This window comes from Sodalis praecaptivus, from assembly GCF_000517425.1.
Lineage (GTDB): Bacteria > Pseudomonadota > Gammaproteobacteria > Enterobacterales > Enterobacteriaceae > Sodalis_A > Sodalis_A praecaptivus.
The window spans coordinates 859,785-975,127 of sequence record NZ_CP006569.1; the positions used below are offsets into that span (position 1 = coordinate 859,785).

Consider the following 115,343-nt stretch of genomic DNA (forward strand, 5'->3'; position numbering starts at 1 on the left):
GCTGATGCTGGCGGGCATGCAGGGGTTTCGCGAGCTTTTCGCCGGCCAACAGCCGCTAAAAAAATGGGTCCGCGACGCCGGTTTGCGGCTGGCGGATACGCTACCCGGCGTTAAGCCCCGCTTCATCAAACAGGCGATGGGATTGAACGATTTACCTGCCTGGTTGGCAGCCGAGCCCTTCGACTGAATTATTCTAATTTTACCGAAGCTTTTGGATTATATTTTCTAATCCGATGCCTAAACCCCGCCGGGATTAAAAAAGCAGTGGCGGGGTTTTTTGTGATTAAACTTTCCTTTTACCCGTTGCGATGCCTGTTTCGTGCGCCGAAATCCGTTTTTAGGCAGCATAATATCGCGCCTGGCTTTCCTTACCTTTCACGTGGCTTTTCCTTCGGTTGATAATTTAAGTTATGGTTTCCACCGCCGTTCAATGGTAAGTTCTGCCTAAAGGTATCGTTTGCGTCAGCCCTCTTTACCCGCCCGGGCAGAGGCTTGGAGCGCTTCGGTAGTTATCTGTCTTCCCATTGAGTAAGAGAGAAAAGATGGCTCAGCAGACCCCGCTGTATGAAGAGCACCTCGCGTGCGGCGCCAAAATGGTGGATTTCCACGGCTGGATGATGCCGCTCCACTACGGTTCCCAACTGGATGAACATCATCAGGTGCGGCGCGATGCCGGCATGTTCGACGTGTCCCATATGACCATTGTCGACTTAGCGGGGCCGCGCACCCGTGATTTTCTGCGCCATCTGCTGGCCAATGATGTCGCCAAGCTGACGGTGCCCGGTAAAGCGCTTTACACCGGCATGCTCAACGCTTCCGGCGGGGTGATAGACGATCTTATCGTCTATTTCCTTTCCGAAACCGAGTTCCGCCTGGTGGTGAATTCCGCCACCCGTGACAAAGACGTTGAGTGGGTCACTCGTCACGCCGAACGCTACCAGGTGGCGGTAACCGTGCGCGACGATCTCGCCCTGATTGCGGTGCAGGGGCCGCAGGCGCAAAACAAAACGCAGACGCTGTTCACCCCGCAACAGCGTCAGGCGGTGGCCGGAATGAAACCGTTTTTCGGCGTGCAGGCCGGTGATTTGTTCATCGCTACCACCGGCTATACTGGCGAGGCGGGCTATGAGATTGCGTTACCCGCCACGCAGGCCGCGGATTTCTGGCGGCGGCTGCTGGCGGCCGGCGTGAAGCCCTGTGGACTGGGCGCGCGCGATACTTTGCGCCTGGAGGCGGGAATGAACCTTTACGGCCAGGAAATGGACGAAGGCATTTCTCCGCTTGCGGCCAATATGGGTTGGACCATTACCTGGCAGCCTGAGGACCGCGATTTCATCGGCCGCGAGGCGCTGGAGGCCCAGCGCGCCGCCGGCGACGGCGAGCAATTGGTCGGATTGGTGATGTCCGAAAAAGGCGTATTGCGCAATGGCCTGCCGGTCCATTTCACCGACGCCTCCGGCAACATGCAGCAAGGCATCATCACCAGCGGCTCGTTTTCGCCCACTTTGGGCGTCAGCATTGCGCTGGCGCGAGTGCCGGCCGGTATCGGCCAGCAGGCGATAGTGTTAATCCGTAACCGCGAAATGCCGGTTAAGGTCACCAAACCCGGTTTTGTGCGCGCCGGCAAAGCGGTTGCGCAATAACTAACTTTGTCATAGTGAGGATGGCGATGAGCAATGTGCCGACAGAATTAAAATATACCGCATCCCATGAGTGGGTGTTAAACGAAGGCGACGGCGTTTATTGTGTCGGGATTACCGAACATGCGCAGGAGCTGCTGGGCGATATGGTGTTCATGGATCTGCCGGAAGTGGGCGCCTCGTTCTCCGCCGGCGAAGATTGCGCCGTGGCGGAATCGGTAAAAGCTGCGTCGGATATCTATGCGCCCATCAGCGGCGAAATTGTGGCGGTGAACGACGATCTCGACGGATCGCCGGAGCTGGTCAACAGCGCGCCTTATACCGATGGCTGGCTGTTTAAGATCAAAGCCGCCGATGAAAGCGAAGTGAACGAATTGCTCGACGCCGCCGCTTATCAGGCCGCCATCGACGAAGAAGACGAATAACGCTGACGCCCCGGCCGCGACCGCCGGGGCGCCTTTTGCGATTACCCTTTTCCGGTCCCATGCCCGATGCAGGAATTGTTGTCCATGACCCAGACTCTCAGCCAGCTTGAACATCATGACGCCTTCATAGCCCGTCATATCGGCCCTTCCGCGCCGCAACAGGCAGCTATGCTTGCCGCCGTGGGCAGCGATTCCCTGGCGGGGCTTATTGCCCAAATCGTGCCGGCGGACATTCAGCTTGCCGCGGCGCCCGCCGTGGGCGAGCCGGCGACGGAAGCGCAGGCGCTGGCCGAGCTAAAGGCTATCGCCAGTCAGAACCAGCGCTACAAATCCTTTATCGGCATGGGCTATAGCGCGGTGGTAACGCCGCCCGTTATTCTGCGCAATATGCTGGAAAACCCGGGCTGGTACACCGCCTACACCCCCTATCAGCCCGAGGTATCCCAGGGCCGGCTTGAAGCGCTGCTCAATTTTCAACAGTTGACGCTGGATCTGACGGGTCTGGACATCGCTTCCGCCTCGCTGCTGGATGAAGCGACTGCGGCGGCCGAAGCCATGGCGCTTGCCAAGCGCGCCAGCAAGTTGAAACAGGCCAACCGCTTTTTCGTCGCCGACGATGTGCATCCGCAAACCCTGGATGTCGTGCGCACCCGCGCCGGCACCTTCGGCTTTGAGCTGGTGATCGATAAGGCAGAGGCGGCGCTGGAGCATCCCGATCTCTTCGGCGTGTTGTTACAGCAGGTGGGCACCACCGGCGAGCTGCATGACTACCGCGCGCTCATTGCCGAGCTCAACAGCCGCAAAATCATCAGCTGCGTGGCGGCGGATATGCTCTCACTGGTGCTGCTGGCCGCGCCCGGCGCGCAGGGGGCCGATGTGGTATTCGGTTCGTCGCAGCGTTTCGGCGTGCCGATGGGATACGGCGGCCCGCACGCGGCGTTTTTCGCCGCCCGCGATGAGATGAAGCGCGCCATGCCGGGGCGGATTATCGGTGTTTCCCGCGACGCCGCCGGCGATATCGCACTGCGCATGGCGATGCAGACGCGCGAGCAGCATATTCGCCGCGAGAAAGCGAACTCGAACATTTGTACTTCACAAGTATTGTTGGCCAATATCGCCGGCCTGTATGCGGTCTATCACGGTCCGCAGGGGCTGCAACGCATCGCGGGGCGTATTCACCGGCTGACAAAGATTCTGGCGCAGGGGCTGCGCGACGCCGGCCTGACGCTCAGGCACGATTGCTGGTTCGATACCCTGACCGTCGAGGTGGCCGATAAAGCGGGCGTGCTGGCGCGCGCCGATGCCGCCGGCATCAATTTGCGCAGCGACATCCACGGCGCGGTGGGCATCACCCTTGACGAAACAACCGTGCGTGAAGATGTGCAAACCCTCTGGCAGGTGTTGACGGGCGCCACGGGCACTCTGGCAATCGATGCGCTAGACGCCGGCTGCGGCGACGTGATCCCGCAGGAGCTGCTGCGCACTACGCCAATCCTGACCCACGAGGTGTTTAACCGCTACCATAGCGAAACGGAAATGATGCGCTATATGCACCGGCTGGAGCGCAAGGATCTGGCGCTGAACCAGGCGATGATCCCGCTCGGATCCTGCACGATGAAGCTTAACGCCGCCGCCGAAATGATCCCTATCACCTGGCCGGAATTCGCCGAGCTGCATCCGTTCTGCCCCCCGGAGCAGGCGGCGGGCTACCAGCAGATGATCGCCCAACTGTCGCGCTGGCTTATCCAACTGACCGGCTACGACGCCCTGTGCATGCAGCCGAACTCCGGCGCCCAGGGCGAATATGCCGGCCTGCTGGCGATTCGTCGTTATCATGAGAGCCGTAATCAAGGCGAGCGCCATATTTGTCTTATTCCGAGCTCGGCCCACGGTACCAACCCGGCGTCGGCGCAGATGGCCGGCATGTCGGTCACCGTGGTGGCCTGCGATAAGAATGGCAACATTGATTTGCACGATCTGCGCGCCAAGGCCGAGCAGGCAGGCGAGCAACTGTCTTGCATTATGGTGACCTATCCCTCGACCCACGGCGTCTATGAAGAAACCATCCGTGAAGTGTGCCAGATTGTCCATCAGTACGGCGGGCAGGTCTATCTGGACGGCGCCAACATGAATGCGCAGGTGGGGATCACGTCGCCGGGCTATATCGGCGCCGATGTATCGCATCTCAATTTACATAAAACCTTCTGCATTCCCCACGGCGGCGGCGGCCCGGGCATGGGCCCCATCGGTGTGAAGGCGCATCTGGCTCCGTTCGTCCCCGGTCATTCGGTGGTGGAACTGGACGGCGTTTTAACCCGCCAGGGTGCCGTCAGCGCCGCGCCGTTCGGCAGCGCATCGATCTTGCCCATCAGTTGGATGTATATCCGTATGATGGGCGCGGAAGGATTAAAACAGGCCAGCCAGGTGGCGATTCTGAACGCCAATTATATCGCCAGCCGGTTGCAGCAGGCTTATCCGGTGCTGTATACCGGACGCGACGGCCGCGTGGCCCACGAATGTATCCTGGATCTTCGACCGCTGAAAGAGGCCACCGGCATCAGCGAAATGGATATCGCCAAACGCCTGATCGACTATGGTTTCCACGCTCCTACCATGTCTTTCCCGGTGGCCGGTACGCTGATGGTCGAGCCCACCGAGTCGGAAAGCCAGCTGGAGCTCGATCGCTTCATTGAGGCGATGCTGGCCATCCGCGCCGAAATCCAGCAGGTGGCGGACGGCATCTGGCCGGCGGACGATAACCCGCTGGTGAACGCGCCCCATACCCAGCGTGAGCTGGCCGGCGAGTGGCGCCATCCGTACGATCGGCAGGTTGCGGCGTTCCCGGCCGGATATGGCGATAAATACTGGCCGGCGGTGAAGCGGTTGGACGATGTTTATGGCGACCGCAATCTGTTTTGCTCCTGCGTGCCCATCGGCGATTATGCCTAAGCGTCACGGCTAGGCGCCGACGGGCGCCGCGCGCAAACCTGCCGGCATAGTGCGATTAACGTTACGCCTGTGGCCGCACCGTTTAGGCCCGCCGTAAACACCGTCAAGCGGCGCTCTGGCGGTGCGCAAACCTGCCGGCATGCTGGGTCTAACGTTACGCCCGTGGCCGCACCGTCCAGGTCCGCCGGAAACACCGTCAAGCGGCGCCCTGCGGTCGGTATGCCGCCGATAAACAGTGTCCCGGCGAGGATGTCGTCGGTCGCTGCGTTATTTTAGCCAGCCTTGCTGCTGCGCCTGCTGCAGGTGCCGGCTGAGATGCGTCCACAGCGCCGGATAGACGTCGGCGATAAACGCGTTGCGCGTCAGCACCTGTTCGAGGGTAATGCCGTTCTCGACCCAGCTCTGCCCCTGGTTGTGCAGGTTCATCAGCACCGGCATGAGCCTATCGATCATCAGGGCGAAACGGGCGCTAGGGGTTTCGCCCGCCTCATACTCCAGCCACAATTCATGAAACTGGCGACGCTGCGGCGTCGGCAGCAGCCCGAACAGCCGCTGTGCCGCCTTTGCTTCCATCGCGTGAACCGCCTCGCGGCCCGCGAGATCGTAAACCAGCACGTCGCCGGCGTCGATTTCGACGATGTCGTGAACCAGCGCCATCTGCGTCACGCGAGTGATATCGACGCCGTCGTCGGCATAGGGGGCCAGGGCCATCACCGCGACCGCAAAGTGCCAACTGTGCTCCGCGGTGTTCTCCTGTCGTTGGGTACCAAGTACTTTGGTGCGGCGTTGTATGCTTTTAAGCTTATCAATTTCGATTAAGAAAGCGACGACTTCGGTCAGTTCGCCGAAAGCCAGCGCGGGTGGTGTTGCAGCCATCAGAATCCCCGGCATAATCCAATTGAGCGGCCTAGTGTAGGCCAAATCACCCGTGAATTCGACCGGAATAGCCGCGCCCTGGACGGCGCGCCTTTACAATTTCTCACGGTTTATTTCAGCGTACACATGTACACCGAATAGACTGTCGATTACCCTATACACTGCGCGCGCACGGACGAACGCATCATCAAGCGGAGGTAAGATAATTTATGAGAAACAAACCATTAGCCAAAAGCTACTCCTTGGCGGAAGAGATAGCCAATAGCGTCAGTCACGGCGTGGGGGTAATCTTTGGTATTGTCGGTCTGGTTCTCATGCTTAATCAGGCCGGCGAAGCCGGAGCCACCGCGCTCGCGGTGACCAGCTACAGCCTTTACGGCGGCAGTATGATCCTGCTGTATCTGGCTTCGACGCTTTACCACGCCATCCCCCATCCACCGGCAAAACGCTGGCTGAAGAAGGTCGACCACTGCGCGATTTACCTGTTGATCGCCGGCACCTATACGCCGTTTTTATTGATAGGCCTGGCCTCGCCGCTGGCCAAATGGCTGATGGTGGTCATCTGGGTGATGGCGGCGGTGGGCGTCCTGTTCAAACTGGTGTTTGCGCATCGCTTTCGCGCTATCTCCATCATCACGTATTTAACCATGGGCTGGTTATCGCTGGTGGTCATTTATCAGCTGGTGCAACGTTTACCCGCGGGTGGGGTGGCGTTACTGGCGGCGGGAGGCGTGGTTTACTCGCTGGGCGTGGTATTTTACGTCTGGGATCGGATACCGTTTAACCATGCGATATGGCATGGCTTTGTGTTGGGAGGAACCGTTTGTCACTTTCTGGCCATCTATTTGTTTGTTGCCTGACCCGCCGCGTTTTCCGGCCGGCAGCCCGTTGCCGGCCATATCTGTTCACCCGCCGCGCAGGTTACCGGAGCCGCTTTCCCCGGTCGGGCGCCTCAGCGGCGCGCGGCAGCTCACTCGCCGATAACGTACGGCAGCGGACGCACGGCCAACGCGCCAGCGGCGTCGTCGCGTACCCGTAGCTGGCTGTCAGGCGGCAGATCGTTATTCAGCACCGCCTGTATCCAGACGCTGCTATCTTCCAGCTGGCAGGCCGCCAGCACCGTACCGGTTCGCCGCCAATTGTCGCCCAGTTTGAGTTCCAAATCGTCGCCGGCGACGGGAAGATGGCCGGCTTTGCCCGCCAGCCAGTACAGGGCGCGCTTATTGGCGCCGCGATATTTGGCGCGCGCCACCATTTCCTGCCCGGCATAGCAGCCTTTATTAAAGCTAATGCCGTCCAACGCCTGGACGTTGGCCGCCTGCGGGATGAACTGCGCGCCGTTGGCGCTGTCGATAACCGGATAGCCTGCCTCGATATCCAGCGCCAGCCATTGCCGACTGTCGTTTAGCTGGGCCTGTCCCTCCAGCTTGTGTTGCAGCGCGTCGCGCACCGCCGGCGTGGTGATAAGCAGAAAGCGCGGCGCCGGCAAATTGAAAAAGAGCAGCGTTGTGTCCTGGTGATGCGCCACCGGATGCGCCGCATCGGGGATGCTAGCGAAAAGCCCGCCAAGCGCCGCCTGCGCTTGAAAACCCGCTACGCCGAGTAATACCGCCTCGTCATCGGCGGCAATGGTGGTTTTGGAAAAAACGGCATACTTTTTTAATTCCGCGAGCTGGCTATCGCGCACGCTGCGCCGTTCGATTAAGGCCATGCCCTCCTGGTGATGAAAGACGCACAGGTGGCTGAACATTTTGCCCTTGGCATCGCAATGGGCGGCAAAGCTGAAGCGATCGGCCTCCAACGAGGCCACATCGCAGGTCAGCTGGCCCTGTAAATATTTAACGCTGTCCGGCCCATTAAGGGTGATCAGCGCCCAATCCTCCAGTGAAATGAGCGTCAGCGGCAGATGGCTGGAGGGCGACGGCAAACGCGGAGGGAAAGGAACTTGAGATGACATGGAACGGTCCTATCAGTAGTCTGACAATAGCCTAATGGTAAAAGACCGCCTGGGGTTTGCAAGCGGATCTTGCCTTAGGTTTTTGGCGATACGTGCCCGGTGCGGAATAAAGCGCGCAGAACATGTCGAAATGTGTCGTTTTATCTCATGTGGCAGGACAAAACGGGGTAAACTAGCCGCAGTACGTAGGGTTTATGAGGGTAAAGTAAAACATGGATATCACCAATAAAGCGCGGATCCATTGGGCCTGCCGACGCGGCATGCGCGAGCTGGATATCGCCATTATGCCGTTCTTTGAACAGGATTTTGACGCTCTGGATGACCAGGACAAGCGGCGCTTTGTCCGGCTGCTGGAGTGTGACGATCCCGATCTGTTTAACTGGTTGATGAATCACGGCCAGCCTGACGATCGCGAATTGCAGCAAATTATCTCAATGATACAAACGCGAAACAAAGCCCGTGGCCCTTTGGCGATGTGATATTCGGGTCTCTTGGCGCACTCAGCTTTGCTCGCTGGCGTTTTACGGGATCCTGATAATGCTGATTCTGCTTTCTCCCTGGCCGGAGAATTACGGGCTGGTGTGGTTGACGTTAGTGCTGGTAGTGGTGTTTGAGTGCATCCGCAGCCAGCGCAATATCATGTCCTGCCGTGGCGAGCTGGTGCTGATGAGCGACAGCAGTATTCAATGGCATCGCGAGGAGTGGACCTTTACCCGCAAAGCCTGGATGCTCAAGGGCGGCGTATTGCTCAGCCTGCGTAAAGCCGGCGGCACGCGGCGCCGGCGTCTGTGGCTGGCGGCGGACAGCATGGACGGCCGGGAATTCCGCCACCTGCGCCAGCTGCTGGCGCGACAGACCGGGTTTTAGCGTGGAGGCGGGGGCGGCAAACCCTCCGCTGTCGCGGGGTTACAGCAGCGCCGCCATTTCTGTCAGGATCTGCTCACACCACTGTTGCAGCCGCTGTTCGCTCAAATCGTATTGATTCACTTCATCCAGCGCCAGGCCGACAAAATGGTTGCCGTCGGGGGTGACGGCTTTCTGGCTGGTGAACTCGTAGCCGTCGGTGGGCCAGTAGCCGATGAAGCTGGCGCCCAGCGGTTGCAGAACATCGTGAAGGTAGCCCAGCGCATCCAAAAACCATTCGCCGTAACCCAATTGATCCCCCATACCGTAGAGCGCGATAATTTTACCGCGCAGGTCGAGGGTTGAGAGCTGCGGCCAGACGGCCTCCCAGTCTTCCTGGATCTCGCCGAAGTCCCAGGTGGGGATGCCAAGAATCAAGACAGTATAGTCCGCCATGCGCTGCACCGGGACATCTTTTAGGTTATGCAGATCTACCAGCTCCGCTCCGAGAATATCGCGGATTTTCTCGGCGGCCATCTCGGTATAGCAGGTGCTGGAGCCATAAAATAAACCGACTTTCATCTCTCATGTTACTCTTGCAAACAACCTAATGGCGTCAAGTGTACCAGATTTGACGGTATGTCAGGCATAATGTCGTCTGCCGCCCCATACAGGAGTCAGATATGGAACAACCGGATGACGTCATTATTGAGCAGTTTCTTGATGCCCTATGGCTGGAACGCAATCTGGCGGAAAACACGCTGGCCTCCTATCGTCTCGACCTGCAGGCGCTGGCGGCCTGGCTACGGCGTCAGCAGCGCGACTGCCTAAGCGCGAGCGCGGTGGATTTGCAGGCCTTTCTTGCCGATCGCCTCGATCATGGCTATAAGGCCACCAGCTCCGCCAGGCTACTTAGCGCCACGCGCCGGTTTTTTCAGTATCTGTACCGGGAAAAGCTGCGCACCGACGATCCCAGCGCCGGTATTTCGGCGCCCAAATTGCCGCAGCGCTTGCCTAAGGATCTCAGCGAGGCGCAGGTCGGCGATTTACTGGCGGCGCCGACCATTGCCGATCCCGTCGAGCTCCGCGATAAGGCCATGCTGGAGGTGCTCTATGCCACCGGTTTGCGGGTGTCCGAGCTGGTGGGGTTGACTCTGTCGGACGTGAGTCTGCGACAGGGCGTGGTGCGGGTGATTGGTAAAGGGGATAAGGAGCGGCTGGTACCATTGGGGGAAGAGGCGGTATACTGGATTGAGTATTATCTGGAACATGGCCGTCCGGCGCTGACCCATGGTCAAAGTCTGGACATTTTGTTCCCCAGCAACCGCAGCCGCAAAATGACCCGCCAGACGTTCTGGCATCGCATCAAACATTATGCCATCCTGGCGGGCATTGACAGCGAGCGGCTCTCCCCCCATGTTTTGCGGCACGCCTTTGCGACCCATTTACTGAACCACGGGGCGGATTTGCGCGTGGTGCAGTTGCTGCTGGGACATAGCGATCTTTCGACGACGCAGATCTACACCCATGTCGCCACCGAGCGGCTGAAGATTATCCATCAGCAGCATCATCCCCGCGCCTGAGCGGTGGAATTGAAACGAATTTCAGGCGTATGAATGCGCCGGCCCCGACCCGGGTGTTTAGATAAGGATTAAACTGTGAACAAAAGCCTGGTACTGTTTTCTGTTATGGCGCTGGCCCTGGTGCCCCTGGCCCACGCTGACGATGCGGCCATTAAGCATTCGCTCTCGCGCCTCGGCATTCACAGCGCCGATATTCAGCCGTCGCCGGTTGCCGGACTGAAAACCGTATTGACCGAAAGCGGCGTGTTGTATGTTTCCGATGACGGTCGCCACGTCATCCAGGGTCCGCTGTATGACGTCGGTAGCGATCACCCCGTCAATGTCACAAATCAGCTCCTCGGCAAGCGATTGAATGCCCTGCAAAAAGAGATGATCATCTTCAAAGCGCCGCAGGAAAAACATGTGGTAACCGTGTTCACCGACATCACCTGCGGCTATTGCCACAAGCTGCACGAACAGATCAAAGACTATAATGCGCTGGGGATAACCATCCGCTATTTGGCGTTTCCGCGCCAGGGTCTGAATTCCCAGACGGAACGGGATATGGCGTCGGTATGGTGCAGCGCTAATCCCAAAGACGCCTTCACCCAGGCGATGAACGGCGGCAACGTTCAACCCGCCACCTGCGATATCGATATCAGTAAACATTATACGCTTGGCGTCCAGTACGGTATTCAGGGCACGCCGGCGCTGCTGCTCGATAACGGTACCCTGATCCCCGGTTATCAAAGTCCGAAAGAGCTGGCCGCCATCTTGGATCAGCAAGGAACTGGCCAGGCATCAGGCGGTTAATACGGCAGTGAACATGACAACGGAACTACGCCGGCGTCCGCTGGGCGATATCGCTTTGCTGGCGGAGGCGGATATCCCGCCGCTGCTGAAACGTTTGTACGTGCAACGCGGCGTTTGCGCGGTCGATGAGCTGGAACGGGGCGCGCGTGGGTTGCTGGCCTATCATTCACTGACCGGTGTCGAGCAGGCGGTGGATTTGCTGGTCGGCGCCCTGGCGGATCAGCGCAGATTAATGGTGGTCGGCGATTTCGACGCCGACGGCGCGACCAGTACCGCGCTTACCGTGCTGGCGCTGCGGCAAATGGGCGCGCAGACGATAGAATTTCTGGTGCCGAATCGCTTTGATGACGGCTACGGCCTCAGCCCCGAGGTGGTGGAGCAGGCGGCGGCGCGCGGCGCGCAGGTTATCGTGACGGTGGACAATGGCATCTCTTCCCATGCCGGCGTCACCCTGGCGCATGAGAAAGGCATCCCGGTGCTCATAACCGATCATCATCTCCCAGGTGATACCCTGCCGGCCGCCGATGCCATCGTTAATCCCAATTTACGCGGCTGCGCCTTCGCCTCGAAATCTCTGGCGGGCGTCGGCGTGGCGTTTTATCTGATGCTGGCGCTGCGCGCGCGCCTTAACGACAGCGGCTGGTTTACGCAGCAGGGCATTGCGGCCCCCAAACTGGCCGAGCTGCTGGATTTGGTCGCGCTAGGCACCGTGGCGGACGTAGTGCCGCTGGACGCCAATAATCGTATTCTGGTGCATCAGGGGTTAAGCCGCATCCGCGCCGGCCGCTGCCGTCCCGGCATCCGCGCGCTGGCGGAGGTGGCTAACCGCGACCTCGTTCGGCTGTGCGCCAGCGATCTGGGCTTTGCGCTGGGTCCGCGGCTGAACGCCGCCGGCCGGCTGGACGATATGTCGGTCGGGGTTGCGCTGCTGTTGACGGACGATCTGTCGCAGGCGCGCATGCTGGCGGCGGAGCTGGATGCTCTCAATCAAACCCGGCGTGAAATCGAACAGGGTATGGAAGCCGAAGCGTTGGCGCTGTGCCAGGCGATGGCGCGCGACGAGCAGCCGATGCCCTTTGGTCTGGCTATCTATCACGCGCAGTGGCATCAGGGGGTGGTGGGCATTCTGGCGTCGCGGATAAAAGAGCGTTTTCACCGGCCGGTTATCGCCTTTGCGCCCGCTGGGGATGGCGTATTGAAAGGCTCCGGGCGATCGGTGGCCGGCTTGCATATGCGCGATCTGCTCGAACGGCTGGACACATTACATCCCGGTTTAATGCTGAAATTTGGCGGCCATGCTATGGCGGCCGGTTTGACGCTGGAGCAGACGCAATTTGACCGATTCCGCCAGCGTTTCGCTGAACTGGTCGATGAGTGGCTCGATCCCGCGATGCTCGAAGGCGTGATTTGGTCGGACGGCGAGCTGGCCGGCCCGGAGCTGTCGCTGACCACCGCCGAGCTGCTGCGCGACGGCGGCCCCTGGGGACAGGCGTTTCCCGATCCGCTGTTTGACGGGCGGTTTCGCGTGCTAAATCAGCGGCTGGTGGGGGAGAAACATCTGAAGCTGCTGCTAGAACCGCTGGCCGGCGGCCCAATGCTGGATGGCATCGCGTTCAATATTGACCCGCGCCTGTGGCCGGACAATAGCGTGCATACCGTCGAATTGGCCTACAAGCTGGAGGTTAACGAGTTTCGCGGCAATCGCAGCCTACAGCTATTAATTCAGCATATTTGGCCGCTGTAATGGACCGCCGCCGTTGCCAATACGATGGCGACGGCTACTACCGCCCGGGGCGCTGATCCGTTACAATAGCGGGTTAACACGCATTCCTTCTCGTCAATGAGCACATTAATCCATGTTTGAAATAAATCCGGTAAAAAACCGTATTCAGGACCTGTCGGAAAGGACAGCCGTTCTGAGGGGGTATCTTTGACTACGATCTCAAGAAAGAACGCCTCGAAGAAGTAAACGCCGAGCTCGAACAGCCGGACGTCTGGAATGAGCCCGAACGCGCGCAGGCGTTGGGTAAAGAGCGCTCGTCGCTGGAGGCTATCGTTGAAACTATCGACAAGCTAACCCAGGGTGTGGAGGACGTCTCCGGCCTGTTGGAGCTGGCGGTGGAAGAGGACGACGAAGAGACCTTCCTCGAAACCCAAAGCGAACTGGATGGTCTGGAGGCCAAACTGGGCCAGCTGGAATTCCGTCGCATGTTTTCCGGCGAGTACGACAGCGCCGATTGCTATGTGGATATCCAGGCCGGTTCCGGCGGCACCGAAGCGCAGGATTGGGCCAGCATGTTGCTCAGAATGTATTTGCGCTGGGCGGAATCGCGCGGTTTCAAAACCGAAATTATCGAAGAGTCGGAAGGGGAAGTGGCCGGCATCAAATCGGTGACCGTCAAAGTCATCGGTGACTACGCCTATGGCTGGCTTCGTACCGAAACCGGCGTGCACCGCCTGGTGCGCAAGAGCCCGTTCGACTCCGGCGGCCGGCGGCACACCTCATTCAGCTCCGCTTTTGTTTATCCGGAAGTGGACGATGATATCGATATCGAGATTAACCCGGCGGATCTGCGGATCGATGTTTACCGCGCCTCCGGCGCCGGCGGCCAGCACGTTAACCGGACCGAATCCGCGGTGCGTATTACCCACTTGCCGACCAATATCGTCACCCAGTGCCAGAACGACCGCTCGCAGCATAAAAATAAAGATCAGGCGATGAAACAGCTGAAAGCCAAGCTGTATGAATTCGAGCTGCAGAAAAAGAACGCCGAAAAGCAGGCGCTGGAAGATACCAAGTCCGATATCGGCTGGGGCAGCCAGATTCGCTCCTATGTGCTGGACGATTCCCGCATTAAGGATCTGCGTACCGGCGTGGAAACCCGTAATACCCAGTCGGTGCTGGATGGCGATCTGGACAAATTTATCGAAGCCAGTCTTAAAGCAGGGCTATGAGGAACCCATATGTCTGAATCACACTCACAGGACGGTGCCCCTCAGGCGCTGGATCTCAATAACGAGCTGCGTTCGCGGCGGGAAAAGCTTAGCCAATTGCGCCAGCAGGGCATCGCTTTTCCCAACGATTTCCGCCGGGACGCGGTTTCCGACCAGCTGCACGCCCGCTATGGCGAGAAAAGTAACGAAGAGCTGGAAGCGTTAAATATCGAAGTCAGCATCGCCGGGCGCATGATGACCCGCCGCATCATGGGCAAAGCCTCCTTTGCCACCCTGCAGGACGTGGGGGGGAAAATCCAGCTGTACGTCGCCCGCGACGATCTCCCCGAAGGCCAGTACAACGAGCAGTTCAAAAAATGGGACCTCGGAGACATTCTCGGCGCGCGCGGCAAATTATTCAAAACCCGCACCGGCGAGCTGTCTATTCACTGTAGCGAAATTCGTCTGCTGACCAAGGCGATGCGCCCGCTGCCGGATAAGTTTCACGGTCTGGCCGATCAGGAAACCCGCTATCGCCAGCGTTATCTCGACTTGATCGCCAATGACGAATCGCGCCAAACCTTCAAGGTTCGTTCGCGCATCATGGCGGAAATTCGTCGATTTATGCTGGACCACGACTTTATGGAAGTGGAAACGCCGATGATGCAGACCATCCCCGGCGGCGCCGCGGCGCGTCCGTTTATTACCCACCATAATGCGCTGGATATCGACATGTATCTGCGCATCGCGCCCGAGCTTTATCTCAAGCGGCTGGTGGTGGGCGGTTTTGAGCGGGTATTTGAAATCAACCGCAACTTCCGCAACGAAGGACTGTCGCCGCGCCATAATCCAGAGTTTACCATGATGGAACTCTATATGGCCTACGCGGATTACCGCGACCTGATTGTGCTGGTGGAGGATTTGTTCCGCACCCTGACCCAGCGGGTATTGGGCAGCAGCGTGGTGCAATATGGCGACCAGACCTTTGATTTCGGCAAGCCGTTTACCCAGATGACCATGAAAGAGGCCATTTGCCATTATCGCCCGGAAACCCGGCCAGAAGCGCTGGACGATATGGCCTCCGCGACCGCCATTGCCGAGTCGTTGGGCATTAAGGTAGACAAAGGCTGGGGCCTGGGTCGGGTGCAGACCGAAATTTTTGAAGAGACGGCGGAAAGCCATCTGATCCAGCCGACGTTCATTACCGCCTACCCGGCGGAAGTTTCGCCGCTGGCGCGCCGCAATGATGAAAATCCGTTCTTCACCGATCGTTTTGAATTCTTTATCGGCGGGCGTGAAATTGGTAACGGCTTTTCGGAGCTTAACGATGCCGAAGATCAGGCCGCGCGCTTTGCCGAGCAGGTTCAGGCTAAAGACGCCGGCGATGATGAAGCCATGTTCTATGATGAAGACTATGTCACCGCCTTGGAACACGGCCTGCCGCCGACCGCGGGTCTGGGAATTGGTATCGATCGCCTGATGATGCTGCTGACCAACAGTCACACCATTCGCGATGTGATCCTGTTCCCGGCGCTGCGTCCGCAAAAATAGTCCCGGAAACGGCGGGCTAATATGCGCCCGCCGTCCTGGCGCGTCCGTTGCACCATTGCGGGCCATCACGCCGCATGATGGTGCTTGCGACGCGCCAGGGCCGATGGCTGCCGGTCAGGGCTTGCGATGGTGCGCGCTAACATGCTGTCGCTAACGCCCGTCCGCTGGCGTTCGCTTTAGCCGTCAACGCCACCCGCGGCAATGCCCCCGGTGCGAGGGGCGTCAGCGCCACCCGCGGCGATGCCCCTGGGTGCGAGGGTCGTCAGCGCCACTCGCGGCAATCCCCTTTGGCAGCTAGGGTCGTCAGCGCCACCCGCAGCGATGCCCCTGGGTGCGAGGGTCGCCAGCGCCACCCGCGGCAATGCCCCTGGGTGCGAGGGTCGTCAGTGCCGTCCGCGGCGATGTCCTTTGGCAGCTAGGGTGGTCAACGCCGCAGTGGGTGATACTCTTTACCGCGGCCGACGGCCGTTCAAGGGCGTTCTCACCGCGGTGATAACCACCAGAGCGGCAGGTCACGCGTCTGCGCCGCCGCCGGGCCCCCTCTTGTTTTTTCCCCCGTTTAACTTTACGTCCCCTTTGTCACGACGAACGCTGATGATCTTATGGCACGCACCATTATTGTGCTAATTATTATTGCTTTGCACTATTTTGGTTCATTCTGATGACGGTTTACCGTTACTCGCTGCGTGAGATCCCCTGAGCGCGCGCTTGCCGCAGCCGGTATGTTTGGCCTGCATCTTGCTAGTTGTTACAACAATTTCCCTTCATTTGTTTCAGAGGTCACCAGGTAATGAGTATGGACGCCAGCACCCCGGTATCTACCCCATCAACCGCACAGCCGGACAGCCGCACGCTGGAAGAAATCTGGTCGCTCATCGAAGCCAGCCGCGCGCAATTTTGCGCGCTAAGCGACAGCATCTGGGCCACACCCGAACTGAATTACGCCGAGGTGCAATCGTCGGCGCAGATCGCGGCAATGCTGGAACAGCAGGGGTTCCGTATCGAACGCGGTATTGCGGGTATCCCTACCGCCATGGTCGGGGAAGCCGGTGAGGGCGGCCCGGTCATTGCAATATTGGGTGAGTATGATGCGCTACCGGGGCTCAGCCAGCAGGCGGATGTGGCGGAACCCCGGCCGGTGACAGCGGGCGGCAACGGTCACGGCTGCGGCCATCATTTGCTGGGCAGTGCGGCGTTACAGGCCGCCAGCGCGGTCAAAGACTTTCTAGCCGCCCGGAATCTGCCGGGGCGGGTGCGATTCTACGGCTGTCCGGCGGAAGAGGGCGGCTCCGCCAAAGGATTTATGGTGCGCGCGGGGGTGTTCGATGATGTGGACATCGCCATCAGTTGGCACCCCAACGCCTTCAGCGGGGTAATAGAAGCGAATTCCCTGGCCTGTAATGAAATTAACTACCACTTCAGCGGTCGGGCCGCCCATGCCTCCGCCAGCCCGCACCTGGGCCGCAGCGCGCTGGATGCGGTCGAACTGATGAACGTCGGCGTCAATTATATGCGCGAGCATATGCCCAGCTCGGCGCGTATCCATTATGCGGTTACCGATACCGGCGGTCATTCGCCCAATGTCGTGCAGGCGCGGGCAACGGTACGCTATTTGATCCGCGCGCGCGAACTGCCGGCGTTGCAGCAATTGGTCAAGCGAGTCGACAACATTGCCGCCGGCGCGGCGCTGATGAGCGAAACCACCGTTACCAGCCAGGTGCTGAGCGGCGATGCGAATCTTATCGGCAATAGCCTGCTGGAAGAGCGCATGCAGGCGCACCTGGAATTGTTGGGACCGCCGCCTTTCTCTGAAGCGGAGCGCGATTATGCCGCGCGTTTCCAGCAGACCCTCAGTCAGGACGATCTGAAAAGCGCCTATGACCGCTATGGCCTGCCGGTGGATTATCACCGACCGCTGTGCGATTTCGTCTTGCCGCTGCGCCGTCCCTATAGCGACATGGTTGGCTCCACCGATGTGGGTAGCGTGAGCTGGGTGGTGCCGACCGTGCAGGTTTATGGCGCCACCTACGCCATCGGCACGCCGGGGCATTCTTGGCAATTGGTGGCGCAGGGCAAAGCCGCCGCGGCCCATAAAGGAATGATCCATGCCGCCAAGATTATGGCCAGCACCGCCGTCGATCTGCTACAGCACCCTGAATTAATTGCGCAGGCGAAAGCGGAACATCGCGCCAGGCTTAATGGCGTTGAGTTTATTAACCCGATCCCCGAGGGCGTGGCGCCGCCGTTCCCCGACAATGACTGATGGGCCTCACCCGCTGCGGGCTTAATGGACAATGACATGCAAACGATCAACTTTTGGCAATTGGTAAGCTTCGGCGAACACGGCTGGGGCGCCATGCTGCTGTCGGGCATGGCGGTGACCATTGCGCTTTCACTGTGCGGCTTCGTGCTCAGTGCGGTCATCGGCGCGCTGGTGGCCTGGGCCAAAATCGCCGGAAACGCGCCGCTGCGTATTGCGGGCGACATCTATACCACGGTACTGCGCGGTATTCCCGACCTGCTGGTGATTTATCTGTTTTACTTTGGCGGCAGCAGCCTGCTTAGCGCCCTCGGTGGGCTTTTCCACGCGGATGGTTTCATCGCCTTTCCCGGCTTTCTGGCCGGTATGCTGGCGGTCGGCATCACCGCCGGCGCCCAGCAAACCGAAGTTTTCCGCGGCGCCTACCGGGCCATCTCCCCCGGCGAACTGGAGGCGGCGGTGGCCTGCGGTATGGTGCGCGCGACCCGGCTGCGACGCATTATCGCGCCGCTTACGCTGCGCTTCGCGCTACCGGCCATGGGAAACGTTTGGCAACTGGTGTTAAAGGAATCGGCGCTTATCTCGGTGACCGGCGTCGCCGAACTGCTGACCCAGGCGCAAACCGGTTCCGGATCCACCGGCCGGCCGTTTGATTTTTACATCGCCGCCGCGCTGTTGTATCTGCTTATCTCCGCACTGTCCGGCTGGTCCCTGCGTAAGGCGGAACATCACTACTCACGGGGTGCGACACGCTGATGGATTTTGAATTTTTACGCGACACGCTGATGCAGCTCTTGCCCGGCGTCCCGTTGACGCTTGAACTGGCGATCGGCTCGGTGGCGCTGGGATTTTTCCTTGCCCTACTGTTGGCGCTGATGCGTCTGAGCGGCGTGTGGATCCTGGACACCATCGCCCGCCTTTACGTCTTCGCCTTTCGCGGCTCGCCGCTGCTGGTACAGATGTTTCTCATATATTATGGCCTGGGGCAGTTCCCCGCCGTGCGCGAAAGCGTGCTCTGGCCCATCCTGCGTGAGCCCTACTGGTGCGCGCTGCTCTCGCTAACCCTGTGCACCGCCGCTTACGCCAGCGAAATTATCCGCGGCGGCCTGCTGTCGGTGCCGGGGGGACACATTGAAGCCGCCTATGCCTGCGGTATGACCCGGCAAAAGGTGTTCCGCCGCATTATTTTGCCGGTGGCGATGCGCCAGGCGCTGCCCGCCTACGGTAACGAAATGATTTCCATGGTTAAATCCACCTCGTTGGCCTCAATCATTACCCTGATGGAGATAACCGGCATCGCCGCCGGCATCATCGCTGAAACCTACCGCGCGCTCGAAGTGTTTTTGGTGGCGGGGGCGCTGTATTTGGCGATTAATCTGGTGCTGACTCGTTTGCTGCAATGGTTGGAATACCGGCTGACGCCGCATTTACGACCGCAACAGAACCTCTCTTACGTAAAAAATACGCGGCATGCTTCCTGATGTCGGCAAGACATTATTTAACATCGCTCCGGCGATATTTCCGTTGGCATTTTTCACCAGAGGTAGACTTAGAATGAAATTATCCACGATGGTTTGCGCGCTGTGTATGACGGCGACGCTGTTGGGCAGCGTTAGCGCACAGGCCGCGGAAGGGAAAAAATGGACCACGGTGCGCATTGGCACCGAAGGGGCATTCCGACCGTTTAATTTTACCAAACCGGATGGCACGCTTGATGGTTTTGAAATTGATTTGTATAAGGTGCTCTGCAAATCGATGCAGGTGACATGTGAGATTGTCGTCCAGCCCTTTACTGGCATGATCCCGGCGCTGCAGGCCGGCAAATTCGACGCGATTATGTCCGGGATGTCGGCGACCGACAAGCGTCGGCAGGTGATTGATTTTTCGGTGCCCTACAGCAATTCGGGCCAGACCTTCGCCACCCTGAAAAACAGTCCGCTGGCCAAATTACCGGATACCGGCATGCGTTTTTCGCTGACCAAAGATGAAGCGGGGGCGATAAAGGAGCTGGATAAAATCAAACCCGCTTTGCAGGATAAGGTCATCGGTGTTCAGACCGCCTCGATTGCCGCCACTTTTCTGAATAAATATCTGCAGGGCGTGGTGAAGGTGCGGGAATATAAAACCACCGAAGAGCACGATCTGGACCTGGCCGCCGGCCGCGTAGATCTGGTTATCGCCTCCGTGACCTATTTAAATGGCGCGCGGGAAAAACCCGGCAACGCCAATATGGTCCTGGCAGGGCCGCAATTTATTGGCGGCCTGCTGGGCAGCGGTTCGGCTATCGGCCTGCGTAAATCCGATCCTGAACTGAAGAAAATGTTTGACGATGCCATCATGAAGGCCAAGCAGGATGGTACTCTGAAGACGCTAGGTCTGAAGTGGTTTGGCCAGGATATTACGCCGCAATAAACGCGCGGTAACGTGGGGCGCAAGCTGCTCTGATTGCTCAAAATAACGACGGTCAGGGGCGCGCCCCCTTGTCAGTGGGTGCCATAAGGTTATAATGCCTCGCGCCTATCGAAGCGGGTGTAGTTCAATGGTAGAACGGCAGCTTCCCAAGCTGCATACGAGGGTTCGATTCCCTTCACCCGCTCCAAACACACCTCTACAGTAGCGCATTCGCGAATTGGAAATAGAGCACTTGCGTGCGAAGCAAAAAAACCGTGCCGAAGTGGCGCGGGTTACATTGGCGTGGGTGGACTGGTATAACACTGGAACGACTGGGTTATCTCCCGCCGCCAGAAGTAGAACAGGCATATTACACTTCCATCGGGCTTAAGGATCTGGCAGCCTGAGCTCGCAGACTTAACACTTTCCCGCAGAATCGGAGCGGTTCAATAGTGTTGCCGGTAATGAAATCCTCAAAACATCTCTGCATATTTGTGTTGTGATGACATATCCATTTTTCTTCCGAAAAAATCTTATGATGAATCGTCGTCGGTTTATTACATTGTCTTCATCAGCCCTGATGGCAATGCGTACCGGGAACGCTTTGGCCCGTAAGCACTTTGTTGTCGGGGCATTTCCACCTGAGAATACGCCTTTCGGTCAAGGGACCGATATTGCATTATGGCATGGAAAACCACCCGGGGGCGGAGGTCCCGTTGGAAGTGAATTGCTTACCGTCAGAGGGAGCCTGAGCAATGTGGTAAATCCTTCTTTGCGGATATTTCAGCCCAAACGACCGGCAGGTAAGGCTGTATTGATAGCGGCGGGGGGCGGTTATAAACGCATTGAAATGGGAAAGGAAGCCTGGCTAGCCGCCCGTTGGCTGACTAGGATCGGTTACACGGCTTATGTACTGACCTATCGTTTGCCTGCAGAGAACTGGCATGATGGCAGTGTGGTCGCTCTGCAGGATGCCCAGCGCGCGTTACGTATCGTGCGCAGTCGCGAAAAACACGTCAGCGTTCTGGGTTTTTCAGCCGGCGGGCACCTGATGGGCATGGCGGTGACCCGTGCAAATTTCCGATCCTATCCAGAGCATGACGCACTGGACAGAACCCACGCTTATGCAGACCGTGCAGCACTGATCTATCCGGTGATTACTCTTGAGCGCCCCTACACCCACACCTCAACGCACAAAGTACTGGTTGGTCCACATGCGAGTGAGCAGGAAAATGCTAAATGGTCCGTACAGAATTTTGTCACTTCACGTACCCCCCCTATATTCTTGGTTCAGGCAGAAGATGATCCTGTATCTGATCCACATAATACGCAGATCATGGCGGCAGCCTGCAAACGTGAACACGTGCCCGTGGAGATGCACAAATACTCTTCTGGAGGCCATGGTTTTGGCCTAGGTAGACCTGGAACCCCTACGGTTGAGTGGCCCGCGCATTACCAGAGATGGCTTGGTGAAGTGTAAAAAGCACTGCGGCATAGCTCCATTTTCCTGAAATGAGGGGGGATCGACCTCCCGGCTGGCTTACAAAATCTGCCAGTTAAATGGTGGGCGTCAATAAGGTTTGTAGGTGACGCTGACGATAGACGCGGTGGACGGCGTTCTGATGGGATAGATCATGGTGGTTATTAGGCGCCACTCTGGACAAGTTGGATCGGGTAGATAATAACCCGCCTTCAGGAACGCGCAGGGGGAAGTCGATACGTCAAATGGAAAGGATAGTCAACGCAGGTAACGCGCCAGCCGTTGATACCGCTCAGCCTTCATCACTATCCGGCTTGCCAGGTCAGGCGACAAAAACCGTCAAAGAAGTGATTGCCCAGAGGGTCAATGCGGCAAATTTACTGAGCTTTCTATCCAGTGATAAGCGCATTGCACAGCGGCTGAATGAGTTGGGTTTGCGCCCGTCCAGCTATGTACACTTGACCACCAGCGGCGTCGATAACATTAAGCGTCGGCTTAAGATGCGATAAAGCCCGCGACAGGGACGAGGCGGGAGGGCGATGGAGATTCTTTTATAGTGAGGCGTGCATCTTAACTAAGTGGAGCGGCTGGATCGGTGTGCTGAATCGAGCATTGAGTGTATACTGTTTACTTCCCTTTTTGGTTTCTGTAGCAGCTGTCACATAAATGTGTTTAACCACCATAAGCGGGGAAGATCCTTTTTTACACAGTATTGAAGGTTGTTTGGAGGATGTGCGAAAAGAACTCATTATCTCCTGCGTCCGGGGGGCCTTTCTTAAGGGCGCACTTGCCTTTAGCTTGTACGGGGCGTGCAATAAGTAATGATGTTCTTATTTTGACTACAATGAGTATATCGCCGCGTTCAGCGCCTTATTGCTTGTCATTTCTGTTTTATTTGTAAATTCCATTTAATAAATAATAAAGCTGCTTGTTTACGACCTGCTTATTCGCCTTTTCATGCGCAGATCGTTCAGCAGGATAATCGCATTTTACCTACTTAGTAAAATACCTCACGCCATTTCTTCAACCCTAGACGCTAAAAGATCTCGAAACCACGCACTTTCCGCTCGATGGTGCCTGGCACAATATTTACTTGCTGCTTAAGTCGCTTTCTTCAGGTCGTTGATGTTTTGTATATAGTGTTATAAAGAGTAATGTGGTTATTAATAAATCTCACTTCAATTCAGTGAGGGATGTAGGTATGAAAATTAATATACAGCCAAGAGAAAGTATCGAGGACAGTGTTGTAAACGGAAGCGGCGTTTTGTCGGAGGTCATAACCAGCGATGAGCAACGCCTATTCAAGCTTGAAGAGCCCGATATCATCAGGGCTATTACTGCCCTGAATGGGAGGGAACCCAATGATGTGTTTGTCCGCAGTCCTACACCCTGGGGGGACCTGTACAGCAGCTATCGCTGGCGGCAGGTTCACAAAAACACGGAGATTTTCAGCGCCAAATTTCTACAATTTAGTTCAGCGCCAGAGATCGTTTCGGAAACCGAATTGGTCAATAACAGTAAGGTGGCGGGTGAATTCAACGTCAATTTATTAACCGAAGTTCTTAATACCGTTTCCTCCGGATGGAAGGTGGAGGATGGGATTTCCGTTGGGCAAAAAGTCACTTACGGCGTAGATTGGCTCAAAGGCGAAACCTCTTTTGAGTATACTCACGGCTGGGGGGTGAATGGTGAAGTGTCGGAGTCTGTCACCCTTACGACCGGCGCCGGGGTGACGGTCTTGCTGGCCCCCGGTCAGGCAGTCGTTGCGCAGATGATTGCAAGCCGGGGCCGGGCCAGAGTCGAAGTGGAATATCTTTCTCACCTCGATGGTCTCGTCGCAATGAACTATGAGCCTCCGTATAAGGAACATCATTTTTGGGGGCGAGATGTCGCGTCTATATTGAGACAAAATTCGACGCCTAACGCATGTCGTTCAACTGAAGTTATAGAAATTGCCATGTATTCCAAGGCGCGAGTAGAGTTACGGGATAAAGCAAACAAAGATTTACTGAAAACGGTTTGGCTGAATGAGGAGGCAAAACCTATCGGCAATAGCGTCGCCTCGGCAGAACTTTGCAGAGAGTAGACCATTGATTACGCAATATCTTCCCTGGGACAAGGTGAACATCAGCGAACCGCTTCATTCCCGGTGGGAGAATGAAAATAACCAAAATAACAATGCCCCGGTTTTATGCTGACGGGGCATTGTCTTTGCAATAACAGGGAACAGCCAAAGGGAAAGGCAGGATTATTCATCGCCAATTACCGCGTCATAAAGCCCCTGTAGCCGCAGACGTAAAAACAGCACCGCCTGATGCTTACGCGAAAGTAACGTTTCCACGGCGATGCCGGTTTCGTCGGCCAATGCTTTGAAGGAATACCCCTGTAGTTCGGTCTTTGCAAACGCTTCGCGCTGTTGGGGCGACATATCCGCCAGCGCCAGCTCCAACTCTGTCAAAATCAACTGACGTAAATAGTGATTTTCGGCGTCATCTTGTGAATCGAATAACACTTCCGCCAGCTCGTCACCCTCGGGCCAGTCGCTATCGAATTCGTCGGAGAATAACCGTTCGCGCTTTTTGCGCGACCGGTCGATAAGCTCATTGCGGGCGGCGCGAAACAGCCAGGCGGCGACCTGCTCGATCGGGTGCAGATAGCTATCGGCTTTGATTAATTGATAGGTTATTTCCTGATAAACATCTTCCGCATCGGCGATATTGCTGGTACGTCCGGCGATGAACGCCCGCAGCCGATGCTGGCAGCCGCGTAGCGCAGCCACCAGATCACGGCGCCGTTCCGCGGCCTTAGTCATTACGCCTGACTATTATCGTCGGTGTGAGGACGGGCGGCATTGTCATGATTATGGTCCTTGTGATGACAGCGTCCATGCCAAGGGCCATGACTATGGCGACGGCCCATGCCGCGTTGATGGATAAAAGCTTCGCGCTGCTCGGGGCTCATCATCATCCAGCGCTCGCGTAATTCTCGGCCATGGCGTCCAAACATGCCGCGGCCGCCGAAGCTGCCAAAGAGAATTTTACTGAGAATAAGGAGTCCCAGCGCCTGAAGAAAGCCGATGGTTTTTACGCCAAAGATGTCCGGCAACAGCGCATTCCACAATAGCATTACCAACGCGCTAACGGCGCAGATTGCTACCGCCGCCATCGCTATTCGCCATAATTTACGATCTCTCATAGTGTCTACTCCTTAGTGGTCAGTTAATGAGGTAGACGAATCGGGGGCAAAAATATTTGCCCCGGCGGGTTTTATTTTTGCTTTAACGATCGCACGCCGTCGGTTAACGATGGTATTGCACCGCAAGCGCCATCGCCGTTTTTCCTTCCTGATGCCATAAAAGAAGACGGCCCTAAACGGGATGCGGCGCCTGCAATCTGCTCTGCGCAAGCGCTTTAACCGAGCGCTACGGCGGGGATTACGCGGCGCCCAACAGGGCCTTAGCGTTACATCACTTAGAAGAAGGTTGTCATCTGTACGCCAAAACTTCACTCCCCGCCCGAGGCGAAATCATTTTGCCCCAATATGTCGTTCGGGCTGTCATTATCCAGCGCGTTATCCCAGTTCATCCAGGTGGCAAACAGATGCAATTTTGGACGGGTAAAGAACGGCGAAATATTGCTGGCGCGGAAGGTCGGCGCAAAGGTCAGTTTATAAAAATTGCCGTGTCCTTTTTGGTATTCCTGATAGCCGTTAGGATCGAGATCCCTGTATTGCCAGGACGCTGCATAAGCTAAGACAACATTATCGTTAATGTCCTGCATCAGTCGGGCATTGATCGTGAGCCAGCGGTAATCATCGCCCCCTATATCGGTCTGCGCTGTGCTGCGCCAGCAGCGAGGGCGCGAAATCCCAGTTGGGCGCCACGTTGACCATGCCATAACTGGCCAGGCGCCGCGTTTTGGCCTGAGAGAGTAATGCGGGATCGGCACCAATATTTTTCACCTCCGCCCCCAAACGTTGTCCCCAGGATTAAGGCGCTGAGGGTTTCGCCGGCGGCGAACATTTTTTTCATCTTGGCCAGCGTAGTGACTCTACCGGAAACGTTAACCCGACAAGGCGCTTGACTATTCGCTTTGAGAAGTCGCACATCGTCTACCGTGGCGGCGCAGCCGCCTTGGCCCCAGCCGCTGGATTGGTTTGACCCAGTCAATGCCGGTCTCTCAGGCGAATCGGGTGGCCTTGATTTCCTCTTTTCCTCCGTGATAAAACCGAATTCCAGCATGGCCTTAACCTTTATCATGATGACTGGGAGATCGATAAATTCATGCATTATTGCCAGGTCAGTAAATCCCAGTTATATCGTCTATTTCAAACTACGTTTAACCAAAGCCCGCTAAAATGGCAAAAAAATTATCGGCTTTCACAGGCACGCCGCCTTCGAGTGGAAACGGATAAATCCATCGCCCGCATCGCGGGGCAGGTGGGCTACAACGATCCGCTGCATTTTTCCCGGGACTTTCACCGTGCCGTCGGCGTTGCGCCGACGGTGTTTCGTCGCCGGGAGAAATTCCACAAAGAATAAGGGCGATAATCCATGGCAGGCGGTCATGGCCGTCACCGCCAGCGGGAAAGTTCACGCGCCCGGCGATTGCATTGTTCAGTGTCCATACCGGGTAAAACAGATTGATAATGAATTGAGGCGGAAAGCGATAAATTATGGCGGGATTAGATGTTCCTTTGGAAAAGGTGCGCCTGCGCCTAGAAGCGGTACGCACGCTGCTGACGCCCACCGAGCGCAAACTGGCGTCGTTCATTTTACAACATGCCGACGATGTTATTCATCAAACGATTTCTGAATTGGCGGCGGCGGCGCAGGTGAGTATCGCCACCGTCACGCGCCTGGCGCAAAACAGCGGTTATAGCGGTTATACCCAGCTACGGGTATTGCTGGCGAAGGATTTGACGCTACTGCCGGTGTCGAGTTTGGACAGCGAGTTGCAGGTCAGTGACGAGGTGAGCGCCATTCGCGACAAGCTGGTGTTGGCCACCTGCTACTCCCTGCAGGATACGCAAAAAATGATCGATGCGGAGAGGCTGCTGGCGGCGGCGAAGATGATTGCCGCGGCGGGGCGCATCGATATCTACGGTATCGGAGGGAGTGCCACCGTGGCGATTGATTTACGCCATAAGCTGCTCAAACTGGGACGGGCCGTGGCGACCTATGCGGATAATGACCTGATGATGATCTCCTCATCCTCGCTGAGAGCCTGCGACCTGGCGGTGGGCATCAGCCATACGGGGCGATCCGAACCGGTCGTGGCCGCCCTGGTGAATGCAGCCCAAACCGGTGCACAAACGCTTGCGCTAACGCATGACGCGCTCTCGCCGCTGGCAAAAGCGGCGACCTTAACGCTCAGCTATTCGGCGCGCACCACGGTTTTCTCCAGCGATTCGATGACCGGCAGGATGGCACAGTTGATGCTTGCCGATATTTTATACACCATTATCGGGTTTTCCCATTTTGAACAGTCCGCCTCGCGGGTACAGCACGTCGACAGCCAGGCGGTGAAGCGGCGGCTCAATAACTGAGCATTGCCGCTTATCGCCGCTGATGCAACATCGCCACGCATAGCTGATGCAACATCGCCACGCATAATAGAGCATGGCGCACGGCCGCTTAAGGCAGAAAAGGACCCGTGACGGCCTATTCCAACTCCTCCAGGCGCCGTTTTAACGTCTGAATAATCGCATTATCGTAATCGAGTTGCCGCCGTTTGGCCTGTTGATAGATTTCATGCGCCCGTAGATCGGGCTCAACCACGCGCGCTATCGGGGATGCGATGCTGCGGATATCAATGTATTTTTCTAACACCAGCAACGCCGCGCCTCTCAGTGAACCTTCTTCGATGGCGGATACCGATAACGGTTCTCCCAGGCAATCGGCCACGATCTGCGCCCAGATACGCGATTGCAAAAATCCTCCGCCGGTGGCGATCAATTGGCGCTGCCCCGGCCAGGCGCTGTCCAGCCGCTGTTTTAGGCTGGCAAAGCGTAACCCGACGCTCTCAAGCGTGGCGCGGTAAATCTCCGCGGGCCCGGTGGCCGCCGTGATGCCGAGGATCGCGGCGGTGCGCCCCTCCGACCATTCCGGGCTGCGGGCGCCCAGGAAATAGGGCAGCACCGTAAGCCCGTGTGCGGCGGGCGCCATGGCCGCCGCCTGTCTGTCGAGATCCTCGTCGGCCGCGGCGGTAAGAAAACGCCGCGCCCAGGCGGCGGCATTGCCGCCTTCCGACAAGGCCATGCCTCCCGCGAAGCGTTGACCATCTATTCGGTAGCACCAAAGACCGCCGTCGGACAGCATCATTTTTTCGCCCCGCCACACCCGACGCAGAGATCCGCTGGTGCCCAACATCAGCACCAGCGCTTGCGCATCGTGGGCGCCGGCGCCGATATTGGAACAGGCGCCGTCACCCCAAGCGGGATACCACGGAATAGCGGCAAACGCGGGCCAGCGCGCCGCCCAAGGCGAACGCAGCCCCTGACACGGGGCATCGCTAATGTCCGGCAGGCGTTCCACCTTGATATGCGCCAGCGACATCGCCAGCGGCGACCAGCAACGCCGGTTGCTATCCAGCAGCCCGGTGCCGGACGCCATGGATAACGAGGTGGACAGCGTTCCAAACAGGCGCAGAAAGAGCAGATCGGATAACGACAGCCAGTGACGGGTGCGGGCGAATGCCGCCTGTTGCTCGTTTGCCAGCCAGCGCAGACGCGCCGGCCAGAAACTGGAGTGAACGGGGCAGCCCGTTAGCGCGTGCAAATGCCGGGCGACGCCTGAGTATTTCAACGCCGCCGCTTCATGGGCCGCGCGGCTATCGGCCCAGGTAATGATGGGCAAGGTCGTTTCCTGCTGCGCGTCGATCCCCGTCAGACTATGCCAGAAGGTGCTAATGCCGACCGCTTTGACGCGGCGATGGGCCGCTAAACCCGCATGAACCTCATCCAGCGCGGAAAACAGGTAAGCGAAAATCCGCTCGGCGTCTAGCGTGGCTTCTCCATTCGGTGCGGTGTCCAGCGCATAGTGCCGCCGTACGCACTCTCCCAGCGGCTCCCCCTGTGCCGTGAACAGACCTACGCGTAGCGAGGACGAGCCGATATCGATGGCAAGGACGCAAAATGGCTCAGACATGGACATGCCCTATTTTTTCACCGGCGGTTTGAATGCCGCCAGCATTACCGCACCAATGATAAATGAGGCGCACAAAAACAGCAGACCCGCGCGGGATGTGCCGGTGAAATTAACCAGCATACCGACGATTAAAGGGCCAAAGAATCCGCCCAGGTTTCCCACGGAATTGATAGCGGCAAGCCCCACGGCGGCGGAGAGCCCGGTCAGGAATGAGGTTGGAATGGTCCACCACACGCCAATATAGCCGTAGGCGGCTACGGCAATCAGACAGAGCCACAGCATAGACAACCAGGTGTTAGTGGTGATAGCGAGTAAAAACATCCCTACCGCGCCAATTAACACCACGGTAATCACATGCCATTTTCGCTCCATGGTCTTATCTGAATGCCAGCCGTTAATAAGCATAGCCAACCCGCCGACCAGCGTGGGTATCACCACCAAAAAGCCAATGACGGTATTGGAAAAATGATTTTGAAACCCTTTGATAATGGTTGGCATCCAGAACGTAATGCCGTAAATCGCCATAACGATCCAGACATAGGTTATCGCCAAGTAAAGCACGTGGCGATTTGCCAATATTTTCCACCAACGCATTTCGGGCGCGGGTGAATGGCGGTTTTCGTCTTCCAGCGCTTCGCGCACCCAGCGTTTTTCGTCCTGACTCAGCCATTTTACATCCTGAGGTCCGTCGCGCAGCACGATAAGGGTCGCGAAGCCGAGGACGATCGCGGGAAAGCCTTCCAGCAGGATCATCCAGCGCCAGCCGGCCATACCCAGAGCGCTGACATTGTCCATAATCCAGCCGCTTAGCGGTGCGCCGAGACAGGTACAAAGAATTTGCGCCAGAAAAAAGGTCGCCATGGCCCCCGCACGGTGTTTGCGGGGAAACCAGTAGGTAAGATAAAATGCGATGCCGGGGAAGAATCCCGCTTCGGCGGCGCCGAGCAAAAAGCGCAATAGATAAATGTGGCTAACGTGGGTCACAAAGGCGGTGCCCACCGCTACGATGCCCCAGGTAACCAAAATACGCGCTATCCATTTGCGCGCGCCAAATTTATGCAAGGCAATATTGCTTGGGACCTCAAAAAGAAAATACCCAATAAAAAAGATACTGGCGAGCATGCCAAATTGAGCTGGATTAATACCCAGCTCTTTATTCATCTCCAACGCGGCATAGCTGATGTTGGTCCTGTCCAAATAGGCAATGGCGTATAAAAGCAACAAATAAGGGATCAGCCGCAGCCGCATTTTTTTAATTGCCGAGGTCTCGCTGTCGGGAATATCTGTTTGAGGTGTGTTTTTTATAATATCCTGGTTCATAACTTCCTCTGATATTTATATTGTGAAGCAATGAACCTGAGCGGAAGACGCTCAGGTGTGTAGGGTGCGATGGGTAGCGTTTAAGACTATTGCAGGTTAGCGTGCCGTTTATCCAATTCCGCGTCGCTTTGCGTGCGGAGGTGCTGGAGTTTCCAGGCGATAGCATCGCCGGTGATTAATAAAGATTGTTCAAATAAAGATCCCGCGTGCTGATCGGTGGCGACCTCCTTGCGCGCCGGCAGGGAGACATAGTGGTCCACCTGTAACGCCGGCGTCGGCGACGAACTGATAAGCGCCACCGCGGCCCCTGCCTGCCGGGCTGCCGCAATGTGGGAAAGGGTTACCGGCGTTTTGGCGGAGGAAGTGACGGCAATCAGCAAATCACCCGCCGCAATGGCCGGCGTATTGCTTTCGCCGGCAACATACACCGCAAGACCGATATGCATGAGACGGATGGCGATGGCTTTCACCATCAAACCCGAGCGGCCCTGGCCGCTTAAAAACACCCGCGGCGTGCGGTTGATGGCCTCGGCAAGCTGTGATAACTGCTCATCGTTAATCGCTTGCGCCATCTTGCTAAGCTCGCGGGCGACTTGTTGCAGGCGCTGCGTTAGTGAAACTGTGCTCATGGGTTATCCTCGCGGCGTTTCACCGCATGGCCGCCGATTGTCCCCCGCAGGGCGGCGATGCTTTTCAGGGTGGGAGAGTCGTCCTGCTGTGAGCGGAAACGCGCCTGAAGAGCCGCGCTGATGGCCGGCGTGGGCACGCGTAGGCGGATGGCTTCCTCCACCGTCCAGCGCCCCATGCCGGAATCCGCCGCGTAGCCCTTTACACCGGCCAGCGACACATCGGGCGCCAGGGCTTCAATCAGTTTTTCCAGTAAATGCGAACGTATGGAACAGCCGTTTTGCCAGGCGTTCAGCGTGGCCAGCAGGTCGACATCTATGTCAGACGCTAACAGTAACTCATATCCCTCGCCATAAGCCTGCATCAGCGCGTATTCGACGCCGTTATGCACCGCTTTGGCAAAATGTCCTGCGCCGCTGTCGCCCACGCGCGCCCACGCCCCTTTGGCCGCCAGTGCGTCAAACAGCGGGGCGAGCCATTCGACGATCGGGGTCGCTGCGCCGATAAGAAGCCCGCATCCTTCCCGTGCGCCTTGTGTTCCACCGCTAACGCCCGCGTCTACCAGCGTTATCCCTTTCTCCCGCAGCCTGGCCGAGCGACGAAGCGTATCGCGAAAATCCGAGTTACCGCCGTCAACGACGATATCACCGCTGGTAAGCAGCGTCGCTAATTCTGCAATAGCGTGTTCCGTTGCCTCACCCGGTGGCGTCATCAGCCAGAACGTCCGCGGCGCCGGCAGCATGGCCGCCGCCGCTCGACAATCCGCGGCGACATTGATGCCTTGCTGCGCCGCCGCGTCCCGTGCATAACTATTTTTGTCAACGGCGATCACTTCATGGCCAGCATTTTTAAGGCGTGTAGCCATGGCGGCGCCCATTTTTCCCAAGCCGATGAAACCTACTTTCATAATACATTCCTAGGTGAGGTTGATTCGTTTTTTTTAAAGTAAGACGTCACCCCAAGAAAAGTAAAGAAGTAAATAAATTACATCTCTCACCGCTTGCAGAAAATAATTATCAGGCGCCGTGGGTGGGCGAATTCTATTTTATTGCTGCGGCTTACGTCAGAAATATAGAGATTTTTTCCCGTTGATAAACCATGTGCTCGCCCTCATCGCGGGCGCCGTACCGATGAATAAAAAGGGACGGCCGTTGGCGGGTGAATTGGCATTATTTCATAAGTCAATTAAGCCGGGGGCCTAGGGTTCAATGGGTAAATAACAAAACTATTTATGCTGGGTGATTCTGGCGTGATCGGCGAGTGGTATTGGCTTGCCTACCGCGGTGGTCAGCGGCACGGTCAGGATAACGTCTACCCAAGCCTGCCGTCCCGTGAGGTGGCCCGGTCAGGCCCAATGCTAGGGGTAGGGGCTCTGAGTTAGGCCTCGTACGGCAGCATCGGGGCGTCGGGCGAATTAACGGTTGCCGATGTGATGGCGGACAGCGCTTGCGGCCGGTTTAAGGCCGGCGATGAGAGGAAAACGTGATCGCACGGTTGTGCCAAATTCATGACAACAGGCATCGGTTGCTTCAATAACCTCCGGCGCTCAAGATAAATCAAGCTAATTAAGTGGGATGACTATCACGATACGATTATTGGAACCTTGAACAGATAGGGTGCAGTAGGGATTTCTGGTCGAGCCCGCGAAGGTATTATCAATCTGCGAGTAGCGCGATCCGGTGCTGATAGAGAAAACCCTCAGTCAATTTCAGGACGTTAGCGAGCATAACGTGGGCAATCAAGCTTGCTCCGCGCACAAAATACGCCAAGTGAGAAGAAAACGGCGCAGTACCCTCACTGTGTTGCCAACCGTTTAATGCAATAGATTGATAGTACGCCGGTAATTATGACGTCTGCATTAAGCGAAGTCGACTATAACAGCTCATGAAGAGCGAACCTCATTATAAGGAGTCATGCCAATGTCTGAGCCGCTAACGGGCAGCGACCTTGCCTCCGCACTTGTAAAAGGCGCTATGCTGATAAGCGTATTTGGGCCACAGAACGGGCCCACCGTTATCGGTGCCTTCGCCGGCGCGGCGATTTTTGTGGCAATCAGCAGGGGATTTTGGTCTGTTGTGGCGATTATTTCTCGGCAGTCTGTCCTTTGCCGTAGGACTGGTCGCAGCCCCTTTCACCACCAGTTTGCTGGATTCATTTCTGCCGGCCGGTACAGCGATTGATTTACCAATAGGTGCACTTGTTGCTTCGGCTGCGGCGGTGCGTATTTTGATGGGGCTATGCAGTAAAGACGGTCTCTCACTATTTTCACGATTCCGTGGAGGGCGGCAGTAATGAGCCAGCAAGTGATGCTTCACGCGAATGCCTTTATTTGCGCGGCGGCCTGCCTGCGGCTGATGACCTATCGCCGGGGGGAGGCTGAATTTAACCGGTTTATGGCGTTTGTTGCCTGGCTGCTCACCGTCGCAATGGGGGCGGTGGTTATTCGCGTGGTGATGGGCGGCTATGTCTATATTGACTGGTCGGAATTGATGATTAACGCCGTACTTTGCAGCATGTTATACCGCGCACGGGGTAACGTTGGTCATCTTTTCAAAATAACCAAATAGGCATAAAACCTGTCGTCGGCGGTGATTAGGGGCGTGTTTGAATTACGGTATTGCCGACCAAGGCGAGTCACGGCTTTAGCTTCAAGGGATGAGTAAACTACGCGACGTGTTGTCTGTAGCAAAACAATATCGCGCCATGGGCAGGCCGTGTGCAAGCCGGCAACGTTGAGAAACTCAATATGATCAAACTTGCGTCAATAATTTTCAAAGTCGGCGGAGTGGTGCTGCTGGGGGCAACTGTCGGCGTATTTTCCCACTGGCGATATACCGCCGGCAAAGAAAGCGCCAATACCGTTTGGCAGAGCCGATGGGACAAGCGCAATATCGCCGATGTAGAGCTTATGGCGCGCTATCAGCGAGAAGCGCGTGAGGAAGAACAACGCCGAATCAAGGCCATTATTCAGGTTAATGAAGATGCCAACCTCCAACTTAATGCCGCGCGTGCTGATGCCGCTCGCGCTAAGTCTGTTATTATCAGCCTGCGGAACACGGTACGATACATGCAGCAAAAGCTCGCCGCAGATAACGCCGCCGGCGTTTCCGCCACTGTCGGAAAACGCCAGGCAGGAGGCGATTCCCACCTATTGCTGGCCGACATGTTCGCAGAATCTCTCAAAAGAAATCAGCAGCTGGCGGCCTACGCTGACCGGGCACGAATAAGAGGCCGTGCCTGCGAACGGGCTTATGATGCAATAACCCAATCAGCCGCTGGCGCAGTGAAAACTTCCTATAATATAGAGCGTTGATTACGGCTTGATGAATGGCCGCCAAACGGATGATTTATGTATTCCGCCACTTCAGCGGCGGTAGTAAGGGCTGTCGATATTACCACCCCAGGCAGCTCCGACGACTGAATCTGATGTGCTCCTCTCCTTTCTAACGGGTCATGCACCGACACGCCAGGCGGCTTAATAACCGCCATTCGCACCTGAACACGCTTCTATCAATCAAACATCTGCGATAACGATCGCACAATGTTCTGAATTTATCTCATTGTTTCTCAGGCAAAAGTGTTTTCAGGTTTATAACCTATGGGCTGCGTCAAGAAAAATGCTTAAATGGAGGCCGGAAAAAATTGAACGTCCATCCATTGTTGAAATATCTGTGCAGAATGGTATGGGCAAATAAAGTGCCAATATGATGCCGTTAAGTTACGCCATCATTTTTTTTTAGTGCCAATAGGCTTTGGCCAACGTTTTATGATTATTTTTTTCTAAAAATAAACAACCGCTAAGGATGGTTATGAATCTGACTGATAAAAACATGGCTCCGCAATGCGCTACATTGATTAATTGTAATAATTACCTTCGGATAAGCGATGTAGATAATAAAGAGCGCAAGGTTCTCGCTTCAAAAATCACTGAGGTAAACAATAAGCCGCTGCCTGCAAAACTAAACCTCACCATGAACGTGGCTTGTGGGGGACACAATAATGTGACAAGTTCGGATAAAGGCAGAGAAGTGCCTAATAAAGAAGTATATAATGTTGCAAATGTATCGAACTTTATAACAAATAAGAATAAGTATGATGCAATCAGCCAATCTGATGTTGAGATAACTGATAGCAAATCCGGGTCTGCGATTGTTTCGCCGGTAACCCCGTTGGCTACAACTCTTTTTTTAACGCGGAAATTCACTGTTTCTGAGGAAAATTTAGATATTACTAAATTGATACGCTTTATAAATGGATATGCTCAATCCGCAGGCGAAAAAAATTGGCGTCATAAATTGATTAAAAGAAAAGACAGATTAGAAAAAATAGAAGAGGATATTAAAGGATCTGAAATTCTAAAGAAATATATCATCATTGAGGGTGATACCATAAAGCCTATTCATCAGGACTGTAAAGCGTCAAGACGTGTTTTTTTCTTGATCTGTAATGAATTTCTAAAGAAGCATGCGGACGGACACACATTTGCAGGGGAATTAAATAATTTGGTCGATTTGAAATATGATTTTAAGGAATCCACAATGACCAATTATATTATTAGCGAGGATGAGGCGAAAAAGGCGGCTCAACTCTGTCGGGAATGGATTTCTGACCAATGTAATCAGGGTTATTTCACTCGGGAATTGAGGAAATTACTTAACGATAAAGCGATGAGAGGAGTATTGACAGAAATTTGTTCTGATGGTTTAGAAGTGCAGAGGAAAAAGCTTGTTAGCGTTTCCTCGCAAGATAAAAAACTCATTGACTACTCCGAAGCAGAAAATCAGATAAATGTTAGCTTGAACAATATGCTTGATCATGACCGTCTAGATAGAGCTAAGAAAGAATATGTCTATAACATGATGGACGCAATCAATGATAGCATGATTGATATTACTAAAGAAAGTACTCCAAAGAAAACGGGTGTCAAACAGAGAGATGCTCGATCAATTTGGCAAGGTTGTGACGAAAAGACAATAAATGACAAATTAACGACCATGTACGGCGAATTAAATAAAGAATTGGTGCTGTCCGTCCTGGGTTATGTATTTACGTCTGATGATGAGTTGATAAAAAATATTTGTAAACAATTGAATGCGACAGAGGTATATGATAAAAAGCCTTTGCAAGCTAAAACGGGGAAGGGCTTGCGAGAATACGCTAATGAGATTACCGGCTTTAGTAAGCTGGTTGATAAAGTCATTGTCAAAATTAATACAAGAAAGGACAAACTTATTGGATTTAATCACGAAGTGTCTCTCCAGACCGACATAATATCTAAAGAATTAGATGAAAAAATCAATACCTATACTTTAGAAAAAATTAATTTAGTTTTTAACGCGGCGGTAAATGCGCTTAAGACAAACCAAATAAAGCACAAAACGAGAGAAATACGAGGTGAGATTGATAAGAAAAATCAAGAAACGTTAGATGATTCGCAAAAAGGGAAAGAATTACTTACATTGATCAATGGCTACGCAAGTGAGTTGTTGCAGTTAAAGTCGTCAGCAAAGCATTTGCAGGGTATAGAAAAAAAGTACCCTCTGATTTCAGACGATCTGCAGCCACTCACTAAAACACTAATGTCAAAAGAAATAAACGATGAGGTGAGCGAGCTAATCGACAAAGCCTATCAATCTGTGCCAAAACCCAACTCCAAGTGGCATTATATGAAATTGTTTTATAGTAAAAATCGAAAAGAGCTGATGGTAAAAGTGGGCGCCTCACACGCGGTTGGCGCGGCTATGCAACTGATTGGTAAGCTCTTTAGTTCCACCCCGGTCAAATCTGTCGGTTACGTCGCTCATGGGGTAGGGGTGTTTCAAATGATAAAAAGTATTTACGATGCATGGTGTTTTGCCAGAAAAGAACGACATGATCTCAAAGAGATTCACAAGGAGTTTGCAAGCCTGAAGCAACAGTGGCAGAAAATTATATCATAATTGGAATATTGATTTTTGCGCTATTTAATAGAACGGTAGTTGGTGTGCCTTCTGGCTATAAGCACCGCTAGGCGTGCTTACTAAGATAACACCTTACTCCAACAGGTGTGGACAGGGGCGTTAGCGGTCGTCGTAAATAAAAGTTTTGCCCCGGAGCAAAAAAAATACATCGCTAGATGAAGGGCTTATTTCCTTCTTTGCAGGGATCGAACCAGTAGCTTTACAGGGATCGGGCCAGCAGCTGCCTACCCTCACGGATGAAATCAGCCGCTATAGCGTCACCGAGTTACGCCACCCGGTTACCATCGAGAAATCGATTAAAATTGCCCACGCCATGCAAAACGGGAGCCCGATAGCCCGCGCCGGTTGATATCGCCCCTCAGTGCATGCGTATAACAAGATCACAGGGCGGCGGCGGCGACATCAAGCGACGGGCGGTCGGTTAGCTCTTTCCACGGCGTCACGGGATACACTCTGCGGTAACGCCGGTGTCTGCAACGCAAACAGACGAAACGGAGTGCGGCACAAGGTGAGCAAACCCTGATAAAACTGCGACGGCGACAGTCGGACGTCAGGATAGGCGGTGAAGAATTTTTCCGCCAGCGTCTGGGGAAGGAGGCCGGGCTCGCTCCAGGCCAACAGCCGGCTAAGTTGGTGATGATTGAACACCGTCGATAACCCTTTGTCCGCTAGGCGTAACCGTTTCCTGGGCTCTTCGGTGATGCAATCCTCAGCCTGTCCGTAATGCACTACCGCCGGGCGCCGTTCACCGGCATCAAACCACAGATGGTCATGACGCAGCGTGACTTTCGGCCGAACGCTTCGCGGGCCGATGCCGCCGCCCTGGTTGATGTCATAGCGGATCGTACCAGAGAGGCTGCGCAGCCGATGCCGTCGATAGTACTCGGTGGCATTGTCGGCGTCCTTGCCCGGCTGGCAGCCGGATTTACAGGCGTAAAGCTCCAGCAGCGGCTCGCTCAGTAAGCTGCCAAGATGAGCGCGTGCGGCGCTGCCCAGGCGTTGGACCTGCTGACACAGTGTGGGATCATCCAGCAGGGTGCCGGGATCAAACCCGTCCGGCTGTTTCCAGCGCCATAAACGCAGGCCGGCGCGGTCGAGGGCCGCCAGTAGGCCCGGAACGTCATAATAATGCTCGCGAGGATTGCTGATAAAATCCGCCAGCTCGCGGGCAAACCCCGGACGCTGCCGGACATATTTCAGCACTCGCGCCAACTCGGGGGGCGCTTTGGCGCGCGTATTGAGCGCGCGCAGAAGCCTTAGCGCCAGCGCGAACCGGCCTTCGCTGTCCAGGGATTGCGCGGGATCCAAAATCGACAGTATCGCGCGCATTTTGATGGAGTAATGGCGGTTATAACGATCATACACCATCAGTTCCAGCAGTCCGTTCGCCGCCAGCGCGCGCTCCAGCACGCGTAAGCCTTCGTCGGGGCGGGGGAGATGATGCACTACTCCCACGCAACTGATGAAATCGAAGCATTGGCGGTATGGCGCCCGCAGTAAATCTTCCTGGCGGAAAGTGATGTTAGCTACAGCCAAACCGGCGGCCAGACGCTGTTGAAACGCCAGGCTGGCGGCGCTGATATCGCTTGCGACGATGTTGCAATCGCGAAACTGTAGGGCGATCATTACCGCCCAGCGGGTGCCGCAGCCTGGAACCCAAATCCGGCTGCCGGGCTTCAGCGCGGCACGGGGCCCCAACCCGAGATCGAGATTGAAACTTTCACGCAGATCACGCCGAGGATCCTCTTGCTCTATCTTATACACCGGCGGAAACGGGAATGTCTCATACTGCCCGGCGATCTGTTCGCAGCTCGCTTGCCCGCCGGAGAGCTGCGGTATACCGTGAGCCGGTTTTTTCATCGTCATTGCTGCTCCTTACTGGGTGAAGGAGGCGCTTGCGTCCGCCGCCAAAAGCGCCAATCGCCCGCGCCGTTATTGATATACCGGGCGGTCCGGGTGATCGGCGTCGAGGAAATGCGCCAGCAGCGGCGGGCAGTAACGCTCCAAATCCAGTGAATAGGGCTGGCGCGGCTCCTCAGGGTAAATTTCATGATAAATCTGCTTGCATAGCGCGCGCACGGCGGTGACTTTCTCGCGCCCATCGGCGTACTGGGCGGTGGCGCACTGAATGATACGGTCAATCAGCGGCGCGTATTCCCCTAGCGCCCGCGTCGGATCCGCCAGTTTATGCAAGATGCCCTGGGTATAGAGATCGGGAAACATATGGTTAAGCAGAGAGGTAACATAATCGGGACGCCGAAAACGCAGGCGCACCGCCATGCTATCCTCAATGTAGTCCGCATAATGCCAATACAGCGCCGGGACATATACCGCCTCCCCGGCCGCCAGTACCACTTCGTAACCGCCGGTAAAGCGCAAAAACTCTCGGCGTTCCTGGTCGGAGAAGTTTTGCAGTTTCCAACCGGACGTTTGGGTCAGGGGGAGCAATTTCTTGCCGGCGGCGTGGGGAAACAGGATGAAACGCTTGCGGCCGAATACCTGATACAGCAAGCCATGATGTCCCGCTTTATCAAAATGGATATTGGCCACGTTGCCCTGGTTGCCGACGAAACATTGCTGCACCAACGTGTTGCTTTCGCCGGGGCGCGGATAGCACAGCTCCGGGATAATGTAGCTCTCGCGGACCGGCTGCGGCGTGGCGAATTCAATACACATTTTCTTTTCGCCAGGCTGCTCGCGAATGTAACGGAAATAGTCGGCGAGGGTCATCGTCATCATGTCGTCCAGCGATGCGTCCTTATCTTTCAGCGTGCTTTTGCCCTGTGTGGAGGCTTCGTAGGTTTTGAGGTACTCATCCTGTACCGGTATTCTGACATCGCCCCAATGCGCGCTCACCTGTTGCGGCGTGTTGATGTTGCGTATGCGATTGCCGCGGAACAGATCCGTTATCACTACCGGGGTAACGCTGTGCATATACTGGTGTTCAAACTCGCGAGCATCGGGCAGGGGGATCCTGCGCAGTGTCGATGGCTGGTTTTCCATTTGTTTCTCCTTAACTCGTCAAGATGCCATTAACGAAAGCGGGGGCGGCGTGCATCGGACCAATCCAAATACTCCGCAAGCGGTGAGGGAATATAACGCTCAAGATCCCAGGCCAGGCGGTCGCAGCCCGGCCCGCCGTCGCGATCTTGCAACAACCGGGCGATGCGCCGACGGATATAGCGGGTTTTTTGCCTTCCGTCGCGAAAAGGCCGCCGCGTTAGCCGGGCCAGCTCGGTGAGGATGTCCTGCTCCGTCTCCGGCGCCAGCGTGGTCGACAGCAACAGCACGCCCAGCGCCTGACAATCGCTGTCCGGGAATGCGCAATTAAGCAATGCGGTAATGCTATCTTTACGGCGAAAACGCAGATTCAACGCCCAGCAATCGTCGAGGTAATCGGCGAAGTGCCAGGCGAAAGGCGGGAAGTAGATCGCCTCCCCCGGCTGAAGGATGACCTCCTCGCCGCCGGTCCAGGTCAAAAAAGCCTGGCGGTCGCGTTCGGTGAAGTTTTGCAACGCCCAGCCGCTGAATTGAGTGAAGGGCAGCAATTTCTCGCGGGCGGTGTGAGGGAACACAATAAAACGCTTGCGGCCAAAGATGGCGTATAGAAAGGCGTGCAGGCCATCTTTATCAAAATGGATGGCGGAAAAACTCCCTTTCACGCCAATGAAGTTCTGATTCAGGACCGCCGTGCTCTCGCCTTGTCGCGGGCGGCACACCTCGGGCACGGTAAAAGCGCGCTGCAGCTGATGGCAAGTAGCGAATGCCACCCTGAGCATATGGCGATTATGCGGCGATTCGATCAGGGTGAAATAATCCTTTAAAGAAACCGTTTTATCTCGCCAGGCAGGCAAGTCAGGGGTCTCGCCGGTTTTGTAATGCAGCGGCAGACGGCTGGCGAGATGCTCGCGGATATCGTTTATCCGGATTGCGTCATCATAAACGTCTTGGAGCGGCAGGGAGATAGCGCCAAAGGCATTGATAGCGTCAGCCTTGCTGCGTACGGCGCCCAGCGGCTGACCGTTGAAGAGGTCGGTGATGACAACCGGCCGCTGCCGGCACATATACTGCTGATAAAAACGTTCCGCGGTGGGAAGGGGGATCCTGTCAATGCCCATGCTGCTCTCTCCTCTGTGGCGGGTGGCGGGCGCGCCGGGACGGGGGTGGCTATTCGCCCTGACTCACTTGTAGGGTGTAAGCCGTGACATCCAGCGCGATGACGCCTGGCAGAGGGGCAATTAGCGCCCGCAGCGCCGCCAGGATGCGCGATCCGTGGCGGGGATCGGCACAATCGAGTATCACGATACGCTGCCTGTCTTCATGGTCTTCATGTTCGCCAAACAGCCGCCAGCCGAGTTGGACAGCATTAGCCGACGGCGAGAATCGCTGGCGCAGCATCGCCGCCAGATCAGGCGCATCACCTTGCTCTGTTGGTAGCACCAGCCTGGCGACCACCAGACCGTGGCTGCGATCGCTATCGCCGCCGCTGGCAAGGGGACGTACGATTTTGCGCGCCTCCAGCCGCAATTTTTCCTCCACCTGCCGGGCCAGCGCCGTGGGGGGCGTCTGGTTTTGCGCCAGGTAAGCCTGGCTTGCCAGCGCCTGCGGCGTACTAAGCCGGTAGCGGCAGAAGTAACGTGCGTTGCAGGCGCTGACATAGCGCTCAGCGCTGAGAACGCCCGGTAACGTCAGGCGCTGCGGAATATGTTCTTGACTGTGCCAGCGTTCAAACAGGCTTTTCCCGCTGGCCGCCATGCGCAGCCAAAGTAACAGAGCGCTTTCCTGCGAACTCTCCATAATTTAGGTTCCTCCAACGATGGTGCGGATGGCGGCGCAGAACCTGTCGATATCCTGCCGAGTCATATTGGCTCGTCCCATGACGCGTATGCCCGGTCGATCCCGGGCGACGATGGGAAAGAACACCGCGGAACAATAAAAGCCTTTTAGGTAGAGGTGGCGCGACGCCGACAGGGCATCGCTGATAGAAGCCAGGTCGAACACGCGTATCGGAAGTCCGTTACCGGCGTTAGCGCTGGGCACGGCATCGTCAAGGCAGCGCATCACATCGCGCAGGCGCTGCTGCAGGCGGGGAAGTTCATCGCCGAGATGGATTTTTGCCGCCGCCCTGATGGCGCCCAGTCCTGCCGTACTGACCATTTGCGACCAGCCCAGAGGACCGCCGCAATAGACGATCATCTCTCGCTGGCGGCGGCTGGAGAGCATGATGAGCCCGCCGGTGGCGCCAAAGGCCTTTGCCAGCGATGCGACGATGATGGTCCGATCGTTGAGTTGTTCAAAATGAGCGCGCGCCAGGCCGCATCCTCGTGGACCGGAGACGGAAAGGGAATGGGAATCGTCGATAAACAAAAACAGGCCGTAGCGCTGCTGTAGCCGGGTCAGTTCCGCCAACGGCGCATTATCGCCCATGCTGTAGGCGCCGTCGCAAATATAGGCGACGCGGGCGTGGGTCTGACAGGCCCGTTCGATAAAGGCGCAGTCGTTATGCGGCGAGGTGACGACCTCGGTTTCGTCAGCGCAGCAGGCTTTTTGGATCTGCATCGAAAAATGGCAGCGGCCGTCGAAGATCATTAATGGCTTCGCGCCGTCGGTAAATTGCCCGCTGGCCAGCAGCGGCAGCACCGAGGCAGAAGCGATAAAGCAGGAAGGCGCCACGAGCGTATCGCAGCGGAAAACCTCCCTAAGCAGGGCCTCCGTCTCGTCCAACAGCCGCGGCGCAATCCTGGCTCGCGATACCGAGGTGCTTATCATGCCCTCTTGCTCAAGCGCTTGAATAGCGCCGGCGGTGATGGCCGGATGCAGATTCAGCCCCAAATAGGAGCAGGAACACATATTAATGAAACGGTGCCCGTCGGCGGCGGTGAGCGAGTTCCCTTCTCCCGGCACGGTCCGAATTCCGGTGAGTCCTTCGGCATGGGCGGCCTGCCAGTTGGGCAGGCTGGCCGTGACCATTTTGGCGATGTTGGCGAAGTGGTTCATGTCTTGTCTCCCTGTCAATGTGGTTGGCCGGGTAACGGGTTGCCGCCATGCCGGGGCGCCAGTCGTTTGTCGACAATCGGCGGTATTTTCCTTTTGCAGGCCTGGGCGAAATAGCTGAAATCCACCAGACGTACCCGCGGGGGCGGCAGATGCTGGCGCTGCACTTCCGCCGCGATGGCGGGAGCCACGTTTTCCCACGCCATCAGTACACGACGTTCCAAATCCGCCGGCGGTGCGGCCAGACCGTATAGGGACAGTGCAATGGTGACCTGTGGCCGGTCGCCGCAGCCGGTGATCTCCAACCACAGCATCAGCAGCGGCAGGTGGGGCAGTAGCCCTTTGATTAACGCGCCGACCTGGCGGGAGTTGAGCTCGGCCGCGGCCAACGGATAGCGGTTGACAAAGCGGCGTCCACAGAGCGCGAAACGCGCGCCGGGCGCGTCGGGCGGATCGCGCCAAAGTGCGTTGTCGCCAGTATCCATGCGAATGGCGGGCGCCTGCAGGCGGACATAGCTGGTCACCACCAGCGCGCCTTTGACGTCGGGGCGACGGATAACATCGCCGCTGGTCGAATCAACAATTTCCACCGTACAAATTTCGCTGAACGGCTGGTAGGCGTTTTGCTCGGTCGGCGCCGCGCTCCAAGCCACCTGACCCACTTCGGTGGTGCCGTAGAGAAACGGATAGAGGGTCGCGTTGGGAAAAGCCTCGCGCAGCAGCGCCGGCTGCAGTCCCATTAGATGCTGACCGCCGCCGAGCAGGCGGGTAATGCGCGGATCCGGCCCCTGAGTTGCCAGCAGCCGGTGCGCCAGCCCGAGAAAAGTCGGGTTCATGCCGGTAATTACGTTGGCGTTAAACGCCTGGTAATGGGCGATAATGTCGTCATAATCGCGATCGCAGCCCAGGGGAATTTCGGCGCAGCGACCGGCGAAGAGATCGACCACACGATGGACCGCCATGAACGATGCGCTGCCGGGTTCGGATAAATTCAGCACCACGTCGCCATCGCGCAACAGGCCATTGCGCCAATGGGTCATGGCCAGCAGCCGGTTGATGGTGCGCCACTCCTCACGGCCGAACAGCGTGGCTTTCGGCCGACCGGTGGTGCCGGAGGTGGTATAAAACATACCGCTGAGCCGTTCGCGGGTGAACAGCGAACGGAAATCCGCATGTACCGCGCGCATCACGTCCTCGAAACGGGCGATCGGCAAAGTTTCCAGCTGGAATGTCGGCCCGAGATTCCGATAGAGCCGGCGATAGAACGGGGAGGCGTGTCGCGCTATCGCCACAAGTTGCGGCAGGGAATAGACAATCATGCCGTCGCCTCCCTGACGCTTGCGCCCGGACCGCCGCAAACGCGCCTGTCGCGTAGTACGAAGGCCACGGTCAGCAAATCCAGATAGCCGTGGCCGGTGGAGCTGAACACGCTCAGCCGCGCTTTGACGTCGGCGGACGGCAGGCTGAGCAGCTGCGCGAATTCCAGCGCGCCGGCATGTATCTCCCCGGCCTCGTTAACCGCGGTCTGGCGATCCTCGACCACCACCAGCGCCCGCGCCAGAAGCGCCGGGGGTATCTCACGGCTGTCGGGGGTGTGGGCCCCCATGCAATTAATATGCGCATGGGGCGCCACGACCTCCGGTGGAAATAGCGGCGTGGCGCAGGTGGTGGCGGTGCAGACAATATCCGCGCCGCGTACCGCCTGCGCGGCGCTCCCCGGGCAGACCAAGGTCAAATGACCCGGCCAGCGTTGTCTGACCCGGTTTGCGAAATCCGCCACGTGGGCGCCGTTGGGTGAAAAGAGGCGCAGTTCGGCGATAGCGCGCACCGCCATTACCGCCCGCACCTGCTGCCAGGCCTGGACGCCGCTGCCGATCACCGCCAGCACCCGCGCGTTATCCACGGCGCAAAAATCGGTGACCATGGCGCTTATCGCCGCGCATTTATAGTTGGTTAATTGTGTGCCTTCGAGTAGGGTGAGCGGCTGCCCGCTCACGCCGTCAAAGACGCAGAGAATGGCGTTGACCGCCGGGCCGGCGCCGTTACCTGGCGCAAATGTCGCCACTTTAGCGGTGAACAACCGATGATGGGGGCAGAAGGCGGGCATTACGCCAAAGGCGGCAAACGGGGCCTGCCGGAGAATAAGACCGCGCGGCGGCACCTGCGCCCGCGCGCGATGCGGCCCACGATAGTGTTCGCGTAAGAATGCCGCCAGCGGCAAAATATCGTCCCCAAGCGGTAGCAGCGGCAAATGAAAAGCCCCGCGGGCGGAGGGAGGGATCATGGGGTCCCCCCGGCGGCTGTCGGCACCAGGAAACTGCGCTGCCAGCGCAGCACTTCAGCCCCGCGCTGATTCAGGCCCCGTGTCATGACGGTGACCACGCCCTGACCTATACGGCTGCGGGAGCGTCTTTTGCTGAGCACCGTCGATTCCGCATACAGGGTATCGCCGACAAAAACCGGATTGGACAGAATCACCTCTTTCCACCCCAAATTAGCGATGGCTCGGCCGCTGGTGCTGGCCAGGCTCAAGCCGCCGATAATGGAAAACGTCACTAAGCTTGAGATCACCGGGCGCCCGAATTCCGTGGTGCTGGCAAAATGGTAATCGCTGTGCAGAGGGTGATTGTTGGAGTTGATAAGCGACTGCCAGATATTGTCGGCGTCGGTAATGGTGCGGCCGGGCTTATGTTCATAGATATCCCCGACCTCGAAGTCGTCATAATAAAGACCATGGCTTTCCCGATAACGTTGCGCCCCCACGGGCTGCAACCTGCTGATGGCTTTCGTTTTCATGACTTATGTTTCCTTACGTTAGTCAGGCGATGACCCGGCGTGAGGACTATTTCTGCGCGAGGATGTGCCTGGCATATCTCAAATGCGGCGGACCGAGCATCGCTTGGGCGTCGGTGGTAATCCCCGGGACCTTATCCAGCATTGACATCACGCGCCGCGCGCGGGCGCGACACGTTTCGTTGGTAGTAAACCCCTGGTTAATGGGGCCGATTTGCGCCGGATGGATGGCGATCTTGCCGCTGAATCCCTGTTTGCGCGCCTGCACGATCTCACTTTGCAGCAGCGCCTGCTGGTGTGGGAAGAAACAGGGGGAATCGATTGCGCGCAGCCCGAGCCGCCTGGCGTTCAGACAGATCTCCGCTTTGATGGGTCGCAACTGCTGAGCGGCACGCAGCGGATCGAGCGCCATCTCGACGGCAAAATCGGCGGCGCCGAAGATGATGCCGGCCAGACCGGCGGGGGCGACGGATAATTGGCGTAGCTCGAAATAGCTGTCGAGGGTTTCAATAACGGCGAAAATAGAGCTGTCGGGAAAAATGGCGCTGACCAGCGATACGTCGCGCGCGAGCTGCGCTTTGGGGAGGATGATGATAGTCGGCAGCAACCTGAATTCGGTGAGAAACAGCACATCCCGCAGCCCTTCAAGCGTGGCGAGTCGGTTGATCCTGACGGCGACCGGCAATGGGTGCTGGGGTGGAAAAGCCGCCTTCAGACCCGCGCGGGCGATCGCTTTTTTCCCTGGCGGCACGGCGTCCTCCAAATCAAAATGAATGACATCCGCGGAATAGGTTTCACATTTTTCAACCAGTTTTTCTTTCAAAGGTGATGCGCATAACCAGCTTCTCAATTTCATCGCTACTATCCCTCCCTGTAAGACGCATTATAAAAAAATAATTAAATGTTATGATGTTCATTATTAATTAAGTATTATTTTTAATAATAGAATAGACTGCGTTACGTAATCGGGAATAAGCCTACGAAATATGTAATAATAAAAAGCGTTATGCGCCATCAAAAAATTAAATATTGAATAGAAATGTGATTCGCATCACAAAAATATTTCAATAATTAGATGATGTTGGTTTATTAAATAATTTAAGTTTATCACTATAGATTGTGAACGAAAAAAATAGCCATGGCGGTCATTTTACTCATCGCTTGCTATCGCTTTTATTAGCTGTCCGTTTTATTATTGGTTAGGGTGATGAATGAATTGAAAAAATCGTTAAATGTCGTAAAGGCGGCTTATTGATAATAGGCGAAAGAGTAAAGCGTCATTATCATTTCATTGCCGTTATTGATTGAAAATTAATATCGCACACATTAACATGAGAACCCCCTGCGGCCAGCGCAATGCATAGAGCCTTATGCGTTACGGGATCGATTAACAGGGCCTGGCAGCAAACGATTCAGTTAATAGGCTAATTATATTTACTGTGCCTTTAATGGTGCTGATAGCGTCAGCGTCTATAATGATGTTCATTGGGGGGCGGCTCCCTTCATTTGCCAATTTTGATACCAATATGATGAAAAAGAAATTAATCACCAGCGCTCTGCCCTACATAAATGGTGTAAAGCACCTCGGCAATTTGGTGGGGTCGATTCTACCGGCCGATATTTTTGCCCGATATTCCCGTCAGCAGGGCGAAACGGTGTTATTTATTTGCGGTACCGATGAACACGGCGCGCCGGCCGAGCTCGGCGCCGCGGCCAGTGGAATGTCGATAGAGGCGTACTGTCAACACAATCATCAGCTGCAAAAAGATATTTACCAGGCCTTCAACATCAGCTTTGATCATTTCGGCCGAACCTCTTCGCCAGCCAATCATCGCCTCACGCAACGCGTTTTTGCCGCCATTGACCAGCACGGTTTTATCTTTTCCGATACCCTACAGCAATTTTATTCCGTGGACGATAAGCGTTTCTTGCCCGATCGCTATATTGAGGGAACATGCCCGCTATGCGGCTTTCCCGATGCCCGCGGCGATCAGTGCGACGGTTGCGGCGCGTTGCTTAATCCATCGGAGTTACGCTGTCCGCGCTCGGCAATCTCTCCCGGCAGTGCGCTGCAATTAATGGAAAGTCGGCATCTTTTTCTCGATCTCGCCAAGCTCGAGCCGGCGGTGCGTAGCTGGTTGGACAGCCATCCCCACTGGCCGGCGACGGTCAGGGGGATCGCGCGCAAATGGCTGCAGGAAGGGCTGCGGCCGCGCTGTATTACCCGCGATCTGGCCTGGGGCATCGGCGTTCCCAAAGCGGGTTTTGAAGATAAGGTGTTTTATGTTTGGTTCGATGCGCCGCTGGGCTATATCAGCATGACGCAAGAATGGGCGGCGGCGCAGGGCCGGCCCGAGTGCTGGCGCGACTGGTGGCAGCGGCCGGAGGAGGTCGAGCTGGTGCAGTTCATGGCCAAGGACAATGTGCCGTTCCATACGGTGTTCTGGCCGGCGATGATGATAGCCACCGCTGAAACATGGACCTTGCCTACGTTTATCAAAGGGGTGAACTGGTTGACCTATGAAGGCGACAAATTCTCCACCAGCCGCCAGCGTGGCGTGTTCACCGGCGAAGCGCTGACGCTTTTTCCCGCCGATTATTGGCGTTATACCCTGTTTTGCATGATGCCTGAAACCAGCGACACCGATTTTTCCTTTAGCGCTATGGCGCAGATAATCAATAAAGATCTGGCGGACAATTTGGGCAATTTTATCAACCGGTTGGTGACGCTTATCGTGAGCAACTTTAACGGCGCGCTGCCGGCCGGCTACAGCCCCGATCCGGCGCTGAACCAGGCGTTGTCGCAGGACGTAAGCGAATACGAGCATCACATGCGTCAGTTGGAGTACCGTAAGGCGGGCGTGGCGATGCGGCGCATGTGGACGCGCGGCAATGAATATATCACCCACCAGCAGCCTTGGCGCCAGGTGAAAACCGATCCATTGGCATCGGCGCAGGTATTGAAAAATTGTCTGGGGCTGCTGTGGGTATACAGCTGCGTGCTGGCGCCGGTCGCGCCCGGTATTGCCGAGCGTATCCGCGCGATTTTGCCCGTCGACGGCGCGCGTTGGCCGAGCGCGAAAGCGGCGCTGCAGCAGGATTGGCTGCAGCCTGTGCTGGCTATTACTTCACCGGCAGAAACCCTGATTCGCAAAATCAGCGAGGGGGAGGTGGAGGCGTTGACGCAGCGGTTCGCGGGCAAGACGCCGCCGCCCGCCGATCTTTAACTCCCCAGTTTGCCCCGGCGGATCGGCTTTGCGGAGGCGTGCGCCCTGCGGCAAGCGCGGTGCGCAGAACGGGCACGGGAGGGCAAGATGACGACGAGCAATCAAGGCGCAGACTGCGGGCAGGCGGACGGGCGCAGCGGAAACGACGTTAGGCAACCAACGTGGGGAGCCAGGGACAGACGAACGGGCACGGGAGAGCAAGACGACGACGGACAACCAAGGCGCAGACTGCGGGCAGGCGGACGGGCGCAGCGGAAACGACGTTAGGCAACCAACGCGGGGAGCCAGGGACAGACGAACGGGCACGGGAGGGCAAGATGACCACAGGCAACAAACGCAGGGCGTTGGTGACCGGCGCGACGGAAGGTATCGGTTTGGCATGCGCCAGCGCGCTGGTTCGTGTAGGCGTTCAGGTGCTGCTGGTAGGGCGTAGCACGGCCAAAGGCGAGCGGGCCATGGCCGCTGCGCCCTTTGCCGCCAGCGATAGCCGGTTTTATGCCGCCGATTTGGCGCAGGCCGACGATCTGCGGCGCCTGTTTGATGAGATCGACACCCGCTGGGGCAGGTTGGATATTGCCATCAATAATGCCGGTATCGATGGCGCCTCGTTTACCCCATTGACCGACTATCCCGACGAAGCCTGGCATCAGGTAATGGCGCTGAATCTTACCGGCGTCTATCTCTGTATGAAGCGGGAGATCCCTTTGATGATGTCGTCCGGCGGCGCTATTGTAAATGTTGCTTCTATCGCCGGGCTACGTGCAAGTTACACCGGCGGCTGTGCCTACACCGCCAGCAAACACGGCCTGTTGGGGTTGACTAAATCCGCCGCGCTGGAATATGCCCGACACGGTATCCGTATCAATGCCGTCTGTCCCGGTCTGGTCAGGACCGCCATGTCCGAGGCGGTGTTTGGCGATAAACTTGACGAGCACGGCGACCTGCACCCCCTAGGACGCCTTTGCGAGGCCGACGAGGTCGCTGCCGCTGCGCTTTGGCTGGTCAGCCCGGCGGCCAGCTTCATTACCGGCGTCAGCCTGCCGGTGGACGGTGGCATCATGGCCGGATGACGGCAAGGGAAAAGGGCTGTCATTGCGCGCGGCGGCGGGCATGCTGAGGGGTTTTGATGAGCGCGCGATGGCGAGGCTCGGTGTTGCGGGCTATGGCGGCCCCGGCGTTTCGGCGAGCGTCGGCAACGGGGCCAGGCGGCCAGGGTCGATGAGGTCGGCGCTCGCGGTGAAATGACATAAGGCCGAAAAGCTAACGCAGGATCATTGTTCCGCATTAATTTCTCGGCTACAGTTGCGCTTTCTCTCGTTGGGCATGACATGATGAATGATACGCGCCCTTTAAACGCGCTATTTGCGATCACACTATTGCTGTTCGTTCTGTCCCGACTGTTTGCCGATGCGGCCAGCTGGCATTTGCCCGTCTGGCAAGATGCGGGCAGCCCGCGGCAAATGAAGCAGAACCAGATCGCGCAGCAAACCCTGCGGCGTGCAGGCTACCACTGTCCGTCGCCCAGCCAGCTGCGTATGGACTGGGATGGGGATTTACTGATTTCCTGCGGCGATAACAGACTAATTTATAAAGTGAAGGGTGTAATGAACGGCAAAAGACTCAAGGTCCAGACCGTCCGAGAAAACGATTAAGCCGCGCTATCGCTTATGTCCCCCGCTGCGCGAGAAGTTATGCTGGACGGCGTTCTGGCCTGCGCGCTTAGGGCCACCTTAACCCAGGTTTTTCATCCGCTTTACACCGCGTTTCCTTCCTGCATCCCAATAGGGCGTAGATTTGTTATCCTATCCTGCACCTGTTCCCGGACTTATGCCTATGCTAAACGCCAATTGGGTGGATATCGCCAGGGATGATGATAGCCAGACTGAAACCCTTCGCGCCCATTTCACCGGCCATGCCTTTGATGCACACTGGCACGACAGTTATCTCATCGGCGTTACCGAAGCCGGCGTGCAACAATTTCATTCGGGGCGCATGAAACATCAAAGCACGCCAGGTAAAGTGTTTATGCTGGCGCCGGGCGAAATCCATGACGGCGATGCGGTGGATGGCGCCGGCTTCACCTACCGCATGCTTTATCTACCGGTACCGCTGATGCGTCAAACCCTGCCGGCCCTTTTTGCCGAGGCGCCGGACCGGTTTGAGCTGGTCTTTCCGCAAACGCTGGTAAACGATCCGCTTCTTGCCGGCGCTACCTGGGAGGCGTTTAACGCCTTGCATCATCAGGCGCCGCGTATGGTGCGAGACCATGCCCTACAGCATCTGCTCGTCCGTCTGACCCACGGCTATCCCTGGCGAAAGAAAAGCGCGCCGGCCAATGTCAGTCGCCTCGCCCTGAATCGCGCCCGCGATTATTTGCAGGCGCATTATCATGAGGAGATCGGTCTGGATGCGTTGGCCCATGTTGCCGGCATGGACCGTTTCCGGCTTAATCGCGAATTTCGCGCGGCGTTCGGGTTGCCGCCCCATGCCTGGCTGGTGCAGTTGCGTTTGGTGCAGGCCCGCCGCCTGCTGATGCAGGGCGTTTCCCCCGCCCTGGCCGCCGCACAGGTCGGATTCGCCGATCAGAGCCATCTGGGGCGTTGGTTCCGTCGTGCCTATCATATGACGCCCGCTCGCTATCGGTATTGGTGCACAAACGTTCCAGACAGCGAATGAATCCCTTTCTACTCTAACCGCCTTGGTCAATAACAGGAGCGTAGAGATGAACGAAATGGAGCAACAGGTGAGCGCGGTGCCGGAACGCTGTGTGGTGATAGTCAGTCAGGCGCTGGACGCCGGCCGCGCGGCAAATGCGGCGGCGGTGATGGCATTAACCCTTGGCCAGCGCCACCCCGGTCTGGTGGGGGAGGCGTTGGTCGACGCCCGACAACGCGCGTGGCCGGGGCTTATCCCCATCGGTATTCCGGTGCTTGCCGCCAATACGCGGCACCTGCAACGCCTGTGGCAGGAGGGGGCGAGTCAGGGGCTGGATGTGGTGCTGTTTCCGGTAGAAGGTCAAGCCACCACCGACTATACGCAATTTCGCGCCGCGCTCGCTGGTCAGAACAGCGAGTCGTTTCAATTAATTGGCATCGCCATCGCCGGCGATAAAAAGCGCGTGCGCAAGCTGACGTCGGGGCTGGCGTTATATGGCGGGCCGGTCGGCGGCGCTTGAAAGCGCCACGGTCGGTCTGCAATTGCGCTGAGGCGAAACGGTCCGCCCAGCGCTGAACGCTGCACCTGCCGCCCATCCCGCTGGCGTATGGGGTTCGCAGCGGGCAAAGGGGGACCCATACGCCGCTGTTCACGCTCCACCGTTTTCTTTTAAGCCCCGTCTGTCGGTATTTCCCTCGTTTATCCACGCTTTTTCCGGGCGATTCCCGCCAGCGTCATACTGTTTTCTTATTTTACCCGAAATTAAGGCATTTTCGCCGCAGATGGCGGCTTTTAGCTGGCTTGGCTAGATGACATCGGTGGTGTGTAAGTGGTATACAAATAGCATACCGGCGGCATAATCGTGGAAAAACAAACACAGGAGAAGGGCGTTGAGCGCGATAGCACCCCAGCAAGTGACCGAGCGGTCTTTAACCGAGCAAGCCTTTGAAGCGGTATTAAACATGATTAAATCGGGCGCGCTGGTGAACGGTGAGGTCATCAGCGAGCGCCGGCTGGCGGAGCTGCTGGGGTTGTCGCGTACGCCGATACGTGAGGCCCTCGGCCGTTTGGAGAGTAAGCATTTCCTGCGCCGTTCTGGACGCACCCTGTTGGTCAACGGCGTTGAATTGGCCGAAATCCTTGAAATTATGGCGGTACGTAAATTGCTCGAAGCCGATGCGGCTCGCCAGGCGGCGGGTCGCATGTCTCCCGGTAAGATCGCCGACATTCGCGCACGTTTATTGCAAATGACTTCACCCGCCACGGTGACGGCTGACTATCACTGGGAGGTCGACGATTTATTGCATCTCAGTATCGCCGACACCGGCGGCAATCGATTATTGCAGCGCCTCATTGCTGAGCTGCGTGTGCGCACCCGTTTATTTGGTAAAGAAACCGTGCCGGGCCGCTTTGCTCCCGGGCGAGAAGAGCATCTGGCCATTCTGGCCGCGATCGAAGCCGGTGACGGCGAGGCCGCCGCCGCGGCAATGGTGCGGCATATCGAAGGCGCGCGTCAGGCTATTGTGCAGTCGGTGACCGGCTTGCCCCCGAGTTGACGGCCGGCTAGCGCATTCGCCATTTTCCCTTTCGTTCATTACCCAAACGGGGTTTTTCATGCAACGCAAACGATTGCTGTATCTGCATAACGGTCGTTCCACCACCACCGTCGCCCGGCTTGACGACCGATTTGAACACTGGGGGCTGGAGGTGGATCGATTTTGGGCGTTCAACAATGAATTTCCGCAGGATTTGGCGGGTTATGACGGCATTTTCCTCTCGGGCAGCCCCCACGGCGCCTACGAAGACGTGCCGTTTATCCTGCAGGAACACCGGCTGATCCAGGAAGCGTCGCGGCGGCGTATTCCAATGCTTGGCGTTTGTTTCGGTAGTCAGATATTGGCCTCGGCGCTGTGCGGCCGCGATCAGGTCTTTCGGCGTCCCTATTGCGAAATAGGGAATAAATGGCTGAGCGCCACTCCCGCCGCGGCCAGCGATCCTATTGCCGCCGGTATTGTACCGCGGGCGTATATGTTCGTTTGGCACAACGACGAAGTGCGCGCCGATCATCCCGCGATGACGGTGTTGGCCGGCAGCGATCAATGCCCGAACCAAATATGGCGTTACCGGGATCAGCCGGTCTGGGGCATCCAGGGCCACCCGGAAATCACGCTGGCGCAGGCGCCGGTCTGGTTTGAACAAAACCGGCAGCGCATGGAGCTGGACGGGGGAAATATCGACCATTTGATTGCCACCGCCGATGAGGCGCTGGCGGCGAAAACCATGCTGACCCGTTTTGCGGCGCTGGTGCAATCCTCGCCGTCGGTACCCCCTGAAAGCGTCAATCTTTAATGCAGTTATCAACGGGAGAGCAACGGGATGACAACCTTACGCAGTAAGTGGATAACCGCCGGGGTGCTGGCGGCGGTGTGCCTCGCCTCTACGGCCCGTGCGGCCGATGAGATGATGTTCGCCAGCTGGGGCGGCGCTTATCAAGACGGTATCCGCGCGGCCTGGATCAAACCCTTCAGCGAGCAGACCGGCATTGACGTGCAAGAAGACACCAATCCCGTCATCGCCCGCATCAAAGCCATGGTGGATACCCATCGCGTCGAATGGGATGTCGTGACCGCCGGCGGCGCCAGCCTGATGCAGGGAGCGCAAAGCGGTCTGTTTGAGAAGATAACTCCCGCCATGGTGGATGAAAGCAAGGTGCTGCCCCAGGCGCGCAATGATTATGGGGTGCCGTCGGAGATTTTTTCTACGGTAATTGGCTATTCGACGCAGGCCTTTCCTCAGGGCGGTCCGAAAACCTTTGCCGACTTTTTTGATGTGAAAAAATTCCCCGGTAAGCGCTCGCTACCGGCAAAACCAGACACGGTATTGGAGGCGGCGTTGATGGCCGACGGTGTCGCGGCCAAGGATGTGTATAAAACGTTGAGCACCGAAGCGGGTATGACGCGTGCGCTCAATAAGATCCGCCAAATCAAACCTGATGTCGCCATGTGGTGGTCTTCAGGCGCTCAACCGGTACAGGCGTTGGCCAGCGGCGAAGTGGTGATGGCGCTTGGCTGGAACGGCCGCTTTCAATCCGGTATTGATGAAGGTCAGCCCATCGCCATGAGCTGGGGCCAATCGGTGGCGCAGGTCGGCTATTTTATGATTGTAAAAGGGGCGCCCAATAAGGCTGCGGCGGTGAAATTTCTCAATTACATCATTAAGCCCGAGGTGCAGGCTCGCTTCAGCCACTATGTTGCCTATGGGCCGGTGACGCCCGCCTCGATTGCGCTTATCGATCCCGCCCGCACCGAACGGCTGCCGTCCACGCCAGAACGGTTGGCGAATGCACTTTTTCTCGATATTGGCTGGTGGGCGGACCATTCTCTGGCCGCCGGGGAAGCCTACAACGCGATGATGCAGGAATAGTCCGAGACGCGGCGGCGCCCGGCGCTTGCCGTACGATCGTTGCTCAATGAAGGTGTGGGAAATGGTTGAAAAAAACTATTGGTTCGAGAAAGAAGAATACGACCGACGGTTGGCGCGGGTACAGGCCCAACTGGTGGCGCAGGGCCACGACGCGCTGTTGGCTTTCATGCCGGAAAGCGTTACCTGGCTGACGGGGTTTTTTACCCGCGCCTACTCCTCTTTCCAGTTCGCGATTATTCCGGCCAGCGGCGCGCCGACGGTTGTCTGTCGCGATGTGGAGGCGTACTACCTCGACAGTACCTGCTGCTATCCTGACCGCGTCATGTGGCGCGATAGCGACGATAAAGACGCGGTAGCCGTCAACGCCATCCGCACCCGGCTCGGCGAGGCGCCGAGCGTGGCGGTGGAAATGGCCGCCTGGCCGCTGACCGTGGCGCGCTTCAACGCGATTTGCGCCGGGCTGCCGCGCGCGCGCTTCGCCGACGCCGGTCCGCTGGTCACCCAAATGCGGTTTATCAAATCCGCCGCCGAAATTGCCTATCAGCGCGGCGCGGCGCGGGCGGCCGAGGCGGGTATGCAGGCCGCTATCGACTCAGCCCAGGCCGGCGTGAGTGAACGGGAGATGGCGGCACAGATCTGCGCGGCCATGATCCGGGCCGGCAGCGACCTGCCGGGGCCGGGGGTGATGTCTTCGGGGGAGCGGGCGTTTCATTTGCACGGCGGCTACAGCGATCGGGTGCTGGCCCACGGGGACATTGTACAGATAGAGACCACGCCGAATGTGCGTCACTACCATGCGCGTTTCATGCGGCCGATTCGCGTGGGCGAGGCCAGCGACGACGACCGGCGCACGGTGGAACGGTTGATAGCGATTCAAGATGCCGCCCTGGCGACCGTCGGCCCGGGCGTGCCGGCCACCGTGCCGGACGCTATTTACCGCGACGGCGTATTATCCGCCGGACTGCGCGAAAGCTATACCAACAAAACTTTCTACTCCGTGGGCCTATTGCTGGCGCCCAACGGCGGGGAGCCGCTGGAAGCGGCACCGGGCTGCGGCTGGTCATTCGCGCCCGGCATGACGCTGCATACCTATGTCCTGGCGCGCGGTTTCGGTATGTCGGAAACCCTATTGATTACCGAAAGCGGCTATGAGCGGCTTACGCAGTTTCCACGCCAGCTGTTCGTCAGTTAACGCCAACCGAATTCTACGGCGCAAGAGTTTGGAGATGCTATGTCCGCCATTATAAGTACGACATTATCACGGCCGGCAGGTCGGCGGCGGCGCTATTCCCCGCTCATGCTGTTGATTCTGCCGCTGGTACTCTTTTTGGGACTGTTTTTCGTCTGGCCGATCCTGGGGCTGCTTAAACAGGGATTTTATGTGCACGGGGTAGTGTCCGCCGATAACTATCGGCATCTGCTGACGACGCCGATTTACCGTATCGTGCTGCAAAATACCTTTATCATCGCGCTGGCGGTAACCGGCTGCTGCGTGGTGATGAGTTATCCCCTGGCTTACTTGATGGCGACGGTCCGGCCGGCGTTGGCGAAACTGCTGTTTTTCGCCGTCCTGCTGCCGTTCTGGTCCAGCGCGCTGGTGCGGACCTCGGCCTGGATAGCGCTGTTGCAGCAAAATGGCCCGTTGAACAGGCTGTTGGTCAACTTAAGCCTCATCGACCATCCCATCGCCTTTTTATATAACTTCAACGGCGTGCTGATCGGGATGACCCATGTGCTGATGCCGTTTGTGGTGCTGCCGCTCTATGCTTCCTTCCGCTCAATGGACGGGGCGCTGATTCTGGCGGCGAAAAGCCTTGGCGCGGACGCGTTCGGCGTGCTGTTCAAAGTGGTATTGCCGGTGACCCGCCCCGGTATGGTCGCCGGAGCCATCATGGTGTTTATGAACGCGGTGGGGTATTACATCACGCCGTCGCTCATGGGGGGGCCAGGCCAGCGCATGATAGCCGAACTGATCTCCCACAACATCACCGATGAGCTGAACTGGGGCATTGCCGCGGCGCTGGCGGGAGTATTGTTGTTCATCACGCTGTGCGCACTCTGGGTGTTTAACCGGTTGTTCGGCCTCGGCCGTCTGATGGCGCCGCCGGCCGGTAAAGGCAGCGCGTCGGCGGTGCAGCGCCGCGGCGTCGGGGGAGGGCTCTGCGTGGTGGCCGGCGGCGTTTGCGCGCTGTTTCTAATCCTGCCGATTCTGGTGGTGATCCCCATGAGTTTCGGCACCGGCAGCTTTCCGACGTTCCCGCCGCCGGAATATGGCCTGCGCTGGTATCTCAATTTCTTTGCGCAGCGCAAATGGATGGCGGCGCTGTGGCAAAGCGTCCAGGTGGCGTCGATGGTGACGCTGTTGGCGATGGTGCTTGGCGCCACGGCGGCGCTGGGTATGCATAAATTGCGTAGCGCGCATCAAGGTTGGCTGGACGCCCTGTTTATCATTCCCATGTCGGTACCGGCGATCATTACCGCCGTGGCGCTCTATTATTTGTGCGGCCCGCTGGGGCTGATGGCGAACTCGGCGGCGCTGGTCATCGGCCATACGGTATTGGCGGTGCCGTATTGCTATCTGACGCTGCGCGCGGCATTGCAGGGGTTCGACGCCAACCTGGAGCTGGCCGCGCGGAGCCTCGGCGCCGGCTGGCGGCAGCTGTGGGTTCGCATCATGCTGCCGGCGCTGTTGCCCGGCCTGGTGGGCGGCGCGGTATTTGCCTTCATCACCTCCTTTGATGATGTGGTGATGGCGCTGTTCTTGACCACGTTGCGCAACCGCACGCTACCGAAACTGATGTATGAGGGGCTGGCGATGGATTTCGATCCGACGGTGATCGCCGCCTCTTGCCTGCTCATTGCCCTCACCGCCGCGATCCTTATTGCCCACTCTGTGTTGAGCCGTAAAGGAGCCAAACATGCAACCGTTACAAGGTAAAGATGTCACGCTGGTCGGCATCCGCAAAAGCTACGGCGCAACCGTTGCGCTACCCGGTATTGATTTAGCGGTACGGCGCGGGGAATTTTGTACGCTGCTGGGCGCTTCCGGATCCGGTAAAACCACTTTGTTGAAAATCATCGCCGGCTTTGAGTCACCCGATGCGGGGACGGTACACATCGCCGGCAAGGATATGGGCCGGGTGTCTATTGCCGATCGCAACATCGGTATGGTGTTTCAGAACTACGCGCTGTTTCCCCATATGTCGGTCTATGAAAATGTCGCCTTTCCGTTGCGGATGCGCAAATTGGCGCGGGAGGATATCGAGCGCAAGGTTAACGAAGCGCTGGCGCTGGTCAGTCTGGCGCCCTACCGCCAGCGACTGCCGACGGAGCTGTCGGGGGGGCAGCAGCAGCGGACGGCGCTGGCGCGAGCGCTGGTATTTAATCCCGATATTTTATTGATGGATGAGCCGCTTGGCGCGTTGGATAAGAATTTACGCCAGAGCCTGCAATTGCAGATTAAACAGTTACATCAGGAGCTCGGTCTGACGGTGGTCTTCGTTACCCACGATCAGGAAGAGGCGATGAACCTGTCCGACACCATTGTCATTATGGATCAGGGCAAGATTATTGACGCGGGGCGGCCGGAGCACCTTTATCGGCGGCCGGGGGGGCGATTTGTCGCCGGTTTTCTCGGCGAGTGCAATTTTATTCAGCCGCCGTCTGGACCGGTCATTGGCGTACGTCCCGAACATATCCGCATCGGCGAGCCGGGTCGCCAGCCGCCGGCGCCGGTGCGGGGAGAAGTGACGATGGCGACCTTTTGCGGCCTGTACTGGAAAGTGTTTATCGCCAGCCGTGGGCAGACGATCGTCGCCTACGCGCCTCCCGGCATCGGCGCACGTGAGCGGACGCCGGGACAGGTCATCGAATGGGGTTTTGCGCCGCAGGACGCCATGGTTTTTGCACGGGATGAAACGGACCCGAGTCCAACAACGCGCACAGCGAAGGGGGTATCATGAGCGCAAAAATGAGCGAGCAAAGCCGCGGCGTTTATATTATCGCCGCCACGCCGTTTGATCAGGACGGCGAATTGGATTTGAACAGTACCGATACGCTTATCGATTTTTATCTGGAGAAAGGCGTCAGCGGTATTACCATCCTGGGCATGATGGGGGAAGCGCCCAAGCTGACCAGCGACGAATCGCTGTTATTCATGCGCCGGGTGATGACCCGCGTCAATGGCCGGGTGCCGGTGGTGGTGGGTATAAGCCATCCTGCCCATCGTCAGGTGGCGCTGCTGGCAAAAAGCGCGATGTCGCTCGGCGCCGCCGGAGTGATGCTGGCGCCGGTAGCCAACTTAAAAACCGAAGAGCAGGTCGTGAACTACTATCTGTCGGTGGCGGCGCTGCTAGGCGACGATATCCCGCTGTGCCTACAGGATTTCCCACAGTCGACCGGCGTACATTGTTCGGTCGAGACGATTTTGCGCTTGGTGGAGGCGCTGCCGCAACTGGTGATGCTCAAACATGAAGATTTGCCCGGGCTGCGTAAACTGAGCCAGGTGCGCCACCAGAGCGAAGCGCGTGGCCTGCGAAGGATCAGTATCCTGGCCGGCAACGGCGGTCTGTTCTTGCCCCAGGAGATGCGCCGGGGCGCCGATGGCGCGATGACCGGCTTCGCTTATCCCGAAATGCTGGTTCAGATGTGCCGGCTGTTTGATGAGGGGCGGGACGACGAGGCGGAGGAGGTGTTTGATTGTTATTTACCGCTCTTGCGCCATGAATTTCAATACGGGATCGGTTTGGCGCTGCGCAAAGAGACGCTGCGCCGCCGCGGGGCGATCCGCTGCGCCGCGCTGCGCCAGCCTGGCCCCCGGCTGGATCGGGAGGATTTGCTGGAGCTTGACGCGTTAATATCCCGTTTGGAGCGACGATTGGCCGCCCTTAACGGATAAAACGGCGTGCAGAGCCGGCGGCGCGGCCCTGCACGGTGATTAGCTCGTCGATCCCCGCACACACCACACAATGGACAGAAAGGGAAATGCCGCTGGGCTATGCTATAACCCTGTTCCTCGCCGCGGCGCGTTTATCGGCTGCCGGAACGGGCGGCATTTTCCCTTTTTTTACTAAGGATCCGATCATGAATACGTCTTCTCTCCCTGACCGTATGCAGATTATTGAGATTAACCAGCCGGGCGGACCGGAGCAGTTGGTGTTGTCGCAACGGCCGGTTCCACGCCCGGCGCCGGGATATTTACTCGTGCGGGTGGCGGCCGCGGGCGTCAACCGTCCCGACGTGATGCAGCGACAGGGGCATTATCCGCCGCCGCCGGGCGCTTCTGATATCCCCGGCCTGGAAATCGCCGGTGAAGTCGTGGCCGTCGGCGCAGACGTCAGCCGCTTCGTCAACGGCGACAGGGTTTGCGCCCTCATTGCCGGCGGCGGCTACGCCGAATACTGCGTGGTGCATGAAACGAATGCATTACCGGTGCCGGGCGCGTTGTCCTGGAACGAAGCCGCCGCGATACCGGAAACGTTTTTCACCGTCTGGACCAATGTGTTTCAGCGCGGCAGACTGACCGCCGGCGAGACGCTGCTGGTTCATGGCGGCACCTCCGGTATCGGTACCGTCGCGGTGATGCTCGGTAAAGCGTTTGGCGCCAGGGTGATCGCCACCGCCGGGTCGGCGGCAAAATGCCAAGCGGTGATGACGCTGGGCGCCGACGCCGCCATTAATTACCGTGAACAGGATTTCGTGGCGGAGGTAAAACGGCTGACCGACGGTCGGGGCGCCGATGTGATCGTCGATTTGATTGCCGGTGATTATGTGGCGCGTAATTATGAGGCAGCGGCGCTGGACGGCAGGATTGTGCAAATTGGCGTGCAGCAGGGCGCGGCCAAAGCGCTGAATTTGATGCCCATGCTGGCCAAACGGTTGACGCATACCGGGTCTACCCTGCGCCCGCGCAGCGTGGAAGAAAAAGCGGTCATCGCCGCCGAATTGCAGCAGCAGGTCTGGCCGCTGCTCGCCGACGGCAACGTGCGGCCGCTGATTGATAAGGTCTTTACGCTGGGCGACGCCGCCGAGGCGCACCGCTTGATGGAAAGTAGCGGCCATATCGGCAAAATCGTATTAGTCATGCCGGCGTTCGCTGGTTAACGACGCGGCTCGTTAGCGGCGAGCGGCGCTGCGGTCTTCACTCCCGGTTGACGCTGCTCCCCTTTACGGGCGGGCAGCGCGGCGGCCCTTCACTGCCGGTTAATGCCGTTCCCCTTCACTGGGGGGCAACGCTGCATTCTTCACTGCCGGTTAGCGTCATGGCCCTCAGCGGCGGGCAGCGCTGCGGCCTTCACTGCCGGTTAACGCTGTTCCCCTTCACTGGGGGGCAACGCTGCATTCTTCACTGCCGGTTAACGCATCGTCCCTTAAGCGGCAGGCAGCGCCGCGGGACTTGGCTATACTTGATCGAGATATTTCAAGAACGGCAACGGAGGACCCGAGTATGAGCAGACAATATAAAATCGCCTATGAATGGCAAGAAGGGGGCCACCACCGCTCGCAGGAAGTTATCGTCGAAAGCGATAACGAGCTTACCACCGCCAGCGCCGAGGTGACGGAGGCCGTCAAAAATGCGGCGGCACACTCCGCTAATCAGCCGCAGGCGGGGGTGACTATACTGTCCATCGTGCCTTATCCCTGAAACCATGCGTAAGCGGTATCTTTACTTCTGTCGGCGTCCGTTTCATTATCGCTGCTGCGGTCGGTTTGAATGAACGTTGAGCGGTGAATGAAACGGAAATGGCATGCGGGCGTTATGGCCCTGGTACTGCATACGGCGGCCGCGCACGCGGCGGCCAGCGATGAACAGATCGCGGCGGATTGTGGCAAGCTAAACGATTTTGCTCGTTCAGGGGAGGCCGCGTTTTCCCAGGGCGACCTGCATCAGGCGGTGGAGCACTACACCGCCCAGGCCGCATGGGGTGAATTTTGTCATGTACCGCCGGCGGCGCTGGCCGACGCTTATCACCATATCGCGCTGGCGCTTATGGCGGAGGGTGAGCCCCTTAAGGCGCGCGCCTGGTTGCAGCGGATGCCGGACGGCGATGAGCGCCGCCAAGCGCTATTGGCGATCCAGCCGGTGCTCGATCAGCTCCAGCCGGCCCTGGCCGCCAGCCCGATGGGAAGGTATTGGCGCTATGCCGGCAAAGGCGTCTGGAGCACGCTGACGGTGATGCCGGAGGCGGGCCGCTGGCGCATTCGTTTTTCCGGCTATTATATGCCGTTGATGGGATTGTATTACGGACCGAATATGGGTCAGTTTTCAACCCTCACCGATATTGAGCAACAACACGCGATCTGGCAGTCGCCGCCGGACGGCAACGACCCCGGCTGCCGGGTAACGATGACGTTCCATCCCGACAGCGCCGATTTGGCCACGGTGGCGGGGGATTGCGGATTCGGAATGAACGTGCGCGCAAGCGGCAATTTCACCCGGGTATCGCTTTACTGAGGCGTTTGCGCACCGCGCGGCGCCCTCGGCATAACAACGATAATTTAAGGCCCTGCCTCTGACTCTGCCAACACACCCTTATTAATAATAAACCGTGCCCGCACTGCGGGGACGAAACGCTATTGGAGTTTGCTATGCCCATCGCATTGCTGGCGCTGGCGCTGAGCGCTTTTGCTATCGGCACCACCGAATTTGTCATTATGGGATTATTGCCGGAGGTCGCAGGGGACCTCGCGGTCAGTTTGCCGGACGCCGGCTGGCTGATTAGCGGCTATGCGCTGGGCGTAGCTATCGGCGCACCGATTATGGCGATAGCCACCGCGCGTTTGCCGCGCAAAACCTGTCTGGCGCTGCTGATGGTGATCTTTATCATCGGTAATGTGCTTTGCGCGCTGGCCTATAGCTATGGGCTGCTGATGATAGCGCGGGTGGTGACGGCTCTTTGTCACGGTGCGTTTTTCGGTATCGGGGCGGTGGTGGCCGCCGGATTGGTGCCCGCCAACCGCGGCGCCTCGGCGGTGGCGCTGATGTTTACCGGTCTGACGCTCGCCAATGTGCTCGGCGTCCCCGCCGGAACCTGGTTGGGGCAGCTGTTCGGCTGGCGCGCGACGTTCTGGTGCGTCTCCTTACTGGGGGCGGCGGCGCTGCTGGCGCTGCTGGTCAGTCTGCCGGCACAGCGCAACGCCGCGCCGGCCAATCTGGCGCGGGAAATGTCCGCCTTGCGTAACGGGCGGCTGCTGCTTTCGCTATTGATGACGGTATTTTTCGCCGCGGCCATGTTTACTTTATTCAGTTATATCGCGCCGCTGCTGTTGCAGGTGACGCATATCAGCGATCGGGGCGTGAGCTGGACGCTGTTTTTGATTGGCGCCGGTTTAACGGTGGGCAATTTGCTGGGGGGGCGGCTCGCCGATTGGCGGGTGTCGGTGGCGCTTATCCTGAGTTTCGCGCTGATAGCGCTGTTTTCGGTGCTGTTCCGCTGGACCAGCGGTACGCTGTGGCCGGCGGAAATCACGCTGTTTTTCTGGGCAATGGCGACATTCTGTACCGTGCCGGCGCTGCAATTCAATGTCGTGGCGCACGGCAATGATGCGCCGAATCTGGTGTCGACGCTGAATATTTCGGCGTTCAACATCGGCAACGCTCTCGGGGCATGGGTGGGTGGTCAGGTCATTGATGCCGGCCTGGGGCTGACCATGGTGCCGCTGGCCGCCGGCGGGTTAGCGCTGGGTGGGTTGCTTATCTGCCTGGTGACCTTTTCCCGTCCGCCGCGCCGGCCGTTGACCGCATAAGGCCGACAGAGGTGCGGCTACGTCCGCGACGTGGCGACGGGCGACCGTGCCTAAGCGGCTCGTCGGCGGTAGGAGCGTACGCCGGCAGGTCCGTGGCGGCAGAGACGCCGACGCGCCAGCGTAGCCTCAGCGCGCCTGCATTACGCGGGCAAGTCGATCGGGCACCTCGGCGGCGAAGCGCTGTAGGAAGCCGCTGATCTCATTCACCAGCGCGGAGGCCGGCCGGTGCAGCGGACGGATCAGGCTCACGGTGAAGGGGACCGCGATACTAAAGGGTCGGATGAGGACGCCGCTGGCCGCATAATCCAGCGCCGTTAGCGGATTGACAATCGAAAGCCCGACCCCGGCGCGCACCATGGCGCAAACCGAAGCGGCGCTATGGGTCTCCACTACCCCCTGTCGTTCCACTCCCGCCTGCTGAAAATGCCTATCCAGCCAATGCCGGTAACTGTCGGTCGCGGAAAGGCTAATGTACGGCAGGGCACGGAAATCTTCCGGCGTTAACAGGGATTTGGCGCCGAGGGGATGGCCGGGCGGCAGCACGCAAACTTCATTGAGAGTCATCAGGGTTTCGCGGCGAGTGCCCGCTGGCGCCGTCGGGTTTTCCGTCAGACCCAAATCAAAACGCTGGGCGGAAAGCCACTCCTCCAGCAGCGGCGACTCCTGCGGGATAATATTCAGGCTGATTTCCGGGTGCGCGGCGAAGAAAGCGCGACACACTTCCGGCAGCAGCGACTGGGAAAATACCGGCAGGCAGGCGACAGACAGTTGCGCCTGGCGATATTCCCGAATAGCGCGCGCCGCGCCGAGGATCCGGTCCATGCCGTAGTACGAGCGCTGGACTTCCTCGAATAGCCGCAACCCTTCATGGGTCGGCTTCAGACGGCCTTTGATTCTCTCAAACAGCGTCAACTGCAACAGCTGTTCCAGCCGCGCCAGTTCACGGCTCACGGTAGGCTGAGACGTGTGCAGCAGCCCCGCCGCCTCGGTCAGATTCCCCGTGGTCATGACCGCGTGAAAAATATCAATCTGCCGTGAACTTACCGCCGCCATCTTCCGCCTCGCCTTAAAAGCAATATCATAAATGAATAGATAGGGACAAAAAAGATATTTTATTAATAGGCGCCGATGCATTACAAAGAAGAGTCCCCAGCCCACGCCGGCGCTGCCGGGATCGCCCCATCGCCTACGAGGACCACCATGCCGCACGATCTTTTCACCACGGAACGCGCTCTGAACGCCGCTAACTTATTGCCGTTGCACCAGCAGTATGGCGGCCCGGTCTGGGTATATGAAGCGGAAACCATCAGCGCGCGCATTGCGCAACTACGCCGTTTCGATACCGTCCGTTTCGCCCAGAAAGCCTGCTCCAATATCCATCTGCTGCGCCTGATGCGCAGCCATGGCGCCAAAGTGGACTCGGTGTCGCTCGGGGAGATTGAGCGTGCGTTACTGGCCGGTTTTCAGCCGGGGACCGCCAGCCATGACATCGTTTTTACCGCCGATTTACTGGATGAGCCGACGCTGGCGCGGGTCATTGAGCTTGGCATCCCGGTCAATGCCGGCTCGGCGGATATGCTGGCGCAGCTTGGCGCCCGCTCGCCGGGGCACGAGGTCTGGCTGCGGGTCAATCCCGGTTTTGGCCATGGCCACAGCCAAAAAACCAATACCGGCGGTGAAAACAGCAAACACGGGATTTGGCATGAAGAGTTGCCGCAGGCCGCGGCGCTTATCCGTCGCTACGGCCTGCGGCTTATCGGCATACATATGCACATTGGTTCGGGTGTGGATTACGCCCATCTCGCGCAGGTTTGCGACGCCATGGTGCAGCAGGTCATCGCCAGCGGACTGGATCTCGCGGCCATTTCCGCGGGCGGCGGGTTATCGGTACCTTATCGTTCGGGTGAGGAGGCGATTGATACCGATCACTACTTTGGCCTGTGGGATGCTGCCCGCCGGCGGATTAGCGCGCATCTTGGGCATCCGGTGGCGCTTGAAATAGAACCGGGCCGGTTTTTGGTGGCGGAAGCGGGCGTACTGGTGGCGCAGGTCAGGGCGGTCAAAGCGATGGGCAGCCGCCATTTCGTGCTGGTGGATGCCGGGTTTAACGATTTAATGCGCCCGGCGATGTACGGTAGCTATCACGCTATCTCGCTGCTGCCGGCGGACGGTCGCGATCGCGGCGCGCAACCGCTGCGCGATACCGTGGTGGGGGGACCGCTGTGCGAGTCCGGCGATGTCTTTACCCAAACCGCCGGCGGCGGCGTCGCGCCGCGCCGTTTGCCGCCGGCCCAGGTGGGGGATTATCTGGTCTTTCACGATACCGGCGCTTATGGCGCGTCCATGTCCTCGAATTACAATAGCCGCCCGCTTCTGCCGGAGGTCTTGTTTGAACGGGGTCAGGCGCGGCAAATTCGCCGCCGGCAGCCGCTGCAGGCGCTGTTTGACCTGGAGATATCGCCGTTCTGAAACAGGCGTTGGGTTGAGCTTGCTCCCTGCGGCGTGCGGCGCGCATCGCCGGCGCGATGGCGCCCACAGTGCCGTCTAAACGCTGCGGGGGAGGGCAGGTGAGTCGATACCTCACCGTGCGCCGCCGCGGCCAAACGCTAGAGGTCGCCAGGGGATGTTCATGGTGAAAGATTTAGCTCCAGCGCAATGTCATCGCCCTCAAGCCCGACGAAGCGAATTTGCCGCCAGTCGCGAATGTGGCCGCGAATGCGGGGGCCGGGCTGCGGCGCGCCGCCAACCTGGATGACGCTGCAGCCTGCCGCCAGCGCGCTGTGGATGCCGGCGGGGGCGTCTTCAAACACCAGGCAGTCGCTGGTCGCGATGCCGAGTAATTTCGCGCCCAGCCGATAGGGCTCGGCATCGGGTTTACCGCGGGTCACCTCATTGGCGCCCACCATCAGCGCGGGCAACGGCAGTCGGCAGCAGGTCATCCTGTGCCGAGCTACCCGCTGGCTGGCGGAAGTCACCACGGCCCAGGGGACGTCGCCGAGAGAACTGAGGAAGTGGCCGGCGCCCGGGATTTCCCGCGCTTTGCCGCTAAATTCAATCTCCAGCCCGTCAAGCACCGCGGCCTGTTCTTCCAGCGGTAAATGGGGGGCGACCCGATGAATGACGTCGCGCGAACGAACCCCATGACAAATGCTGAGTACCTGCTGGGGCGCAATATGATTGATACGACACCAGTGACGCCAGATAAATTCAACCTGATGCGTGGAGTGGACTAATGTTCCGTCCATATCAAACAGCAAAGCTTTAGATTTAATTAATTTCATTATCATTCCTTAATTATCTCATCGCTGGTTGGAAAGGGTGATAGCCAAACTATGACTTCCGCTGGTTTTTTCCCGGCGGAAGACCGGTAGGGTCTGAATCGGTACAGGTTGTTATATGAATAGAAGGCGAAAATTGTGTGCACTCTTGGGTAAATCGCGCTTATTAACACCGCCGGCAACACTCCCGCCCCGGTGGTGCGGACGTCGGGCCAGAGGGGGGAATGCAACAGTTTGGTGTCATGTATTTAGGCGATGAATAATAGATATTTTTATATTGTTTTGTCGCATATGTTTATTTTTGCTTATTTTAAGTCGCTGCTCTTTTTTATTTGCCGATAATGCGCGAGGATTTATACATAATGAAAGGCCCCTGCAGATTAATTATTCATGACAGTTCAACATGAAAGGGGTAATTTGTATAATTGAAAAAAGTTAATTGGCGATAGGAGTTTGGAATGGACATTCGGCAACTCCGGGCGTTTGTCACTCTGGCTGAGTGCCTGAGCTATCGGGAAGCGGCGGAAAGATTGTGGCTGACACAGCCCACGCTGACCAAACAGATCAAAATGCTGGAGGCGGAAATCAATTTGGTCCTGTTTTTGCGCGATAATCACGGTACCCAGCTCAGCCGACATGGTCAGCAACTTTATCAGGACGCGAAAAAATTAATCGGTCAGTTCAACGCGTTCAAGACGCTGTGCCAGCAGTTGACCAATGGCAAGCGCGGCGCGTTGTCGTTGGGGTTTATTTCTTCGGCGACGCCGGTGATGCCGGCCATTATCACCGCCTTTCAGAATGCCTTTCCCGACATCCATCTTGGGCTACAGGATATCTCTTCGCCGGTGCAGCAAGAGCGCATCCTGAGTGGTCAACTGCAGGCGGGTTTTATGCGTATCCCGGTGTCGCCGCCGCTGGCGTTCCGTAAAACCGGCTCGGACTGCTTAACGCTTATCTTTCATAAGAGCTGCCGGCACCAGCAGGAACCGCTGCATCAGCTTTGGCGTCGCTGCACGCTCTTTACCGTGAATGCGGAAACCTGTCCTGGTTCGGCGCTGCAAATCAATAATTTCATCGCTGCGCACGGCATCGACGCCCGCAAGATGCAATGTATCAGCGACACCCGTACCTTGATGACCATGGTGGAATCCCGCATGGGGGTGGCAATTTTACCGCAAAGCGCGGTGACGGTGCCGCACCAGGACATAATCTGCCAGCCGCTGCACGGTGAATTCGCCCGCTGGGATATCGGCCTGGTGTGGAACGAAAAGATTGCCGATCCGGTGCGTGACAGTTTTATCAGCCAGGTTACCGCCATGCTGGCGCCGGCCTGAGGATGCCGGCTGGGTTAGCGCGCCGGCGAGGACTCGATAACGTGCTGGCTGCGCACACGCCCGGTGGGGAGATGATGACATGTTGGCGCGCCGACCAGTGGCGGGAGGGAAACAAGGCGGCGCTAAGCGGGCGCTCGGGGCGAAGTTGCTGAGCGGTAGCAGCGAAGACGCGCGCGCGATCGGCACGTAAGGGCGGCAGGCCAAAGGCCGCGTTCGGCTTTCGGCCATGCGCAAAGGAGGGCGGGGCCGCGCAGCGACCCCGCCCCCGCCCTCGCCGTCAGGCGTGGGACTGACCGCCCAGCGGCCGGTAGGCGATAAAGTAAATCAGCGCGACAAAGATGCCGCCCCCTACCGCATTACCGAGGAAGACCGGCGGAAAATTGATCACGTAGTCGTGCCAGGTAGCCTGGCCGGCGAAAATCGCCGCCGGGATGACGAACATATTCGCGACGACGTGCTGGAAGCCCAAATCGACAAACGCCATGATGGGAAACCAAATGCCCAGGATTTTGCCCGCCATGTCTTTGGCGGCATACGCCAACCAGACCGCCAAACTGACCAGCCAGTTACAGCCGATAGCCGAGATAAACGCGTGGGTGAAGTCGGCGGAAATCTTGGCGTGCGCGGTGGCGACGGTCTTCGCCAAAAACGCCCCTTCGGTCATACCGAGAATATGGCCGAAGAACCAGGCTATCATCAGGCTGCCGATAAAGTTGGCGAGCGTAACCCAAAACCAGTTACGGATAAGCGCCAGCACGCCGATTTGCCGGCTGAACAGCGCCATGGGCAACGTCATCATATTGCCGGTCAGCAGCTCGCCGCCCGCTAATACCGTCAGAACCAGGCCGACCGGAAACACCGACGCGCCGAGGAACACGCCAAACGATCCCCACGCCGGCGGCAGGCTGGAAATGACGTGGATATCCAGCAGAAAGCCCAGGGCGATAAACGCGCCCGCCATGACGCCCAGGACCAGCAGTACCGGTAGGGAGGCTTGACTTTTCGCGACGCCGGTATGCATGGCAATTGCGGCGACTTCTTTGGGTGAATAAAACGACATGTGATTCGCATGTTAATAGAATGATAAGGTGCCACGCATAGTAGCTTCTCACTCCGGCGAAGCCAACACTAAATCAGACGAGTCAGGGTAAAAAAGTGTTAACGTCCCCGCTCTGCCTCTGCCCCGTTGCGGCTGCGTCGTCAACGCCGCTGCCGGGCAAACCGGCCGTTTTCCGGTACGGTGGCCTCCATGCCGCGGCCAGTGACCGGCACAGCATTGCGGGGAGGGAGGTGATGGCGCTGCGGGGTTACTGTTGCTGGTATTCACCGCTGCCGCGCCGTTGGCCGCAATAAATACCAACAATGTCGTGAGAGGCGCTACGCCGCCGGCGGCGCCACGGAATGGCGACGCACCAGCGTCGGACTGAACATATTGGTTACCTCCGGCAGCGGCTCACCGTTGGCCAGCGCGAGCGCGAGCTGCGCCGCCTGAGTGGCCATGGCCACCACCGGGTAGCGGATGGTGGTCAAACGGGGCCGCAGGTAGCGCGATATCAGCACATCATCGAAGCCGACCAGCGACATATCCTGCGGCACCTCAATGCCGTTATCGCTCAGTACCGCCATCGCGCCGGCGGCTGTCGAGTCGTTATAGCAGGCAATGGCGGTAAAATTGCGGCCGCGGCCCAGAAGTTCGGTCATCGCCTGTTCCCCGCCCACCTCATCCGGCTCGCCATAGGCAATCAGCTTTTCATCCAGTTCAATGTGAAATTCCTCCAGCGCGTCCCGGTACCCCCGCAGGCGGTCGACGCTGTCGGGAATGCTGTGGCTGGAGCAGATAAAAGCGATGCGTTGATGCCCCATCTGGATAAGATGGCGCGTGGCCAACCAAGCGCCGTAGCGATCGTCCAGCGCCACGCAGCGATCGGCGTAATCGGGCAAGATACGGTTGATAAGCACCATGCCCGGCATATGCGCCATCAGCGTATTGAGCTCGTCAGCCGGGATCATTTGCGCATGCACCACCAGCGCGGCGCAGCGGTGGCGGATCAACTGCTCAATCGCCTGGCGCTCTTTATCCAGAATATGATAACCGTTGCCGATAAGCAGAAAATTGCCGGTCTGGTAAGCGACCTGTTCCACCGCCTTGACCATGGCGCCGAAAAACGGATCCGACACATCGGCGACGATAAGCCCCAAGGTTTCCGTGGACTGCTGCGCCAGCGCGCGGGCGTTGGCGTTGGGGTGGTATTGCAACTGCTCCATCGCCTGCATGACCGCCTGACGCGATCCATCGCTGGTTTTCGGCGAGTGGTTAATCACACGCGAGACGGTGGCGACTGAAACGCCCGCCAGTCTGGCGACATCCTTTATGGTGGCCATGAGCACATTTCCGACGTCGGGAAGTCATCGTTTACATTCGCTAGTTTCACGGAAAATAACTTTAACCGCAAGAAGTTAGCATGATGCGGTAAAAATTAACCGCCGCGGCGGCTATTTCCGGTCATTGGTCGGGCGAAGTATTTTGGCGCCGCCAAAGAAGAAATGGTATTTTCCCGCCAGGTTAACCGGCATTGAAGAGAGCAGGGTATGGCGATTTCACGTTTTCCGCAATTGGCGCACTGGGGCGCTTTTACCGCAGTCGTAGAGGATGGCACGTTGCTGCGCTGCGAGCCTTTTAAGCACGACCCGCACCCCTCGCCGATGCTGGCGTCTATCGCGCCCATGCTCTATTCCGACCAGCGCATCCGTAAACCGGCGGTACGCCGCTCCTGGTTAACGGCGCGGGAAAACAGCGATCGCGGCTTGCGCGGCCGTGACGAGTTCGTCGAAGTCGGCTGGGATCGCGCGCTGGATCTCATCGCACAAGAGAATCGCCGGGTGCGGGATCGTTTTGGCGCCGAAGGTATTTTTACCGGCTCTTATGGCTGGTCCTCCGCCGGCCGGGTCCATCACGCCCGCTCGCTGGTGCGGCGTTTTCATTTCGCCGGCGGCGGTGCGGTGGATCAGGCGGGTAATTACAGTTGGGGGGCGGCCCAGTTCTTTTTACCGCATATTATCGGCAGTTATAGCCCGTTAACCGGTAGGGTGACTAGTTGGCCGAGCGTCATTGCCCATTGTGGGTTGTTTATCGCCTTCGGCGGGCTGGCGTTAAAAAACGCCCAGGTTTCGTCCGGCGGCGCCGGCGAACATTCGCTCCAGACCTGGTTGGAAAAGTTGGCCGCCAAAGGGACGCCGGTTATCAATATCAGCCCAACGCGGGACGACTGTCCCGCCTTTCTTAACGCGGAATGGATCCCTATCCGGCCGAATACCGATACGGCACTGATGCTGGCGCTGGCTTGGGAAATCCAGCACCACGGCGCGCAGGACCAGACGTTTCTTGAGCGTTATTGCGTCGGCTGGCCGCAGTTGGCCGCCTATTTGCGCGGCGCAGGGGACGGTTTAGCCAAAACCCCGCAATGGGCCAGCGCGATTACCGGCATCCCCGCCGAGCGTATTCGGCGGTTGGCGCGGCAATTGATGGCGGCGCCCCGCAGCATGATGACCTGTGCCTATGCGCTTCAGCGCGCCCATCGCGGCGAGCAACCCTATTGGATGGTGATTGCGCTAGCGGCAATGCTCGGGCAGATAGGCCTGCCGGGAGGCGGTTTCGCCTTCGGTCACGGCTCAATGAACGGCGTGGGTAATCCACGGCTGGACGCCTTGGCCCCCAGTTTGCCGTTAGGCGTCAACCCGGCCGCCGACCTGACCATACCGGTCGCGCGCATTGCCGATATGCTGCTGCATCCCGGCGGTGAGTACAGCTTTCAGGGGCAGCAGCGGCGTTATCCCGCTATTGACATGATTTACTGGGCGGGTGGCAACCCCTTCCATCATCATCAGCAACTGAACCGGCTGTTGGCGGGCTGGCGCAAGCCGGCCACCGTCGTCGTGCAGGATATCTGGTGGACGCCGGCCGCCAAGCTGGCCGATATTGTGCTGCCGGTCACGACCTCGCTGGAGCGCAACGATATCGGCGGTTCATCGCGCGATCGCTATGTCCTGGCGATGCAACAGGCGGTGGCGCCGCTGCATCAGGCGCGCAATGACTTCACCATTTTCGCTGAACTCGCGGAGCGTCTCGGTTATCGGGAAGCCTTTACCGGCGGGCGCGACGAACGTGGCTGGATCGAGACGTTATATCAGCAAAGCGCGCTATCCCATGCCGCCGCTGGCCATTGCTGGCCGTCTTTCGACACTTTTTGGCGGCAAGGTTATCTGGAGGTGCCTGCTCCCGCGGAAGACTATGTGTTTATGGCGGACTTTCGCCAGGATCCGCAGCGGCATCCGTTGCATACCCCGAGCGGCCGTATCGAACTTTTCAGCGAAACCATTGCCGGTTTTGCCTACAAAGATTTTGGGCCGCTGCCGGAATGGCGTCCGCCGGCGGAATGGCTGGGGGACGATCGTGCAGCGCGCTATCCGCTGCATCTTATCACCGTCCAGCCCCACGATCGGCTGCACAGTCAATTAGACCCGGCGCCGCTGGCGCAGGCCAACAAAACCGCCGGGCGCGAGACGCTCTACCTGCATCCCGCGGACGCCGCACGGCGCGGCATCGCCGATGGCGAGCAGGTCAGCGTGTATAACGATCGCGGCCGTTTGCTGGCGGGTGCCAGGCTTAGCGATGGCGTGGCGCCGGGGGTCACGCTGATGGCGACCGGCGCCTGGTTTACCCCAACCTGGCGGGAGGACGACTTGCCCGCCACGGAACAGTCCGGCAATCCCAATGTGCTGACGCTGGATATCGGCACCTCGCCGCTGACCCAGGGACCGAACGCCATGAGCTGTCTGGTGGAGGTCAGCCGCTGTCCGCCCGAGGCGACCTAGCGGGAGGGCATGAGGCGGGGGCGGCATCTCACCGCGCGTGCCAGGGGCAGCGCTATGAGCTGTCTCCTAGGGTTCCGCCGCTGTTTGCCTGTCACTCCTAATATTTGACGATGTCCGTCGTCGCCGGCTGGCCTGCCAGCGGTCGCCGCCTTTCCCGCGGCGGTGGCGAAAGCGGCCCTGACGGGCGAGATGTTTATAATCCTGGGACAATTTTTACAGTTGGTTTCACTTCGAGCGGTAATCTTGCGATTGTTCGGTAGTGATGAGGCGTCAGGGGCATTAGAGTGTGTACTCCCAGAGGTATTGATTGGTGAGAAATCAACATACTCTGTATGTTGAAACCATTTCAGTTGCACCAACCTACGCGGACGCGTAGGTTTTTTTTTGCCCGCGATCCCTCTCTTTTCCCCGCTTTGCGCCGGACGCGCGCTTTCCCCACGCGGGTCTGCTAGTATTCCTGCCGCCGATGAAAACCTTTACGGCCCGTCCTGCGTGGCCCTCGCCGGAGATAACCGCCTATGCCTGCTTATAATGAGTATGACCAACCGATTGGTGACGCCCTGTGCGCCTGGCAAGCGCGCCCCCAACCGCAGCGCGTGGTGCTGACCGGCCGCAGCTGCCGGCTGGAGCCGCTGACGGCGGCGCACTTTGATACGTTATACGACGCCTGGGCACAGGCGGAAGACGGCCGTGACTGGACTTACCTGCCGGTGGAGCGCCCCGCGAGCCGGCAGGCGTGCCGCGTCTGGCTGACGGCGCTGGCCGCCAGCGAAGATCCGCTTTTCTTCACCGTGGTGGACCGCGATGGCGATCGGGCGGTGGGAACGGTGGCGTTGATGCGTATTGCACCGGCGCACGGCGTGGCGGAAATCGGCTGGGTGAACTGGTCGCGGGGAATGCGGCGTTCGCGCATGGGTACCGAAGCCATCGCGCTGCTGCTGGCGTATCTGTTCGATACCCTCGGCTACCGGCGCTGCGAATGGAAATGCGATAGCCTGAACGCACCGTCGCGCCAGGCCGCGCGCAGGCTGGGATTTTGCTACGAAGGCACTTTCCGCCAAGCGATCGTCACCAAGGGCCGCAATCGCGACACCAGCTGGTTTGCCATCGTTGACGCGGACTGGCCGGCTATCCGGGCCGCCTATACCGCCTGGCTGGCGAATGACAACGTCGACGCCAATGGCGGACAGCGGCGCGCCCTTGGCGAATTCATGCCGGCCTAGCGTCGTCCGCGCGGCGTTGCCGGTGCGGTATGTCTTTAACCTGCTAAGATTAATCGACATAATGATGAGGCAGGATCCGTTCATCGGCCCGGCGAGCGAGCCGCTCCCCGCGGACGGATGACCGGCGCGCCGGCGTTGCCATGTCGGCCCCCGCCAGAAGAGATACATAAGGAGATGGCATGCTTTTTAAGGTTTTGCGTCTGCTGTTCAGGCTGATGTACCGGGTCGAAATCATTGGCGATACCCGCCTGTTGACGCAACCCCGGGTCATGTTGACCCCTAATCACGTCTCGTTTCTCGATGGCATTCTACTGGCGGTGTTTTTACCGGTAAAGCCGGTGTTCGCGATTTATACCACCTTGGACAATGCCTGGTTTATGCCCCTGATTCGGCGCTATGCCGATATTATTTCGCTTAACCCCACCCGGCCGCACAGCATCAAACAACTGATCAAGGCCGTCGGTCAAGGCCGGCCGGTGGTGGTATTTCCAGAGGGGCGGCTGACCGTTACCGGCGCGCTGATGAAGGTGTATGACGGCGCGGCGTTCGTCGCGGCGCGCGCTGATGCGCTGGTGGTGCCGATGTGGATAGACGGTCCCGAGTTTACCCCTTTTAGCCGCATGGGAGGGATTTTCCGCCGCCGCTGGTTTCCCAAAATTACCCTGACGCTGCTGGCGCCGACGCCGCTACCGATGCCGGAAGGCCGCCGCGCGCGCGATCGCCGCCGCGCCGCCGGCGAACGGCTGCGGACAATCATGATGAACGCGCGTATGGCTTCCCGTCCTGCGCTGACGCTGTATGACGGTTTACTGCAGGCGATGCGGCGCTATGGCGACAGCAAGCCCTGCATGACCGACATGACGCTGAAAACCGATAGCTATCATGTTTTGCTGAAAAAAAGCCTGGGGGTCAGCCGGATTTTGCAGCGCCTGGCCGCGCCGGGTGAACATGTGGGTCTGTTGCTGCCGAACGCCACCATCACCGCCGCCGCGGTTATCGGTGCGCTGATCCGCGGCAGGGTGCCCGCCATGCTGAACTATACCGCCGGCGTCGGCGCCCTGAACCACGCGGTGGACGCCGCCGGGCTGAAAATCATTGTCAGCTCCCGTCAGTTTCTCGATAAAGCGCGTTTAACGGATTTGCCTACGCAGGTGACCGGCGCGCGCTGGGTATTCCTGGAGGATCTGCGCCACAGCTTGACGCTGTACGACAAGCTGTGGACCCTATGTCATCTGTTGGCGCCGGCGCGGGCCGCGCGGGCGCAGCGTCCTGACGATAGCGCGCTGATTCTGTTTACGTCCGGATCCGAAGGCACGCCGAAAGCGGTCGTGCATTCCCACCGCAGCATCATGGCCAATATAGAGCAGATACGTACCGTGGCCGACTTTACCCCGCGGGACAAATTCATGTCGGCGCTTCCGCTGTTCCACGCCTTCGGTCTGACGGTGGGGCTGTTTACGCCGCTGATGACCGGCGCCCAGGTACTGCTTTATCCCAGTCCGCTGCATTACCGGATTATCCCGGAACTGGTATATGACCAGAACTGCACCGTGTTGTTCGGCACCTCTACGTTCCTTGGCCATTATGGGCGTTTCGCCCACCCGTACGACTTTGCCCGTCTGCGCTATGTGGTGTCGGGGGCGGAAAAACTGTCCGATGCCACCCGCCAACTGTGGCAGGAGCGATTCGGGCTGCGTATTTTGGAGGGCTATGGCGTCACCGAATGCGCGCCGGTGGTGGCGATCAATGTCCCGATGGCGGCCAAGCCGCATAGCGTCGGCCAGATCTTGCCCGCCATGGATGCCCGGCTGATCGCGGTGGCGGGTATCGAGCATGGGGGGAGGTTGCAACTGCGCGGGCCGAATATCATGAAAGGCTACCTGCGCGTCGGCAGCGGCGGCGCGGTGGAGCCGCCCGCCGCCGAGAACACCGACGGGCAGAGCGAGCCGGGCTGGTATGACACTGGGGATATCGTCACGCTGGACGAGCAGGGTTTTTGTACTATTCAAGGGCGGGTAAAACGCTTCGCAAAACTGGCGGGAGAAATGGTGTCGCTGGAGAGCGTCGAACAATTGGCGCTCAGCGTATCGCCGGACGCCCGGCACGGCGCCACCACCCGCAGCGATAATGCGCGCGGGGAGGGACTGGTGCTTTTCACCACCGACGCCGGCCTGACGCGGGATAAGTTGTTACAGCAGGCGCGTAAGCAGGGCGCGGCGGAAATTACCGTACCGCGCGACATCCGGCATATCGCGTCGCTGCCGCTGCTGGGCAGCGGTAAACCCGATTATGTCACCCTCGGCGAAATGGCGGCTCAGCCGGAGTCTGATGCATGATGTCTTCCCATGACGGGGCCCCGGCGGGCGGGCTGTGGTCACGATCGATGATGGCGGTGATGGTGGCGCAGTTTTTCTCGGCGTTCGGCGACAACGCGCTCCTGTTCGCCACGCTGGCGCTAATGAAAACGCTGCACTATCCCGACTGGAGCCAGCCGATACTGCAAATGCTGTTTGTCGGCGCCTATATCGTCCTGGCGCCGTTCGTCGGTCATTTCGCCGATGGTTTCCCCAAAGGTCGGGTCATGATGGTGGCCAACGGCGTGAAGTTGGTCGGCACGCTACTCGTCTGTTTCGGCGGCGATCCGTTCCTGGGCTATTGTCTGGTGGGCGTCGGCGCCGCGGCTTACTCCCCGGCCAAATACGGCATTCTCGGCGAGCTGACCACCGGTGACCAATTGGTGCGGGCCAATGGGTTGATGGAAGGCTCTACCATTGCCGCCATCCTCATCGGGTCGGTGGCCGGCGGTGTGCTGGCGGATTGGCATGTTGCCGGCGCGCTGGCGATTTGCGCGCTGACGTATGGATTAGCGATGCTGGCCAATCTGTTTATTCCTCGGCTGACGGCGGCGCGCACCCGCCCTCACCACCGGCCGCTGGAGATGATGCGCGCTTTTTACGATCACTGCCGTCTGCTGGGACGGGACGGTCAGACCCGCTTCGCCATTATCGGCACCAGTTTGTTCTGGGGGGCGGGCGTGACGCTGCGTTTCCTGCTGGTGCTCTGGGTCCCGGTGGCGCTGGGCATTACGGATAACACGACGCCGACCACCCTGAACGCCATGGTGGCGGTGGGCATTGTTTTTGGCGCCGCCGCCGCCGCCCGGTTTATCCGGCTGGAAACGGTACGCCGCTGCATGCCGGCGGGAATAGTGTTGGGCGGCGCGGTGGTGATGTTCAGCGTGCAGCATCACCTGCTGCCCGCTTATGGGCTGCTGGCCGTTATCGGTATGCTGGGCGGTTTCTTCATCGTACCGCTTAACGCCCTGTTACAGCACCGTGGACAGCAGAGCGTCGGTGCCGGCAACGCTATCGCCGTGCAAAATTTCGCCGAAAATATTGCCATGCTGCTGATGCTGGGGCTGTATACGCTGGTGGTGTCATTACAGGTAGCGGCGGCGGCGATAGGGGTAGGCTTCGGTCTGCTGTTCGCGCTGGCGATCGCCGTGCTCTGGTGGTTTAGCCGCGGGGAGGCGCGCGGCAGCCAACGGTAGCGCCAGGGCAAGCCTTGCGCCTCCCTTGCCGGCGCTGCGCTCCCCGCCCGGCGCGCCGTTTTTTAGGGCGCGGGGAAGGTGTAGCGGCCGTGAATCTCTTCGAGTGAAGCCAGCAGCGTCTCGTCGAGATCCAGCGTCAGGCTGTCAAGGTTGCTTTGCAACTGTTCGAGGGTGGTTGCGCCAAGCAGCGTCGAGGCGACGAACGGCTGACGACGAACGAACGCCAGCGCCATCTGCGCCGGATCCAGCCCGTGGCGGTTCGCCAGCGCGACATACTCGGCGATCGCCGCCTGGGTATGCGGAGCGCTATAGCGAGTAAAGCGGCTAAAGAGCGTATTCCGCGCGCCGGCCGGCCGGGCGCCGTGCAGATATTTGCCGCTCAGGGTGCCGAACGCCAGGCTGGAGTAGGCCAAAAGCTCCAGTCCCTCAAACTGGCTTATTTCCGCCATTCCCACCTCAAAACTGCGGTTGAGCAAACTATAGGGATTTTGCACCGTGACAATGCGCGGTAGCCCGTGCTTTTCCGCCAACTGCAGATAGCGCATCGCCCCCCAAGGGGTTTCATTGGAAATGCCGATATAGCGAATTTTCCCGGCACGGACCTGCTCATTCAGGGCCTCCAGCGTTTCCAGCAGCGTGACCGGCAGTTTCTCATCGGTGTAACGATAGTTTAATTTGCCGAAGCAGTTGGTGCTGCGCTGCGGCCAATGCACCTGATATAAATCCAGATAATCGGTGTTCAGGCGCCGCAGGCTGTCTTCCAGCGCCTGACGGATGTTTTTGCGATCCAGCATTTGCTGCGGCCGGACCTCCAAATCGTTGCCGCGCGCCGGGCCGAGCACTTTACTGGCCAAAACGATCTTTTCGCGCTGACCGCGGCGCTTTAACCAGCTACCGATATAGCGCTCCGTCAGCCCCTGGGTTTCAGGACGGGGCGGTACGGGGTACATTTCCGCGGTGTCAATTAAGTTAACGCCGCTGGCGAGAGCGAGATCGAGTTGGTCATGGGCTTGCGCTTCGCTGTTTTGTTCGCCGAAAGTCATGGTACCCAGGCCGAGCACGCTGACTTCCAAAGAACTATGGGGAATACGGTGATAAAACATCAGGGCAGGTTCCTCAGTGACGTAAACGTACAGGCGTGATCGCACCGCCTTGACTGACTATAACCAAGCCGAGGCGGGGGGAGAAGGGGAAAATTAAACCTGCGGCGCGCTGCCGGGCGCGGGGATCATCTTTCGATGATCTGCGAAACATCGTTGCCGTTGATTTGCCTTTCGTTGCCACGTTCGTCGGTATAACGGATTAGACCGGTGGTTTTATCGATTTCAGGCTTGCCGTCGGTCAATATCATCTGGCCATCTTTGGTCGCCATGACGTAATCACTGGTGCAGCCGGCAAGCAGCGCGACGCCGAATAACGCCGGCATCAGCAGAAAGCGTGTTTTCATTATCGTTTTCCATCCATTAAGAGACCTATATCGTTAACATCATAGGCAAAAAACATCGCCTGCACTAGCGATGCGGGCGAAAATTCCCGCGCCCTTTTCCATTGCGTGTCGAGGCGCGTTCAGGCATCGGGGCCGGAAGGCCGCTGACCGGCTTTTTTATTGCGTAAGAGATTCAGCGTTTCCACCGCCAGCGAGAAAAACATGGCGAAATAGATATACCCTTTCGGCACGTCGATAGCCGCACTTTCCAGAATCAGCGCGCCGCCAACCAAAATCAAAAACGCCAGCGCCAGCATTTTGACCGACGGGTGTCTATCGACAAATTCGCCTATCGGCCGGGCGGCAAAGAGCATTATCGCCACCGCGATGATGACCGCCGCCATCATGATAAACAAATGGGAGGACAGGCCTACCGCGGTGATGACCGAGTCCAGACTGAGAATAATATCGAGCATCATGATCTGAGTTATGGCGCCGAGATAGGATTGGACCGTGCTGTCCTCGCCGCCAGCGCTGCCGTGGAACGATTCCATTATCTCCCGGCACGATTTCCAGATAAGAAAAATGCCGCCGAAAAACAAAATCAGATCCCGGGCGGAAATAGGGTGTTCCAGTAGATAAAACAGCGGTTTGACCAGATGGCTGACCCAGGCGATCGCGGCCAGCAGGCCGAGTCGCATCACCATGGCGCCAAACAGACCCAGGCGGCGGGCGCTGCTTTGCTGTGAGGGAGGAAGTTTGGCGACGACCACGGACAGGAAAACAATATTATCAATACCCAGGACGATTTCCAGAAGGGTCAGGGTTCCCAACGCCAGCCATGCGTCCGGATCGGCAATCCAATCAAACATTACACACATTCACCTAAACGAAACATAAACGATAATTATACGCGGTGTTGTCGGTGGGCTGGCAAGAGAAAACGCAGTCATAACAGGAAATGGCGCGCCAGCAGCTGGGCGGTGAAGTTTTTTTTCAAGTAGAAACCGCGCGGCAGCGTTAAGATCGGCTGGCCAAATTCACCGACGGCGGCGGTCAGCGCCCGTCCGTTGGCGGCTTTTGGCCGCAGCTGTAACACTTCGCCGTGGCGGGCGGTGATGCGTTCCACCTTGCCCAGCACGATGAGATCCATCAGCTCTTCCCAGTCGCGTCGCAGCTGTAGCTCTTCCTCCGCATTCGGACTCCACAAGAGCGGCGCGCCGATGCGGCGTCGCGCCAGCGGGATCGTCCGTAGGCCCTCGACCGGGATCCAAAGCACCCGCGCCAGCTTATAACGCACGTGGCTGGTTTCCCAGGTCACTCCGCTATTGCCGGTCAGCGGCGCCACGCAGACAAAGGTGGTCTCCAACGGTTGTCCGCCGCTGTCTACCGGAATGGTTTTCAACTCAACGCCGATGGCGGCAAAATCCTGCTCGGGCTTACTGCCGGCGCTGGCGCCCAGATAGCGTTCCAATAGGACGCCGATCCAGCCTTTGTCGCGCTTAAGATTGGCGGGGATCGGCAGACCGGCCTGGGCAGATAACTCCCCCAAGGTATAACCCGCCAGCGCATCGGCGCGACGCAGCAGTTCCCTTTCATCGGCGGGGGGATGGGATGCAAGGGAAAGCGGAATCGGGCTGTTCATTTCGCGGTCCTGAACTGAATAAAAACTAAGCACCTGCGGCACATCCGCGCCGCTAACGCGGGTGGCGGCGGAAGAAAAAATAATAATAGCATGATTTTAAGCTCTTTTTTAATGACCTTGACGGGCAGGACGTAAGCCTGATTGCAGTTGTACACCCGCTACGGCCAACAATGAACAGGATCTTACACCAGGTTATCCACAGATTTGCGGGATAACCCGGTCAATCGACGAGTACTGTTTCTATTTACAGCCTTGACGTCGCCATTTTTAGCCTATTTGTCCATTTATTTGCGACGTCGATCCGTTTTTCTGTGGATAAAATCAGCGATGGTTGTTTTTTATCCATGCCCGGTGAAGAGATTTTTCACCGCCGCGGCGGCGCGCCTTTCGTGACGAGGGTAAACGTTTTAGTCTGTTGATCTTCTTCTCTATTTTTTTGTTTTTTATCCCCCGCACGGGCGTTTGGCGAAAAGTTTTACCCATCTAATCCAGCGTTGCACACAAACCTATCCACAGAAAAAGTGCATAAAGTGGCGCCCGCTCGCCGATAACTGTTTATAACTCGGCGCCATTAAGCGCCCCGAAGAGGGTTATTCACCGGCGATTAGTGAAAAGCAGTGGTTTACCGTTCAGAGCGAGTATGAAACAATCGGAACATCTTACATTTTATGTAATCGAGGTAGTCCGGTGATCGATGATGATGGCTACCGCCCGAATGTTGGTATTGTAATCTGTAATCTCGACGGGCAGGTGCTGTGGGCCAGGCGATACGGACAGCATTCCTGGCAGTTCCCCCAGGGCGGCATCAACGCTGGCGAGACCGCGGAGCAGGCGATGTACCGCGAGCTGTTCGAGGAGGTCGGTCTGAGCCGCAAAGATGTGCGTATCCTGGCTTCGACGCGTAACTGGCTGCGTTATAAACTTCCCAAGCGGCTGGTCCGCTGGGACACCAAGCCGGTGTGTATTGGTCAGAAGCAAAAATGGTTTCTGCTACAGCTCATGTGTCCGGATGCGGATATCAATATGCAGCGCGGGGGGATCCCTGAATTTGACGGCTGGCGCTGGGTCAGCTTCTGGTACCCGGTACGCCAGGTCGTTTCCTTTAAACGGGACGTGTACCGCCGGGTAATGAAGGAATTTTCCGGCGTCGTGATGCCGCTGCAGGAAACTGCGGCGCAGCGTTCCGCGCCGGCACACAGACGGAAAAGAGGCTAAGTCACGCAGATTATGCTCACGCGTTTGCGGGAAATCGTTGAAAAGGTCGCAGCCGCGCCGCGTCTGTCGGATTCACTTGACATTCTGGTGAATGAAACCTGTCAAGCGATGAATACCGAAGTCTGTTCGGTTTATTTGGCCGATAACGATCGTCGCTGCTATTACCTGATGGCGACGCGCGGTTTGAATAAACCGCGCGGGCGCACGATCACGCTGGCATTCGACCAAGGAATTGTTGGCCTGGTCGGACGGCTGGCTGAGCCGATTAACCTGGCGGACGCCCATACCCATCCCAGTTTTAAATACATTCCGGCGGTGAAAGAGGAGCGTTTTCGTTCCTTTCTCGGCGTGCCGATTATTCATCGCCGTCAGTTGCTCGGCGTACTGGTGGTGCAGCAGCGCGAGCACCGGCAGTTCGACGAGAGCGAAGAATCGTTTATGGTCACGCTGGCCACGCAGATGGCCGGCATACTATCCCAGTCGCAGCTCAACGCGCTGTTCAGCCAATACCGGCAAACCCGGATCCGCGCCCTGGCGGCCGCGCCGGGGGTGGCCATCGCTCAGGGCTGGGTGGATAGCAGTCAGCCCTCCCTTGATCAGGTTTATCAGGCATCGTCGCTGGACAGCGGCCACGAGCGCGAACGGCTGACGCTGGCGCTGAACGAATCCGTCGCCGAATTCCGCCGTCTGAGCAAGCGGTTTACCGCCAGCGCGCAGAAAGACAGCGCGGCGGTGTTCGACCTGTACAGTCATTTGCTCAATGATGCGCGTCTGAAACGCGATCTGTTTGCGGAAATCGACGGCGGCGCGGTGGCTGAGTGGGCGGTAAAGCTGGTGATTGAACGTTTCGCCGAGCAATTCGCGCTGCTAAGCGACAGCTATTTGCGCGAGCGCGCCGGCGATTTGCGCGCGCTCGGCCAGCGACTGCTGTTCCATCTTGATGACAGCGCCCGCAATGTTGTTCAGTGGCCGTCACGTTTCGTGCTGGTGGCCGACGAGTTGAGCGCCGCGCTTCTGGCCGAAGTGCCGCAGGATAAGCTGGTGGGGGTGGTGGTGCGCGACGGTGCCGCCAATTCCCACGCCGCGATCCTGGTGCGGGCGATGGGGATCCCGACGGTGATGGGCGCCGATATTCAGCCGCTGCTGCTTAATCAGCGCTTGCTGATCGTCGACGGCTACCGCGGTGAACTGCTGGTGGATCCCGAGCCGGTGCTGGTGCAGGAGTATCAACGGCTGGTGAGCGAAGAGCGTGAACTCACCCGGCTGGCGGAAGATGATGTGGAGCAGCCGGCGGCGCTGAAAAGCGGCGAACGCATCCAGGTGATGCTCAACGCCGGTTTGAGCGCGGAACATGAGCAGCGCCTCGATAATCGGGTGGACGGCATCGGCCTGTACCGCACGGAAATTCCCTTCATGTTGCAAAACGGCTTTCCCTCGGAGGAGGAGCAGGTGGCGCAATATCAAGGGATGTTGCAATTGTTCCCCGGTAAATCGGTGACGCTGCGCACTCTCGACGTCGGCGCCGATAAACAGCTGCCCTATATGCCGATAAGCGAGGAAAATCCCTGCCTGGGCTGGCGCGGTATTCGTATTACCCTTGACCAGCCCGAGATTTTTCTTATTCAGGTGCGCGCGATGCTGCGCGCCAACGCCGCTACCGGCAATTTAAGTATTCTGCTGCCGATGATAACCAGCGTCGATGAGATTGACGAAGCGCGCCGGCTCATCGACCGCGCCGGACGCGAAGTTGAAGACGTGCTGGGCTATGCGCTGCCCAAGCCGCGCATCGGTATTATGGTGGAAGTGCCGGCCATGGTGTTTATGCTGCCGGCGCTGGTGAACCGGGTGGATTTTCTGTCGGTCGGCACCAACGACCTGACGCAGTATTTGTTGGCGGTGGATCGCAATAATACCCGGGTGGCGGCGTTGTACGATAGTCTGCATCCGGCTATGTTGCAGGTGCTGCAAAAAATCATTAGCGAGTCGGCGCGGCTGGGGCTGGCATGTAGCCTGTGTGGCGAAATGGCCGGCGATCCGATGGGCGCGTTGTTGCTGGCGGGCATGGGCTATCGTACGCTGAGCATGAACGGCCGTAGCGTGGCGCGCATCAAGTATTTACTGCGCAATGTGGCGCTGAACGAGGCGCAGGGATTGGCGGAGCGGGTCATTGGCGCGCAAAACAGCATCGAAGTCCGCCATCAGGTGGCGGCGTTCATGGAGCGGCGCGGCCTGGGCGGCCTGATTCGGGGCGGGCGCTGAGCAGGAATCGTTACACCTGCCGGCGGTTATTTACATCCCCTGACTCTCGCCGCCGCGCCGCTATGCTATGATACGCGACTTCACGCCGCGCAGGGAAAGCGCCTGCGCGGCATGTACAGCGGCCGCCGCGGCATCCGGCGGCCGGATAACAAAAACGACGACGTTGTGGTGATGAATGACGACCCATTATCTGGCCTTTCCTCAGTTTGACCCGGTGATCTTTTCCCTGGGCCCGGTTTCCCTGCACTGGTACGGTCTGATGTATCTGGTGGGCTTCGTCTTTGCCATGTGGCTGGCGGTACGGCGCGCGAATCGCCCCGGCAGCGGCTGGCGCAAAGAAGAAGTCGAGAATCTTCTCTATGCCGGTTTTCTCGGGGTATTTCTCGGCGGCCGTATCGGTTATGTGCTGTTTTATAATCTGCCGCTGTTTCTCGATAATCCCCTTTACCTATTTAAGGTCTGGGACGGCGGCATGTCGTTCCACGGCGGCTTAATAGGCGTCATCGTCGTGATGCTGTGGTTCGCACATCGCACCCGCCGCCATTTTTTCCAGGTGGCCGATTTTGTCGCGCCGATGGTACCCTTCGGCCTGGGCGCCGGCCGTTTGGGGAATTTTATCAACGGCGAGCTGTGGGGTCGGGTCACCACCGATACGCCCTGGGCAATGCTGTTTCCCGGTTCCCGAGAGGAAGATTTGGCGCTGCTGCCGGCCAATCCGCAGTGGCAAGCGCTGTTTGAGCGCTACGGCGTGCTGCCTCGCCATCCGTCGCAGATTTACGAGATGCTGCTGGAAGGCGTGGTGCTGTTTATTATTCTCAATCTGTTTATCCGTAAGCCGCGGCCTATCGGCAGCGTCTCCGGTTTGTTCCTGATTTGCTACGGCGCCTTTCGGATTCTGGTGGAATTTTTCCGCCAGCCGGATGCTCAACTGGGCCTGTTTAGCGGCGTCATCAGCATGGGGCAGATTTTATCGCTGCCGATGATACTGGCCGGCGTGATTATGATGGTCTGGGCGTACCGCCGCCGTCCCCTGCAACCTATGTCCTGAGGTATTATGAAACAGTATTTGGATTTGATGCGTAGGGTGCGCGCGCAGGGTACGCCAAAAGCGGATCGTACCGGCACCGGCACCCTGTCGGTGTTCGGCCATCAAATGCGCTTCGATTTGCGCCAGGGGTTCCCGCTGGTGACCACCAAACGCTGCCATTTGCGATCGATTATCCATGAGCTGCTGTGGTTCCTTAACGGCGATACCAATATTGCCTATTTGCAGCAGAATAACGTTTCCATCTGGGATGAGTGGGCGGATGAAAACGGCGATTTGGGGCCGGTGTACGGCCGCCAGTGGCGCGCCTGGGGGACCGGCGACGGACGACAGATAGATCAATTGGCCGAAGTGGTGCGCCAGCTCAAGCAAGATCCCGATTCCCGCCGCATTATCGTCTCCGCCTGGAACGTCGGCGAGCTGGACAAAATGGCCCTGGCGCCCTGCCATGCGCTATTTCAGTTCTACGTTGCCAACGGCACCTTATCGTGTCAGCTCTACCAGCGTTCGTGCGATATTTTCCTCGGCCTGCCGTTCAATATCGCCAGCTATGCCCTGCTGGTACATATGCTGGCGCAGCAGTGCGATTTGCAGGTCGGAGATTTCGTCTGGACCGGCGGCGATACCCATCTCTACAGTAACCATTTGCAGCAGGCGGACCTGCAGCTGACACGCGATCCGCGGCCGCTGCCGCAGCTGCTGATTAAGCGCCGTCCGGCAACCTTGTTCGATTACCGCTTCGAGGATTTTGAGCTGACGGGCTATGACCCGCATCCGGCAATCAAAGCGCCGGTCGCGGTATAATTCGTCCGTGCGAGGGCGGTGGTCGTCTGCGCATAAACATGAAATGCGGGCGGCGGGCCGTTTTGTGCATAATTGCGAATGCGCCTGCCGCGATCCTCTCGTGCTCAAGTGCGATGATGCCTGCAGCGGTCTTCTCGTGCACAAAAGCGGTGACGCGCACGGCGGTCCAGTCGCGTCTACGCGCGATGGCGCTTGCGGCGGTCCGTTCGCGTATAAAAGGTTCATGCACGGGCGGCGATGTGCCTACACCTGTTCGTGATGGCGCTCACGCCGCCGCTGTATCACTTGCTGCTCGCCGCTCAATGATTGCATCACACGCTACATAACCCAATCTCGCCGCTGGCCCATCGCCGCGCGCCGCGCCACACTGCGGCAATGAATGATTCCCTTAACAATACCGACCGCGATAGCGGCTATACCTTACCTGAGCTGCTTCTGACGCTGGCGTTGACCGCGCTGTTGATCCTGGCGGGAAGTTATGGTTGGCGCCAGCATCAGTCCGCCCGGCAACTGGCGAGCAGCGCACACCAACTGATGGAGTTTATCGTGCGCCAGCAGTGGCATGCCGCTTGGGGTAACCGCCGCTGCCGGATCACTGCGGTCGTCGGCGAACGCTGGCAGCTGTGGGGCGATCCGCTATGCGGCTTAGGCCGCGCTTCACCGGGCGCCAGGCGCGAACCCGCGCGTTGCGCTGCTCCCTATACGGGTGTTCGCCTGTCGTTGTCGACGGCGGGCGAGCTGAGTCTGGGCGGGCTGCGCCACACCGCCAGCGCGGCGCACTTCGTCCTCAGCAATCGGGCGGGGCGTCTGCGGGTGGTGGTTTCCGGCCGCGGCCGGGTCCGGCTATGCAGCGAGCGGGGGCGCTGGGCGGGGATCCCGTCATGCTAACCGGGTGGGCGGGCGGCACGGGCGCCGCGGTGGTGCAACTTCCTGCTGTAACGCTTCCCGCTGTGGCCGACGCCGAGGCCGCGCCCGCGTCGGCTGGCGAGGACTGCGCCGGCTTTAGCCTGCCGGAATTGCTGGCCGCCCTGGCAGCGTACAGCGTGCTGTTGACGGTGGCGCTGCACCTTTTTCCCGCACTGCATCGTGGTGCCGAAGGGGCGATACGGCAGTTGCAGTTGATGCGCCAGCTTGATCTCTATGCGCTGAACATGGTCAAGGATCTGCGTCGCGCCGGCTTTTCGCCGCAGGGCAAGGCGGGGCGAGCGCTGTGGATCGGCAGGTATCTGAGGGAGCCAGCCGGCTCCTGTCTCGTGGTCGGTTATGCCTATTACGCGCGCAGCGATGCATCCGGGCATCTCGTCACCGCCACCTTCGGCTATCGCCTGCGTCGGGGGGCGCTGGAGACCCAGCGTGATGTAAGTGATTGCCAGGGGGGTGGCTGGGAAAAGGTGTTCAACAGCGATGAGCTGACGGTGACCCGGCTGCAATTCACCGCTCTCGCGGGTGGTGCGTTGCGCATACATCTTGCCGCGACCGCCCGTCGCCGGCCGGATATCGGCTACGCCGTGACGCAGGTCGTGGCGCGGCGTAATTTATGAGTCGGGAACGGGGTAGCGGCAGTGTTCTAGCGCTGGCGCTCCTCAGCGGCTTTTGCCTGCTGGCGATGTTGAGTTGGCAGCGAGCGCTCCAGGTTTCGCTGGAGCTGGCGCGGGCGCAGCGTCATTATTTGCAGGCTTTTCACCAGGCGGAATCGTCTCTCGCTTGGGGGCTAAGCCAGCATTGGCCTGCCCGGCACGGCGAATGCCGACAGCATCCCACCGCGCCATTGCGGGTTTGCCTACAGGTCAGCGGGCGGGGATATGGCTGGCTGCTGCGTGGGGAAGGAGGCGGCACAATGCTGGCGCCGCCGCTGCGGCATTATCGGCGCGTCACGCTGCATTTGGCCGTGGCGCCAGCCGCGGAGGATCCTGTTGCAGCAGCTTGCCCGACGGCACCGAGGGATCCCGCGGGTGTGGAGCCCCCGCCGGCGCCGGCGGCTTCCCTCGCGGAAGGCGCATCGCCGGACCGGGTGCGGGGGTATTTTCTGCGGGCGCGGCACGACGGCTGGCTTGATTTTGACCCGGGCTAAGGCTGCGGCAGGCGTGGCTAATGGCGCAATAGCGTAGGTAAGGGCGCGCGGAGGGGCACGATGACGACAATGCGGCAACGGCGCAGCGGCCGTCCCAAGCAATGCGGCGTGACGCCGAATCGGCGAGGAGACGGGATATCAAGCAAACGACGAAGCGCGACGTTGGCGCGGCGGGTCGGGACGCGAGAGGGATGGCGGAGCATGATACTGGCGCGGCGTCGGGATGGGATGCGAGAGGGATGGCGGAGCATGATACTGGCGCGGCGGCGGGATGGGATGCGAGAGGAATGGCGGAGCATGATACTGGCGCGGCGGCGGGATGGGATGCGAGAGGGATGGCGAGGCATGATACTGGCGCGGCGGCGAGATGGGATGCGAGAGGGATGGCGAGGCATGATACTGGCGCGGCGGCGAGATGGGATGCGAGACCGACAGCGACGCAGGAGGCCAGATCCACAGCGGGGCGCCGGTCTGGCGGAGGCGCTGCTGGCGACGGCGCTGCTCGCCCTCACCGCGCTGGGGTTGCTGGATTATCGTCAGCGGCTGGCGGTGTTCCAGCGGCGGTTACAGGATGTCTCGCTGGCGCTGAGTTTATGCCATCAGCGCCTGGAGCTGCTGCGGCAGCCAACGGCCCCAGGCGCGCTATCTCAGCCGCTCGGCTGGCGGATTAGCGTGATTGAAATATCCTGCGACGCGGCCTGCCGGCGCGTTACCGCCATGGTTACCCTGCCGACCGGCGAGCGCGTCAGCCTTAACGAATGGGTTTGCCAGAATCCGGCCGACATAACAGGTACGTGATTGCTTGTGTTCCGGGCAAATCGCGTTAGAGTGGGCGCAGGCATCGTAACAAGTCTTGGGCAGAAGGCGCGCATGGCGAGGAGTTTATGTTTACCGTTTATCATTCCAACCAGCTGGATCTGCTTAAGACCCTTACCGCCGCGCTGATTGCGGGCAGGCCGCTGCGCGATCCCTTCCAGCCGGAAGTGATTCTGGTGCAAAGCAACGGTATGGCGCAGTGGATGCAGATGGAGTTGGCGGCACACTTCGGCATTGCGGCCAACATTGACTTTCCTCTGCCGGCCAGCTTTATCTGGCAGATGTTCACCCGCGTCCTGCCCGATATTCCTGACGAAAGCGCATTTGCCAAATCGGCGATGACCTGGCGGCTGATGACGCTGCTGCCGCGTCTGTGCCAGCAGGCGGATTTTGCGGCGATAAGCGAGTATCTGCGCGATGACGATGATAAGCGTAAAGTGTTCCAGTTTGCTGCCCGGGTGGCGGATCTCTTCGACCAATATTTGGTATATCGTCCCGACTGGCTGGAAAGCTGGCAGCGGGGTGAAACGATCGACGATTTAGGCGAGGCCCAGCGCTGGCAGGCCCCCTTGTGGCGGGCGCTGATGGCGGAGACGGAACGGGCGGGGCAGCCGCTGTGGCACCGCGCCAATCTCTATCAGCGTTTTATCCAGACCTTGACGCAAAGCCAGACGCGGCCGCCTGGCTTGCCCGATAGAGTGTTCATCTGCGGCATCTCAGCGCTGCCCCCCACTTACCTGCAGGCGCTTCAGGCGTTGGGGCGCCATATCGACATCCATCTGCTGTTCACCAATCCCTGCCGCTATTACTGGGGGGATATCCGCGATCGCGCTTTTCTGGCGCGGCTGCTGCACCGCCGTCGCCGACATTATCAGCAGCAGACGGAGCAGGCGCTGTTTCGGCGCCCCGAACAGGCCGCCGCGCTATTCGACGCGCTGGGGGAGCAGCAAACAGGCAACCCGCTGCTGGCCTCCTGGGGCAAACAGGGGCGCGATAATCTTTACCTGCTGGCCCAGATGGACGGCATTGCCGAGGTAAATGCATTTGTTGAGCCGGCGGGTGATAACCTGCTAAGCCTGGTGCAGCGCGATATCCTGGCCCTTGAGGATCACGCGGTGATTGGCATGGACGGTGAAACGCTCACCCAGGGCGGCGGTAAGCGGCCGCTGCGGCTGGATGACCGCTCGCTGAGCCTGCATGTCTGCCATAGTCCGCAGCGGGAAGTGGAAGTGCTGCACGACAGCCTGCTGGCGATGATAGCGGAAGACCCGACGCTGCGCCCGCGCGACGTGATTGTCATGGTGGCCGATATCGACCGTTATACGCCGGCAATCCAGGCGGTGTTCGGCAGTGCCGGCGGCGAGCGCTACCTGCCGTTTGCCATTTCCGACAGGCGCGCGCGGCATCTCCATCCTGTTTTGCCGGCGTTTCTCAGCCTGCTGGAATTACCGCGCAGCCGCTTTGCCGCCGAGCAGGTGCTGGCGTTGCTGGAAGTGCCGGCGCTGGCGGCCCGCTTCGCCATTGATGAGCAGGGGCTTCAACTGCTGCGCCTATGGGTGGCGGAGTCCGGCATTCGCTGGGGGCTGGACGATGATACGCTGCGCGAACTGATGCTGCCCGCCACCGGCCAGCATACTTGGCAATTTGGTTTGACCCGCATGCTGCTGGGCTATGCGATGGACAGCGAGAGCGGCGATTGGCAGGGCATTTTGCCCTACGACGAATCCAGCGGCTTGATAGCCGGTCTGGTCGGCCAACTGGCTGAGCTGTTGATGCGGCTGCGCCATTGGCGCGACCGACTTGCCCAGCCCCGCGCCCTTGACGCCTGGCTTGGCTGCGCCCGCGAAATGATCGAGGATTTCTTTGCCCCCGACGCCGAGGCGGAAGCGGCGCTGGCGCTGCTGGAAAATCAATGGCAGCAGGTGCTGCAATGCGGTTTGCAGGTGGGATATGACCAGCCGGTGCCGGTGACGCTGCTGCAAGACGAGCTGGCCGCGCGGCTGGATCAGGAGCGGGTCAGCCAGCGCTTTCTGGCCGGCACCATCAACTTTTGTACGCTGATGCCAATGCGCTCAATTCCGTTTCGGGTGGTCTGCCTGCTGGGTATGAACGACGGCGTTTATCCGCGCACGCTGCCGCCGGCGGGGTTCGACCTGATGGCGCAGCAGCCACAGCGCGGCGATCGCAGCCGGCGCGACGATGACCGCTATCTGTTCCTGGAGGCGCTGTTATCCGCGCAGCAGCGGTTGTATATCAGTTTTATCGGCCGTGCCATTCAGGATAATACGCCGCGTTATCCGTCGGTGCTGGTAAGCGAGTTGAGCGATTATATTGCGCAAAGCTTCCATTTACCCGGCGACGAGCATGCCGATGCCGAGAGTAGCGCTGACCGGGTGCGCGCGCATCTGTGGCAGTGGCATAGCCGCATGCCTTTCGCGCCGGAGAATTTTCTGCCCGGCAGCGAGTCCCAAAGCTTCGCCGACGAGTGGCTGCCGGCCGCCGGCGCCGAGGGCGAGCCGCAGCCGGATTTTGTCGCGCCGTTGACGGCGCCGCCCTGCGAAGCGCTGGCGCTGGATGAGCTGCTGCGCTTTTATCGCCACCCGGTGCGCGCCTGGTTTGTGCAGCGCCTGGCAGTCTCCTTTCACCAAACCTCCCTTGAGCTGGCGGCTGATGAACCCTTTGTCATCGACGGTCTGACCCGCTATCAGCTCAATGACCGGCTGGTGAATGCCCTTATCGACGGGGACAGCACCGATCGGCTGTTCCGCCAGGTGCGCGCCGCCGGCCTGTTGCCTTATGGCGCGTTCGGCGAGCTGTATTGGGCCAAGCAGTGCCAGGAGATGACCGCGCTCTCTGAGCAGGTGCGGACGTGGCGATTGCCGGAAACGCACAGTGTTGAGGTCTTTTTGACGCTGGACGCGGTGACGCTCTCCGGCTGGCTGCCGCGGGTCCAGGCGAATGGCTTGCTGCGCTGGCGTCCCGGCACGCTGTCGGCCCGGGACGGGCTGCTGCTGTGGGTAGAGCACCTGGCCTACTGCGCCATGGGCGGCGAAGGCGAGAGCCGGATGTTCGGTACGCGCGGCGAGTGGCATTTCGCGCCGCTGCCCGCCTGCCGGGCGAAAGCGTTTTTACTTTCGCTGGTTTCCGGCTACTGTCAGGGTATGGCGTCGCCGCTGCTGCTGTTACCCCGCGCGGGTGGCGCATGGCTAAGCCAGTGTTACGACCCGGTAACGCAGAGCATCGACCGCGACGAGAGCCGGCAGCGGCAGGCCCGTGATAAACTTATCCAGGCTTGGCAGGGGAATGGCCATGTTCCCGGCGAAGGCGAGGATCCGTATCTGCAGCGGTTGATGCGTCAGCTGGAGGAACAACATATTGAGGCGATTATATCGGCCGCTGAACGGTATTTGCTGCCACCCTTTATGTTCAATCTGGCGCAGAGCGAGCCGGCGAAACGCGAAAAGAAAGCCTGAGGCAAGCGTCCGGTGCGCCGCCTCGGCGACGGCGGCAAGCGCAGTGATGTGGTTATCTTGCACGTATGTGTCACTTAAAAAAAGACTGTGGTCAGGAACGGCCCGGAAGGCAGCTATCGGAGAGTGGAATGTTGAAACTGGTTAACGGGTTATTGGGTTTCGCACTGTTTTTTTTGAGCACGGCGGCGCCAGGATGGGCGCAAAGCGGATGGCAACCGGTGCCAGAAGCCATCCACAAGAGCAGTCAAGATCCCCGCCACTATCAGGCCATCCGGCTGGATAACGGCATGACGGTGCTGTTGGTGAGCGATAAAGAAGCGGTCAAGTCGCTTGCGGCGGTGGCCGTGCCGGTAGGGTCACTGGAGAATCCGCACAATCAGCTTGGCCTGGCCCACTATCTGGAGCATATGATCCTGATGGGGTCGCGCCATTATCCAGAGCCGGAAAATCTTTCGGAATTCCTGAAAAAGCACGGCGGCGATCATAATGCCAGCACCGCGTCCTACAGAACGGCCTTTTATTTGGAGGTGGAAAACGATGCGCTGCAGCCGGCCATCGACCGGCTGGCGGACGCTATCGCCGCACCGCGGCTGGATCCGGTTTACGCCGATAAGGAGCGCCATGCGGTGGATGCCGAGCTCAGAATGGCGCGCGCCAGCGACGGCCTGCGCATGGCGCAGATCCGGTCTGAAACCATGAATCCGGCTCACCCGGGTTCGCGCTTCTCAGGCGGCAATCTTGACACCTTGAGCGATAAGCCAGACAGCAAATTGCACGATGCGCTCCAGCATTTCTACAAACGTTATTATTCGGCCAACTTGATGGTAGCGGTCATTTACAGCAATCAACCGCTGCCCGACATGGCGAAGCTGGCGGCCGCTACCTTTGGGCACATCGCCAACCACCGGGCGTCGGTGCCGCCCATCACCGTACCGGCGGTGACCGCCGCGCAAACCGGTATTGTTATCCATTACCAGCCGGTCCAGCCGCGAAAGATGTTGCGCATCGAGTTTCCCATTGCCAACAACAGCGCCGCGTTTCGCAGCAAAACCGATACTTACATCAGCTATCTCATCGGCAACCGCAGCCCGGGAACCCTGGCGGACTGGCTGCAAAAAGAGGGGCTGGCGGACGCTATCGACGCCGGCGCCGATCCCATGGTTAATCGCAACGGCGGGGTTTTCGCCATCGCCGCCTCCCTTTCCGACAAAGGGTATGCGCAGCGCGACCGGGTGGTGGCGGCCATTTTTGCCTATCTTTCATTGCTGCGGCATCAGGGGATTCAGCGCCACTATTTTGACGAGATAGCCCATGTGCTGGACCAGGATTTCCGTTTCCCGGTGATGACCCGCAATATGGACTATATCGAATGGCTGGTGGATTCCATGCTGCGGGTGCCGGTGCAACATGTGCTGGATGCCTCCTATCTGGCCGACCGCTACGATCCGGCCGCCATCGGCGCGCGCCTCGACGCCATGAAGCCGCAGCATGCCCGCGTCTGGTTCATCAGCCCGGACGCGCCGCACGACAAGACCGCCTACTTTGTCGATGCCCCTTATCAAGTGAGTAAAATGACGCCGGTACAAATCGCCCGCTGGCGACACCTGGAGCGGGCCATCACGCTTTCGCTGCCGGCGCTTAATCCTTATATCGCCAACGATTTCAGCCTGATCCGCAGCGCGAATCATCCCGAACACCCTGAAACCCTCATCGACGAGCCGGGGCTACGGTTGCACTATATGCCGAGCCGCGCGTTTGCCGACGAGCCGCGTGCGGATATTACGTTGAATTTTCGCAATGCCGCGGCCATGGGCAGTGCACGTAATCAGGTGCTGTATTCGTTAAACGACTATCTTTCCAATCTTGAACTGGCGGAGCTGAGCAATCAGGCCTATGTGGGCGGCATCAGCTTTTCCTCTTACGTCAACAACGGTCTGACCATCAAGGCCAGCGGCTACACCCAGCGCTTGGTGCCGCTGGTGAATGCGCTGCTGGACCGCTATCTGGCGATAGCCCCGACGGCGCAGCAGCTACAGCAGGCCAAGACCTGGTATCGCCAGCAGTTGGACGGTACGGATAAGAGCAAAGCCTACTCCCAAGCGATCATTCCGGCCAAGGTCCTCTCCGACATTCCCTATGTCGAGCGCGACGCGCGACGGGCGCTTATCGACGGCATTACGCTACAAGAGGTGATGGATTATCGCGCAACGCTTATCAAACCCACCGCGCTGGACGTGCTGGTGGTGGGGAATCTGACCCCCGAGCGGGCGGAAACGCTGGCGCGTGGGCTGAAGGAACGCCTGGGGCTGACCGGCACCGACTGGCGGCGGGCCGATAAGGCCACCGTTAATGCTCCGCTGCGGGCGCTTATCCAGAAGCGGCTCGATAGCACCGATTCCGCCCTGGCGGCGGTCTATGTTCCCCTCGGTTATGACCGTATCGAAGGAATGGCGTGCAGTTATCTGCTGTCGCAGATTGTCGAATCCTGGTTTTACAAGCAATTGCGTACCCAGGAGCAGCTGGGCTATGCCGTGTTTATGCTGCCTATTTTCGTCGGCGATCGGGCAGGCGTCGGGTTTGTACTGCAAAGCGGCCGCTATCAGCCGGCCTATCTTTACCAGCGCTATCTGGCGTTTTTCACTCAGGCCGGCCAGCGGCTGAACACGCTGGACCCGACGGATTTCGAGCAATACAAGCAAGGCGTAATAGCCCAGCTACAGCAGAAGCCCCAGACGCTGGGCGAAGAGGTGGATCTCTATACCGGCGATCTGGATCGCGATAATATGCGCTTTGATACGCGCGCTCGTCTGATTGCCCGTTTGCGGACGCTGACCCAGCCGCAGCTGAGCGATTATTTCCAGCGGGCGGTTATCAAGCAGCAGGGGCTGGCCCTGCTGTCGCAAATTTCCGGCGTCGGCGCGGGTAACGATACCGCCGATTACGCTCACCCCACCGGCTGGGATCTGTTTTCCGATGCGTCAGCGCTGCAACAGGCGCTGCCGGTGCAACCAAAGGAAGCCGATGGCGCTGATGACCGCCGAGAGCCTTAACCCTCTCACGTTACCGCTACAGGGCGCCCGTCTCATCGAAGCGTCGGCGGGAACGGGAAAAACCTATACCCTGGCGGCGCTTTACCTGCGGCTGCTGCTTGGGCTGGGCGGCGAGGCGGCGTACCCGCGGCCCTTGAGCGTGGAAGAAATATTGGTGGTGACCTTTACCGAGGCCGCCACCGAGGAGCTGCGCGGCCGTATCCGCGACAATATTCATCGGCTGCGGCTGGCCTGCGTGCGGGGTAAGAGTGAGGATCCGCTACTGGCGGCGCTGCTGGCGCAGCTCGGCTGTCTGCGGCTGGCCGCATTGCATCTGCTGGCGGCGGAGCGGCAGATGGACGAGGCGGCAATTTATACCATCCATGGCTTCTGCCAGCGCATGCTGAATCACAATGCTGTCGAATCCGGCATGTTATTTCAGCAAACCTTGCTGGAGGATGAATCGTTATTGCGCCAGCAGGTGAGCGCTGATTTCTGGCGCCGCCACTGCTATCCGTTGCCGCTGGACGTTGCGCGCATGGTGCAGCAGCACTGGGAGGGGCCGGAAAATCTGCTGGCGGAACTGCTGCCTTATCTTCAGGGCGAGCCGCCGGTGGTGCGTGATCCGCCCGATCTCAACGAGTCTATCCTGGCGCGTCATGGGCGCATCATTGCCGGCATTGAAGCGCTCAAGGCACACTGGCGCGCGGCGTCAGCGACGCTTAGGACGATGCTCGACGAGCATAAACTCGACCGTCGGGTGTATAGCAGCAAAAATCTGCCGACCTGGCTTGCGAAAGTCGACCGCTGGGCGCGTGAGCCCACCGTGGATTATCAGGTGCCGGATGAGCTGGCGCGGTTTAAAAGCTCGGTGCTGGCGGAAAAAACGACCGCCGGGGAGCCGCCTCGACATGAACTGTTTGCCGCAGTGGAGGCCTTTTATCAGCAGAGGCTGTCGCTGCGCGAGCTGATTTTCGTCATGGCGCTGGCGGAAATGCGTCAGGCGCTGGAGCAGGAAAAAAGGCGGCGCGCGGAGATGGGGTTCGACGATTTGCTGAGTCGCCTGGACCGGGCGCTGGCCGGCGGTGGCGGTGAAGCCCTGGCCGCGTCGGTGCGCACGCGCTATCCGGTGGCGATGATCGATGAGTTTCAGGATACCGACCCGCAGCAGTACCGTATTTTCCGCCAAATTTACGGCGATCGGCCCTGCTGCGGCCTGCTGTTGATAGGCGACCCGAAACAGGCTATCTATGCATTTCGCGGCGCGGATATTTTCACCTATATGCGCGCCCGCAGTGAAGTGGATGCTCACTATACCCTTGATAACAACTGGCGTTCCGCGCCGGGGATGATCAATGCGGTCAATCAACTGTTCCAAAGCTTGCCGGCGCCGTTTATTTTCAATGATATTCCCTTTTTGCCGGTGGCGTCTGCCGCGGGCAATGCCGACCTGCGGCTGGTGGTGCGGCATCAGCCTCAGCCGGCGCTGCGCGTCTGGCTACAGCCGGGCGCCGGTGTAGGCATAAGCGAGTACCAACAATGCATGGCGCGCCAGTGTGCCGCCACCATTCGCGACTGGCTTTACGCCGCGCGCCAAGGCGAAGCCTGGCTTGAAGGGCGTCGGGGCCGTCAGCCGCTGCAGGCGTCGGATATTACGGTACTGGTGCGCAACCGCAACGAAGCGGCGCTGATACGCGACGCGCTGGCGGCGCTGATGATCCCGGCGGTGTATCTCTCCAACCGGGACAGCGTTTTCGAGACGCCCGAGGCGCGCGAACTGCAATGGATCCTCCAGGCGGTGTTGACGCCGGAGAAGGATACCGCGCTGCGCCGCGCGCTGGCCACCGGGCTGCTGGGTTTTGATGCCGCGACTATTGATGCGCTGAATAACGATGAACGCCGCTGGGAGCAGCGGGTTGAAGAGTTTGCCGACTATCGCCAGCGCTGGCAAAAAACCGGCGTACTCCCGATGCTGCGTCAAATGATGATAAACCATCGCATCGCGGAAAACCTGTTGGCAAGTCAGGGGGGCGAACGCCGGCTGACTGACGTACTGCATTTGGGAGAACTGCTACAGGAAGCCTCGACGCAACTGGAGAACGAATTTGCGCTGGTCCGCTGGCTGGCGCTGCAAGTGGAATCCCCTAATCCACAGGCGACGAATCAGCAATTGCGGCTGGAAAGCGATCGTCATCTGGTGCAAATCATTACGGTGCATAAATCCAAAGGTCTGGAGTTCCCGCTGGTGTTCCTGCCGTTCGCGGCCGATTTTCGCGTGCAAAAGCGGCCGCTGTTTCACGATCGCCAGGCGTACGGAGCCTGGCTGGATCTCAGCGCGGCGCAAGAGAGTTTACGGCTGGCGGAGGAAGAGCGGCTGGCGGAAGATTTGCGTCTGTTTTACGTGGCGCTAACGCGTTCTATCTACCATTGCAGTCTGGGCATCGCACCGTTGTATCGCGGCAGCCGCAAAAAAACCGGCGCCAGCGATCTGCATTTGAGCGCACCCGGTTACCTGATTCAGCAGGGGCAGGATGGCGATGCGGATGAGCTGCACGATCGGCTGGTAGCGCTGGTGGCGCGCGCCGACGGCGATATTGCCCTGTGCGAGGCGCAGGCCGAACCGGCGCAACCGCTGAGACCCGCCCCCGAGCCCGCTCCCGCGCTAAGCGCCCGCAACTGGCCCGCGCCGCCGCGCGATCCCTGGCGGGTCACGAGCTATTCCGGTCTGCAACGGCACGGCAGCTCGGCGGTGATGGAGCTGCAACCGCGGTTGGACGTAGATGCCGCGGGGGAGGGCGGGCAGCAGGAAAGGCTACAGTTGACGCCGCATACCTTTCCGCGCGGCGCGTCGCCGGGGACGTTTTTGCACGGTCTATTTGAAACGTTGGATTTCAACCGGCCGTTGGACCCGCAGTGCCTGAGCGAGCAGTTGGCGCAGCAGGGCATCGACGCCGTTTGGCTGCCGGTGCTAACGCACTGGATGGAGAGCATTATCGCCATGCCGCTGGATGGCGGGTCGCTTTCTCTCGCGCATCTGGCGCCCGACAGCCGCCTTGCTGAATTGCCGTTTTATCTGCCTATCGATGCGGTGGTGCAGGCGCGCGATCTGGATCTGCTCTGCAAGCGCTACGATCCGCTTTCGGCACGCTGCCCACCGCTGGATTTTCCGCAGGTCAAAGGGATGCTGAAAGGATTTATCGACCTGGTTTTCCGCTGGCAAGGCCGTTATTACCTGCTGGACTATAAATCCAACTGGTTGGGGGAGGAGAGTGCCGCCTACACCTTGCCGGCGATGGAGCAGGCGATGATCGCCCATCGTTATGAGTTGCAGTACCAGCTTTATACGCTGGCGCTGCATCGCTTTTTGCGCCACCGCCTGGTGGATTATGATTACCAGCGCGATTTCGGCGGGGTATATTATCTGTTTCTGCGCGGCATCGACGCAGCGCAACCGGGTAATGGCGTGTTCCATTGCCGGCCGGACATGGCCTTAATCGACGGACTAGACCGCTTATTTACCGGCGAAACGCGGCCGGCGGCGCAAAGCGGCTGACGAAGGAAGCTTGTCGATGGAAAACATTGTTGCCGAGGCGCTACGGTTGCTCAGCGCCGACGCGCGGTCGGCGGCGGCGCAAAGCGGCTAACGAAAGAAGCTTGTCGATGGAAAACATTGTTGCCGAGGCGCTACGGTTGCTCAGCGCCGAAGCGTGGTCGGCGGCGGCGCAAAGCGGCTGACGAAGGAAGCTTGTCGATGGAAAACATTGTTGCCGAGGCGCTACGGTTGCTCAGCGCCGACGCGCGGTCGGCGGCGGTGCAAAGCGGCTAACGCAGGAGACTTTATAGATGGAAGAGATTCTTGCCGAAGCGCAACGGTTGCGTTTGTTCCGGCCGCTGGACGTCCAATTCGCCCGTATGCTGGCCACGCCCGCCGAGCCCGCGCTGATGTTGGCCAGCGCCTGCCTCAGCGCCGATGCCGGCGCCGGCCATGTTTGCCTGCCGCTGGCGCTATTAACGCCGGCGAAGCTGTTTGACGGCCGGATGCCGACGCTGGCGCAGCAGGCCTGGCTGCGGGCCGGTAGCCCCTCTCTTGACGACTGGCAGCAGCACCTGCTGGCGTCCAACGCGGTGAGCGACGGTTCACGTCCAACACCGCTGGTGCTGGATAACCAGCGCCTGTATTTACAGCGCATGTGGCGGCATGAATGCGCGGTGGCACAGTTCTTCAACCGGCCGCGACCGCCGGTAGCCGGCGACGAAACCGCCCTCGCTGCGGTGCTGGCGCGCTACTTTCCCGGCGACGGCGCGGGAATCGACTGGCAAAAAATCGCCGCGGCGGTCGCGATAACGCACCCGGTGGCGCTAATATCGGGCGGGCCGGGCACCGGCAAGACCTCCACGGTGGCGAAGCTCCTGGCGGCCCTGTTGCAGTTGAGCGACGGCGGCCGTGCGCGCATGTTAATGGCGGCCCCCACCGGAAAAGCGGCAGCGCGCCTGAGCGAATCCCTCGGCCTGGCCCTACAGCGTCTGGAGCTGGATGAAGAGCAGAAACAGCGATTGCCGCGCGAGGCGATAACGCTGCACCGCTTGCTCGGGGCGCAGCCCAATAGCCAGCGGATGCGCTATCACCGTGGAAACCCGCTGCATGTGGATATTCTCATCATTGATGAAGCATCAATGGTTGATTTGCCGATGATGGCCAATGTGATTGCGGCGCTGCCGCCGCAAGCGCGGGTGATCTTCCTGGGGGATCGATGTCAGCTATCCTCGGTGGAGGCGGGAGCGGTGCTGGGCGATATCTGCCAGTTCGCCGAGGCCGGTTACAGCCCCGCGCGCCGCGCGGAGCTGATGCGGCTAACGGGCTTTACGCTGCCGGCGGGTACGGGCGGCGGCGGTTATGGCGTTGCCGATAGTTTATGTCTGCTGCGTAAAAGCTACCGCTTCGATGAAGGGTCCGGCATTGGCCGGCTGGCAAATGCTATCAACGCCGGCGACGCCAAGGATGCGCTGGCGCTGCTTAACGCCGGCACCGCGGCGGATGTCGTCTACACGCCGCTGCGTGAGACGGCGGATTATCAGCGTATGCTGGACGACTGCGTCGAGGGCTATCGGGACTATTTGGCGCGGGTGCGCAATCATGAGGCGCCGGCCGCGATTCTGGACGCCTTTAACCGTTTCCGCCTGCTGTGCGCGCTGCGGGAAGGGCCTTTTGGCGTCGCCGGTCTGAACGACCGTATTGAGCTGGCCTTGAGCCGGGCGGGGCTGCTTGCCCTCGGCAATGCCGGGCGCAGCTACGCGGGGCGGCCGGTGATGATCGTACGCAATGCGCCGTCGCTGGGGCTGTATAACGGCGATATTGGGATCTTGCTCTGGGATGGCGAACAGACGTTGCGCGTGCATTTCTCCCTGCCGGACGGCGGTGTCAAAGCGGTGCCGCTAAGCCGACTGCCGGAGCATGAGACGGCATTCGCGATGACCGTGCATAAATCCCAGGGGTCGGAATTCCACCATACCGCGCTGGCGTTACCCAATCAGATCTTGCCGGTGTTAACGCGAGAATTGCTGTATACCGCGGTCACGCGCGCGCGTGCGCGGTTGTCCCTGTACGCGACCGACGAGGTATTGCAACACGCCATGGCAACCAAAACCCAGCGGCGCAGCGGCCTAATCGAGCGGCTGGCTGCGGGCCAGGCGGTACCGCCGCAGCCAGCCGATGACCGCTGACGCGCGCGGCGATGTTTTTCGCCTGGCCCGCCGGTCCCACGGTATCAGGCTCAACGGCCGTCCCGCGTGCTGGCCGTTAGGATTGCCTCACCGCACCGTGGCCGTCCTGTCACTTCGCCGTTTCGATCGCTTTATCGTTTAACGGCCGTCCCGCGTCTCAAGGTCGGCCACCAGAATTTTAGATCGGCGCTGGTAGTTATACAGCGCTTTTTTTTGGTTCGGCAGTATATCCACTTCCGCCGGGGTGAAGCCGCGCTCTTGAAACCAGTGAATGCTGCGGGTAGTGAGTACAAACAGTTTCTTCAGCCCCATTCGACGCGCCTGTTGCGCGATGCGCGTCAACAGCATCTCGCCGCGTGACGAACTGCGATAATCGGGATGCACCGCCACGCAGGCCATTTCCCCTATCTGCTCATCGGGAAAGGGATAAAGCGCCGCGCAGGCGATGGTCATGTTGTCCCGTTCGATTATGGTAAATTTGTCGATTTCCATCTCCAACTGCTCGCGAGAGCGGCGCACCAAAATCCCCTGCTGCTCCAGCGGACGAATGAGCGCCAGAATGCCGCCGATATCGTTGATGGTGGCCCGCCGCACCTGCTCGGCGCTTTCCATCACAATCTGCGTGCCGATGCCGTCGCGGGAAAAAAGCTCTTGCACCAGCGCGCCATCTTCTTGATAACTAATAAGATGGCAGCGCCGCACGCCACTGCGGCAGGCTTTTACCGCACCCCGCAGAAAGCGCACGGTGCCGGAATGGTAATCGCCGCGCGCTTCCAACTGTTCGATGCGCCGCTGGGCGTCGTTGGGGAACAGTTCGGAAATAATATCGTCGTCTTCGCCAATCACGCCCTGCGACGAGCAAAAGCCGATAATCTTTTCTGCTTTCAGCTTGATAGCCAGCTGCGTCGCCACCTCTTCGGAGGTGAGATTAAAACTTTCGCCGGTGACCGAAACCGCCACCGGGCCGAGAAGGACGATGGCACCGCCGTCCAACTGGCGGTGAATCGCCTCATCATCGATACGGCGGATGCGGCCGCTGTGGCAATAGTCCACGCCATCATCCACGCCCAAGGGCTGGGCAATAATAAAATTGCCGCTCACCACATTGATGTGCGCGCCCTGCAGCGGCGTATTATTCAAGCTCATCGACAGTCGGGCGGTGATATCCAGCTGTAGCTGGCCGGCGGCCTGCTTCACCCGTTCGAGGGTGGGGGCGTCGGTGACGCGGGTATGTTTGTGGTAAATCGGCTCAAGATGATGTACCGCCAGATTGGCGTCGATTTGCGGCCGGGCGCCGTACACCAGCACCAGGCGGATACCCAGGCTGTGCAACAGGCCGATGTCATTAACAATACTGGCGAAATTTTCATGCTCGATGGCTTCGCCGCCCAGCATAACGACAAAGGTTTTGCCACGGTGTGCATTGATATAAGGAACCGTATGGCGAAAACCCTGAACCAATTCTGTACTGCGTTCCTTCACGGCCTACCCTCTGTGAATGATTATTCTGATTTTGTGTATTTTTATTCTTTTAACCCCCGCTTGGCAAGTCCCGATTTACAGTAGCCCACTTTGTAAAGATGCGCAAAGTCCGCTCCGCACCGCCCATGTCTGGCCTTTTCGGGATGACAGCGGCCGGCGGTTTGGTTAAAGTTTCCGCCGTTAACGATAAACGATTGGTTTTTCAGATAATGCACATGTTATTACCGGGGCGTTATGCCTGATTCAGAACACAACCGCGCGCGCCGACATTTGTTGCAGGGCGTGGCCGCCACCTGGTTGCTAAGCGTCAGCCGGGTTGGCTTCGCCGCCACCCCAACCATTGTGGCGGTGCGCATTTGGCCCGCCTCTAGCTATACCCGCGTGACGCTGGAATCGAACGTCACCTTGAAATACCGCACCTTCACCTTGAGCGGCCCGGAGAGGCTGGTGCTGGATATCGAAGGGCTGCGGCTCAATTCGATGCTCAGCCAGCTCAGCGGCAAGGTGCGGCCGGAAGACCCCTATATTAGCCAGGTGCGGGTCGGCCAGTTCGATGGCCAAACCGTGCGGCTGGTGCTGGAGCTGAAACAGAAAGTGGCGCCGCGTTTTCTGACGCTGGCGCCGGCCCACGGCTTCCGCCACCGGCTGGTGCTGGATCTTTACCCGCACCAGGGCAGCCGTTCCGCGGTGCAGGACGACCCGCTACTGGCGCTGCTGGAAGATTATAACAAGGGCGATCTGGCGCGCACCCTGCCGCCGGAATCCCAGGCGCCGCAGGCCGGGAAGGCCGGGCGCGATCGACCGGTGGTGGTGATGCTCGATCCGGGCCACGGCGGCGAAGATCCCGGCGCTATCGGCAAATATAAAACCCGTGAAAAGGATATTGTTCTACAGATAGCCCGCCGCCTGAGCGCGCTGATTAAACGCGAGCCGAATATGCAGGTCTACATGACCCGTAATGAGGATGTGTTTATCCCGCTGAAGGTGCGGGTAGCCAAGGCGCGTAAGCAGCGGGCGGATTTGTTCGTTTCAATACACGCCGATGCATTTACCCGCCGCACCGCCCACGGCGCCTCGGTATTCGCGTTATCCACTAAAGGGGCCACCAGCGCCGCGGCCCGCTATCTGGCCCAAACGCAAAACGCCGCCGATGAGATAGGCGGCGTGAGCAAAAGCGGCGATCGCTATTTGGATCATACGATTTTCGATTTGATGCAGACCGCTACCATCAACGACAGCCTAAAATTCGGTAAACATGTGTTAAATCATGTGGGCAAGATCACCCAATTGCATAAAAAGAGCGTCGATCAGGCGGGTTTTGCGGTTTTGAAAGCGCCGGATATTCCCTCGATTCTGGTGGAGACGGCATTCATCAGCAATATTCAAGAAGAACGGCGGCTGCGTACCGCCCGGTATCAGCAACAGATGGCGGAAGCGATTTTGGCGGGTATCAAAGCCTATTTTGCCGCCGGAGGCGTACTGGCGCGGCGCTAAAACGCCGCGCTTGGAAATGGCTGCCTGATGTGGCTGCTTCTCACCTCCGCGCTCCAGGCCGGCCTGCGCGAGCGCCGGAGCCGGGTTTGGCCCATGTGTTGCGAACTCCGACGATAACGGAGCCGCGCGGGCACCCTATCAAGGCAGATCCGGCGTCAGGTCCATTTTGCTCCATTTCTGCGACAGCTGGCGGATCACGCCATCGTGCGCGGCGGCGGTGATAGCCGCGTCAAAGGTGGCTTTCAGACGGGTATCCCCTTTGCGCATGCCCATTGCGACATCGGTGGCGAGCATCGCGCCTTTGAGATCCGGTCCGGCATTAATAAGCGTGTCGTTGCCGGGTTTCGCCATCACCGACCGGGCATACACTCCGCTATCAAAACCGGCGTCGATACGGCCTGCCTTGAGATCCAGATCCCGCTCCGCCGAACTGCGATAGGTGCGTACCGTGACGTCATCGCCGAAGTAAGTTTTCATCAGTTGCTCGTGGCTGGTGGATTGCACTACCCCGACCGTTTTGCCTTTCAGCATAGCGCCAAGCGTCGCCATCACCGGATCCGCGCGGGTTTTATCGTTAAGGTTTAGCCGTTCGCCACGCATCGGCATCGACGCCAACGGCCCGTTTTTCAGCACCAGAAAACTGGCGACGCCGCTGGCGTAAGGCACGGTGAAATCCACCACTTTTTTACGTTTTTCATTGATGCCCAGCGTCATCACCAAATCATATTTACCCACGTTAAGGCCCGGTACCAGCGTGGCCCAGGCGCCACTTTCCAATTGACATTCCACTTTGGCCCGCCTGCACAGATCGTGGATAAGATCCACGTCAAATCCTTGCAACTGACCGTGGGAGTCGAGGGCGTTCCAGGGAGGAAACGCACCTTCGATCGCGACGCGCACCCGTTGCCCGTCCTGGGCATCGGCGGCGAATGTCGTGAAGGCGAGGGCGACTGCCAACGCGGCGGCGATAACGCTAGGCTGTTTCATAGACGAGTTCCGGTTACAGAGGATAACGGCCGGCGCGCCGGCCACGGCAATGCACCCGCCCTGAATCAGGAGGGGTGCGCAATAGCCGCTGCCAGCGCGGCGTGGGCTTCGCGCAGCGCATGCGCGGCCAGATTGCGGCTCTGGCGCGCGGGAGCGGCGTAAAACGGCTGTTCTTCGCTGTCGGCCGGCAGCGCGGCCAGTTCCCGCAAGCCGCCTAGCGACGGCCAGGCCGGATGCGGCAAAGCGCTATCGTGGCAAAAACGATTACCGGCGGTGTAATTGAGCGGAACCAGCAGACGAGAAGCGCGCATCAGCGCATGGTTCAAACGCTGGGCCTGCTCGCCGCGGGCGCTTAATGCCAGTTGATTAACCGCCGCCGCCGCTTGCCGCAGATCCTGGACCCGCTGGCGCAATAGGCCGAGATCCAGACGATCCCCCAGCGCAGCTTGCAGGTTGACCAGCTCGGCGTCCAGCGAGACGCAGAAGGCGGTATAATCCAGCGGCACCACGGGCGAACTGAGCAAGCGCCACAGCACCCGCAGTACGATGGCGGTGTCGCGTTCCAGATTGGCGGGATCGATATGCTCAAGGGTATCGTGCGGCGTATGCCACCACCAGCCGAGGGCGGTCAGCATTTTGACCGGGCCCGGCGGTTGATGGCTTAGGCTGCCGAACATTGACGGGATGCCCACGCCCCAAAAAGACTGATCGGCGGCCCGGCCGTGCCGGCGGCCGAGGTGCTGCTGGCCGCTGACGGCCGCCACCGCTTCGGCGGCGACGCCTTTGAGTTCGTCAATCACCGACGAATTCGTCAGGACGCTGGCGTTTTCACCGCCGGTGGAATCCACGTTAACGTGGGCGACGCAGCGCCTATCAAGTTCATCCCAGTATTCATCCGCATACCAGGCGGAGCCGGAGTAGCGGCCGTGGGAATGGCCGGACCAGAAACACAGACGCAGGCCGCGCTGCCAGCCTTCGCGCGCTTCGGCCAGCAACCGCGCCGCTTCCAACATCGTGGCATTGGCGCTACCGTTATCCATGACGCCGTAATGCCAAGTATCGTGATGGCCGGCGAACAGGACAAAGGGCGTCTCATCGCCGCCGGGGGAGAGCTCGGCCACTAAAATCGGGGTTTTGCGCCAGCGGGTGTCGACCTGAGCGTACAGGGTGACCTGCGGTGATTCGCCGTTGCGGCAGCGGTTGCGCAGCGGCGCGCCGTCGTCGCGGCTGATGGTACAAATAACCGTAGTGGGCAATTGCTGGCGGGTGTGCTGCGAGGGGCTACCCCAGACCGGCGAGACGCACATCTCGTAAAGATGCTCCGTCGGGCTGATATGCAACTGGCCCACGGCGCCATAGCGCTTGGCCAGCGCCGCCTCCTCCTCGGTGGTGATGCCGTCTATCAGCACGATTTTGCCGGCAACGTCGGCCGCGGCGAAATCCGCCTCATGCCCGGCGCCGATATAGGTAAGCGGGGCGGTGATCCCCGCCTCAACCGTGGAGAGCGACATGGAGTGGGTAATGCAGGGAATGGGCTCACCGTCCACCGTCACCCGCGCCTCGCCTGGCAGACTAATCCAGGCATCGTGCGACAACAGTTCGGTGCGATAGCCGTAGGATTGCATCTGTTGCTGTAAATAGTGGAAGCTCTCCAGCTCGGGCGCCGTGCCGGACAACTTGACGCGTTTGGCGAATTCGGCCAGATGCGCCATCAGGCGCGGCCGATCCGGCGAAGCGGTGAGCTTAGACATGGGCGTTCTCCGGTAACGGCGGATCCACATCGTCAGGGATGGGATTGATAAACGGACGATCGGCCAGGCGCCGGGCGAAGTCTTCTTGCGCGCGGGCGATAAGCGCCGGGTCCTGTAAGAGATCCAGCGCGGTGGCGGCCATCGCCTTAGCGGCATGGGTCATCCCTTTATGGGCGGCGGGCAATTTCCCTTGCGCAACCAACTGCCAGGAGTGTCCCGGCGTACCGATGGCATAAGTGGCGCCGCGCAGCTGGACCGTCGGCACCACCCAGCTTACGGTACCGACATCGGTGGAGCCGACCAGGGTGCCGTCGCCGCTTTCCGGCGCAAACACCACATCGCATAGGGGGACATCGTTACGCACCGGCAGGCCAAATCGGCCAAAGGAAGCGGCGATATCGTCCGCACTGAAGGTTTGCTGAAACTCGGCGGCGATGCGACGATCCGCCTCGTCGAACGGCGGCGGACCCAGCCGCTCGATATGCCGATGCATGAGCTGTTCGAGCGGGGTGTTGCCCACCAGGTTGGCGTCACCGCTAAGCACTTCGTGGCTTAACGTGGTTTCCGTCATCAGGGCGGCGCCGCGCGCCACGTTCTTCACGCGCTCCACCAGCGCCAGCAGGTCCGGCAGCGTGCGCGAGCGGATCAAATAGCGCACCGTTGCTTTTGCCTGGACCACGTTCGGCGAATGGCCGCCGGTATCGGTGACCGCGTAATGGATACGGGCCGTTGACGGCATATGCTCGCGCAGATAGTTAACGCCGACGTTCATCAGTTCGACCGCATCCAGCGCCGAGCGGCCCAGATGGGGGGAGGCGGAGGCATGGGCGGCGCGGCCGCTGAAATGGAAATTCAGTTCATTGCAGGCCAACGAAATGGGGTTGTTCACGCCGGTGAACGCCGCCGGGTGCCAGGATATGGCGATATCCACATCATCGAATACCCCGGCGCGCACCATAAACCCTTTTGACGAGCCGCCTTCCTCCGCCGGGCAGCCGTAATAGCGTACTCGGCCCTTAATACCGAGCGCGGCCAGCGTATCCTTCACCGCCGTCGCCGCCAGCAGCGAGCCGGCGCCCAGTAAATTATGGCCGCAGCCGTGGCCGTTGCCGCCGTTGACCTGCGGACGCGGTTCGGCGATGCCGGCCTGCTGACTGAGACCGGGCAGCGCGTCGAATTCGCCGAGTATAGCGATAACCGGTCCGCCTTCACCCGCTTCTCCCATCACCGCCGTCGGCAGGCCGGCCAGGCCGGTCTGAACCCGGAAGCCCTCTTTTTCCAACAGGGCTTTATGGGCGGCCGCCGATTGGTATTCCAGATAATTGGTCTCGGGGGTGTCCCAAACCAGATCGCTTAACGCGCAGAAGGCGGCCTGTTTCGCGGCGATTTGCGCGTCCAGCTGGTCGTTGACGGAAGTAGACATGACGCGGTTCCAAAATGTTTACCAAAATTGGCACCAATTTACGTCGCCTGGTTTGATTGTGCAACGTTTAACCGCGCCTATAAGAGAAAGCTATGACCAGCGCGTTGGCGATAAGGTGGCAATAGGCGCGGCGCGGTGGCAGAATGCGCCGATAAACCGTGAGAAATCCTTTATGCCTAAGCAGAAACGACCGGCGTCGTCGGCGATAATGACCGATAAGGTCACCGAATTGATCCTGCACGATATCCAGACCGGCTTACTGGCGCCCGGCGCCTGGTTGAAACAAATCGATCTGGAACAGCGTTATCGCTGCGGCCGACCGGAAGTGCGTCGCGCCTTGGACCGGCTGGCGCAAAAGCGGCTGGTGGCCCATGTCCCCAACCGCGGTTACCATGTCTATCGACCCGACGGCCGGCAGGAAGGTGAGGTGGCGGAGATCCGTATTTTGCTGGAAACCGGCGTTGCCGGCCGTATCGTCACCGCCGCCACGGCGACGGATATCGCGCTGCTTGAGCGGCTGGCGGCGGAATTCGCCCGGTTGATGGCCGACGGCACCACCCTGGAGCTATACGAGGCCAATCTGGCGTTTCATCATCATCTTTTATCGCTGTGCGGCAATCAGGAATTGGTGGCGCTGGTGGCGGAAATACGCCAGCGCACCAGCGCCGCGCCGGTGCATCAGTGGACCACCCGGGCGCGGATTGCACAATCCGCCCGCGAGCACGACGAGATGATCGACGCGGTGCGCCAGGGCGACGGAGAGCGACTGCGGACGGTCATGACGCGGCATATCCGCCAGCAGGATCGCTAATGGCCGTCAGCCCGCCAACGAGCGTAGAATCGCTAATGGCCGTTTGCTCGCCCAGAGCGTAGAATCGCTAATGGCCGTTGGCTCGCCCAGAGCGTAGAATCGCTAATGGCCGCCAGCTCGCCCACGAGCGTAGAATTGCTAATGGCCGCCAGCTCGCCAACGAGCGTAGAATTGCTAATGGCCGTCAGCCGCTAACAAGCGTAAATCCGTAAGCGCGCGCGGTCGCGGTCGCGTTAATGGCAGGAGAGCGACTCACGCCGGCATGCCTGCCAACTGGCCGAGGTAGCACATTTGCCGACGTGTGGCGCGGCGCCGGGAGGCGCCCGCTTCACCACCCCCGCGATCGAGAGACAAAAAAAAACGCTTTATTGCTTTGTGTCATGAGAGAAATGAACAAAGCGATAAAGCGTTATTGACCACGGGCGAATTGGTTGCGGGGGCCGGATTTGAACCGACGACCTTCGGGTTATGAGCCCGACGAGCTACCAGGCTGCTCCACCCCGCGTCCGATTGATTTGCCCCCGAGCAGTGGGGACGGTCTTGCTAATGCCCGCGTACGGCGGTTTGATTGGTTGCGGGGGCCGGATTTGAACCGACGACCTTCGGGTTATGAGCCCGACGAGCTACCAGGCTGCTCCACCCCGCGTCCGTGGATGCGCACTATACTCTGTAGCGGTTTCGATGCAACCCCTTTTTGCTAAATAGCCTCTATTCTCCTGATATTTGTTCAATTTCACCCCGTTGTGCTGCTTTTATCAACAACTCATTGATTGGGTATCATAATAATGCATTTAATTATGATACCGCCTCTGCTATCGTTCGCCGTTAGAATGAAACGGCGCGAGAACGTTATGAGTAAACAGTGGGCAAACTATGTGATCGGCGGCGTTATAATCGCCATTCTTGCCGGGTGCCAATCCCGACCCACCGATCGCGGGCAGCAGTACAAAGATGGTCAACTTACCCAGCCGCTGGCGCTGGTCAACGCGCCCAACGCCCGCGGCAAGCCGGTTAATGCCGGGGACTATGCCGATCAGGTACTTGAAACCCAATACGCCGCCGCCGCCTTATTTCAACGCAATCAGACCGATTTTGCCGCTATCCAGCGCTGGGCGCAGGCCGGCGGCGATACCCGTCAATTAAGCCAGTTCGGCATCAAAGCCTATCAAATGGAAGGCGCGGATAATTACGGCAATGTGCAGTTTACCGGTTATTACACCCCGGTAGTGCAGGCGCGCTACACGCCCCAGGGCGAGTTTCGTTATCCGCTGTACCGCATGCCGCCGCGCGGTAAGAATCGCCGCCTGCCGGACCGCGCAGCTATCTACAGCGGTGCGCTGAGCAGTGGTCTGGCTATCGCCTGGACCAATTCGCTGATGGATAATTTCATGATGGAAGTCCAGGGCAGCGGCTACGTGGATTACGGCGACGGCCGGCCGCTGATGTTTTTCGCCTACGCCGGTAAAAATGGCCACGCCTACCGCAGCATCGGCAAAGTGTTAATCGACCGCGGCGAAGTGGCGCGGGAGGATATGTCGATGCAGGCGATACGCCACTGGGCTGACACCCACAGCGAAGCTGAAGTGCGTGAGCTGCTTGAGCAAAATCCATCGTTTGTGTTCTTTAAACCGGTTCCTTTTGCGCCGGTGAAGGGGGCCAGCGCCGTGCCGCTGGTGGCGAAAGCGGCCGTGGCCTCCGACCGTTCGCTTATCCCCGCCGGTACCACGATCTTGGCGGAAGTCCCGCTGCTGGACAATAGAGGTAAATTCACGGGAAAATATGAGCTCCGTTTGATGGTGGCCCTGGATGTCGGCGGTGCGATTAAAGGCCAGCATTTCGATATGTATCAAGGGATTGGCCCGGAAGCGGGACACTCCGCCGGCTATTACAACCATTACGGCCGGGTCTGGGTGCTGAAAAACGCGGGAAACACCGGTCCGCTGTTTACCGCCTATAATAGCGGCGGCAGCCAAGCCGGTGGCGCGGAGAGCAGCTCCAGCGGTGTGATGGGCGGCACCACCGGCAATCTGACGGGCGGTAGCTCCAGCGGTGTAATGGGCGGCACCACCGGCAATCTGACGGGCGGTACCGCCGGCGGTTTAATGGGCGGTACCTCTGGTGGTCTGATGGGCGGCAGCTCCGGCGGTTTAACCGGCGCCCAGCCTGCCGCGCGGCCGGCGCCCAATACCCTGCAGGTGATTTACGACAACTGACCGCCGGCGGAGGTTTCACCCGTTCATCAAGCGGCCTGCGGGCCGTTTTTGTTAACTGAGGCATAAACAGTATGAAAGATCACCTATCAGACGCCTGGTTGCAGCGTTTTGGCGGCACCGCTCGGCTGTATGGCCGGGATGCGCTGGCGGTATTCGCCGCCGCCCACGTCTGCGTGATCGGTATAGGCGGGGTCGGGTCCTGGGCGGCGGAAGCGCTGGCCCGAACCGGTATCGGCGCGATAACCCTGATTGATATGGACGACGTCTGCGTCACCAATACCAACCGGCAAATTCACGCCCTGCGCGATCGCGTGGGGCAGCCGAAAATTGCGGTGATGGCCGAGCGCATCGCGGCCATTAATCCCGAATGCCGGGTAACCGCTATCGATGATTTTGTCACCGCTGATAACGTGGCGCAGAGGCTGAACGGCGACTTTGACTATGTCATTGATGCTATCGACAGCGTGCGGGCCAAAGCGGCGCTGCTGGCGTACTGCCGGCGCTATAAAATACCGGTGGTCTGCGTCGGCGGCGCAGGCGGCCAGACCGATCCCACCCGTATTCAGGTGGCGGATCTGGCGAAAACCATCCAAGATCCGTTGGCGGCCAAAGTCCGCGATCGCTTGAAGCAGGGGTTTCAGGTGGTGAAGAACAGCAAAGGCAAGTTGGGCATTGATTGCGTTTTTTCCAGCGAACAACTGGTCTATCCCCAGCCCGACGGCTCGGTCTGCGCGTCCCCCGCCACGGCGCAAGGGCCTAAGCGCATGGACTGCGCGTCGGGTTTTGGCGCCGCGACCATGGTGACCGCGACCTTTGGCTTCGTCGCCGTTGCGCACGCGCTGAAAAAAATGCTTGCCAAAGCACGGCGGCAGTACGTCACGCCCCCCGCCGTCTGAAAAATGTGCCCGCGGGCGTAGTGCTGGCCCGCGGGGCAGCTCGCGGCGGAGGCCGGCGAAATTGCACCGTGACCCCGAGCGGACCGGTTGTGACGGCAAAGAGTGGCGCGCGTCCAGGGTCGGGACCGTGCGACCGCGGACCGCGCCGGCAGCCCCGGGGCGGTCGTCAGCCGCCGGCGGCGATATGGGCGATGCGGTTGCCGATTGCCGCCAGACCGTCAGCGCGGCTGGCGCCCAGTTCCGCTTCCAGCCCAAGCTGACGAAACAGCGCCAGCGGATCCGTTTGGCGCAGCTCAAGCGCGTTCTTGCCCTCCACGGCCGTCAGCACGATGGCGAGCAGGCCCTTAACGATGCGGCCGTCGCTGTCGGCATAAAAATGCAGCGTGCCGTCCGGCAGCGATTGATGCCCCAACCAGACCCGGCTTTCGCAGCCCGCGAGGAGTGTCGCGGGGGTCTTCAGGCTGTCCGGCAGCGGCGGCAGCGCCCTGGCAAGCGTAATCACTTGTCGCAGTCTATCCTCCCACTGTCGGCAGTCGGCAAAGCGTCGGGCCAGTTCAGCGGCGGTAATGTCTGTGCCGAAGGGGTGCGGGCCGTTAAGGGGTAACGCCTCTTTTGTCATAGCGGGCTCCGTTATTCGCTGAAAAGGGCCAGAGCGGCGGCGGTGGCTTCTACCAGCCGATCCACATCCGCGCAGGCGTTATAAGGGGCGAAAGAGGCACGCACGGTACCGGGGACGCCCAGGGCGGCCATCAGCGGCTGGGCGCAATGCTGACCGGCGCGCACCGCCACGCCGGATTGCGCCAGAACCTGAGCGATATCCTGATGATGAATACCGTCGAAGGCGAAAGACAGCAGGGGCGATCCCGGACAGCGGAAAGCGCGAAACCCCGCCAGCCGCGACAGCCGCTGGTGGGCGTCGTCCGCCAGCGAGACGGACCAGGCCTCGGCCGCCGTCATATCCTGCTGCGCCAGCCAGCCGAGCGCGGCGTCCAAACCGACAACCCCGGCGATATTCGGCGTACCCGCTTCAAAACGGTGCGGCGGCGGCGCGGGGACCACCTTATCGAACGACACCGTGCTGAGCATTTTCCCGCCGCCCTGCCACGGAGGCATCGCCGCCAGCAGCTCGGTTTTACCGTACAGCACGCCAATACCGGTGGGGCCGTACAGTTTATGGCCGGAGAAAGCATAAAAGTCGATATCCAGCGCCGCCACATCCGGTCTGCCGTGTACTGCCCCCTGCGCGCCATCCACCACCACCACCGCCGGCGTCCGCCGCACCTGGGCGATAATGTCCGGCAAATCCGGGCAACCGCCGGTGACGTTGGACATTTGGCTCAACGCCACGATCCGCGTGCGTTCACTCAGCAGGGCGGAAAGCTGTCGTTTGTCGGGCAGCAAATCGGCGCCAATGGGCCATTTCACCACGCGAGCCCCGGTCTGCTGCGCCACCATAAGCCAGGGAACCAAATTGGCGTGATGTTCGCTTTCCGCTACCACGATGTCGTCGCCGGGCCGCAGGCGCGGCCGTGCATAGCTTTGGGCGACCAGGTTGAGCGACTCGGTGGTGCCGCGTGTCCAGACAATATCTTCCGCCCGCGGTGCGCCCAGCCAGCGGGCCATATGCTGACGCGCCAGCTCGTAACGGCCGGTTAACGATTGCGCCTGCCGGTAGCTGCTGCGGTGAACATTGCCCTGTGCCAGGCGATAGACATCTTCGGTTGCCGTCAGTACCGGCTGCGGTTTCAGGGCGGTGGCCGCGCTATCCAAATAGGTCTCCCCGGCCGAGAGGGCCGGAAAATGCTGGCGGAAAGCCTTGCTGTCAAACTGTGTCACGGAACTCCTCTGGGGACAACGGCCGGCGCGCGCGGTAGCTAAGTCGCCGAATTACCTGTCATTTTCTGGCAAAATCGTGAAAGCCGGTTATGCTTATTACTATCGGGTAATGCCAATACCCAAAGCGAAAACGGATTAATACTGTAATTTACTCTGCGAGGAATGATCAATGAAGAAAACAGCCGCAGTCATTACCGCCTGTGCCTTAGCCTTTACGCTGAGCGCCTGCTCAAGCAATTATGTCATGCATACCAACGATGGCCGGACTATTGTAACCTCTGGCAAGCCGAAAGTGGATGAAGATACCGGCATGATAAGCTATCAGGATGCGTCGGGCACCCAGCAACAAATCAACCGCGCCGACGTGAAAGAGATGATGGAAGCGCAATAAAGCCCGTGATAGGGCCTGTTACTTACGGCCGGTCGCGGTCGCGCCCGTCCTCGCTCACCGCCGGTAACGGGCGCGAACGGCCCCTTCCGGTTGGTCATCTTTAGCGCCCGACCAGCGTGCCTGGATGGGCCACGCGCTTCCTGTAGCAACGGGCTGAGGGCGGGGGGCGCGCGCTGGCGCCTCCGTCGGTAAGCGACGGGCAAAAAAAAGCACCGCAGGCGCGGTGCTACTTTTCTCTATGGACAGACAGAAAAAGGTATCCTAAAACGGATTTAAACGTTAAGCGGCCCGCATTCGCGGTCCAATCTGCAAACACAACATCACATCACTCGCCAAAAGCGCTTTGAAAACATTAGCTTCCCAAGTGCTTTTCGTTCCGGCTTGCGAATGGCCACAACTATAGGTATTTGCTGGCGCATCATCAACGGACAAATTATAATGCCTCGGATAAAAAAAACTAATAGATGAAATGCCTATGTTGGCCCTACTCATAATTCTCAGCCCAGAAAAAGCGCTTGCCTATGTCCAAACGACTCCCTCCGCTTAATGCCCTGCGGGTGTTCGACGCGGCGGCGCGCCACCTGAGCTTTACCAAAGCGGCGGACGAGTTGTTCGTCACGCAGGCCGCCGTCAGCCACCAGATCAAATCGCTGGAGGACTTTCTCGGCCTAAAACTGTTCCGCCGCCGTAATCGTTCGCTGCTGCTGACCGAAGAAGGTCAAAGCT

At 59.0% G+C, this 115,343-nt stretch carries 96 protein-coding genes, 3 tRNA genes and 3 pseudogenes (2 of these 102 cut by a window edge); 66 read left to right on the forward strand and 36 right to left on the reverse strand.

The features are described from left to right. The 4 genes from ubiI to gcvP form a co-directional block, all read left to right on the forward strand. Nucleotides 1-187 carry the 3' end of an FAD-dependent 2-octaprenylphenol hydroxylase gene (gene ubiI, locus SANT_RS03910; protein ID WP_025420997.1) on the forward strand. Its footprint begins 1,031 nt before the window's first position, so the window shows 187 of its 1,218 coding nt (coding positions 1,032-1,218); its start codon lies off the left edge, out of view; it ends in the stop codon at nucleotides 185-187. A 355-nt stretch (nucleotides 188-542) separates the two neighbouring features. Then, nucleotides 543-1,643 carry a glycine cleavage system aminomethyltransferase GcvT gene (gene gcvT, locus SANT_RS03915; RefSeq protein ID WP_025420998.1) on the forward strand — a complete coding sequence of 367 codons (1,101 nt, stop codon included), beginning with the start codon at nucleotides 543-545 and terminating at the stop codon, nucleotides 1,641-1,643. A 26-nt stretch (nucleotides 1,644-1,669) separates the two neighbouring features. Beyond that, nucleotides 1,670-2,065: a glycine cleavage system protein GcvH gene (gcvH, locus tag SANT_RS03920; protein WP_025420999.1), complete on the forward strand. Its 396-nt coding sequence runs from the start codon at nucleotides 1,670-1,672 to the stop codon at nucleotides 2,063-2,065. Nucleotides 2,066-2,149: 84 nt separating this feature from the next. Beyond that, on the forward strand, nucleotides 2,150-5,014 hold the full coding sequence (gene gcvP / locus SANT_RS03925; protein ID WP_025421000.1) for an aminomethyl-transferring glycine dehydrogenase: 2,865 nt from the start codon (nucleotides 2,150-2,152) through the stop codon (nucleotides 5,012-5,014). A gap of 267 nt (nucleotides 5,015-5,281) precedes the next feature. Here gcvP and SANT_RS03930 read toward each other — a convergent pair whose 3' ends face one another. Continuing rightward, nucleotides 5,282-5,890 carry an HD domain-containing protein gene (locus SANT_RS03930; protein WP_025421001.1) on the reverse strand — a complete coding sequence of 203 codons (609 nt, stop codon included), beginning with the start codon at nucleotides 5,888-5,890 and terminating at the stop codon, nucleotides 5,282-5,284. 209 nt (nucleotides 5,891-6,099) lie between these two features. Between SANT_RS03930 and trhA the strand changes: the two genes are divergently transcribed. Continuing rightward, a complete protein-coding gene (gene trhA, locus SANT_RS03935) occupies nucleotides 6,100-6,750 on the forward strand; it encodes a PAQR family membrane homeostasis protein TrhA (protein ID WP_025421002.1) in 651 nt (216 codons plus the stop codon). A gap of 110 nt (nucleotides 6,751-6,860) precedes the next feature. Here trhA and ygfZ read toward each other — a convergent pair whose 3' ends face one another. Next, nucleotides 6,861-7,847, reverse strand: coding sequence for a tRNA-modifying protein YgfZ (gene ygfZ / locus SANT_RS03940; protein ID WP_025421003.1), 987 nt, complete (start codon nucleotides 7,845-7,847; stop codon nucleotides 6,861-6,863). Between the two features lie 212 nt (nucleotides 7,848-8,059). On the opposite strand from ygfZ, the gene sdhE reads away from it, so the two are divergent. Both sdhE and SANT_RS03950 read left to right on the forward strand, forming a co-directional pair. Beyond that, on the forward strand, nucleotides 8,060-8,326 hold the full coding sequence (gene sdhE / locus SANT_RS03945) for an FAD assembly factor SdhE (protein ID WP_025246815.1): 267 nt from the start codon (nucleotides 8,060-8,062) through the stop codon (nucleotides 8,324-8,326). Further along, nucleotides 8,307-8,714: a protein YgfX gene (locus SANT_RS03950; RefSeq protein ID WP_025421004.1), complete on the forward strand. Its 408-nt coding sequence runs from the start codon at nucleotides 8,307-8,309 to the stop codon at nucleotides 8,712-8,714. Before sdhE ends, SANT_RS03950 begins: the two co-directional genes overlap by 20 nt. A 39-nt stretch (nucleotides 8,715-8,753) precedes the next feature. On the opposite strand, the gene fldB is transcribed toward SANT_RS03950, so the two are convergent. After that, nucleotides 8,754-9,272, reverse strand: a complete 519-nt coding sequence (gene fldB / locus SANT_RS03955) for a flavodoxin FldB (RefSeq protein WP_025421005.1) — start codon at nucleotides 9,270-9,272, stop codon at nucleotides 8,754-8,756. A 101-nt stretch (nucleotides 9,273-9,373) separates the two neighbouring features. Here fldB and xerD point away from each other — a divergent pair, with 101 nt between their 5' ends. The 13 genes from xerD (at nucleotide 9,374) to SANT_RS04020 (ending at nucleotide 23,767) form a co-directional block, all read left to right on the forward strand. Beyond that, complete coding sequence (xerD, locus tag SANT_RS03960) at nucleotides 9,374-10,273, forward strand: site-specific tyrosine recombinase XerD (RefSeq protein WP_025421006.1); 900 nt, start codon at nucleotides 9,374-9,376, stop codon at nucleotides 10,271-10,273. A 75-nt stretch (nucleotides 10,274-10,348) separates the two neighbouring features. Beyond that, nucleotides 10,349-11,065, forward strand: a complete 717-nt coding sequence (gene dsbC / locus SANT_RS03965; RefSeq protein ID WP_025421007.1) for a bifunctional protein-disulfide isomerase/oxidoreductase DsbC — start codon at nucleotides 10,349-10,351, stop codon at nucleotides 11,063-11,065. A gap of 13 nt (nucleotides 11,066-11,078) precedes the next feature. Next, nucleotides 11,079-12,809: a single-stranded-DNA-specific exonuclease RecJ gene (recJ, locus tag SANT_RS03970; RefSeq protein ID WP_420480349.1), complete on the forward strand. Its 1,731-nt coding sequence runs from the start codon at nucleotides 11,079-11,081 to the stop codon at nucleotides 12,807-12,809. A gap of 112 nt (nucleotides 12,810-12,921) precedes the next feature. After that, a protein-coding gene (gene prfB, locus SANT_RS03975) for a peptide chain release factor 2 (protein ID WP_148296233.1) occupies nucleotides 12,922-14,020 on the forward strand; the annotation gives its coding sequence in 2 pieces (ribosomal slippage) (nucleotides 12,922-12,996 and nucleotides 12,998-14,020; 1,098 coding nt in all). Nucleotides 14,021-14,029: 9 nt separating this feature from the next. Next, a complete protein-coding gene (gene lysS, locus SANT_RS03980) occupies nucleotides 14,030-15,550 on the forward strand; it encodes a lysine--tRNA ligase (RefSeq protein ID WP_025421010.1) in 1,521 nt (506 codons plus the stop codon). Nucleotides 15,551-16,346: 796 nt separating this feature from the next. After that, nucleotides 16,347-17,813, forward strand: coding sequence for a M20 family metallopeptidase (locus SANT_RS03985; RefSeq protein WP_025421011.1), 1,467 nt, complete (start codon nucleotides 16,347-16,349; stop codon nucleotides 17,811-17,813). Nucleotides 17,814-17,849: 36 nt separating this feature from the next. Next, nucleotides 17,850-18,566: an ABC transporter permease gene (locus SANT_RS03990; RefSeq protein ID WP_025421012.1), complete on the forward strand. Its 717-nt coding sequence runs from the start codon at nucleotides 17,850-17,852 to the stop codon at nucleotides 18,564-18,566. Next, on the forward strand, nucleotides 18,566-19,291 hold the full coding sequence (locus SANT_RS03995) for an ABC transporter permease (RefSeq protein ID WP_025421013.1): 726 nt from the start codon (nucleotides 18,566-18,568) through the stop codon (nucleotides 19,289-19,291). The genes SANT_RS03990 and SANT_RS03995 overlap by 1 nt, the downstream gene beginning before the upstream one ends. 73 nt (nucleotides 19,292-19,364) lie before the next feature. Beyond that, complete coding sequence (locus SANT_RS04000; protein ID WP_025421014.1) at nucleotides 19,365-20,222, forward strand: transporter substrate-binding domain-containing protein; 858 nt, start codon at nucleotides 19,365-19,367, stop codon at nucleotides 20,220-20,222. 113 nt (nucleotides 20,223-20,335) lie between these two features. Further along, nucleotides 20,336-20,409 (forward strand) — tRNA-Gly (locus SANT_RS04005). Between the two features lie 396 nt (nucleotides 20,410-20,805). After that, nucleotides 20,806-21,681, forward strand: a complete 876-nt coding sequence (locus SANT_RS04010) for an alpha/beta hydrolase (protein ID WP_420480353.1) — start codon at nucleotides 20,806-20,808, stop codon at nucleotides 21,679-21,681. A 245-nt stretch (nucleotides 21,682-21,926) separates the two neighbouring features. Continuing rightward, a complete protein-coding gene (locus SANT_RS04015) occupies nucleotides 21,927-22,190 on the forward strand; it encodes a hypothetical protein (protein ID WP_051440101.1) in 264 nt (87 codons plus the stop codon). Nucleotides 22,191-22,882: 692 nt separating this feature from the next. Further along, nucleotides 22,883-23,767 (forward strand): hypothetical protein, encoded by an 885-nt coding sequence (locus SANT_RS04020; RefSeq protein ID WP_025421017.1) that lies wholly within the window; start codon nucleotides 22,883-22,885, stop codon nucleotides 23,765-23,767. Between the two features lie 162 nt (nucleotides 23,768-23,929). Here the strand turns inward: SANT_RS04020 and SANT_RS04025 are convergent, their stop codons facing one another. From SANT_RS04025 to SANT_RS24590, 4 genes and pseudogenes are all read right to left on the reverse strand, one after another. After that, nucleotides 23,930-24,493: an RNA polymerase sigma factor gene (locus tag SANT_RS04025; protein ID WP_025421018.1), complete on the reverse strand. Its 564-nt coding sequence runs from the start codon at nucleotides 24,491-24,493 to the stop codon at nucleotides 23,930-23,932. Continuing rightward, on the reverse strand, nucleotides 24,493-24,876 hold the full coding sequence (locus tag SANT_RS24670; protein ID WP_420480350.1) for a hypothetical protein: 384 nt from the start codon (nucleotides 24,874-24,876) through the stop codon (nucleotides 24,493-24,495). Before SANT_RS24670 ends, SANT_RS04025 begins: the two co-directional genes overlap by 1 nt. Before the next feature lie 308 nt (nucleotides 24,877-25,184). Further along, the gene (locus SANT_RS22825) at nucleotides 25,185-25,628 is read right to left on the reverse strand and encodes a carbohydrate porin (RefSeq protein WP_237234644.1); all 444 of its coding nucleotides are present in this window, start codon (nucleotides 25,626-25,628) and stop codon (nucleotides 25,185-25,187) included. 20 nt (nucleotides 25,629-25,648) lie between these two features. Beyond that, a pseudogene (locus tag SANT_RS24590) lies at nucleotides 25,649-25,936 on the reverse strand (deoxyribose-phosphate aldolase); the annotation flags it as partial. Between SANT_RS24590 and SANT_RS04045 the strand changes: the two are divergent. Then, nucleotides 25,934-26,221, forward strand: a pseudogene (locus tag SANT_RS04045) (helix-turn-helix domain-containing protein); the annotation flags it as partial. The pseudogenes SANT_RS24590 and SANT_RS04045 overlap by 3 nt on opposite strands. Before the next feature lie 134 nt (nucleotides 26,222-26,355). Then, on the forward strand, nucleotides 26,356-27,228 hold the full coding sequence (locus SANT_RS04050) for a MurR/RpiR family transcriptional regulator (RefSeq protein WP_025421023.1): 873 nt from the start codon (nucleotides 26,356-26,358) through the stop codon (nucleotides 27,226-27,228). Nucleotides 27,229-27,343: 115 nt separating this feature from the next. Here SANT_RS04050 and SANT_RS04055 read toward each other — a convergent pair whose 3' ends face one another. The 4 genes from SANT_RS04055 to SANT_RS04070 form a co-directional block, all read right to left on the reverse strand. Beyond that, nucleotides 27,344-28,828, reverse strand: a complete 1,485-nt coding sequence (locus tag SANT_RS04055; protein ID WP_051440103.1) for a gluconokinase — start codon at nucleotides 28,826-28,828, stop codon at nucleotides 27,344-27,346. 9 nt (nucleotides 28,829-28,837) lie between these two features. After that, nucleotides 28,838-30,148 carry an MFS transporter gene (locus tag SANT_RS04060; RefSeq protein WP_071881994.1) on the reverse strand — a complete coding sequence of 437 codons (1,311 nt, stop codon included), beginning with the start codon at nucleotides 30,146-30,148 and terminating at the stop codon, nucleotides 28,838-28,840. 86 nt (nucleotides 30,149-30,234) lie between these two features. Further along, on the reverse strand, nucleotides 30,235-30,777 hold the full coding sequence (hxlB, locus tag SANT_RS04065; RefSeq protein WP_025421024.1) for a 6-phospho-3-hexuloisomerase: 543 nt from the start codon (nucleotides 30,775-30,777) through the stop codon (nucleotides 30,235-30,237). Next, nucleotides 30,774-31,682, reverse strand: a complete 909-nt coding sequence (locus SANT_RS04070; RefSeq protein WP_025421025.1) for an NADP(+)-dependent, decarboxylating phosphogluconate dehydrogenase — start codon at nucleotides 31,680-31,682, stop codon at nucleotides 30,774-30,776. The genes hxlB and SANT_RS04070 overlap by 4 nt, the downstream gene beginning before the upstream one ends. Nucleotides 31,683-32,694: 1,012 nt before the next feature. Between SANT_RS04070 and SANT_RS24860 the strand changes: the two genes are divergently transcribed. The 4 genes from SANT_RS24860 to SANT_RS04090 all read left to right on the forward strand — a co-directional run bounded on the left by SANT_RS24860 (nucleotide 32,695) and on the right by SANT_RS04090 (nucleotide 36,714). Next, nucleotides 32,695-32,955, forward strand: coding sequence for a putative holin (locus SANT_RS24860; RefSeq protein WP_025421026.1), 261 nt, complete (start codon nucleotides 32,695-32,697; stop codon nucleotides 32,953-32,955). Nucleotides 32,956-33,066: 111 nt separating this feature from the next. Further along, on the forward strand, nucleotides 33,067-33,342 hold the full coding sequence (locus tag SANT_RS04080) for a phage holin family protein (protein WP_025421027.1): 276 nt from the start codon (nucleotides 33,067-33,069) through the stop codon (nucleotides 33,340-33,342). Between the two features lie 179 nt (nucleotides 33,343-33,521). Next, nucleotides 33,522-34,088 (forward strand): DUF2514 family protein, encoded by a 567-nt coding sequence (locus SANT_RS04085; RefSeq protein ID WP_071882063.1) that lies wholly within the window; start codon nucleotides 33,522-33,524, stop codon nucleotides 34,086-34,088. 496 nt (nucleotides 34,089-34,584) lie between these two features. Then, complete coding sequence (locus SANT_RS04090) at nucleotides 34,585-36,714, forward strand: hypothetical protein (protein ID WP_025421030.1); 2,130 nt, start codon at nucleotides 34,585-34,587, stop codon at nucleotides 36,712-36,714. 423 nt (nucleotides 36,715-37,137) lie between these two features. Here the strand turns inward: SANT_RS04090 and SANT_RS04095 are convergent, their stop codons facing one another. From SANT_RS04095 to SANT_RS04135, 9 genes are all read right to left on the reverse strand, one after another. Beyond that, on the reverse strand, nucleotides 37,138-38,601 hold the full coding sequence (locus tag SANT_RS04095) for a class I SAM-dependent methyltransferase (RefSeq protein WP_025421031.1): 1,464 nt from the start codon (nucleotides 38,599-38,601) through the stop codon (nucleotides 37,138-37,140). Between the two features lie 66 nt (nucleotides 38,602-38,667). Then, nucleotides 38,668-39,738, reverse strand: a complete 1,071-nt coding sequence (locus SANT_RS04100) for a cupin-like domain-containing protein (RefSeq protein ID WP_025421032.1) — start codon at nucleotides 39,736-39,738, stop codon at nucleotides 38,668-38,670. Between the two features lie 29 nt (nucleotides 39,739-39,767). Continuing rightward, on the reverse strand, nucleotides 39,768-40,853 hold the full coding sequence (locus SANT_RS04105) for a cupin-like domain-containing protein (RefSeq protein ID WP_025421033.1): 1,086 nt from the start codon (nucleotides 40,851-40,853) through the stop codon (nucleotides 39,768-39,770). Between the two features lie 49 nt (nucleotides 40,854-40,902). Next, nucleotides 40,903-41,532 (reverse strand): hypothetical protein, encoded by a 630-nt coding sequence (locus tag SANT_RS04110; RefSeq protein WP_025421034.1) that lies wholly within the window; start codon nucleotides 41,530-41,532, stop codon nucleotides 40,903-40,905. Between the two features lie 3 nt (nucleotides 41,533-41,535). Beyond that, on the reverse strand, nucleotides 41,536-42,732 hold the full coding sequence (locus SANT_RS04115; RefSeq protein ID WP_025421035.1) for an aminotransferase class I/II-fold pyridoxal phosphate-dependent enzyme: 1,197 nt from the start codon (nucleotides 42,730-42,732) through the stop codon (nucleotides 41,536-41,538). A 14-nt stretch (nucleotides 42,733-42,746) separates the two neighbouring features. After that, nucleotides 42,747-44,048 (reverse strand): AMP-binding protein, encoded by a 1,302-nt coding sequence (locus tag SANT_RS04120; protein ID WP_025421036.1) that lies wholly within the window; start codon nucleotides 44,046-44,048, stop codon nucleotides 42,747-42,749. Next, complete coding sequence (locus SANT_RS22830; protein WP_025421037.1) at nucleotides 44,045-45,013, reverse strand: ornithine cyclodeaminase family protein; 969 nt, start codon at nucleotides 45,011-45,013, stop codon at nucleotides 44,045-44,047. Before SANT_RS22830 ends, SANT_RS04120 begins: the two co-directional genes overlap by 4 nt. Then, a complete protein-coding gene (locus SANT_RS04130) occupies nucleotides 45,010-45,525 on the reverse strand; it encodes a MaoC family dehydratase (RefSeq protein ID WP_038668193.1) in 516 nt (171 codons plus the stop codon). The genes SANT_RS22830 and SANT_RS04130 overlap by 4 nt, the downstream gene beginning before the upstream one ends. Before the next feature lie 46 nt (nucleotides 45,526-45,571). Continuing rightward, the gene (locus SANT_RS04135; protein ID WP_025421039.1) at nucleotides 45,572-46,378 is read right to left on the reverse strand and encodes an HpcH/HpaI aldolase/citrate lyase family protein; all 807 of its coding nucleotides are present in this window, start codon (nucleotides 46,376-46,378) and stop codon (nucleotides 45,572-45,574) included. 670 nt (nucleotides 46,379-47,048) lie between these two features. Between SANT_RS04135 and metG the strand changes: the two genes are divergently transcribed. The 16 genes from metG (at nucleotide 47,049) to SANT_RS04215 (ending at nucleotide 63,572) form a co-directional block, all read left to right on the forward strand. Then, complete coding sequence (metG, locus tag SANT_RS04140; protein ID WP_200867272.1) at nucleotides 47,049-48,749, forward strand: methionine--tRNA ligase; 1,701 nt, start codon at nucleotides 47,049-47,051, stop codon at nucleotides 48,747-48,749. Between the two features lie 317 nt (nucleotides 48,750-49,066). Then, nucleotides 49,067-49,819, forward strand: a complete 753-nt coding sequence (locus tag SANT_RS04145; RefSeq protein ID WP_025421041.1) for an SDR family NAD(P)-dependent oxidoreductase — start codon at nucleotides 49,067-49,069, stop codon at nucleotides 49,817-49,819. 204 nt (nucleotides 49,820-50,023) lie between these two features. Next, the gene (locus SANT_RS04150; protein WP_158500145.1) at nucleotides 50,024-50,401 is read left to right on the forward strand and encodes a hypothetical protein; all 378 of its coding nucleotides are present in this window, start codon (nucleotides 50,024-50,026) and stop codon (nucleotides 50,399-50,401) included. A 181-nt stretch (nucleotides 50,402-50,582) separates the two neighbouring features. Continuing rightward, on the forward strand, nucleotides 50,583-51,425 hold the full coding sequence (locus tag SANT_RS04155) for an AraC family transcriptional regulator (RefSeq protein WP_025421043.1): 843 nt from the start codon (nucleotides 50,583-50,585) through the stop codon (nucleotides 51,423-51,425). 46 nt (nucleotides 51,426-51,471) lie between these two features. Next, entirely contained in the window at nucleotides 51,472-51,924 is a 453-nt protein-coding gene (locus SANT_RS04160; protein WP_025421044.1) for a DUF2000 domain-containing protein, read from the forward strand. Between the two features lie 370 nt (nucleotides 51,925-52,294). Next, on the forward strand, nucleotides 52,295-52,960 hold the full coding sequence (locus tag SANT_RS04165) for a GntR family transcriptional regulator (protein WP_025421045.1): 666 nt from the start codon (nucleotides 52,295-52,297) through the stop codon (nucleotides 52,958-52,960). Between the two features lie 58 nt (nucleotides 52,961-53,018). Continuing rightward, entirely contained in the window at nucleotides 53,019-53,753 is a 735-nt protein-coding gene (locus tag SANT_RS04170; RefSeq protein WP_025421046.1) for a type 1 glutamine amidotransferase, read from the forward strand. A 27-nt stretch (nucleotides 53,754-53,780) separates the two neighbouring features. Beyond that, the gene (locus SANT_RS04175; protein ID WP_025421047.1) at nucleotides 53,781-54,827 is read left to right on the forward strand and encodes an ABC transporter substrate-binding protein; all 1,047 of its coding nucleotides are present in this window, start codon (nucleotides 53,781-53,783) and stop codon (nucleotides 54,825-54,827) included. A 61-nt stretch (nucleotides 54,828-54,888) separates the two neighbouring features. Next, nucleotides 54,889-56,019: a M24 family metallopeptidase gene (locus SANT_RS04180; protein WP_025421048.1), complete on the forward strand. Its 1,131-nt coding sequence runs from the start codon at nucleotides 54,889-54,891 to the stop codon at nucleotides 56,017-56,019. 39 nt (nucleotides 56,020-56,058) lie between these two features. Next, on the forward strand, nucleotides 56,059-57,765 hold the full coding sequence (locus tag SANT_RS04185) for an ABC transporter permease (protein WP_200867274.1): 1,707 nt from the start codon (nucleotides 56,059-56,061) through the stop codon (nucleotides 57,763-57,765). Next, a complete protein-coding gene (locus SANT_RS04190; RefSeq protein ID WP_025421050.1) occupies nucleotides 57,746-58,789 on the forward strand; it encodes an ABC transporter ATP-binding protein in 1,044 nt (347 codons plus the stop codon). Before SANT_RS04185 ends, SANT_RS04190 begins: the two co-directional genes overlap by 20 nt. Beyond that, nucleotides 58,786-59,724 (forward strand): dihydrodipicolinate synthase family protein, encoded by a 939-nt coding sequence (locus SANT_RS04195; RefSeq protein ID WP_025421051.1) that lies wholly within the window; start codon nucleotides 58,786-58,788, stop codon nucleotides 59,722-59,724. Before SANT_RS04190 ends, SANT_RS04195 begins: the two co-directional genes overlap by 4 nt. Before the next feature lie 185 nt (nucleotides 59,725-59,909). Further along, complete coding sequence (locus SANT_RS04200; protein ID WP_038669166.1) at nucleotides 59,910-60,929, forward strand: NAD(P)H-quinone oxidoreductase; 1,020 nt, start codon at nucleotides 59,910-59,912, stop codon at nucleotides 60,927-60,929. Nucleotides 60,930-61,272: 343 nt separating this feature from the next. Next, nucleotides 61,273-61,470 carry a hypothetical protein gene (locus tag SANT_RS04205; RefSeq protein ID WP_025421053.1) on the forward strand — a complete coding sequence of 66 codons (198 nt, stop codon included), beginning with the start codon at nucleotides 61,273-61,275 and terminating at the stop codon, nucleotides 61,468-61,470. Between the two features lie 87 nt (nucleotides 61,471-61,557). Further along, the gene (locus SANT_RS04210; protein ID WP_025421054.1) at nucleotides 61,558-62,280 is read left to right on the forward strand and encodes a tetratricopeptide repeat protein; all 723 of its coding nucleotides are present in this window, start codon (nucleotides 61,558-61,560) and stop codon (nucleotides 62,278-62,280) included. Nucleotides 62,281-62,414: 134 nt separating this feature from the next. Beyond that, nucleotides 62,415-63,572, forward strand: coding sequence for an MFS transporter (locus SANT_RS04215; RefSeq protein ID WP_025421055.1), 1,158 nt, complete (start codon nucleotides 62,415-62,417; stop codon nucleotides 63,570-63,572). Between the two features lie 126 nt (nucleotides 63,573-63,698). Here SANT_RS04215 and SANT_RS04220 read toward each other — a convergent pair whose 3' ends face one another. Beyond that, complete coding sequence (locus tag SANT_RS04220; protein WP_025421056.1) at nucleotides 63,699-64,625, reverse strand: LysR family transcriptional regulator; 927 nt, start codon at nucleotides 64,623-64,625, stop codon at nucleotides 63,699-63,701. A gap of 147 nt (nucleotides 64,626-64,772) precedes the next feature. Between SANT_RS04220 and lysA the strand changes: the two genes are divergently transcribed. Further along, the gene (lysA, locus tag SANT_RS04225) at nucleotides 64,773-66,041 is read left to right on the forward strand and encodes a diaminopimelate decarboxylase (protein ID WP_025421057.1); all 1,269 of its coding nucleotides are present in this window, start codon (nucleotides 64,773-64,775) and stop codon (nucleotides 66,039-66,041) included. Nucleotides 66,042-66,199: 158 nt separating this feature from the next. Here lysA and SANT_RS04230 read toward each other — a convergent pair whose 3' ends face one another. Beyond that, nucleotides 66,200-66,853, reverse strand: a complete 654-nt coding sequence (locus SANT_RS04230) for an HAD-IA family hydrolase (protein WP_237234645.1) — start codon at nucleotides 66,851-66,853, stop codon at nucleotides 66,200-66,202. A 455-nt stretch (nucleotides 66,854-67,308) separates the two neighbouring features. Between SANT_RS04230 and SANT_RS04235 the strand changes: the two genes are divergently transcribed. After that, on the forward strand, nucleotides 67,309-68,184 hold the full coding sequence (locus SANT_RS04235) for a LysR family transcriptional regulator (RefSeq protein WP_025421059.1): 876 nt from the start codon (nucleotides 67,309-67,311) through the stop codon (nucleotides 68,182-68,184). A 277-nt stretch (nucleotides 68,185-68,461) separates the two neighbouring features. Here the strand turns inward: SANT_RS04235 and SANT_RS04240 are convergent, their stop codons facing one another. Continuing rightward, a complete protein-coding gene (locus SANT_RS04240; RefSeq protein WP_025421060.1) occupies nucleotides 68,462-69,244 on the reverse strand; it encodes a formate/nitrite transporter family protein in 783 nt (260 codons plus the stop codon). 317 nt (nucleotides 69,245-69,561) lie between these two features. Further along, on the reverse strand, nucleotides 69,562-70,566 hold the full coding sequence (gene galR / locus SANT_RS04245; RefSeq protein ID WP_038668198.1) for an HTH-type transcriptional regulator GalR: 1,005 nt from the start codon (nucleotides 70,564-70,566) through the stop codon (nucleotides 69,562-69,564). 207 nt (nucleotides 70,567-70,773) lie between these two features. Between galR and SANT_RS04250 the strand changes: the two genes are divergently transcribed. The 4 genes from SANT_RS04250 to lplT all read left to right on the forward strand — a co-directional run bounded on the left by SANT_RS04250 (nucleotide 70,774) and on the right by lplT (nucleotide 77,829). Then, the gene (locus SANT_RS04250; RefSeq protein WP_025421061.1) at nucleotides 70,774-73,056 is read left to right on the forward strand and encodes a molybdopterin guanine dinucleotide-containing S/N-oxide reductase; all 2,283 of its coding nucleotides are present in this window, start codon (nucleotides 70,774-70,776) and stop codon (nucleotides 73,054-73,056) included. A gap of 518 nt (nucleotides 73,057-73,574) precedes the next feature. Then, nucleotides 73,575-74,279 carry a GNAT family N-acetyltransferase gene (locus SANT_RS04255; protein WP_025421062.1) on the forward strand — a complete coding sequence of 235 codons (705 nt, stop codon included), beginning with the start codon at nucleotides 73,575-73,577 and terminating at the stop codon, nucleotides 74,277-74,279. Nucleotides 74,280-74,458: 179 nt separating this feature from the next. Next, nucleotides 74,459-76,615, forward strand: coding sequence for a bifunctional acyl-ACP--phospholipid O-acyltransferase/long-chain-fatty-acid--ACP ligase (gene aas, locus SANT_RS04260; RefSeq protein ID WP_025421063.1), 2,157 nt, complete (start codon nucleotides 74,459-74,461; stop codon nucleotides 76,613-76,615). Next, complete coding sequence (gene lplT, locus SANT_RS04265) at nucleotides 76,612-77,829, forward strand: lysophospholipid transporter LplT (RefSeq protein WP_237234646.1); 1,218 nt, start codon at nucleotides 76,612-76,614, stop codon at nucleotides 77,827-77,829. The genes aas and lplT overlap by 4 nt, the downstream gene beginning before the upstream one ends. Before the next feature lie 62 nt (nucleotides 77,830-77,891). Here the strand turns inward: lplT and SANT_RS04270 are convergent, their stop codons facing one another. From SANT_RS04270 to mutH, 4 genes are all read right to left on the reverse strand, one after another. Further along, nucleotides 77,892-78,932: an NADP(H)-dependent aldo-keto reductase gene (locus SANT_RS04270; RefSeq protein WP_025421065.1), complete on the reverse strand. Its 1,041-nt coding sequence runs from the start codon at nucleotides 78,930-78,932 to the stop codon at nucleotides 77,892-77,894. A 125-nt stretch (nucleotides 78,933-79,057) separates the two neighbouring features. Beyond that, complete coding sequence (locus SANT_RS04275) at nucleotides 79,058-79,276, reverse strand: YgdI/YgdR family lipoprotein (RefSeq protein ID WP_025421066.1); 219 nt, start codon at nucleotides 79,274-79,276, stop codon at nucleotides 79,058-79,060. Nucleotides 79,277-79,395: 119 nt separating this feature from the next. Continuing rightward, nucleotides 79,396-80,127 (reverse strand): TerC family protein, encoded by a 732-nt coding sequence (locus SANT_RS04280; protein WP_025421067.1) that lies wholly within the window; start codon nucleotides 80,125-80,127, stop codon nucleotides 79,396-79,398. A gap of 77 nt (nucleotides 80,128-80,204) precedes the next feature. Then, a complete protein-coding gene (gene mutH / locus SANT_RS04285) occupies nucleotides 80,205-80,900 on the reverse strand; it encodes a DNA mismatch repair endonuclease MutH (RefSeq protein WP_025421068.1) in 696 nt (231 codons plus the stop codon). Between the two features lie 687 nt (nucleotides 80,901-81,587). Between mutH and rppH the strand changes: the two genes are divergently transcribed. The 12 genes from rppH (at nucleotide 81,588) to recD (ending at nucleotide 101,333) form a co-directional block, all read left to right on the forward strand. Further along, entirely contained in the window at nucleotides 81,588-82,115 is a 528-nt protein-coding gene (rppH, locus tag SANT_RS04290) for an RNA pyrophosphohydrolase (protein WP_025246472.1), read from the forward strand. A gap of 12 nt (nucleotides 82,116-82,127) precedes the next feature. After that, nucleotides 82,128-84,374 carry a phosphoenolpyruvate--protein phosphotransferase gene (ptsP, locus tag SANT_RS04295; protein ID WP_025421069.1) on the forward strand — a complete coding sequence of 749 codons (2,247 nt, stop codon included), beginning with the start codon at nucleotides 82,128-82,130 and terminating at the stop codon, nucleotides 84,372-84,374. Nucleotides 84,375-84,549: 175 nt separating this feature from the next. Continuing rightward, nucleotides 84,550-85,422: a prolipoprotein diacylglyceryl transferase gene (gene lgt / locus SANT_RS04300; protein ID WP_025421070.1), complete on the forward strand. Its 873-nt coding sequence runs from the start codon at nucleotides 84,550-84,552 to the stop codon at nucleotides 85,420-85,422. Nucleotides 85,423-85,428: 6 nt separating this feature from the next. Then, complete coding sequence (gene thyA, locus SANT_RS04305; RefSeq protein ID WP_025421071.1) at nucleotides 85,429-86,223, forward strand: thymidylate synthase; 795 nt, start codon at nucleotides 85,429-85,431, stop codon at nucleotides 86,221-86,223. Between the two features lie 375 nt (nucleotides 86,224-86,598). Further along, on the forward strand, nucleotides 86,599-87,111 hold the full coding sequence (locus tag SANT_RS24010) for a prepilin-type N-terminal cleavage/methylation domain-containing protein (RefSeq protein WP_025421072.1): 513 nt from the start codon (nucleotides 86,599-86,601) through the stop codon (nucleotides 87,109-87,111). After that, a complete protein-coding gene (locus tag SANT_RS22835; RefSeq protein WP_025421073.1) occupies nucleotides 87,105-87,764 on the forward strand; it encodes a prepilin-type N-terminal cleavage/methylation domain-containing protein in 660 nt (219 codons plus the stop codon). The genes SANT_RS24010 and SANT_RS22835 overlap by 7 nt, the downstream gene beginning before the upstream one ends. Further along, nucleotides 87,761-88,294 carry a DUF2509 family protein gene (locus tag SANT_RS04320; protein ID WP_025421074.1) on the forward strand — a complete coding sequence of 178 codons (534 nt, stop codon included), beginning with the start codon at nucleotides 87,761-87,763 and terminating at the stop codon, nucleotides 88,292-88,294. The genes SANT_RS22835 and SANT_RS04320 overlap by 4 nt, the downstream gene beginning before the upstream one ends. A gap of 420 nt (nucleotides 88,295-88,714) precedes the next feature. After that, on the forward strand, nucleotides 88,715-89,092 hold the full coding sequence (locus tag SANT_RS24450) for a prepilin-type N-terminal cleavage/methylation domain-containing protein (RefSeq protein ID WP_071882064.1): 378 nt from the start codon (nucleotides 88,715-88,717) through the stop codon (nucleotides 89,090-89,092). Nucleotides 89,093-89,178: 86 nt separating this feature from the next. Next, the gene (recC, locus tag SANT_RS04330; RefSeq protein ID WP_025421076.1) at nucleotides 89,179-92,583 is read left to right on the forward strand and encodes an exodeoxyribonuclease V subunit gamma; all 3,405 of its coding nucleotides are present in this window, start codon (nucleotides 89,179-89,181) and stop codon (nucleotides 92,581-92,583) included. 128 nt (nucleotides 92,584-92,711) lie between these two features. Then, complete coding sequence (ptrA, locus tag SANT_RS04335) at nucleotides 92,712-95,633, forward strand: pitrilysin (protein ID WP_025421077.1); 2,922 nt, start codon at nucleotides 92,712-92,714, stop codon at nucleotides 95,631-95,633. Then, nucleotides 95,605-99,165 (forward strand): exodeoxyribonuclease V subunit beta, encoded by a 3,561-nt coding sequence (gene recB / locus SANT_RS04340; RefSeq protein WP_025421078.1) that lies wholly within the window; start codon nucleotides 95,605-95,607, stop codon nucleotides 99,163-99,165. The genes ptrA and recB overlap by 29 nt, the downstream gene beginning before the upstream one ends. 290 nt (nucleotides 99,166-99,455) lie before the next feature. After that, the gene (recD, locus tag SANT_RS04345; protein WP_025421079.1) at nucleotides 99,456-101,333 is read left to right on the forward strand and encodes an exodeoxyribonuclease V subunit alpha; all 1,878 of its coding nucleotides are present in this window, start codon (nucleotides 99,456-99,458) and stop codon (nucleotides 101,331-101,333) included. A gap of 138 nt (nucleotides 101,334-101,471) precedes the next feature. On the opposite strand, the gene argA is transcribed toward recD, so the two are convergent. Then, nucleotides 101,472-102,815: an amino-acid N-acetyltransferase gene (gene argA / locus SANT_RS04350; RefSeq protein ID WP_025421080.1), complete on the reverse strand. Its 1,344-nt coding sequence runs from the start codon at nucleotides 102,813-102,815 to the stop codon at nucleotides 101,472-101,474. A 234-nt stretch (nucleotides 102,816-103,049) separates the two neighbouring features. Between argA and amiC the strand changes: the two genes are divergently transcribed. After that, a complete protein-coding gene (gene amiC, locus SANT_RS04355) occupies nucleotides 103,050-104,309 on the forward strand; it encodes an N-acetylmuramoyl-L-alanine amidase AmiC (RefSeq protein ID WP_025421081.1) in 1,260 nt (419 codons plus the stop codon). A 138-nt stretch (nucleotides 104,310-104,447) separates the two neighbouring features. Here the strand turns inward: amiC and SANT_RS04360 are convergent, their stop codons facing one another. The 3 genes from SANT_RS04360 to SANT_RS04370 all read right to left on the reverse strand — a co-directional run bounded on the left by SANT_RS04360 (nucleotide 104,448) and on the right by SANT_RS04370 (nucleotide 108,470). Continuing rightward, nucleotides 104,448-105,296 (reverse strand): transporter substrate-binding domain-containing protein, encoded by an 849-nt coding sequence (locus SANT_RS04360; RefSeq protein WP_025421082.1) that lies wholly within the window; start codon nucleotides 105,294-105,296, stop codon nucleotides 104,448-104,450. A gap of 65 nt (nucleotides 105,297-105,361) precedes the next feature. Beyond that, entirely contained in the window at nucleotides 105,362-107,047 is a 1,686-nt protein-coding gene (locus SANT_RS04365) for a M28 family peptidase (protein ID WP_025421083.1), read from the reverse strand. Beyond that, on the reverse strand, nucleotides 107,040-108,470 hold the full coding sequence (locus SANT_RS04370) for a M20 family metallopeptidase (RefSeq protein ID WP_025421084.1): 1,431 nt from the start codon (nucleotides 108,468-108,470) through the stop codon (nucleotides 107,040-107,042). Before SANT_RS04370 ends, SANT_RS04365 begins: the two co-directional genes overlap by 8 nt. Nucleotides 108,471-108,642: 172 nt before the next feature. Between SANT_RS04370 and SANT_RS04375 the strand changes: the two genes are divergently transcribed. Next, nucleotides 108,643-109,281, forward strand: a complete 639-nt coding sequence (locus SANT_RS04375) for a GntR family transcriptional regulator (RefSeq protein WP_025421085.1) — start codon at nucleotides 108,643-108,645, stop codon at nucleotides 109,279-109,281. A 428-nt stretch (nucleotides 109,282-109,709) separates the two neighbouring features. Here the strand turns inward: SANT_RS04375 and SANT_RS04380 are convergent. Then, nucleotides 109,710-109,786: transfer RNA gene (locus tag SANT_RS04380), tRNA-Met, on the reverse strand. A 64-nt stretch (nucleotides 109,787-109,850) separates the two neighbouring features. Beyond that, nucleotides 109,851-109,927 (reverse strand) — tRNA-Met (locus tag SANT_RS04385). 205 nt (nucleotides 109,928-110,132) lie between these two features. Here SANT_RS04385 and mltA point away from each other — a divergent pair. Continuing rightward, a pseudogene (gene mltA / locus SANT_RS04390) lies at nucleotides 110,133-111,278 on the forward strand (murein transglycosylase A); the annotation flags it as partial. A gap of 287 nt (nucleotides 111,279-111,565) precedes the next feature. Next, complete coding sequence (tcdA, locus tag SANT_RS04395; RefSeq protein ID WP_025421087.1) at nucleotides 111,566-112,390, forward strand: tRNA cyclic N6-threonylcarbamoyladenosine(37) synthase TcdA; 825 nt, start codon at nucleotides 111,566-111,568, stop codon at nucleotides 112,388-112,390. A 166-nt stretch (nucleotides 112,391-112,556) separates the two neighbouring features. On the opposite strand, the gene csdE is transcribed toward tcdA, so the two are convergent. Continuing rightward, a complete protein-coding gene (gene csdE / locus SANT_RS04400) occupies nucleotides 112,557-113,009 on the reverse strand; it encodes a cysteine desulfurase sulfur acceptor subunit CsdE (RefSeq protein ID WP_025421088.1) in 453 nt (150 codons plus the stop codon). An 11-nt stretch (nucleotides 113,010-113,020) separates the two neighbouring features. After that, the gene (gene csdA / locus SANT_RS04405) at nucleotides 113,021-114,226 is read right to left on the reverse strand and encodes a cysteine desulfurase CsdA (protein ID WP_025421089.1); all 1,206 of its coding nucleotides are present in this window, start codon (nucleotides 114,224-114,226) and stop codon (nucleotides 113,021-113,023) included. A gap of 169 nt (nucleotides 114,227-114,395) precedes the next feature. Here csdA and SANT_RS04410 point away from each other — a divergent pair, with 169 nt between their 5' ends. Continuing rightward, the gene (locus tag SANT_RS04410) at nucleotides 114,396-114,617 is read left to right on the forward strand and encodes a YgdI/YgdR family lipoprotein (protein WP_025421090.1); all 222 of its coding nucleotides are present in this window, start codon (nucleotides 114,396-114,398) and stop codon (nucleotides 114,615-114,617) included. A gap of 521 nt (nucleotides 114,618-115,138) precedes the next feature. Further along, nucleotides 115,139-115,343, forward strand: the 5' portion of a protein-coding gene (locus SANT_RS04415) for a transcriptional regulator GcvA (protein WP_025421091.1). 752 nt of this gene lie beyond the right edge of the window; 205 of the gene's 957 nt are visible here — the first part of the coding sequence; its start codon is at nucleotides 115,139-115,141; its stop codon lies beyond the right edge, outside the window.

Coding starts and splice junctions, on each gene's coding strand:
- gcvT (WP_025420998.1), top strand. CDS start 543: ATGGCTCAGCAGACCCCGCTGTATGAAGAGCACCTCGCGTGCGGCGCC.
- gcvH (WP_025420999.1), top strand. CDS start 1,670: ATGAGCAATGTGCCGACAGAATTAAAATATACCGCATCCCATGAGTGG.
- gcvP (WP_025421000.1), top strand. CDS start 2,150: ATGACCCAGACTCTCAGCCAGCTTGAACATCATGACGCCTTCATAGCC.
- SANT_RS03930 (WP_025421001.1), bottom strand. CDS start 5,890: ATGGCTGCAACACCACCCGCGCTGGCTTTCGGCGAACTGACCGAAGTC.
- trhA (WP_025421002.1), top strand. CDS start 6,100: ATGAGAAACAAACCATTAGCCAAAAGCTACTCCTTGGCGGAAGAGATA.
- ygfZ (WP_025421003.1), bottom strand. CDS start 7,847: ATGTCATCTCAAGTTCCTTTCCCTCCGCGTTTGCCGTCGCCCTCCAGC.
- sdhE (WP_025246815.1), top strand. CDS start 8,060: ATGGATATCACCAATAAAGCGCGGATCCATTGGGCCTGCCGACGCGGC.
- fldB (WP_025421005.1), bottom strand. CDS start 9,272: ATGAAAGTCGGTTTATTTTATGGCTCCAGCACCTGCTATACCGAGATG.
- xerD (WP_025421006.1), top strand. CDS start 9,374: ATGGAACAACCGGATGACGTCATTATTGAGCAGTTTCTTGATGCCCTA.
- recJ (WP_420480349.1), top strand. CDS start 11,079: ATGACAACGGAACTACGCCGGCGTCCGCTGGGCGATATCGCTTTGCTG.
- lysS (WP_025421010.1), top strand. CDS start 14,030: ATGTCTGAATCACACTCACAGGACGGTGCCCCTCAGGCGCTGGATCTC.
- SANT_RS03985 (WP_025421011.1), top strand. CDS start 16,347: ATGGACGCCAGCACCCCGGTATCTACCCCATCAACCGCACAGCCGGAC.
- SANT_RS03990 (WP_025421012.1), top strand. CDS start 17,850: ATGCAAACGATCAACTTTTGGCAATTGGTAAGCTTCGGCGAACACGGC.
- SANT_RS03995 (WP_025421013.1), top strand. CDS start 18,566: ATGGATTTTGAATTTTTACGCGACACGCTGATGCAGCTCTTGCCCGGC.
- SANT_RS04000 (WP_025421014.1), top strand. CDS start 19,365: ATGAAATTATCCACGATGGTTTGCGCGCTGTGTATGACGGCGACGCTG.
- SANT_RS04015 (WP_051440101.1), top strand. CDS start 21,927: ATGGAAAGGATAGTCAACGCAGGTAACGCGCCAGCCGTTGATACCGCT.
- SANT_RS04020 (WP_025421017.1), top strand. CDS start 22,883: ATGAAAATTAATATACAGCCAAGAGAAAGTATCGAGGACAGTGTTGTA.
- SANT_RS04025 (WP_025421018.1), bottom strand. CDS start 24,493: ATGACTAAGGCCGCGGAACGGCGCCGTGATCTGGTGGCTGCGCTACGC.
- SANT_RS24670 (WP_420480350.1), bottom strand. CDS start 24,876: ATGAGAGATCGTAAATTATGGCGAATAGCGATGGCGGCGGTAGCAATC.
- SANT_RS04050 (WP_025421023.1), top strand. CDS start 26,356: ATGGCGGGATTAGATGTTCCTTTGGAAAAGGTGCGCCTGCGCCTAGAA.
- SANT_RS04055 (WP_051440103.1), bottom strand. CDS start 28,828: ATGTCTGAGCCATTTTGCGTCCTTGCCATCGATATCGGCTCGTCCTCG.
- SANT_RS04060 (WP_071881994.1), bottom strand. CDS start 30,148: ATGAACCAGGATATTATAAAAAACACACCTCAAACAGATATTCCCGAC.
- hxlB (WP_025421024.1), bottom strand. CDS start 30,777: ATGAGCACAGTTTCACTAACGCAGCGCCTGCAACAAGTCGCCCGCGAG.
- SANT_RS04070 (WP_025421025.1), bottom strand. CDS start 31,682: ATGAAAGTAGGTTTCATCGGCTTGGGAAAAATGGGCGCCGCCATGGCT.
- SANT_RS24860 (WP_025421026.1), top strand. CDS start 32,695: ATGTCTGAGCCGCTAACGGGCAGCGACCTTGCCTCCGCACTTGTAAAA.
- SANT_RS04080 (WP_025421027.1), top strand. CDS start 33,067: ATGAGCCAGCAAGTGATGCTTCACGCGAATGCCTTTATTTGCGCGGCG.
- SANT_RS04085 (WP_071882063.1), top strand. CDS start 33,522: ATGATCAAACTTGCGTCAATAATTTTCAAAGTCGGCGGAGTGGTGCTG.
- SANT_RS04090 (WP_025421030.1), top strand. CDS start 34,585: ATGAATCTGACTGATAAAAACATGGCTCCGCAATGCGCTACATTGATT.
- SANT_RS04095 (WP_025421031.1), bottom strand. CDS start 38,601: ATGACGATGAAAAAACCGGCTCACGGTATACCGCAGCTCTCCGGCGGG.
- SANT_RS04100 (WP_025421032.1), bottom strand. CDS start 39,738: ATGGAAAACCAGCCATCGACACTGCGCAGGATCCCCCTGCCCGATGCT.
- SANT_RS04105 (WP_025421033.1), bottom strand. CDS start 40,853: ATGGGCATTGACAGGATCCCCCTTCCCACCGCGGAACGTTTTTATCAG.
- SANT_RS04110 (WP_025421034.1), bottom strand. CDS start 41,532: ATGGAGAGTTCGCAGGAAAGCGCTCTGTTACTTTGGCTGCGCATGGCG.
- SANT_RS04115 (WP_025421035.1), bottom strand. CDS start 42,732: ATGAACCACTTCGCCAACATCGCCAAAATGGTCACGGCCAGCCTGCCC.
- SANT_RS04120 (WP_025421036.1), bottom strand. CDS start 44,048: ATGATTGTCTATTCCCTGCCGCAACTTGTGGCGATAGCGCGACACGCC.
- SANT_RS22830 (WP_025421037.1), bottom strand. CDS start 45,013: ATGATCCCTCCCTCCGCCCGCGGGGCTTTTCATTTGCCGCTGCTACCG.
- SANT_RS04130 (WP_038668193.1), bottom strand. CDS start 45,525: ATGAAAACGAAAGCCATCAGCAGGTTGCAGCCCGTGGGGGCGCAACGT.
- SANT_RS04135 (WP_025421039.1), bottom strand. CDS start 46,378: ATGAAATTGAGAAGCTGGTTATGCGCATCACCTTTGAAAGAAAAACTG.
- metG (WP_200867272.1), top strand. CDS start 47,049: ATGATGAAAAAGAAATTAATCACCAGCGCTCTGCCCTACATAAATGGT.
- SANT_RS04145 (WP_025421041.1), top strand. CDS start 49,067: ATGACCACAGGCAACAAACGCAGGGCGTTGGTGACCGGCGCGACGGAA.
- SANT_RS04155 (WP_025421043.1), top strand. CDS start 50,583: ATGCTAAACGCCAATTGGGTGGATATCGCCAGGGATGATGATAGCCAG.
- SANT_RS04160 (WP_025421044.1), top strand. CDS start 51,472: ATGAACGAAATGGAGCAACAGGTGAGCGCGGTGCCGGAACGCTGTGTG.
- SANT_RS04170 (WP_025421046.1), top strand. CDS start 53,019: ATGCAACGCAAACGATTGCTGTATCTGCATAACGGTCGTTCCACCACC.
- SANT_RS04175 (WP_025421047.1), top strand. CDS start 53,781: ATGACAACCTTACGCAGTAAGTGGATAACCGCCGGGGTGCTGGCGGCG.
- SANT_RS04180 (WP_025421048.1), top strand. CDS start 54,889: ATGGTTGAAAAAAACTATTGGTTCGAGAAAGAAGAATACGACCGACGG.
- SANT_RS04185 (WP_200867274.1), top strand. CDS start 56,059: ATGTCCGCCATTATAAGTACGACATTATCACGGCCGGCAGGTCGGCGG.
- SANT_RS04190 (WP_025421050.1), top strand. CDS start 57,746: ATGCAACCGTTACAAGGTAAAGATGTCACGCTGGTCGGCATCCGCAAA.
- SANT_RS04195 (WP_025421051.1), top strand. CDS start 58,786: ATGAGCGCAAAAATGAGCGAGCAAAGCCGCGGCGTTTATATTATCGCC.
- SANT_RS04200 (WP_038669166.1), top strand. CDS start 59,910: ATGAATACGTCTTCTCTCCCTGACCGTATGCAGATTATTGAGATTAAC.
- SANT_RS04205 (WP_025421053.1), top strand. CDS start 61,273: ATGAGCAGACAATATAAAATCGCCTATGAATGGCAAGAAGGGGGCCAC.
- SANT_RS04210 (WP_025421054.1), top strand. CDS start 61,558: ATGAAACGGAAATGGCATGCGGGCGTTATGGCCCTGGTACTGCATACG.
- SANT_RS04215 (WP_025421055.1), top strand. CDS start 62,415: ATGCCCATCGCATTGCTGGCGCTGGCGCTGAGCGCTTTTGCTATCGGC.
- SANT_RS04220 (WP_025421056.1), bottom strand. CDS start 64,625: ATGGCGGCGGTAAGTTCACGGCAGATTGATATTTTTCACGCGGTCATG.
- lysA (WP_025421057.1), top strand. CDS start 64,773: ATGCCGCACGATCTTTTCACCACGGAACGCGCTCTGAACGCCGCTAAC.
- SANT_RS04230 (WP_237234645.1), bottom strand. CDS start 66,853: ATGAAATTAATTAAATCTAAAGCTTTGCTGTTTGATATGGACGGAACA.
- SANT_RS04235 (WP_025421059.1), top strand. CDS start 67,309: ATGGACATTCGGCAACTCCGGGCGTTTGTCACTCTGGCTGAGTGCCTG.
- SANT_RS04240 (WP_025421060.1), bottom strand. CDS start 69,244: ATGTCGTTTTATTCACCCAAAGAAGTCGCCGCAATTGCCATGCATACC.
- galR (WP_038668198.1), bottom strand. CDS start 70,566: ATGGCCACCATAAAGGATGTCGCCAGACTGGCGGGCGTTTCAGTCGCC.
- SANT_RS04250 (WP_025421061.1), top strand. CDS start 70,774: ATGGCGATTTCACGTTTTCCGCAATTGGCGCACTGGGGCGCTTTTACC.
- SANT_RS04255 (WP_025421062.1), top strand. CDS start 73,575: ATGCCTGCTTATAATGAGTATGACCAACCGATTGGTGACGCCCTGTGC.
- aas (WP_025421063.1), top strand. CDS start 74,459: ATGCTTTTTAAGGTTTTGCGTCTGCTGTTCAGGCTGATGTACCGGGTC.
- lplT (WP_237234646.1), top strand. CDS start 76,612: ATGATGTCTTCCCATGACGGGGCCCCGGCGGGCGGGCTGTGGTCACGA.
- SANT_RS04270 (WP_025421065.1), bottom strand. CDS start 78,932: ATGTTTTATCACCGTATTCCCCATAGTTCTTTGGAAGTCAGCGTGCTC.
- SANT_RS04275 (WP_025421066.1), bottom strand. CDS start 79,276: ATGAAAACACGCTTTCTGCTGATGCCGGCGTTATTCGGCGTCGCGCTG.
- SANT_RS04280 (WP_025421067.1), bottom strand. CDS start 80,127: ATGTTTGATTGGATTGCCGATCCGGACGCATGGCTGGCGTTGGGAACC.
- mutH (WP_025421068.1), bottom strand. CDS start 80,900: ATGAACAGCCCGATTCCGCTTTCCCTTGCATCCCATCCCCCCGCCGAT.
- ptsP (WP_025421069.1), top strand. CDS start 82,128: ATGCTCACGCGTTTGCGGGAAATCGTTGAAAAGGTCGCAGCCGCGCCG.
- lgt (WP_025421070.1), top strand. CDS start 84,550: ATGACGACCCATTATCTGGCCTTTCCTCAGTTTGACCCGGTGATCTTT.
- thyA (WP_025421071.1), top strand. CDS start 85,429: ATGAAACAGTATTTGGATTTGATGCGTAGGGTGCGCGCGCAGGGTACG.
- SANT_RS24010 (WP_025421072.1), top strand. CDS start 86,599: ATGAATGATTCCCTTAACAATACCGACCGCGATAGCGGCTATACCTTA.
- SANT_RS22835 (WP_025421073.1), top strand. CDS start 87,105: ATGCTAACCGGGTGGGCGGGCGGCACGGGCGCCGCGGTGGTGCAACTT.
- SANT_RS04320 (WP_025421074.1), top strand. CDS start 87,761: ATGAGTCGGGAACGGGGTAGCGGCAGTGTTCTAGCGCTGGCGCTCCTC.
- SANT_RS24450 (WP_071882064.1), top strand. CDS start 88,715: ATGCGAGACCGACAGCGACGCAGGAGGCCAGATCCACAGCGGGGCGCC.
- recC (WP_025421076.1), top strand. CDS start 89,179: ATGTTTACCGTTTATCATTCCAACCAGCTGGATCTGCTTAAGACCCTT.
- ptrA (WP_025421077.1), top strand. CDS start 92,712: ATGTTGAAACTGGTTAACGGGTTATTGGGTTTCGCACTGTTTTTTTTG.
- recB (WP_025421078.1), top strand. CDS start 95,605: ATGGCGCTGATGACCGCCGAGAGCCTTAACCCTCTCACGTTACCGCTA.
- recD (WP_025421079.1), top strand. CDS start 99,456: ATGGAAGAGATTCTTGCCGAAGCGCAACGGTTGCGTTTGTTCCGGCCG.
- amiC (WP_025421081.1), top strand. CDS start 103,050: ATGCCTGATTCAGAACACAACCGCGCGCGCCGACATTTGTTGCAGGGC.
- SANT_RS04360 (WP_025421082.1), bottom strand. CDS start 105,296: ATGAAACAGCCTAGCGTTATCGCCGCCGCGTTGGCAGTCGCCCTCGCC.
- SANT_RS04365 (WP_025421083.1), bottom strand. CDS start 107,047: ATGTCTAAGCTCACCGCTTCGCCGGATCGGCCGCGCCTGATGGCGCAT.
- SANT_RS04370 (WP_025421084.1), bottom strand. CDS start 108,470: ATGTCTACTTCCGTCAACGACCAGCTGGACGCGCAAATCGCCGCGAAA.
- SANT_RS04375 (WP_025421085.1), top strand. CDS start 108,643: ATGCCTAAGCAGAAACGACCGGCGTCGTCGGCGATAATGACCGATAAG.
- tcdA (WP_025421087.1), top strand. CDS start 111,566: ATGAAAGATCACCTATCAGACGCCTGGTTGCAGCGTTTTGGCGGCACC.
- csdE (WP_025421088.1), bottom strand. CDS start 113,009: ATGACAAAAGAGGCGTTACCCCTTAACGGCCCGCACCCCTTCGGCACA.
- SANT_RS04410 (WP_025421090.1), top strand. CDS start 114,396: ATGAAGAAAACAGCCGCAGTCATTACCGCCTGTGCCTTAGCCTTTACG.